The organism is Dinghuibacter silviterrae, assembly GCF_004366355.1.
Classification (GTDB): Bacteria; Bacteroidota; Bacteroidia; order Chitinophagales; family Chitinophagaceae; genus Dinghuibacter; species Dinghuibacter silviterrae.
In genome coordinates this window covers 3278071-3393413 of sequence record NZ_SODV01000001.1, presented here as the reverse complement: position 1 = coordinate 3393413, position 115343 = coordinate 3278071, and the positions used below count along the sequence as shown (strand labels likewise).

Annotated in this window: 97 protein-coding genes (2 of these 97 only partly in view); 50 read left to right on the top strand and 47 right to left on the bottom strand. The window is 52.5% G+C overall.

Going from position 1 to position 115343, the window contains the following annotated elements; genetic code table 11:
- The 6 genes in view from EDB95_RS14690 to EDB95_RS14665 are tightly spaced (at most 50 nt apart) and all read left to right on the top strand, a layout consistent with a single transcriptional unit that may run on beyond the window.
- Positions 1-141, top strand: partial view of a 2OG-Fe(II) oxygenase gene (locus tag EDB95_RS14690; protein ID WP_133994558.1) — the 3' end only. 687 nt of this gene lie to the left of the window's left edge; only the last 141 of its 828 coding nucleotides appear in the window; its start codon lies off the left edge, out of view; it ends in the stop codon at positions 139-141.
- Positions 142-804 (top strand): acyltransferase, encoded by a 663-nt coding sequence (locus tag EDB95_RS14685; protein ID WP_133994557.1) that lies wholly within the window; start codon positions 142-144, stop codon positions 802-804. It abuts the gene before it with no gap.
- Positions 776-1699, top strand: coding sequence for a decaprenyl-phosphate phosphoribosyltransferase (locus EDB95_RS14680; RefSeq protein WP_133994556.1), 924 nt, complete (start codon positions 776-778; stop codon positions 1697-1699). The genes EDB95_RS14685 and EDB95_RS14680 overlap by 29 nt, the downstream gene beginning before the upstream one ends.
- Positions 1700-1725: 26 nt before the next feature.
- Positions 1726-3054: an FAD-binding oxidoreductase gene (locus EDB95_RS14675; RefSeq protein ID WP_133994555.1), complete on the top strand. Its 1329-nt coding sequence runs from the start codon at positions 1726-1728 to the stop codon at positions 3052-3054.
- A 50-nt stretch (positions 3055-3104) separates the two neighbouring features.
- On the top strand, positions 3105-3830 hold the full coding sequence (locus EDB95_RS14670) for an SDR family oxidoreductase (protein ID WP_133994554.1): 726 nt from the start codon (positions 3105-3107) through the stop codon (positions 3828-3830).
- Positions 3827-4462, top strand: coding sequence for an HAD family hydrolase (locus tag EDB95_RS14665; protein WP_133994553.1), 636 nt, complete (start codon positions 3827-3829; stop codon positions 4460-4462). Before EDB95_RS14670 ends, EDB95_RS14665 begins: the two co-directional genes overlap by 4 nt.
- A gap of 68 nt (positions 4463-4530) precedes the next feature.
- On the opposite strand, the gene EDB95_RS14660 is transcribed toward EDB95_RS14665, so the two are convergent.
- Entirely contained in the window at positions 4531-9966 is a 5436-nt protein-coding gene (locus EDB95_RS14660) for a PKD domain-containing protein (protein WP_133994552.1), read from the bottom strand.
- 270 nt (positions 9967-10236) lie between these two features.
- Between EDB95_RS14660 and EDB95_RS14655 the strand changes: the two genes are divergently transcribed.
- On the top strand, positions 10237-11586 hold the full coding sequence (locus tag EDB95_RS14655) for a flippase (RefSeq protein WP_317129029.1): 1350 nt from the start codon (positions 10237-10239) through the stop codon (positions 11584-11586).
- Here EDB95_RS14655 and EDB95_RS14650 read toward each other — a convergent pair.
- Genes EDB95_RS14650 through EDB95_RS14610 form a run of 9 tightly spaced genes read right to left on the bottom strand, consistent with a single transcriptional unit; the run spans position 11573 to position 21531 of the window.
- Entirely contained in the window at positions 11573-12793 is a 1221-nt protein-coding gene (locus EDB95_RS14650; RefSeq protein WP_211352103.1) for a glycosyltransferase, read from the bottom strand. The genes EDB95_RS14655 and EDB95_RS14650 overlap by 14 nt on opposite strands.
- The gene (locus EDB95_RS14645; protein WP_162852610.1) at positions 12790-13911 is read right to left on the bottom strand and encodes a glycosyltransferase family 4 protein; all 1122 of its coding nucleotides are present in this window, start codon (positions 13909-13911) and stop codon (positions 12790-12792) included. Before EDB95_RS14645 ends, EDB95_RS14650 begins: the two co-directional genes overlap by 4 nt.
- A gap of 44 nt (positions 13912-13955) precedes the next feature.
- On the bottom strand, positions 13956-14717 hold the full coding sequence (locus tag EDB95_RS14640) for a class I SAM-dependent methyltransferase (protein ID WP_133994549.1): 762 nt from the start codon (positions 14715-14717) through the stop codon (positions 13956-13958).
- Positions 14714-15862: a glycosyltransferase family 4 protein gene (locus tag EDB95_RS14635; RefSeq protein WP_133994548.1), complete on the bottom strand. Its 1149-nt coding sequence runs from the start codon at positions 15860-15862 to the stop codon at positions 14714-14716. Before EDB95_RS14635 ends, EDB95_RS14640 begins: the two co-directional genes overlap by 4 nt.
- On the bottom strand, positions 15859-17814 hold the full coding sequence (asnB, locus tag EDB95_RS14630) for an asparagine synthase (glutamine-hydrolyzing) (RefSeq protein ID WP_133994547.1): 1956 nt from the start codon (positions 17812-17814) through the stop codon (positions 15859-15861). The genes EDB95_RS14635 and asnB overlap by 4 nt, the downstream gene beginning before the upstream one ends.
- A gap of 4 nt (positions 17815-17818) precedes the next feature.
- The gene (locus EDB95_RS14625; protein WP_133994546.1) at positions 17819-18727 is read right to left on the bottom strand and encodes a glycosyltransferase family 2 protein; all 909 of its coding nucleotides are present in this window, start codon (positions 18725-18727) and stop codon (positions 17819-17821) included.
- A 1-nt stretch (position 18728) separates the two neighbouring features.
- A complete protein-coding gene (locus EDB95_RS14620) occupies positions 18729-19931 on the bottom strand; it encodes a glycosyltransferase family 2 protein (protein ID WP_133994545.1) in 1203 nt (400 codons plus the stop codon).
- Between the two features lie 2 nt (positions 19932-19933).
- On the bottom strand, positions 19934-21091 hold the full coding sequence (locus EDB95_RS14615) for a sugar transferase (protein WP_211352102.1): 1158 nt from the start codon (positions 21089-21091) through the stop codon (positions 19934-19936).
- 5 nt (positions 21092-21096) lie between these two features.
- Positions 21097-21531: a response regulator gene (locus EDB95_RS14610; RefSeq protein ID WP_162852609.1), complete on the bottom strand. Its 435-nt coding sequence runs from the start codon at positions 21529-21531 to the stop codon at positions 21097-21099.
- A gap of 309 nt (positions 21532-21840) precedes the next feature.
- Between EDB95_RS14610 and EDB95_RS14605 the strand changes: the two genes are divergently transcribed.
- The 14 genes from EDB95_RS14605 to EDB95_RS14545 all read left to right on the top strand — a co-directional run bounded on the left by EDB95_RS14605 (position 21841) and on the right by EDB95_RS14545 (position 43884).
- Positions 21841-23223 (top strand): glycosyltransferase family 2 protein, encoded by a 1383-nt coding sequence (locus EDB95_RS14605; RefSeq protein ID WP_133994543.1) that lies wholly within the window; start codon positions 21841-21843, stop codon positions 23221-23223.
- A gap of 162 nt (positions 23224-23385) precedes the next feature.
- Positions 23386-30189, top strand: coding sequence for a fibronectin type III domain-containing protein (locus EDB95_RS14600; RefSeq protein WP_133994542.1), 6804 nt, complete (start codon positions 23386-23388; stop codon positions 30187-30189).
- A gap of 73 nt (positions 30190-30262) precedes the next feature.
- Positions 30263-32476, top strand: coding sequence for a GumC family protein (locus EDB95_RS14595; protein ID WP_133994541.1), 2214 nt, complete (start codon positions 30263-30265; stop codon positions 32474-32476).
- Positions 32477-32579: 103 nt separating this feature from the next.
- Complete coding sequence (locus EDB95_RS14590) at positions 32580-34007, top strand: O-antigen ligase family protein (protein ID WP_162852608.1); 1428 nt, start codon at positions 32580-32582, stop codon at positions 34005-34007.
- A 10-nt stretch (positions 34008-34017) separates the two neighbouring features.
- Entirely contained in the window at positions 34018-34737 is a 720-nt protein-coding gene (locus EDB95_RS14585; RefSeq protein WP_133994539.1) for a TolC family protein, read from the top strand.
- A gap of 6 nt (positions 34738-34743) precedes the next feature.
- Positions 34744-36369 (top strand): hypothetical protein, encoded by a 1626-nt coding sequence (locus EDB95_RS14580; protein WP_133994538.1) that lies wholly within the window; start codon positions 34744-34746, stop codon positions 36367-36369.
- Positions 36366-37538, top strand: a complete 1173-nt coding sequence (locus EDB95_RS14575; RefSeq protein WP_133994537.1) for an acyltransferase family protein — start codon at positions 36366-36368, stop codon at positions 37536-37538. The genes EDB95_RS14580 and EDB95_RS14575 overlap by 4 nt, the downstream gene beginning before the upstream one ends.
- Positions 37535-38659 carry an acyltransferase family protein gene (locus EDB95_RS14570; RefSeq protein WP_133994536.1) on the top strand — a complete coding sequence of 375 codons (1125 nt, stop codon included), beginning with the start codon at positions 37535-37537 and terminating at the stop codon, positions 38657-38659. The genes EDB95_RS14575 and EDB95_RS14570 overlap by 4 nt, the downstream gene beginning before the upstream one ends.
- Positions 38637-39638, top strand: coding sequence for an acyltransferase family protein (locus EDB95_RS14565; RefSeq protein ID WP_162852607.1), 1002 nt, complete (start codon positions 38637-38639; stop codon positions 39636-39638). The genes EDB95_RS14570 and EDB95_RS14565 overlap by 23 nt, the downstream gene beginning before the upstream one ends.
- Complete coding sequence (locus EDB95_RS14560) at positions 39631-40293, top strand: Pr6Pr family membrane protein (RefSeq protein ID WP_133994534.1); 663 nt, start codon at positions 39631-39633, stop codon at positions 40291-40293. Before EDB95_RS14565 ends, EDB95_RS14560 begins: the two co-directional genes overlap by 8 nt.
- Before the next feature lie 416 nt (positions 40294-40709).
- Complete coding sequence (locus EDB95_RS27310) at positions 40710-41291, top strand: hypothetical protein (protein WP_162852606.1); 582 nt, start codon at positions 40710-40712, stop codon at positions 41289-41291.
- A 4-nt stretch (positions 41292-41295) separates the two neighbouring features.
- Entirely contained in the window at positions 41296-42135 is an 840-nt protein-coding gene (locus tag EDB95_RS14555; protein WP_162852605.1) for a DUF3667 domain-containing protein, read from the top strand.
- The gene (locus tag EDB95_RS14550) at positions 42132-42764 is read left to right on the top strand and encodes a hypothetical protein (RefSeq protein ID WP_133994532.1); all 633 of its coding nucleotides are present in this window, start codon (positions 42132-42134) and stop codon (positions 42762-42764) included. Before EDB95_RS14555 ends, EDB95_RS14550 begins: the two co-directional genes overlap by 4 nt.
- 217 nt (positions 42765-42981) lie before the next feature.
- Positions 42982-43884 carry an ATP-dependent DNA ligase gene (locus EDB95_RS14545; protein ID WP_133994531.1) on the top strand — a complete coding sequence of 301 codons (903 nt, stop codon included), beginning with the start codon at positions 42982-42984 and terminating at the stop codon, positions 43882-43884.
- Here the strand turns inward: EDB95_RS14545 and EDB95_RS14540 are convergent.
- A complete protein-coding gene (locus tag EDB95_RS14540; RefSeq protein WP_133994530.1) occupies positions 43881-44651 on the bottom strand; it encodes a DUF6263 family protein in 771 nt (256 codons plus the stop codon). The genes EDB95_RS14545 and EDB95_RS14540 overlap by 4 nt on opposite strands.
- 52 nt (positions 44652-44703) lie before the next feature.
- On the opposite strand from EDB95_RS14540, the gene EDB95_RS14535 reads away from it, so the two are divergent.
- From EDB95_RS14535 to EDB95_RS14500, 8 genes are all read left to right on the top strand, one after another.
- Positions 44704-45318, top strand: coding sequence for a hypothetical protein (locus EDB95_RS14535; protein ID WP_133994529.1), 615 nt, complete (start codon positions 44704-44706; stop codon positions 45316-45318).
- Between the two features lie 39 nt (positions 45319-45357).
- On the top strand, positions 45358-45720 hold the full coding sequence (locus EDB95_RS14530) for a hypothetical protein (RefSeq protein ID WP_133994528.1): 363 nt from the start codon (positions 45358-45360) through the stop codon (positions 45718-45720).
- A 155-nt stretch (positions 45721-45875) separates the two neighbouring features.
- Positions 45876-46505 (top strand): hypothetical protein, encoded by a 630-nt coding sequence (locus tag EDB95_RS14525; RefSeq protein ID WP_133994527.1) that lies wholly within the window; start codon positions 45876-45878, stop codon positions 46503-46505.
- A gap of 168 nt (positions 46506-46673) precedes the next feature.
- Positions 46674-47117 (top strand): hypothetical protein, encoded by a 444-nt coding sequence (locus EDB95_RS14520; RefSeq protein WP_133994526.1) that lies wholly within the window; start codon positions 46674-46676, stop codon positions 47115-47117.
- Between the two features lie 256 nt (positions 47118-47373).
- Positions 47374-48171, top strand: coding sequence for an ImuA family protein (locus EDB95_RS14515; protein ID WP_133994525.1), 798 nt, complete (start codon positions 47374-47376; stop codon positions 48169-48171).
- Between the two features lies 1 nt (position 48172).
- Positions 48173-49672: a Y-family DNA polymerase gene (locus tag EDB95_RS14510; RefSeq protein WP_133994524.1), complete on the top strand. Its 1500-nt coding sequence runs from the start codon at positions 48173-48175 to the stop codon at positions 49670-49672.
- Positions 49656-52745: an error-prone DNA polymerase gene (locus EDB95_RS14505; protein ID WP_133994523.1), complete on the top strand. Its 3090-nt coding sequence runs from the start codon at positions 49656-49658 to the stop codon at positions 52743-52745. The genes EDB95_RS14510 and EDB95_RS14505 overlap by 17 nt, the downstream gene beginning before the upstream one ends.
- Before the next feature lie 71 nt (positions 52746-52816).
- Complete coding sequence (locus EDB95_RS14500; protein WP_133994522.1) at positions 52817-54703, top strand: TPR end-of-group domain-containing protein; 1887 nt, start codon at positions 52817-52819, stop codon at positions 54701-54703.
- Here the strand turns inward: EDB95_RS14500 and EDB95_RS14495 are convergent.
- The gene (locus EDB95_RS14495; protein ID WP_133994521.1) at positions 54695-56095 is read right to left on the bottom strand and encodes an OmpA family protein; all 1401 of its coding nucleotides are present in this window, start codon (positions 56093-56095) and stop codon (positions 54695-54697) included. The genes EDB95_RS14500 and EDB95_RS14495 overlap by 9 nt on opposite strands.
- A gap of 135 nt (positions 56096-56230) precedes the next feature.
- Here EDB95_RS14495 and EDB95_RS14490 point away from each other — a divergent pair, with 135 nt between their 5' ends.
- The 6 genes from EDB95_RS14490 to phoU are packed head-to-tail and all read left to right on the top strand — an operon-like array spanning position 56231 to position 61907.
- Positions 56231-57517: a hypothetical protein gene (locus EDB95_RS14490; RefSeq protein ID WP_133994520.1), complete on the top strand. Its 1287-nt coding sequence runs from the start codon at positions 56231-56233 to the stop codon at positions 57515-57517.
- 11 nt (positions 57518-57528) lie between these two features.
- Complete coding sequence (pstS, locus tag EDB95_RS14485) at positions 57529-58626, top strand: phosphate ABC transporter substrate-binding protein PstS (protein WP_133994519.1); 1098 nt, start codon at positions 57529-57531, stop codon at positions 58624-58626.
- Positions 58601-59635 carry a phosphate ABC transporter permease subunit PstC gene (gene pstC, locus EDB95_RS14480; RefSeq protein WP_246073641.1) on the top strand — a complete coding sequence of 345 codons (1035 nt, stop codon included), beginning with the start codon at positions 58601-58603 and terminating at the stop codon, positions 59633-59635. The genes pstS and pstC overlap by 26 nt, the downstream gene beginning before the upstream one ends.
- Positions 59636-59638: 3 nt before the next feature.
- The gene (pstA, locus tag EDB95_RS14475; protein ID WP_133994518.1) at positions 59639-60490 is read left to right on the top strand and encodes a phosphate ABC transporter permease PstA; all 852 of its coding nucleotides are present in this window, start codon (positions 59639-59641) and stop codon (positions 60488-60490) included.
- Positions 60472-61230, top strand: coding sequence for a phosphate ABC transporter ATP-binding protein PstB (gene pstB, locus EDB95_RS14470; protein WP_133994517.1), 759 nt, complete (start codon positions 60472-60474; stop codon positions 61228-61230). The genes pstA and pstB overlap by 19 nt, the downstream gene beginning before the upstream one ends.
- Positions 61231-61244: 14 nt before the next feature.
- The gene (gene phoU / locus EDB95_RS14465) at positions 61245-61907 is read left to right on the top strand and encodes a phosphate signaling complex protein PhoU (RefSeq protein WP_133994516.1); all 663 of its coding nucleotides are present in this window, start codon (positions 61245-61247) and stop codon (positions 61905-61907) included.
- Positions 61908-61953: 46 nt separating this feature from the next.
- Here the strand turns inward: phoU and EDB95_RS14460 are convergent, their stop codons facing one another.
- The 9 genes from EDB95_RS14460 to EDB95_RS14420 form a co-directional block, all read right to left on the bottom strand.
- Positions 61954-62385, bottom strand: coding sequence for a hypothetical protein (locus EDB95_RS14460; RefSeq protein ID WP_133994515.1), 432 nt, complete (start codon positions 62383-62385; stop codon positions 61954-61956).
- Positions 62386-62406: 21 nt separating this feature from the next.
- Entirely contained in the window at positions 62407-62847 is a 441-nt protein-coding gene (locus EDB95_RS14455; protein WP_133994514.1) for a hypothetical protein, read from the bottom strand.
- Between the two features lie 49 nt (positions 62848-62896).
- Positions 62897-63805 (bottom strand): TIGR01777 family oxidoreductase, encoded by a 909-nt coding sequence (locus EDB95_RS14450; RefSeq protein WP_133994513.1) that lies wholly within the window; start codon positions 63803-63805, stop codon positions 62897-62899.
- Positions 63792-64559 (bottom strand): thiol-disulfide oxidoreductase DCC family protein, encoded by a 768-nt coding sequence (locus tag EDB95_RS14445; RefSeq protein WP_133994512.1) that lies wholly within the window; start codon positions 64557-64559, stop codon positions 63792-63794. The genes EDB95_RS14450 and EDB95_RS14445 overlap by 14 nt, the downstream gene beginning before the upstream one ends.
- A gap of 49 nt (positions 64560-64608) precedes the next feature.
- Positions 64609-65103: a GbsR/MarR family transcriptional regulator gene (locus tag EDB95_RS14440; RefSeq protein ID WP_133994511.1), complete on the bottom strand. Its 495-nt coding sequence runs from the start codon at positions 65101-65103 to the stop codon at positions 64609-64611.
- 52 nt (positions 65104-65155) lie between these two features.
- Complete coding sequence (locus EDB95_RS14435) at positions 65156-65617, bottom strand: hypothetical protein (protein WP_133994510.1); 462 nt, start codon at positions 65615-65617, stop codon at positions 65156-65158.
- Between the two features lie 81 nt (positions 65618-65698).
- Entirely contained in the window at positions 65699-66178 is a 480-nt protein-coding gene (locus EDB95_RS14430; RefSeq protein ID WP_133994509.1) for a hypothetical protein, read from the bottom strand.
- A gap of 10 nt (positions 66179-66188) precedes the next feature.
- Positions 66189-67235, bottom strand: a complete 1047-nt coding sequence (locus EDB95_RS14425) for a hypothetical protein (RefSeq protein ID WP_133994508.1) — start codon at positions 67233-67235, stop codon at positions 66189-66191.
- A gap of 5 nt (positions 67236-67240) precedes the next feature.
- Positions 67241-67591, bottom strand: coding sequence for a hypothetical protein (locus tag EDB95_RS14420; protein ID WP_133994507.1), 351 nt, complete (start codon positions 67589-67591; stop codon positions 67241-67243).
- Between the two features lie 119 nt (positions 67592-67710).
- Here EDB95_RS14420 and EDB95_RS14415 point away from each other — a divergent pair, with 119 nt between their 5' ends.
- The gene (locus EDB95_RS14415) at positions 67711-68715 is read left to right on the top strand and encodes a Gfo/Idh/MocA family protein (protein ID WP_133994506.1); all 1005 of its coding nucleotides are present in this window, start codon (positions 67711-67713) and stop codon (positions 68713-68715) included.
- On the opposite strand, the gene EDB95_RS14410 is transcribed toward EDB95_RS14415, so the two are convergent.
- Genes EDB95_RS14410 through EDB95_RS14395 form a run of 4 tightly spaced genes read right to left on the bottom strand, consistent with a single transcriptional unit; the run spans position 68712 to position 71644 of the window.
- Entirely contained in the window at positions 68712-69350 is a 639-nt protein-coding gene (locus EDB95_RS14410) for a response regulator transcription factor (RefSeq protein WP_133994505.1), read from the bottom strand. The two genes, EDB95_RS14415 and EDB95_RS14410, sit on opposite strands and share 4 nt — an antisense overlap.
- 2 nt (positions 69351-69352) lie before the next feature.
- Complete coding sequence (locus tag EDB95_RS14405) at positions 69353-70123, bottom strand: sensor histidine kinase (protein ID WP_133994504.1); 771 nt, start codon at positions 70121-70123, stop codon at positions 69353-69355.
- Positions 70102-70740 (bottom strand): hypothetical protein, encoded by a 639-nt coding sequence (locus EDB95_RS14400; protein ID WP_133994503.1) that lies wholly within the window; start codon positions 70738-70740, stop codon positions 70102-70104. Before EDB95_RS14400 ends, EDB95_RS14405 begins: the two co-directional genes overlap by 22 nt.
- 25 nt (positions 70741-70765) lie before the next feature.
- On the bottom strand, positions 70766-71644 hold the full coding sequence (locus tag EDB95_RS14395) for a hypothetical protein (protein WP_133994502.1): 879 nt from the start codon (positions 71642-71644) through the stop codon (positions 70766-70768).
- Between the two features lie 146 nt (positions 71645-71790).
- Between EDB95_RS14395 and EDB95_RS14390 the strand changes: the two genes are divergently transcribed.
- The gene (locus EDB95_RS14390) at positions 71791-73377 is read left to right on the top strand and encodes a S53 family peptidase (protein ID WP_162852604.1); all 1587 of its coding nucleotides are present in this window, start codon (positions 71791-71793) and stop codon (positions 73375-73377) included.
- Here the strand turns inward: EDB95_RS14390 and EDB95_RS14385 are convergent.
- Both EDB95_RS14385 and EDB95_RS14380 read right to left on the bottom strand, forming a co-directional pair.
- Positions 73313-73954, bottom strand: coding sequence for a response regulator transcription factor (locus EDB95_RS14385; RefSeq protein ID WP_133994500.1), 642 nt, complete (start codon positions 73952-73954; stop codon positions 73313-73315). The two genes, EDB95_RS14390 and EDB95_RS14385, sit on opposite strands and share 65 nt — an antisense overlap.
- A gap of 181 nt (positions 73955-74135) precedes the next feature.
- Positions 74136-75149: a LacI family DNA-binding transcriptional regulator gene (locus EDB95_RS14380; RefSeq protein ID WP_133994499.1), complete on the bottom strand. Its 1014-nt coding sequence runs from the start codon at positions 75147-75149 to the stop codon at positions 74136-74138.
- Between the two features lie 489 nt (positions 75150-75638).
- On the opposite strand from EDB95_RS14380, the gene EDB95_RS14375 reads away from it, so the two are divergent.
- The 8 genes from EDB95_RS14375 to EDB95_RS14340 all read left to right on the top strand — a co-directional run bounded on the left by EDB95_RS14375 (position 75639) and on the right by EDB95_RS14340 (position 83856).
- The gene (locus EDB95_RS14375; RefSeq protein WP_133994498.1) at positions 75639-76805 is read left to right on the top strand and encodes a glycosyltransferase family protein; all 1167 of its coding nucleotides are present in this window, start codon (positions 75639-75641) and stop codon (positions 76803-76805) included.
- A gap of 92 nt (positions 76806-76897) precedes the next feature.
- The gene (locus EDB95_RS14370; protein ID WP_133994497.1) at positions 76898-77959 is read left to right on the top strand and encodes a helix-turn-helix transcriptional regulator; all 1062 of its coding nucleotides are present in this window, start codon (positions 76898-76900) and stop codon (positions 77957-77959) included.
- A 105-nt stretch (positions 77960-78064) separates the two neighbouring features.
- Entirely contained in the window at positions 78065-78856 is a 792-nt protein-coding gene (locus EDB95_RS14365; RefSeq protein WP_133994496.1) for a glycosyltransferase family 2 protein, read from the top strand.
- A gap of 2 nt (positions 78857-78858) precedes the next feature.
- Positions 78859-80412 carry a hypothetical protein gene (locus tag EDB95_RS14360; protein WP_133994495.1) on the top strand — a complete coding sequence of 518 codons (1554 nt, stop codon included), beginning with the start codon at positions 78859-78861 and terminating at the stop codon, positions 80410-80412.
- A gap of 11 nt (positions 80413-80423) precedes the next feature.
- Positions 80424-80888 (top strand): MauE/DoxX family redox-associated membrane protein, encoded by a 465-nt coding sequence (locus tag EDB95_RS14355; RefSeq protein WP_133994494.1) that lies wholly within the window; start codon positions 80424-80426, stop codon positions 80886-80888.
- 544 nt (positions 80889-81432) lie between these two features.
- A complete protein-coding gene (locus tag EDB95_RS14350) occupies positions 81433-82455 on the top strand; it encodes a hypothetical protein (protein WP_133994493.1) in 1023 nt (340 codons plus the stop codon).
- A gap of 18 nt (positions 82456-82473) precedes the next feature.
- Positions 82474-82965 (top strand): TlpA family protein disulfide reductase, encoded by a 492-nt coding sequence (locus EDB95_RS14345; protein WP_133994492.1) that lies wholly within the window; start codon positions 82474-82476, stop codon positions 82963-82965.
- A 630-nt stretch (positions 82966-83595) separates the two neighbouring features.
- The gene (locus tag EDB95_RS14340) at positions 83596-83856 is read left to right on the top strand and encodes a hypothetical protein (protein WP_133994491.1); all 261 of its coding nucleotides are present in this window, start codon (positions 83596-83598) and stop codon (positions 83854-83856) included.
- Between the two features lie 259 nt (positions 83857-84115).
- Here EDB95_RS14340 and EDB95_RS14335 read toward each other — a convergent pair whose 3' ends face one another.
- The 6 genes from EDB95_RS14335 to EDB95_RS14310 all read right to left on the bottom strand — a co-directional run bounded on the left by EDB95_RS14335 (position 84116) and on the right by EDB95_RS14310 (position 95689).
- Positions 84116-86860, bottom strand: coding sequence for an alpha/beta hydrolase family protein (locus EDB95_RS14335; protein WP_133994490.1), 2745 nt, complete (start codon positions 86858-86860; stop codon positions 84116-84118).
- An 82-nt stretch (positions 86861-86942) separates the two neighbouring features.
- Positions 86943-88616 carry a thioredoxin family protein gene (locus EDB95_RS14330; protein ID WP_162852603.1) on the bottom strand — a complete coding sequence of 558 codons (1674 nt, stop codon included), beginning with the start codon at positions 88614-88616 and terminating at the stop codon, positions 86943-86945.
- A 111-nt stretch (positions 88617-88727) separates the two neighbouring features.
- On the bottom strand, positions 88728-90170 hold the full coding sequence (locus EDB95_RS14325; protein WP_133994488.1) for a RagB/SusD family nutrient uptake outer membrane protein: 1443 nt from the start codon (positions 90168-90170) through the stop codon (positions 88728-88730).
- Positions 90171-90228: 58 nt separating this feature from the next.
- The gene (locus EDB95_RS14320; protein WP_133994487.1) at positions 90229-93621 is read right to left on the bottom strand and encodes a SusC/RagA family TonB-linked outer membrane protein; all 3393 of its coding nucleotides are present in this window, start codon (positions 93619-93621) and stop codon (positions 90229-90231) included.
- Positions 93622-93852: 231 nt separating this feature from the next.
- Positions 93853-95043 (bottom strand): FecR family protein, encoded by a 1191-nt coding sequence (locus EDB95_RS14315; RefSeq protein WP_133994486.1) that lies wholly within the window; start codon positions 95041-95043, stop codon positions 93853-93855.
- 103 nt (positions 95044-95146) lie between these two features.
- Positions 95147-95689, bottom strand: a complete 543-nt coding sequence (locus EDB95_RS14310; protein WP_162852602.1) for a sigma-70 family RNA polymerase sigma factor — start codon at positions 95687-95689, stop codon at positions 95147-95149.
- A gap of 237 nt (positions 95690-95926) precedes the next feature.
- Here EDB95_RS14310 and EDB95_RS14305 point away from each other — a divergent pair, with 237 nt between their 5' ends.
- Positions 95927-97399: a hypothetical protein gene (locus tag EDB95_RS14305; protein WP_133994484.1), complete on the top strand. Its 1473-nt coding sequence runs from the start codon at positions 95927-95929 to the stop codon at positions 97397-97399.
- On the opposite strand, the gene EDB95_RS14300 is transcribed toward EDB95_RS14305, so the two are convergent.
- The 13 genes from EDB95_RS14300 to EDB95_RS14240 form a co-directional block, all read right to left on the bottom strand.
- Positions 97400-97879 carry a DUF4138 domain-containing protein gene (locus EDB95_RS14300; RefSeq protein ID WP_133994483.1) on the bottom strand — a complete coding sequence of 160 codons (480 nt, stop codon included), beginning with the start codon at positions 97877-97879 and terminating at the stop codon, positions 97400-97402. It abuts the gene before it with no gap.
- Between the two features lie 6 nt (positions 97880-97885).
- Entirely contained in the window at positions 97886-98863 is a 978-nt protein-coding gene (traM, locus tag EDB95_RS14295) for a conjugative transposon protein TraM (RefSeq protein WP_133994482.1), read from the bottom strand.
- A gap of 11 nt (positions 98864-98874) precedes the next feature.
- The gene (gene traK / locus EDB95_RS14290) at positions 98875-99498 is read right to left on the bottom strand and encodes a conjugative transposon protein TraK (protein WP_133994481.1); all 624 of its coding nucleotides are present in this window, start codon (positions 99496-99498) and stop codon (positions 98875-98877) included.
- 4 nt (positions 99499-99502) lie between these two features.
- Positions 99503-100330 (bottom strand): conjugative transposon protein TraJ, encoded by an 828-nt coding sequence (locus EDB95_RS14285; protein WP_133994480.1) that lies wholly within the window; start codon positions 100328-100330, stop codon positions 99503-99505.
- Positions 100327-100947: a TerB family tellurite resistance protein gene (locus EDB95_RS14280; protein ID WP_133994479.1), complete on the bottom strand. Its 621-nt coding sequence runs from the start codon at positions 100945-100947 to the stop codon at positions 100327-100329. The genes EDB95_RS14285 and EDB95_RS14280 overlap by 4 nt, the downstream gene beginning before the upstream one ends.
- On the bottom strand, positions 100904-101209 hold the full coding sequence (locus EDB95_RS14275; RefSeq protein WP_133994478.1) for a hypothetical protein: 306 nt from the start codon (positions 101207-101209) through the stop codon (positions 100904-100906). Before EDB95_RS14275 ends, EDB95_RS14280 begins: the two co-directional genes overlap by 44 nt.
- 12 nt (positions 101210-101221) lie before the next feature.
- Positions 101222-104554, bottom strand: a complete 3333-nt coding sequence (locus EDB95_RS14270) for a TraG family conjugative transposon ATPase (RefSeq protein WP_133994477.1) — start codon at positions 104552-104554, stop codon at positions 101222-101224.
- A gap of 17 nt (positions 104555-104571) precedes the next feature.
- Positions 104572-104883, bottom strand: a complete 312-nt coding sequence (locus EDB95_RS14265; RefSeq protein ID WP_133994476.1) for a DUF4134 domain-containing protein — start codon at positions 104881-104883, stop codon at positions 104572-104574.
- A gap of 216 nt (positions 104884-105099) precedes the next feature.
- Positions 105100-105414 (bottom strand): hypothetical protein, encoded by a 315-nt coding sequence (locus EDB95_RS14260; protein WP_133994475.1) that lies wholly within the window; start codon positions 105412-105414, stop codon positions 105100-105102.
- 150 nt (positions 105415-105564) lie between these two features.
- Complete coding sequence (locus tag EDB95_RS14255) at positions 105565-105840, bottom strand: hypothetical protein (RefSeq protein ID WP_133994474.1); 276 nt, start codon at positions 105838-105840, stop codon at positions 105565-105567.
- 271 nt (positions 105841-106111) lie between these two features.
- On the bottom strand, positions 106112-106336 hold the full coding sequence (locus tag EDB95_RS14250; RefSeq protein ID WP_133994473.1) for a hypothetical protein: 225 nt from the start codon (positions 106334-106336) through the stop codon (positions 106112-106114).
- A 151-nt stretch (positions 106337-106487) separates the two neighbouring features.
- The gene (locus tag EDB95_RS14245) at positions 106488-106895 is read right to left on the bottom strand and encodes a DUF7793 family protein (RefSeq protein ID WP_133994472.1); all 408 of its coding nucleotides are present in this window, start codon (positions 106893-106895) and stop codon (positions 106488-106490) included.
- Positions 106896-107096: 201 nt separating this feature from the next.
- A complete protein-coding gene (locus tag EDB95_RS14240; RefSeq protein ID WP_133994471.1) occupies positions 107097-108419 on the bottom strand; it encodes an alkaline phosphatase family protein in 1323 nt (440 codons plus the stop codon).
- Positions 108420-108781: 362 nt separating this feature from the next.
- On the opposite strand from EDB95_RS14240, the gene EDB95_RS14235 reads away from it, so the two are divergent.
- The 4 genes from EDB95_RS14235 to EDB95_RS14220 all read left to right on the top strand — a co-directional run bounded on the left by EDB95_RS14235 (position 108782) and on the right by EDB95_RS14220 (position 114362).
- A complete protein-coding gene (locus EDB95_RS14235; RefSeq protein ID WP_133994470.1) occupies positions 108782-109636 on the top strand; it encodes a glycosyltransferase family 2 protein in 855 nt (284 codons plus the stop codon).
- A gap of 17 nt (positions 109637-109653) precedes the next feature.
- Positions 109654-111213: a hypothetical protein gene (locus tag EDB95_RS14230; protein ID WP_133994469.1), complete on the top strand. Its 1560-nt coding sequence runs from the start codon at positions 109654-109656 to the stop codon at positions 111211-111213.
- Positions 111214-111264: 51 nt separating this feature from the next.
- Complete coding sequence (locus EDB95_RS14225) at positions 111265-113961, top strand: class III lanthionine synthetase LanKC N-terminal domain-containing protein (protein WP_133994468.1); 2697 nt, start codon at positions 111265-111267, stop codon at positions 113959-113961.
- A 140-nt stretch (positions 113962-114101) separates the two neighbouring features.
- Positions 114102-114362 (top strand): hypothetical protein, encoded by a 261-nt coding sequence (locus EDB95_RS14220; protein WP_133994467.1) that lies wholly within the window; start codon positions 114102-114104, stop codon positions 114360-114362.
- A gap of 81 nt (positions 114363-114443) precedes the next feature.
- Here EDB95_RS14220 and EDB95_RS14215 read toward each other — a convergent pair whose 3' ends face one another.
- Positions 114444-115343: the 3' portion of a S8 family serine peptidase gene (locus EDB95_RS14215; protein ID WP_133994466.1), read on the bottom strand. Its footprint extends 660 nt past the window's final position; only the last 900 of its 1560 coding nucleotides appear in the window; its start codon lies beyond the right edge, outside the window; the stop codon is at positions 114444-114446.

Here is a 115343-nt window from a genome sequence, read left to right as displayed (position 1 = left end):
GACCACAATACGCTTTTCGTATACCGGAACGAGGATAAAAAAGCAAGGGCCATAACGAGCCTGAAAGAAACGGCGAAGCTTTGGATACCGCCAATTTTGCTGGGCGGACGGCACAAAGAGCACAAAGAGAAACTTTCCTAAATGGGCCTCGTCGATAAAATACAAAACGACCCGAAGACCAAACGCTTCGTGCTGCGTTTGTTGATGCCGGAGGGTTCCGCGAGGCCGCGTTGGTGGGTGCGGAATCTGCTCAATCCCTTTATGCGCGAAACGGGCAAGGGGTCGAAGATACGGCGGAGGACCCGCCTGGACCTGATGCCCTTCCGGACATTCCGCCTGGGGGCGGACAGCATCATCGAGGATTTTACGTGTATCAACAACGGCATGGGCGAGATCGTCATCGGGTCCCGCTGTATGATCGGGATCGGCAGCGTGCTGACGGGACCGGTCGTGATCGGGAACAATGTGATCATGGCCCAGCACGTGGGGGTTTCGGGGTTGAACCATGGGTATGTCGATGTCAACACCCCCATCAGGGACCAGAAGTGCGATACCGCGACCGTATACATCGGGGACGACACCTGGATCGGCACGAATGCGGTGATCACCGCGGGTGTAAAGATCGGGAAACACTGTATCGTGGCGGGTGGCAGCGTGGTGACGAAGGACGTCCCGGATTTCACCATGGTGGGCGGCAACCCGGCCCGCGTACTGAAACAATACAATCCAACTACGGCCGAGTGGGAGAAACCCGCCGCCGTTATAAAGAATGAGCATGCTTACCTCCAGTCAAACCATCGCTAGACCCGCCCTCCTACCCTATATCCGGCTGATGCGCCTGCACCACTGGGTAAAGAACGCCTTTCTTTTCCTGCCGATGTTTTTCGCGGGGGAAATGTTCCATCTGGACCTGCTTCTGCATACGTTTTTGGGGTTCCTGGCCTTTGGGCTGGTGGCCAGCAGCATCTATATCCTGAATGACTTTATGGACCGGGAGGCCGACCGGCAACACCCGGTGAAGTGCAAACGGCCGCTTGCCTCGGGGGAAGTGCCCGCGGGTCTGGGCCTGGCCCTGGGCGCTGTCTGCCTGGTGGGGGGTGTGCTGATCGCGCTGAACATCAAAGAAAAGTTCCTGTTTGTACTGATGATCTATTTCTTCATGAACCTGGGATATTCCCTGGGGTTGAAGAACATTTCCATTCTTGACGTGTTCATACTCGCGCTGGGGTTTGTTTTACGTATAAAGGCCGGGGGGGTGATCACGCACATCGCCATTTCGCAATGGCTGATGATCATGATCTTCCTCCTGGCCATCTTTATGGCGGTGGCCAAACGGCGGGACGACATCCTGATCAAGCTGTCTTCCGGCAAGGACATGCGCAAATCGATCAAAGGATACAACCTGGAGTTCATGAACGTCACCATGTCGCTGATCGCGGCGATCATCATCGTGGCGTACCTGATGTACACGATCTCCCCCGAGGTGATGGCGCAGTGGAAAACCTACCGGCTCTATTATACGACGATGTTTGTGATCGCGGGGCTGTTGCGGTATCTTCAGATCACCTTCGTGGAAAATAATACGGGGTCGCCGACAAAACTGCTGCTGAAGGACCGGTTTCTGCAAGTGACGCTGCTGTTGTGGTGCGCGAGTTTTTATACGATCATCTACCTGCCGGACCTGAGCCTCTTTAAATGAGGCTGGCCGGTAAACCGAAAACGGCAATGAAGAAAAGCATAGCAAACTGGGGCAACTACCCCATCATGGAAAGCGAGGAAGGTACATTCCGCACGATCGGGGAGCTCAAAAGCCTTCTCGATACGGATCGCGCCGTCATCGCCCGGGGCAACGGCCGTTGCTACGGGGACGCCTCGCTGTCGGACGTCACGGTGTGTACCCTGAAGTATGACAAGATCACGGATTTCGATACAACGACGGGGATCATCACCTGTCAGTCGGGGGTGACTCTGGACCAGCTCCTGGAGGTCATCGTACCGAAGGGGTGGTTCCTCCCGGTGACACCCGGGACGAAATTCGTCACGATCGGGGGCATGGTGGCCTCCGACGTACATGGCAAGAACCACCACGTAGACGGCGCTTTTTCCCGGCACATCCTGGAGCTGGACCTGCTGACGAGCACGGGAGAGATCGTGACCTGCAGCCGGACCCACCTCCCGGACCTGTTGGAAGCCACCTGCGGCGGGATGGGGCTGACGGGCGTAATCCTAAGCGTGCGCTTCCAGTTGAAGGCCATCGAAACCTCGTATATCAGCCAGCACCGCATAAAGGCGGACAACCTCGAAGAACTTCTTGAACTGTTTGAAAAATACAAGGACGTTACGTATTCGGTCGCGTGGATTGATTGTTTGAAAAAAGGAAAAGGCTTTGGGCGGAGCATCCTGCTGATGGGCGAGCACGCGAAACGCGCGGAACTGAAGAGCGGTGCGGACCCGCTACAACTCCCCCCGAAGAAAAGTATCCCCTTCCCCATCACGCTCCCGAGCTGGGTGCTGAACAATTTTACCGTAAAGGCCTTTAATTTCCTTTACTATCATAAGGCCTTCCGCAAGGAAGCCCGTTCGGTGATCCCGTACGAGCCCTTCTTTTATCCCCTGGACGCGATCCTGCACTGGAACCGGGGATATGGCAAAAAAGGGTTCGTACAATACCAGTTCGTCGTACCCATCGCCCAAAAGGCGGGTCTGATCGACATCCTGAAGCGCATCAGCGACAAGGGCTGGGGATCGTTCCTGGCGGTGTTGAAAGTATTCGGGGCACAGGACACCGGTATTTCTTTCCCCATGGAAGGCTACACGCTGGCCCTGGACTTCCCGGTCCGGGACGGGTTATTCCCGTTCCTGGAGGAGCTGGACCAGGTGGTGTTGCAATACGGCGGCCGCATCTACCTCTCCAAGGACGCGCGGATGTCCGCGCGGACCTACCGGAGTGGCTATGAAAGTGCTGCCGGCGAATTCGAACAACGAGTACATAAATATAACCCGGAACAAAAATTCAGATCGGTTCAATCGGCCCGGCTCGCGATCACGCGGTAACGCGCGGCGCGCCGTGCCGATGGCGCGGCCTGGCCCCAAAAAACGGAATTATGCCCACAGCACTCATCTTAGGCGCCGGCTCGGACATGGCAGTAGCCATTGCCCGCCGGCTGGCAGAACGGAAATACGACCTTGTCCTGGCGGGCAGGGATATGGAATTGCTCGGCACGCTGCAAAAGGACTTGCAGATCCGCAACGGCGTGCAAGTCACGACGGCCACGTTCGACGCGCGCAACTATGACAGCCACCCGGCGTTCTACGCGGCGAATAAAGCGGACCTATGCGTCTGCGCCTTCGGCTACTTAGGCGACCAGGACAAGGGCATGACCGACTGGACAGAAGCGGAGCGCATCCTGGCAACGAACTATACCGGGGCGGTATCCATCCTGAACGTCGTGGCGGAAGACTACATAAAGCGCCAAACGGGAACGATCATCGGCATCAGCTCCGTAGCCGGTGACCGGGGACGGGGCAGCAATTACCTGTATGGCAGCGCCAAGGCAGGTTTCACCGCCTACCTGTCTGGCCTGAGAAACCGTGCCTTTAAAACCGGTGTGACGGTGATCACGGTCAAACCGGGCTTTGCCGCCACGCGCATGACGGCCCACCTGACCCTGCCACCCGCCCTGACCGCCAGCCCGGAACAGGTAGCGGCGGCCGTGATCAAGGGGATCGACGGAAAAAAGAACACGGTGTATGTAAAGGGTCTCTGGAAATGGATCATGCTGGCGATCCGGATGATCCCCGAAAACGTTTTTAAGAAAATGAACCTATGACGAACCACGATATGGTCACCGCTTACTCCCATAGCGCCATTGCCTTTTTCGACTTCGACGGCACGATCACCACAAAGGATACGCTGGCGGAGCTGTTGAAGTTCAAGGTGGGGCGTGTCAAATACTATATAGGATTGGTCTTTCTTTCCCCGGTCCTGGTACTGTACAAGCTGGGGCTTTTATCCAACCATAACGCCAAGGAGATCATGCTGGGCTACTTTCTGAAGGGGGAGCCGGCGGCGGAATTCAACGCGCTGTGCAGGGAGTTTGCGGAGACGCGGTTGCCCGCGCTCTTCCGTAAGGGGGCGTTGTCGGAGATCCGGCGGCACCTTCAAAACAACACCCAGGTCGTCATCGTCACGGCGTCCCCGGAGAACTGGGTCCAGCCTTGGTGCCAGCAGTTCAACCTGGAATGCATCGCCACGAAATTGAAGGTGCGCAACGGGCGGATGACGGGCAAGATCGCCGGCCAGAACTGTGCCGGGGAAGAGAAAGTCAAGCTCATCCTGAAACGCTATAACCTTTCTTACTATACAAAAATATACGCGTACGGAGACACACCCGGCGACCTGCCGATGTTGTCGCTGGCGACCGATAGTTATTATAAGCCATTTAAGGAACGGGCGTACTGACTGAAACAAGAAAAGAGGGCCGACTTTTGTCGAGCCCTCTTCTATATCTGTGGTTGCCTTAACTGGAACTAGTGTTTGACAAACTTCAAGGTCGTCTTGCCACTGAGCGTTACCACCTGGAGGAAATACATGCCCGGGGTGAGGTTGCTCACGTTCAACTGTTCCGACGCCGTGGTCTGCCCATCGAGTAAGACGCCATCCGAAAGAACCAGGTTGCCGCTCGTGTTGTATACCTGTAGCGCCACCTGGCCGGCGATCTTCGCGTTGAGCCGGATGTTGAGGTTATTGTGTACCGGGTTGGGCCAGATACCGATCCCCGAAATCGTCTGGGCGGTACTCGCGGCGGATACGTGGACCGTTATAGTGGCCGTCCCCGTTTGTCCCTGATCGGTCGTGACGGTGAGTTGGAAGAGGTAGGTTCCTACGGCCAAACCCGTGACACTGATCGACGAACCGCTGGCAGTCCCCTGTATGACCGTAGTGGGACCGGCGATCTCCGTCCAGTCATAAGCGGTAATCGTACCGGAACCGGTCACATAAGATTGCGAGCCGTCGAGCGTCAGCAGGCTGTCGGGTAAGGTAACCAGGGTATCGGCAGTGATGACGGCCACGGGAGCGGACACACCCGGTTGAACCGTGATCAGCGCGCTGTCACGCGCGGTTTTGCCATTGTTGTCGGTGACCGTCAGGACGACCGTATAGGTGCCCGTGACCAGGCTGTCCAGGCTTGCCTGTGCCGAGGTTTGCCCGGTCAGGAGGTATTGACGTGGGCCTGAAGTTACCTGCCAGTTGTAGGAGACGATCTGCCCGGTGCCGCCGGTTTCGGTAGAACCCGATCCATTCAGGATTACCGAATTGACGGGGAGGGTAATGGTGATATTGCCGCCGGCGTTGGCCACCGGTGTACCTAAAACGGCCGCGTTGACCACCAGGTGGATGGTGGTGGATGCGGTCCTGCCTTGTCCGTCCATGACCGTCAGCTGAAATACATACGTACCCGCAACCAGGCCGCTGACCGCCGTCGTGGCGGTGGCCGGCGTGGCCAGCGTTGCCGTGGATGGACCGGATACCTGCGTCCAGGCATAGCCTGTAATACTGGTGCCGGCGGGTGCGTATGACGTCGAACCATCCAGGACAAAACTGGAAATGGGAAGGGTTTGTACAGTGTCTGTATTGGAAATAACCGCTACAGGGTTCAGTACCGCCGCGTGAACGGTCACTATCATCGTATCGCTGGCGGTTTTGCCGTTATTGTCGGTCACGGTAAGCACGACATCATAGGTCCCCGCGGACAAACCGCGCAAGGTCGTCGCCACGCTGGTCGCGCTGCTAAACGATGACCCGGTGGGCCCGCTGGCGACGCTCCATTGATAACCCGTGATGTTTCCGTTGCCATTCTCGCTGGAACCGGAGCCGTTTAAACTCACCGAATCTAGGGGCAGGGTGATCGCCTGGTCACTACCCGCATTGGCCACCGGTGTACCCAGGGGGGCCGGGTTGACCGTAATCGTGACCGTATCGGAAGACGTCTTGCCGTTGTTGTCCTTGACGGTCAGGGATACCTTATAGGTCCCCGCTACCAGACTGCCGAGCGTTGCCTGGACGGCCGTGCCGTTGGTCAGTACATAGCCGGTTGGTCCGCTGACCAAAGTCCATTGATAGGAGGAAATGCTTCCCGTACCGGATTCGCTGGAACCGGAACCGTTCAGGGTGACCGAGTTGGTGGGCAGGGTGATCGTTTGATTGCCGCCGGCGTTGGCGACCGGTCCGCCCGTGCCCGCGGCCACGTGGATGGTGATCGTTGCCGAAGCGGGTTGTCCCTGCAGGTCCGACACGGTGAGCTGGAAGACATAGGTACCCGCTACCAGGCCCGTAATGGTCGTCGCCGACGCGGTGGACGATGTAATCGTTGCCGTGCTGGGGCCGGACACCTGGGTCCATTGATAGGCGGATATAAGCGAATTGACGACGTAAGAGTGGCTGCCGTCCAGGGTCAGTGCCGTGGGCAGCGTGATGGAGGTATCGGCCGTGAGGATGACCGACACCGGTATCTGGTTGTAGGGAAGAACGGTGATCACGGCGGTATCCGAAGCGGATACGCCCTTGCTGTCCGTGACCGTCAGGGACACTTTGTACGTCCCGGCTGTTTTCATATTAGACAACGCCACAAGCGGACTCGTCGCACCCGCCAGCACATAACCGGTAGGACCGCTGATGACCTTCCATTGGTAAGACGACAGGGTCGCGCCGCCCCGGGCATAGCTGCCCGTGCCGTTGAGGGTCAGCGAATCGGTGGGCAGGTACAGGGTGTCGTTCCCCCCTGCATAGGCTACCGGGCCGGTACCCGCGGTGGAAGCGGGGTTGACGATGACCGTGGCGGTATCTACGGCGTCCACGCCGGAGGTATCCATGACGGTCAGCAGTATTTTGTAGGTGCCGACACCCAGGTTCGACAGGAGGGGCGTGGGCGTGGCGCCGTTAGACAGCTCCGGTTTCCCGGGTCCGCTCATGAGCGTCCACGAATACATGATAATGGGCGCGGTAGCGTCGGTCGATCCCGAACCGTTCAGGGTCACCGTATCGACGGGAAGTGTTATGGTATAATTACCGCCCGCCCTTGCGACGGGTGCTCCGTTTCCCGGGGGAAGGTTTGTACAGTTGGTCGTATAATGGACGGCCGCGGGTACGGCAAGGGTGGCCGGGGCGCCGCCGACGGTCGTATTGCTACAGATCACGTTCGCGTAGGAGTACGTGGCGTAGCTGTTGTAGACCCGGATGTTGACGTCCGAATTGGTCCCCAGGGTATTGTTGTTGATGATAAAGTTCGTGCTGTCCGCGGGCGTGGTCGGGCGTGTATCCACCATGATGCTGGCGGACTGGGGAGACCCACCCTCCAGGTGACCGCTAAGGCTGATGGTATTGTGATCGATCCGCTCAAGTCCCGCCCCCAGGGAGAAGATCCCCATGGTGAACGTATTGCTGATCAGGTTGTTGTGGACGTGGGCGGTGGTGTACCCCCCGAGGCTGATCCCGTTCCCCTGCTGGCTGTTGAGCTGTTGCCCGGAATTGCTGATGTGGTTGTCATAGATCTCGTTGTCCCCGGTCTGGGCGCAGGACAACTGGATACCCGAGCGGCCGGTGCTGTCTATGTAATTATTATATATAGAGAAGTTCGAGAGGCGAAGCGGTTTGGGCAGGGGATTGGGCACCGTGCCGTTACAGGTCACGATGCGGGTCCCGTTGGGATCGGTGGTGCCGAGGTACATCCCTTCATCATACATACCCACAATCCGGTTGTCGTGTATGGAGATATGATCGATGATCCAATTGGGATAGTTGAGTGAGTCGATACAGCCCTGGTCCTGTTTGACCCAGATGCCGTAATCCATGTTATGCATGCTGAAGTGGTCGATCTCCACATTGGCCGAGCGTCCGTAGACGTCGATACCGGCGCTGGTCCTGGACGCATTTTCCAGGAGGAAGCCGTAGGTCGTCCCGGCGCTGCCGGTACCCGTCATGTGGACAAAGCGGCAGTTGCCGCAATTGAAACGGACCGTAGCATGGACCTGGCCGCCGCTGTTGATGATGGTCACGGGACAGGTCGCCGTTCCATAAAGGTCGGTAAAGTCGATCCAGGTATAGGGCGTGCCGGTATTCGGTATGACCAGCGTGTCGCCGGGCTGGTAGGCCAGGTTCTCGCCCTGAAGCGTGATCCCGCCGTCCCCGGCCTGGGTGAGGAGGATGCGTTTGCCGCTGCAGGTGGAAGAGCCGGCGGCCACGGTATCGACCGTCACCGTGACGGTGTCCACGCCTGTGATGCCGGCGCCGTCGGTGACGGTCAGGGACACCTTATACACACCGGCCACCAGCCCCTTGAGGGTCGTCACCGAGCTGGTCGCGGCGCTCAGGGATGAGCCGGCGGGCCCGCTCAGCACCGCCCATTGGTAACCCGTGATGGTCCCCCCGGCGGGTGGTGTGGAGGGCGTCCCGTTCAGGACGGTGGTATCCGTTGGCAAATTGACGGTGACGGAGCCGTTGGTCACCGCCGCCACGGGTGGCGTATTGGACGGGGCCGGGTTGTTGACGATGACGGTATCGTACCCCGTCGCGGTGGCCCCGAGGTTATCTTTAAGGGTTAGCGAAAATATATACGTCCCGCTCACAAGCGCCGAGACGGTCGCGACGGAGGTCGTGTTGTTGACGAGTAAGGGTGTGGCGGGCCCGCTGACCATGGCCCAGGTATAAGAAGATATCGTGGCGCCCGCGTCCGTTGACGAAGCCCCGTTCAGGGTCGTACTGTTCGCGGGTAAGGTAAGCGTGGTGCTGGTGGGCGTGATCACCGGTACCGGCGGGTTGTGGGTACTCGGGTTTACCGTCACGGTCACCGTATCGTAGCCGACGCCGCCCAGGTTGCCTGTTACGGTGAGCAGCACCTTATAGGTGCCGGCCGCCAGGTTGGTCAGCTCCGTCTGCACCGTGTAAGGACTCCTAAGCGTATAGCCGGTTGGCCCGCTCAGGACGGACCATTGATAAGAAGATATAGTCCCTCCGCTGGGAGGGGTGGAAGCCGAAGCGTTCAATAAAGTAGAATCCAGGGGTAAGGTGATGGTCACATTGCCCGACACCGTCTTGGCCACGGGTGAAGGCGGCGTGGATGAGGTCACGTTGGGTCCCCAGGGGATGGTATTCCCCCGTTGCCAAAGCAGGAACCACTGGTACATATTGATCCCGGTGGTATGCCCGCCCCTACCCGTCCAGGTGGGGTCATAGCCCTGGAACCAGGAAGAGTGTCCAACATTATACAACCAGGTGGAGTCCGGCGTAGGATTGGGGTTGTGCAGCCAGACGGAGTCTACATACGCTACGTTGGGCGGATAAAAACCGTTGGGGTCCGCCGTTCCGCATATATCCCAGAAAGGCAGGTAGTTGGTCGCCACGTTCTTCATGGCCGCCGCCTCGGTGGAGGTAATGGAAGCCGCGGACATCACAGAAACGGCAGCAATCTTGCCGCAGAAATGGGGATCGTCCGTAATACAGGTCAGGGCGCCGTTGCCGCCCGCCGATAAACCGGTAATGTATATACGCGTCGTGTCCACCCTGTACTTGGCAAGGATGCCCGGCAGGATGAACTGGATCTGCTGGTATTGATAAGACCAACTGGGTGATTGTGGAGAAACGACGATAAACTTGTAGGTTTTACCATCCTTGGGGTTGACGGCCTGGGGAACCCAACCCGTCGATATTCTATAAGGTATGCCCCCCTGATCGGAGAGCATGGTGGTGATATCGGTGCCTGCCTGGCCGACGCCATGCAGAAAAAGGATCAACGGGTAAGTCGTGGTGCTGCTGCTGTCGTAATCACTCGGAAGAGAAAGCAATGCCTGGGTCGTCGCCCAGGGACTCGATGGCAGCGTGATCACCTGCTGCCCCCCCACAATGGTCTGTGATCGCGCCGCATGCCAAAGACAAAGCGCGGCGATCAATGAACAGTACAGTTGTTTCATAGAATGGATTTTGGATTTCGCCTAGAGGTCACAGTCATCAGATTCTTTAAATGGTTTTCCTGTCCCCGGGTTATGACAAATATTATGCCATCATCCGGAATAATCAATCGTATTTAAACTTAATTTAATGGGGTAATTCTACGAACAACTGTTGATGCATAGGGGTGGGAAACTACGGCGCATCGTGTATAAGGCGTATGTTTTTCAAAGGCTAATGAAATTAAATATATCTTTGCAAAGATAGGCTGCCTCTCCGGAAAAAATTTCGTCGTGAAAAAAAATGTGAATAAGTATTTATCCTCATATTGGATCCGATCCGCCTTTTTTTCGATCCTTCAACGTTTCTCCCTGACTTTTTTCGGCCTTGTAAACATCATGGTTTTGATCCGTGTGCTTTCGAAACCACAGATGGGGACGTATGCCTTGTTCCTGACCGTTACCACGGTCTTTGAGATGACAAAGACAGGGCTGCTCAAAAACGCCCACGTCCGCTATGTCACCAATCAACTGGAGGAGAAATCTGAAATTGCGAGCTCATCTATGCTCATCAACCTGACGATCAGCTTTTTATTTATCGGTTTTGTCCTCCTTTGCGGGCCCTGGCTGGGCCGTGCGTTGCACACGGGGCCCGACCTGGCGATGATGCTGCGGTGGTATATACCCGCTATCCTCTTGTTGGTGTTCTTTGCCCACCTGGAAGCCGTACAGCAGTCCCACCTGGACTTTAAAGGGGTCTTCGCGGGGTATATCGTGCGCCAGGTGACTTTCTTCGCCCTGATCGCGGGGTCACTGTTGTTGCATACCGGCCTTGGCCTGGAACAGGTAGCCATCTTCCTGGCGATCAGCGTCGCAGCGGGAACCCTGGTGCTTTATGGGTATTCCCGGCCCTATCTCTTTCACCGGTTCAACCCTACCCTTACCTGGGTCAAGCGGATCCTCGGCTACGGTAAATTCGTTTTTGCTTCCGGCGCCGTGTCCAACGTCTTCCAGAACCTGGACCAGTTTATGATGGGGACCTTCCTGAGCAGCTCTGCCGTGGCCACCTATTATGCGGCCACGCGGATCAATGTGGTCCTGGACACCCCGTCCTTTGCCGCCGCGGACATCCTTTTCCCCAAAAGCGCCCGGGCGTCGGTCGATGAAGGACCGGACAAGGTGCGTTACCTTTTTGAAAAAATGGTAGGCATCCTGATGGCTTTCACGGTACCCGTCTCCATCGTCATCATCCTTTTCCCAAAAGTCATCCTGTACATCGTCGCCGGAAGGGCCTACCTGGATGCCGCACCCGTCCTGCAACTGTATATGATCGCGGGGCTGGCCAGGCCGATGCAAAACCAGGCCGCCAACCTGCTGAACTCCATCGGTAAACCGCAGGTCACGCTGTGGATGAATATCCTGGCCCTGGCCATCAACCTGAGCATCAATTACCTGTTGTTGGTAAAAATCGGTTTTTACGGGGCCGCCCTGGGGACGTCGATCTCGTCTGTGCTGATCGTGATCGTATGGTATTTCCTGATGCGGAAACAGATCGGGTTTGACCTTCGGACGACTTATGGGTATGCGGTAGAAACGTACCGCACGATCTTCACCAGGGGCAAAGGCCTGCTCAAGAGCGCCTGATATAGGCCCCCGCCAGTTGCATCAACTCCTCCACCCTGTTCTCCCAGGTATTCCGGCCGGCTACGGCCAACCGGGCCGCGAGCGCATCCGGGCCGTTGTCGCGCAAAGCCTGGTTGATGGCGGCGGAGAACGTTTCCGGGTCCTTGCAGAAAAAGACCGTGCCCTCGGCGTGTTCGGCCAGGTCGGGGTTGAAATTGGTGGACACCGTGGGTCTGCCCGCGCCGAGGTATTCGAAAAGTTTTAGGGGGAAAATGGTCCGGCTGACGTGATCCTCCTTGAAGGGGATGATGGCGACGTCGAATCCCTTGACGATGGCGGGCATCTGGTCGTACGGCTGACGGCCTAAAAGCACCACGTTGGGCACTTGGAAAAACCAGTCCGGGGCCGGCCAGTCCTCCGAAAGGGCGCCCGCGAAAACAAACGTCTTGTCCGGATGGTCCCGGAAAACACGTTCCAGCAGGACATAGTCGATCCGCCGTTCGATGTTGCCAAAGTATCCGATCACGGGCCGGGTCAAAGACTGCAGCGCGGGGTGTACCTCCAGCGCCGGATCCAGTGCCTTGCTGCTGTGGTGAAGGTTGGCCGCATTGGGGATAAAAAACGTCTTCGGGTTGACCGCACGGTATTGTTCATACAACGCCTTGCTGGTGCAGATGCAAAGGTCGCTGTGCCGGACCAGCCAGGGTTCGGACACCTGGCCGTGCCGTTTGTCGTATTCGATGATGAGCGGGTCCACCGACTGGTAGATCGTCAGCGCGGGGGCCGGGCGCAGCGCATAAGCCACGTCAGGGTAATTGAAGGAAAAAGAATTCAGGTATATGTATTCCTTAATGCCGTACCGCCGGAGGATGTGTTGCAGGCGGCGGATGATCAACACCTGGTTCAACCGCAGTATTCTCCGGTACCACCAGCCTTCCGGCAGGAAGTTGATGGAGGCCACCGGCGGGACGATCACGACCTTCAGGTTCGGCACGTCGGTATCGATGATCCCGTCGGCCAGGGGGGAAAAATGTCCTTTCCTTCTCGCGAATTGCGCCCCGTCGCGGTTCTTCAGGTAATCCTTCCAGGTAAACGGGTAGTCGACGTAGAAGACCTGGTTATCCCTTGCCAGGTATTTGGCCAGCGTATAGCTCGTCGATTCGTACGGCTCGTCGAATTTGGCCGTGCCCAGGATAAATATGGTCGTGCCTTTCAGTTCCATGGTCATCGGGAGAGTTCGGGCATGGCCGCGCTTGCCGCTTCCTGGAAGCTCTCGGCCCAGCTGTCCCAGTTGAGCTTCTCTTCAAAGCGCATCCGGCTGGTCTGGACGAGCTGTTCGTAGCGTTCCTGGTCTTTGAAAAGCTCGGAGATCAACAGGGCATAGAGCCGGCCATCGGCATGGTAAGGTAAGCAATATCCGTTGACGCCGTCCTGGACAACGTCCGGGATGCCCCCGGTTTCGGTGGTGATGGCGGGGACGCCGTAAGCGTTGGCCTCGCAGGCGATGATCAGGGAGGCATCGGCCCGGGTGGGCTGGATCAGGAAGTGGACCGTGGAAAGGAGCTCGCTGTTTTTTGCCTGAAGCGGTATCACCTCCATGTCGGGGTGTTCGATCCCCGGCGGGGGCTCGCACCCGCAGACGATGAGGCGGGCGTCTTCCCCATGCACTTCGCGCAGCAAGGTGAGGGTCTGGAGGGCCAGGTCGCCGCCTTTGCCGGACCATTCGGAGGCAAGGAAAAGGACGGTGAGCCGCGGGTTGGCGAACTTGCGGTGGATGATGTCCGCTTCGGGACGATGGTCCATATTGGCACCGGGGGGTATGATGGCGACCTTGCGGGCGTCGACCTTATAATCCTTAATGGCGGAGTCGGCGGCCCATTCGCTGGAGAAGACGGACAAGCGGCTCCGTTTGAGGGAGCGTTTCTCCAGCAGGTTACCTTCCCAGCGCGACAGGCGGGACATCTTCTTAAAGTCCTTGGCGTAGTAGTGGGTGATCAGTTGAAAGGTCGTATCGGCGATGAGGACGACGGGCAGATGGGTCTTGACATAGGCGAGCTCGACGTTGGAAGCGGGGGCGCAGATCAGGTCATAGTGGTTGCCCCGCATCCTGCGGCGGAGGGCGCCGGCATAATACAGGCTGAGCGGTATGGAGAACTGGGCAAAGTATTCGGTCCCGAACGTCACACGCACGAGTTTGGCGATGGCGCGGAAAAGCCGGTCCATCCAAAACGGCACCTTCAGGGGGCCGAGCAGGTCCACCTCACCCACGTGTTGCTGCAGGGCGCGCGCAATATAGTAGGTGGAACCGGACCAGGTACGTTTATCCCTGGGGTCATTTCCCGTCAAATATGCAATCTTCAGTTTACGCAAAGCTCTCTATGGGTCTATGATCACTTCTTTTCCCAAACAGTAAAAAATCCACCGGAAAACGTCACGGGTAAACGGTCCGCCAGGGCGCAATCCATTTTTTGCAAAAAGGGAAGGCGCTTGGCAAAAAACGAGAACGGGAAGACGTCTTCCACAAAGTTGGCGCTCCCGAAACGCGTGATCCGGAAGCGGTGTGCCGCGGACAGTTTTTCCAAATCATTTTTGGAAAAGAACTGTACGTGGTCGAGGTTGTCGGCATCGGATTGGACGGTCGTCCCGCTGTAACCAAACAGTTTTTTGGCACCGACGACCGTTCTCCAAAGCCAGCCGTTGCGGCGGCGGGCGTTGAGGACGGGCCGGGTCACAAAGCTTTCCCGGGGGCCGCGGCCGTTGGGGACGGTGACGATCAGCACGCCGTTGTCGGTTAAGGACGCATACAGGACCTCCAGGAGGGCGCCGGGGTCGTGGAGGTGTTCGAGGACCTCGCTACAGATCACGGCTTCGTACCGGGTGCCTTCGGCGACGAGCTCCTCGGCACTTTTGGTGATGAACGCCACGTTGGGCAGGGGGTCGATGCTCCTCGCCTTTTCGATGGTGCGTTCACTGACGTCTATGCCGGTCACGCGAAAACCCAGCCGGCCGAGGTGGCGGCTGATGACCCCGTTGCCGCAACCCACGTCAAGGATACGCGCGTCGGCCGGCAGTTGTTGCGCCAGGGTCTCCGCGATAAAGTCGACGCGTTTCCGGTCGGCGATGCGGTCATATTCGTAAAGGGTCTTACTCATTTATGCTCCAGTGTTTCTAAATACAATGATTCGATTTTCCGCGTCATCCCCGTGACGTCAAAGCCGGCTTCTATGGTGTGCCGGGCCTGGCTGCCCAGGCGCATGCGCAAGGGCGTATCGGTGACCAGGCGGACCAGCGCTTCGGCCAGGCCCACGGGCTCGCCGGGCTCCACCAGGAGACCGTTTTCCCCGTTCCGGATGAGCTCTTTGGATCCGTCCACCCGTGTCGCCAGACAGGCCTTGCGCATCGCCATGGCCTCCATAAGACCGATGGGCAACCCTTCCCAAAGGGAGGGCAGGCAAAAAATATCCATGGCCGCCAGGACATCGGGGACGTCTGTGCGGAACTTTTCAAAAATGATCTTCCCCTCCAACCCCAGCTCCACCACGCGTTTGCGGGCAGGCTCCTTGAGCTCGCCTTCACCCACCAGCACGAGTACCGCGCGGGGGTTGGCGCGCAACACCTGCGGGAAGGCCTCGATCAGCGCCAGCGGATCCTTTTGCAACGTCATGCGGCCGACAAAGCCCAGGACGCAGGCGTCTGCCGTCACCCCCCATTGGCGGCGCACATCGTTCAGGGCGCGCCCCGGGTCGAACTGCGACAGGCTGATCCCGTTGGGGATGACGACCGACTGAAAGTGCGGGATATACCGGTTCCCCGTCTCCTGGTTGCTCCCGCTCACCGAGATGGTGCGGTTCACGAAACGCGTGATCCACTTTTCCACAAAAATCCGCGCCTTCTTCACCCACCAGCTTTGGTCGTCGTGAAAGGACCAGCCGTGGACGGTATAGATGATGGGCAGCCGCAACATGCGTGCGGCCCACAAGATGTTGGTGTTGGCCCGGGTGCCGTGGACGTGGACGAGGTCGATCCGTTCGCGCTGCATCAGCCGGCGCACGGTGTTCCAGGTCGAGAGGTCGAAGGCCCGGTTGGAGGGAATAACGTGGTGGTTGACCCCCATGCGGTCCAGGGTCTCCATCATTTTGCCATGGGTAAAGGCCAGGACCACGGGCTCGAAACGCGTGGTGTCGATGTGCTCCACGAGGTTGAGGATGTGGGTCTCCCCGCCCCCGACTTTGCCTTGACGGATGGCTTCGAGGACGCGGATCTTGCCGCCGGCCGCTATGGTCGTCGGCGCGCTCATGCGAGCACCTCCTCCGCGGGCATCGCCGTGGCCACCGGCGTTTTCATCCAGCGCTCATACCACAGTTGGAATACGAGCAGGTTCCACAATTTCTGATAGTTGACGGGCGACCCCGCGAGGTACGCCCTGGACAGTTCCATGATGGGCTTTGCGTTGAACAGCCCGCTTTCACGGAGCTTGCGCTCGCCTAAGTAGTCGTGCATCTTTTCGGCAAGCTCGTCCCGGAACCAGACCTTCAAAGGCGCGATAAACGGCATCTTCGGACGGTCCATCAGTTCCTTCGGGATATACTTGTGGACGATTTTTTTGAGGAGGTATTTATTGACGGGCCGGCCGCGAAGATCGACCGCCTTGCGGATCTTCAAATCCGCCGGAAGCTGCGCGAGGAACTCGATGACCCGATGGTCCAGCATGGGTTCCCGCCCTTCCAGCCCCACCGCCATGGTGGCGCGGTCGACCTTGACGAGGTTGTTGTCCACGAGGAAGGTCTTATAGTCTACCGACAGCATCCGGTTCAGGCCGTCCAAAGAAGCACCGGGGTAGCCGGTGTCAAAAGAGGTCTCGTAGGCCGTATACGCGGGGCGAATAAAAGCCGCCACTTCCTCGGGCGTCGTATAGCTGCTGATGACCTTCAATGCCTCCAGGGGACTGCGGGATTCCCAGATCGCCTGCATCTTACGGTACCGCGTATCGAAGTTGTATTGGCGCGAAAAATAGGGTATGCGCTCGGGATTGATCAGGCTCATGGCCCCCGACAGCATAGACTGTACCGGCGCGGGTATGCTTTCCGTATAGCGAAGCGACTGGTTAAACTTCTTATACCCCGCAAAAATCTCGTCTCCCCCGTCCGCGGACAGCGACACCTTTACGTGCCGCGCCGCGAGCTGGCTGACCAGGGCGGTGGGCACGACGGAATTGTCCGCAAAAGGCTCGTCATAGATCTCGGGCAGCCGGTGGAATACGTCCTTTGCGTCGCCGGCCGTGATGTACCACTCGTGGTGATCGGTGCCCAGGTAGTCCGCGACCTTTTTGGCGTAGTGCGCCTCATTAAAGTCCGCTTCGTGAAAACCGATGGTAAAGGTCTTGAGGCGTTCGGTCCGGCCCTTTTGAAGGATACCAGCGACACTGCAACTGTCGTACCCGCCGCTGAGAAAGATCCCGACGGGGACGTCGGCCACCATCCGGTAGTTGTAGGCGGACACGAGGAGACGTTCGGTTTCTTCCAGGGCCTCCTGTTCGTCGATGCGCAGGCGCGGCTTGTTGTAACAGTCCGCCACGTCCCAGTAGGGACGCTCCACGACGCGTTTGTCGCCGAGGGACAGGGTCAGGATGTGACCGGGGCGAAGCTTATAGGTATTTTTGAAAATGCAATAAGGCGCGGGGATATAGCTGAATTGCAGGAAAAGCGCGAGGCTGTTGACGTCGATGTCTTTCCGGAAAGCGCGGTGCTGGTGAAAGGCCTTGAGCTCGCTGCCCCAAAGAAAGTGCTGGCCGTCCCAGTAGTAGTAAAACGGCTTGACGCCGGCGCGGTCGCGCGTGACGGTCACGACATTTTTTTCCCTATCCAGAACGACGTAGGCAAACATGCCGATGAACTTGTCCACGACGGACGGACCCCAGCAGTGAAAGCCCTTCAGGATGACCTCGGTGTCGGAGGTGGAGTCGAAGGTATAGCCTACGGCTTCGAGCTCCTTGCGCACTTCCATGAAGTTGTAGACCTCGCCGTTAAAGATCATGCTCAGGTGGCGGAAGTGCATGGGCTGGTGACCGCCGCTGGACAGGTCCAGGATGGACAGCCGCCGCTGACCCAGGCCCACGGAAGCCCCGGGTTGTTCAATGACCTCATACCCGGCGTCGTTGGGACCACGGTGGGCCAGGCTGTCCGTCATGCGGACCAGCGTGTCCTTGCCCGTCTGGCGGGTAAAATCTACAAAGCCGGCGATGCCACACATACGTTTACGATTTTAGGTTGGACAAATCCCAGTTCGATACATTCCAGGCGAGACCCTGCCAAAAGGCCCGGAGGTGTTTGGACTCCCTCTTGACGAGGTACTTCAGCGTATTTTTGGGAACCGTGAACAAAGTATAGTATACTGTAAAAACGACGAGCGGCCAGCCTTTTACGTTGCGCCGCATAAACAGGATGCGGTTGCGGTTCTGGTAAAAGGTTTTCAGGGTGCTGGTTTTGCCGACGGTCATGGACTCCTTGTGGTAAATCAACGACTTTGGCTGGTAGTAGACCTGGTAGCCCCGCCGCTTGATCTGCTCGCACCAGTCGAACTCTTCATAGTACAGGAAGTAGACCTCAGGCATGAGGCCTACTTCCCGGATAACCCAAGCAGGTACCATCATACCGCCGCCGTGGGCGTAGTTGGTCACCCCTTCTTTATCATATTGCCCGTAATCTTTCCGTTTGCAGCCGACCATGGCGTTGCGCCCGCTAAACATGTTCACCTGCTCGTACCCGGCAAATTCGATCGTACCGGGAGCGTCGTAGTAGTGGAACTTCGGGCTGACAGCGCCGGCGTCGGCGTATTTTTCAAAGGTCTCCACCAACCCTTCGAGGATGTCGGGGGTGAGGACCGTATCGTTGTTGACAAAAAACAAGTATTCCCCCCTGGCGGCCTTGATCCCCAGGTTGTTTCCGCCCGCAAAACCCAGGTTCTTAGGACTCATGATGAGCTGTACCTCCGGGTAGGCCTTTTGCAAGGCTTCCACCGGGCTTTCCCTGGAGGCATTGTCCACCACGATGACCTCGACGTTGGGGTACGTCAGGTAGTGGATGGATTCCAGGAGGTCCACCGTCAGGGCCGTAGCATTGTAGTTGATGGTGATGATGCTCACCAGAGGTTTTTGTGCAGCCATATTACCGGTTCAGAACATTGTTAGAAATGGTCGTCCTCGTATGCAGGGTATGGATAAACGTTTTGTCGGCGCTGCGCAGTTGCAGCAAATTAAGGGCCATCCTGCCCATAGCGCCGGGTAATCTTATCAACGCCTTTATCAGATCCTTTCCGTAGTAGGCCTTCGGCAAGGCCATGGCCAGGGTAAAAAGGTATCCTACCCAAAGGACCACACCCGTCCAACCCAGCACCGGGTCCACAAAAAAGGCGCCCGCGGCCACAAGGGGCAGCGCGCCTAAGAGGAGGGCCCGCGGCAGGACGATGTTGTTCGCCACCGCCAGGTTGAAATAAGAGACGTTCCCCCGGAAAAGCTGGACCCAGCCGGGCAGGAAGTAGCGTCTCAGGTACACCCACTGGCTCGACAGCCAGCGCCGGCGTTGGTTGCCGAAAGCGTCCCCGCTTTCGATCTTCTCGTCGTAGATCAGGGCGTCCTCTACGTAGCGTATTTTTATGCCCCGGGCCACGACCTTCAATTGAAGCGGTTTGTCAAAACCACCCACGGCGTCGATAGAGGCCAGGATGTCGCGGAGCATATTGTATTCAAAGGCCATCCCCGAACCGATCACGGCGGAGGACAACCCCAGGGCGCTGGTGCCCTTACGGAAAATATGGTTGTTGATGGCCTCGCTGCACGCGTCCAGGAACGCGTAGGACGTGTCCGTGTTTTTGGCCACCCTTCTCCCCTGGAAGGCGCGGGCGCCCTGGTCGAAGGCGGCGTTGACCTTGCTCAGGAAGTCGCTGCCCACCATATTGTCGGCGTCGCAAATCAGGACGACGTCGTAGGGTTGCCGGTTGCGGATGAAAAAGGCGTTCAGCGACCGGGTCTTCGTGCTTTTCTTAAAGGCCACCTCCCAAACCGTCAGGGGTAGCCCCCTAAGCCGGGCGACCGTCTCCGGCCGGAGGGAGTCCGCCATCACGTGGACGTCGAAACAAATCGCCGGGTAGTCCTGGTCCAGGAGGTTTTGGGCGGTATGCACGATGATCCCGTCTTCTTTATAGGCCGGTACGACAATCGCGATCCGGCGGTATAATGTAGGCTGTGTACTACCCAGGGTCCACGGGTTCCGGTAGTTGTATTTGCCCGCCAGGGTAAGGATCAGAAGATAGGCCACGGAACAACCGAAGTAGATCAGGATGATCAGGACCGTTAGCCAAAGGGTCGTCATGGCTATACGTCTGCTTTTTGTATGAGGACCTTGGGGGTGCTCAGAAGGATCCGGAGGTCATAAAAGAAAGAATGCTGGTTCGCATAGTCGATGTCGAGGCTGATCCTTTCCTGTACGGACATATCGGGACGCCCGCGTTTTTTGATCTGCCAGAGGCCGGTGATGCCCGCGGGCGCCAGGAAGCGTTGTACGCTCTCGTCGGCGGTCAGGGTGCAGGCTTCGTACAAAGGCAGGGGCCGGTTCCCTACGAGAGACATGTCGCCGAGCAGGACATTCAGGAGCTGGGGCAGCTCGTCCAGGCTGGTGTTGCGCAGGAAACGGCCGAGGCGCGTCACCCGCGGGTCTTTATCGATCTTCAGGAACATGGGGCCGCTGGCACCGTCCTTGACGTCGTACTGGTTGAGGTGTTTGAGCTGGTCGATCTTCCGGTCCGCACCGACGACCATCGTACGGAATTTATAGAACTTGAAGATCCGGTACCCCCGGCCGGCCCGGGGTGACGCGTACAGGACAGGCCCGCGGGAGTCCAGCACGATGGCCAGCCCGACGGCGAGGAGCACCGGGGAAAGGACCGCCAGGGCGATGCCCGATACCAGGATGTCCAATGTTCTCTGGCCGAACCGGTGTGACCGGGGGCTAACCGCCACCTGCTCCTCGCGCGTATGATACGGCAGCGTCTGGCGGAGGTGTTTGTATTTTTTCAGGACCTCGATCTTGGCGCACAGGTCGTCGTCGGTGGCCCTGCCGTCAAAAACGTCGTCGACACCAATGGGGGCGTTGCCTGTCCCCCCCTCTTCATCCTCGTCCCTTGACAGAAGGATAAAGGGGATCCGTGCATATTCTTTCGTCACCGACAGGAAACCGGCAAAATGCCCGATGAGGGAGCTGTCCTGGGCGCTGTCACAAAGGATGGCTTCCGGAAGCGTCCGGCCCTGCTGGTAGTATTCCAACAGGAGGATGTTGCGCGCCTCATGGATACTGGCCGCCAGCACGCAGGTATAGCCGCGGTGCTGGAGCCGGTAGCTGTACAGCGCCGCTGCTTCCCCGATGAGGAGGAGGTTGCGGCCCCCGGGCTCCATATAATTGTTAGTGGAATGGGAGTGCCATTTCCACTCGGTCGTATTTCTCTTCGTTTGATAAGGGCGTAGCGTTTCAATCATGGCGCTCAGGATTTAGAAGTAGTGAAGAATGAACCCGCGGTAAACATCGAAGGCCGGCGGGTGACGACCGTCTGGGCAAGCACGCCGTTAACGGTCTCCAGCAGGTGAACAGGGTCAAAAGGTTTTTGGACGATCCGCGCGACGTTCCCGGCCCCCGGCGTTTCCAGGGTCTGGCCCGCCTCCGTCAGCAGGATCACGGGGATGTCCCGGTACAAACGGCTCGTGGACAGGAAGCTGACCAGTTCCATCCCGTCGATGTTCTGCATTTGCACGTCGCAAAGGATCAGTCGCGGGCGTATGCCCTTGGACAGGAGGTGGATGGCTTCCACGCCGTCACCGGCGGTAAAGACCGAATACTGTTTGTCGAAAATGGACTTCAGCAGGCGGAGGAGCGCGTCGTTGTCGTCGACCAGGAGCAAGGTGGGTTTCGTCATCATCATCATAGGGATTTAGAGGTAAGGTGATGATGGGCAGCCCGGTGGAAGGTCCTGTCCCCAGGGACGGCCGTTGAACGGCGGACGCCCCTGGGGAATAACGGTAAGCAGGACCTGTGAACTACACGTATGCGTGTACGCATAATCATCAATAACTAGTTTAAGAGGAAGCAAAAAGAAACCGTACTTGGACCTTTGGCAGTTCCAGGATACGGTTTCTGAAGCTAAAGTATAACGGGATTTTTTCCCGCAAAGGGCAATTCGGGTGAACGCAGTGAAAATCCTCGTGAACGCGGGAAAATGGTATCTTAGGACATGCTTCTCTGGAAAATCGTCCTCTTCGGCTGCTGGTTCGTGATCGCTTTCAACTATGCCGGATACGCTGTAATCGCTTTTATTATCAATAAGTTGTGGCCCCGCCGCGGGGGCGTTCCGGCCGCCGGTGGGCCTGGCGCCGCCAGCGGGCGCGCCGCCGGGCTGAACGCCGACGCCGCGGAGCTGCCGCACCTCACCTTTATCGTTGCCGCCTATAATGAAGCTTCCTGTATCGCCGCCAAAATTCAGAATTGCCTGGCGCAGGATTACCCTACCGGCAAGGTGGAATGGCTCTTCGTGACCGACGGCTCCACGGACGAGACGCCGGACATCGTGCGCTCGTATGCAAACGTTCGCTTGTTGCACGAGCCCGGCCGGGCCGGCAAGTCGGCGGCGCTCAACCGGGCGGTAGCCGCGGCCGTTCACCCGGTGATCGTCGCCAGCGATGCCAATACGATGTTGAACCCGGACGCTTTGAGGTTGATGGCCCGGCACTATGCCGATCCGCAGGTGGGCGGGGTAGCGGGGGAAAAAAAGGTGGTCGCAGCGGCCGCGCCCCGCGCGGGTGCGGCGGCGGCCGACGAGGGGGTGGCGGCCGCGCCCCGCGCAGGTGCGACGGCGGCCGACGAGGGGGTGGCGGCCGCGCCTCGCGCAGGTGCGACGGCGGCCGACAGGGGCGTGGCACCCGCGCCGGGCGATGGCGCCGACGCCTCGGTCGGCGAAGGCGAAGGCCTCTACTGGAAATACGAGTCCGCGCTGAAGCGCATCGACTCGGATTTCTATTCGGTCGTGGGCGCCGCCGGGGAACTCTTTTCCTTCCGAAAAAACCTGTATACGCCCGTCGACCCGTCGATCATCCTGGACGACTTTGTCATTTCCATGCGCATTGCCGCGGCTGGCTACAGGGTCATTTATGAACCCGGCGCGTGCGCGGTGGAGACGCCGTCCTTCTCCATGGAGGACGAGCGTAAACGCAAGGTCCGGATCGCCGCCGGGGGGTTCCAGTCGGTGGCCCTGCTCCGGGGGGCGGTATCTCCCTGGCGGTACCCGCGGCTATATTATCTATATATGTCGCACCGGGTGCTCCGGTGGGTGGCAAGCCCGTTTTGCCTGGTGCTGTCGGTGGTTGCGGGGGCGGTGCTTGCGGGCGCGGCCCTGGCGACGCACAGTGCGGCGCACGGCGCGGGCGGCGCGATGGCCGGCGACCTCTACGTGTGGCTCTTCGCGGCCCAAGCCGCCTTTTACGCGCTGGCCCTGCTCCCCGTGAAAGCGGGTAAGCTCCCGCGTTACTTCATTTTTATGAATCTCTCTGTGCTTCAGGGGTTTGTGCGGTGGTGTAGGGGCGGGCAATCCGGCGCCTGGGAAAAAGCAAGGCGGGCCTGAGCCCATTTTCCCTCAAAATCCCCGCGTTCACGAACAAAAAAGGGTCCTTCACCCAATTGCCGGAATTACCAAAGTCCGGCAAAGTAATTTTACCGTGCCGATATTGTAGATAGCCGTCGGTTGGTTTTTGCTTATCCCTATTTCACCACAAAACATTACTAGATGCCTAAGCTCTACGCTGCTCTTTTGGTTCTGATCTGCGTTTGCTTGAAAATGGAAGTGTCCGGACAGTCTGTTATCAACCCGTCTGACACCATCGTCAACTACACCAAGTCGAGCACTCCCACCCAGCCGCCCAACGGCACCATCGGCAAATGGGGCAGGACCCCTTCGCTGAGCTGGAACACGACGGAGTACAAGTGTTACATCCTAAACGGTTCCCCCTTCCGGGTGCACTTCCCGAAGACGTATAACCCCACGGCGAACGACGGCAAAAAATACCCGTTGTTTATCTTCTTTCACGGCCTCGGGGAAGCGGGTCCGGTCACGGATAACGAAACCCAGCTTTACCATGGCGGGCAGTTCTTCCAGACTTCGGTGGACAATGGCACCTTCGACGGCTATGTCCTTTGTATGCAGAGCACGGGCTTTTTCTCCAGCGGTCAATACACCGCTATTTCCTCGATCATCGACTATATGATCGCGAACAACAAGGTGGATATATCCCGGATTGTGATCAACGGCCTCTCGGCGGGTGGTCAGGCGTGCTGGGGATTCTTTCAGGCGTATGCACAGTACGTCGCAGGGGTGTTGCCGATGTCGGCGATGTCCCTGTCCTTCGAAGCGCCTTCGATCGTCAACCAGCTGAAATATACGCCCTACTGGTATTTCCAGGGTGGACAGGACGTGGCACCGGCACCGGCCACCACCGCCCAGGTCCTACCCTATTTTTATGCAGCGGGCGCTAACTTCAACTATACGCTTTTCACCACCCAGGGACACGACACCTGGGACAGCGCCTGGCTGGAACCCAACTTTTTTACTTTTGTCAATGCCTGTAATATAGCCAACCCCTGGCCCTTGTTTGGGCGTACGACTTTTTGCCCCGGGGACAGCATCAAAGAAACCCTGGGCATGGTACCGGGGGCGACGGCTTACCAATGGCGTTTAAACGGGACCGTGATCCCCGGTGCGACGGCGGACTCGCTCGTCGTTACCAAGGCGGGTACGTATGACTGCCGGCTCGAACGCGGCACGGTATGGACCCCCTGGTCGCCGGTGCCCGTAAACATCGTCGTCCAGGCGACGACGCAAACACCGAACATTGCGCTGGTCAAACCGCAGACCGTGGCTTTACCAGGAGCGGACGGTACCAATACCGTCGGCCTGACCCTGCCTGTGGGGGATTCGGCCTATGCCTGGTACAAGGTGGGTTCGTCCAGCGTAATCGGGACGAACCAGAGTATTACGGTCAGCAGCCCCGGTGATTATTACGTGATTGGCACCCCGAAATTCTCCTGTCACTCGCTGCCCTCAGCCGTTTTCGAGGTCATCAACGCCGGCGGGCCCAACGCCCCCACGGCAGCCTCCAGCCTGGTCGCCAATTCACTGGGCTTTACCCGTGTAGGGTTGAGCTGGGCGACACAGCCTAATCCTACCAATCCCCCGACGGCCTTCGAGGTGTATAGGGGCACCAAAAGCGGCGGGCCTTATACCTACCTGGGCCAAACCACACCCTCCGTGCTTAACTGGACGGATTCCGTCGGTTTGAAGGCGGGTACACCCTACTACTACGTGATCCGCGCCATAGACACGACCGGGGCCGCGCCCTTGTCCGGTGAGACCAGCGTGACGACCAATTCCGACAAGATACCGCCCAGCGCGCCGGGCAACGTCACCGTCACCGGGACCACGAACACGACGATTTACATCACCTGGGGCGCCGCCACGGACAACGTGAGCGTGGACCACTACAATATTTATGTCAACGGGCAATTAAGCAACGTTACCTCCAATACGTCTTTTATCCTCAACGGGCTTACCAAGGGAAATTGGTATTCGATCTATGTTGTGGCGGTGGACGGCAGCGGCAACGTCGGCCCGCGTACACCCCAGGTGGACGCACAGGCGATTTACTCCGGCCTGGCGTATAACTTTTATATATCCGGCCCCGCGCTTACGTCCTGCGCGCAACTGACCTCCCTCACGCCGACGGCGCAGGGTATCAGCCCCAACACCCTCATCAACCTGTATACCGGAACAGCAAGCGTCAACTTCGGCTATATCTGGAGCGGTTATATCACCATCCCGGTGTCGGGGAGCTATAAGTTCGCCACGTCTTCTTCCGACGGAAGCGAGCTTTGGTTCAACAGCCTTACCCCCACGGGGACGCCTACCGTCAACAACAACAAGGTACAAACCACCGTCACCCAGGTGACCAGTTCCTCCATGAACCTGACGGCGGGGACCTACCCGATCTGTATCGCCTACTTCAAACAGACCGGCACCGCTTCGATGACCGTCCAATGGAGCAGCTTCGCGGTCAACGGCAACTCCGGCTTTGTCGCGATCCCGAACAAATACTTTGCAGGTACGCCGACATCTCCGGGAACCGTCCCCAACAGGCCGACGAACGTCAAGGCCACGGCCAGTGCCTACAACCAGGTCAACCTGAGCTGGACCGACAATTCCAACAACGAGACCGGGTTCGAAGTGTATCGCAGCACGGCGGTCACCGGCCCGTTCAATATCGTCACGACCCTGCCCGCGGGTTCGACGAGCTTTACGGACAACAGCGTATCCAGCAGCACGGCGTACTACTACGAGGTGCAGGCCATCAACGGCGCCGGTGGTTCCGGGTTTGACTCCCTGTCCCAGGGCGGTCTGCTCTACCGCTTCTACCAGCGCACCTATGGCAGCCCGTTGCCCGACTTCGACACCGCGACCGCCACTGCTACCGGCCGCCTGACCAACTTCTCGCTGACCCCCGCCGGGGCGTCTCCCAAGAATATCTCCTTCAAGTACACCGGTATCCTCAATGTGACGAGCGCCGGGAGCTATACCTTCTCCACCACTTCCGCCGCCGCCAGCAAGCTGTATATCGGCACCTATAATGCGGCGGGTGTCGTCGTCAATAACGACTTCCAACAAAACGCGACGACCCGTTCCGGCACCACGACCCTGGCCGTCGGCAAGTATCCTTTGTTCGTGGCGTATGACGACGGTACGCAGACCGCCACGTTGAGTGTCACCTGGAAAGTACCGGGCGCCACTACCAGCGTGGCCATTCCGGACTCGGCGTTTGCCAACGCCAACTGGACCGCGACCACACCTCCGCTGCCCGGAGCGCCGGTCACCCCCACCCTGACGGCCACGGCCCTGTCGTCGAAGAAAATTTCGCTTTCCTGGACGGACACGTCCAGCGCCATCACCGGGTACACGCTGAACCGCTCCGTCGGTGACTCGGCCCACTTCCAGTTGCTGTCCATCATCAACAGCGGAAGCACAACGTCCTACGTGGATACCGGTCTCTTCGGCCACCAGACCTATTATTATCAGCTCCTGGCCACCGGACCCGGCGGTTCTTCCGCCCTGACCGCCGCCACCGGCGCGACGACCCTGGACAACCCGCCGGTGGTTGCCCCGATCCCGAACACGACGATTCGCTACGGCACCACCGGCACGATCAACGTCAGTGCCACGGACGCCGACGGGGATCCCCTGGCCTTTACAGGGTTGAACCTGCCCGCCTTTGTCAAACTGACGGACAACGGCAACGGCACGGCGGTGTTGACCCTGAGCCCGGCCCAAACCGATTCGAACACCTACGTTGGTATCGGCGTGACCGTCACCGACGGACACGGCGGCTCCACCAACGGCACCTTTACGCTGACGGTCAACAACAATTACCCGCCCGTGATCACCGCGGTGGCGGCCCAGACCGTCAACACCGGCAGCACCCTTAGCATACCGCTGACGGCTACCTCACCGAGCGGAGACAACATGGTCTTTAGCGTGAGCGGGGTACCCAACAACTACACACTGAATGCGGGCCCCAACGGGTCCGATACGCTGGTGCTCAACCCCACCTTCGGGGCGAAGGGCAGCTATACGGTCACCGTTACCTGTACCGACAATACCGGGGGTGTGACGACGTCCACTTTCCCGTTGACGGTGAATTTCGTCAACCCGACCCGCACCGCTTACCTGCGCATCATGGCGGGGGATTCGGTGGGCACGCCGTGGAACAACATCACCGGCCAGGTCACCACGGGCATCCTGGACAATTCCGGCAACCCCTTCCCCTGGACCTTCAACTTCAATACCTCCTGGTGGGGTGGCGCCGCCCTCGGGCCCAACACCGGCAACAACAGCGGGGTTTACCCGGATGCCGTCCTGCATGACTTCTGGTTCTTCGGAGACTATGGGGCGCCGGACACGGTGTATCCCACGCTGAGCGGCCTGGATACCACCAAGCTCTACAACATCACCCTGTACGCCGGCAGCGTCTTCAACTACGTGCCGGACAACGGGACCACGGTTTACCAATCCGAAGGACAAACCGTTCAGCTCTACGTACAAAACAATACACAGAACACCGTCTCGCTGACCAACCTCAAACCGGACAGCACGGGTACCATCACCATCAAGATGTCGAAGCTGAATGCAAGCACCCCGATCGGGTATGTCAACGCCCTGGTGGTTACACAGCTCTTCGACGACGGTACCGCACCGCTCAGCCCGTATAACCTGAACGCCGCGTTGAATACGTCGGGCTCGGGTGTTGTCCTGACCTGGTCGGATTCGGCGTACAACGAAACCGGGTACGAGATCTGGAGGGCCACCAGCACTTCCGGTCCCTGGACCCAGCTCCTGCCGAACGCTCCCGCCAAGGCGACCACCGCCACGGATACGACGACGGCCGGGTTTACGACCTATTATTACAAAGTAAGGGCCCTGAACGGTCATGGCTGGTCGAACTACACCAACGTAGCGTCCGTCACCACCCCCGACAAGGTACCCACGCTGAATGCCGTCGGCAACATCAGCCTGAACTGGGGCACTGCCGATACCATCCAGGTGACCACGACCGGCTCCACCGGCAACACGGTAACCCTGGCGGCCACGGGCCTGCCGAACTTCGCCACCTTTACGGACAACGGCAACGGCACGGGCCAGCTCATCATCACCGCCCCGGACAGCACGTCCGGCACGTATACCGGCAATGTCATCACCATGACCGACATCGCCGATTCGACCCGCACGTCCACGTTCAGCATCACGGTGAAGAACCCCGTGGTCACCTCGGTCTATGTTCACTTCTCCGATGGCGTGAACAACGGGGCAACCCCCTGGAACAACGTGTCGATCGCACCGGCCCCCGGTTATAACCAGGGCGGTCTGCTCAACGACGCCAACCAGAACTCCGGCATGACCCTCACCTATTCCAACGGCTTTGCCGGTCTGCTCAACGCGGGTGAGGAAACGGGGAACAACTCCGGGGTATTCCCGGACGGCGTTCTGCGGTCCTGTCTCTACGAGAGCGCCCAGAAGACGGACTCCATCCTCTTCAGCGGCCTGAACCCCGCGACGAAGTACAACTTCGTCATCTACAGCGGCACCGACTGGGGCGTGGCTGGTTCGACGAGCTTCTCGCTGCTCGGTCAGACCAAGACCATCAACCCGGCCTTCAATACCCAAAACCTGCTCCAGTTCAGCAACCTGACGCCCAGGGCCAACGGCACGGTATCGCTGGGTGTGACCAAAGCATCCGCGGCCCAGTACGGTTACCTGAATGACGTCATCATCCAGGGCTTCGATCCTACGAAGCTGACGATCCTCGGACCCAGCAACCTCCACACAACCGCCATCACGCGGACGTCGGTGGCCCTGGCCTGGACCGACAATTCATGGAACTCGACCGGTGTGGAAGTATGGCGCGCCACGGATGCATCGGGCGGGAAGTACAGCAAGCTCGCCACCCTGGCGGCAGGTACGACCACCTATACGGATGCCAACCTCAGCTCCAACACGACGTATTATTATACGGTCCGCGTCCTGCTGGCCGCGGTGCCTTCGACCTACAGCAACCCTGTATCGGCCACGACGAGCGGCTACGCGATCTATATGCAGTTCAACCAGCCGAACCTGAACATCGCCGGTTTGCCCTGGAACTCGATGAACCAGCAACCCGTCACCGGTACGACCTGGAACAGCCTGTACGACGACCAGGGTATGCCCACCAGCACCAACGTCGTCCTCACCGGTCTCTGGGCAGGTACCTCCAACTTAGGTATGCAAACGGGGAACAACTCCGGCGCCGTTCCGGACGCCGTCATGCAGGATTGCTACGTGCTCTTTGCGGGCCAGTCCGGCGGGTTCACGATCAGCGGTCTGAACATCTACAACCGGTACGACGTGACGTTCTTCAACAGCCTGAACTTCCAGTCCGACGCGGGTACCGCCTTCGTCGTGAACGGACAAAAGGTGATCCTGAACGCCTCGCTGAATACCTCGTCCACGGTGACCGCCTACGGCATCCAGCCCGACCAGACCGGCACCATCACGATCAACGTCGCGCCCATCACGCCCAGCACGGAATACGGTATCATCCAGGCCATCATCCTGAGGGCCTACAGCCCGGATGCCAACACCGTTCCGACGCCCCCGGTCACCACGGCTACCGTCCCGAACCAACTGGCGACGATCACGGGTGTGACCAGCGACGCTACGACGACCCCGACCATCACCGAAACCGATACCACCATCCACGCCTACCCGAATCCGTTCAAGACGACCTTCACCCTCCACGTGCCGGCCGTCAACAACGGAGACAGGGCCCTGGTGGAAATGTACAGCGTCGGCGGGGAAAGGGTATACAGCAACGCGTTCAAAGGCCTGGTGGCCGGTAGCAACTACCTCACCATCCAGCCCGAGGGCGCCCTCCAGACAGGCATTTATATCGTGAAAGTGAATATGAACGAAGGAACGGCAAAGACAGCCACGATCAAAGTCATGAAACAATAGGGCCCACGCCCACCTGGATCGAACGCCGGTCCGCCTTGTGCAGACCGGCGTTCACATTTTAAATGTGTATTCTATGGATTTTTCGTATTTACTGCGGGTCCTGCTCAAACGGAAATGGATCATCATAAGCGCCACCCTGATCGCCGCCATCGCCGCCTACCTGGTGGCCAAGGACGAAAAGAAGCTGTACCGGTCCTACTCCCAGTTCTCCACGGGCTTTACCAGCTCGGACGAGGTCAGGGTCAACCCGGACTCCTATAACTTCCTGGAAGCGGACACGAAGTTCAACAACGTGATCGTCACCGCCACTTCTCCCATGGTCGTCAGCCTGCTGGGCTACAAACTCCTGTTGCACGACCTGACGAGCCCGAGGCCTTTCCGCCGCTTAAGCGAAAGCGACCTCCAGAAACCCCTCGTCAAGAGCGTGGATATGGAGAAGGCGACCCAGGTCCTGGAAACCAAGTGGGAGACCATGGGCATGCTGACGTCCTACTTACCCGACGAGAAAAAACTCCTGGAACTGCTGGACCTGTATAAATACGATTACAAATCCCTGAACCGGTACCTGGCGATCTACCGGCTCCAGCATACCGACTATATCGAGATCGACTTCGAGGCAGAAAATCCCGAGCTATCGGCTTTCGTGACCAACCAGTTGTACCAGGAATTTATCCGTTACTACAAGACCATCAAAAGCGAGCGCTCGTCCGAGTCTATCGACACCCTGAGGAGCCTCGTGGAAAAGAAAAAGACGGACCTCGACACCAAGAACGACGCCCTCCGCAAGGCGGGGCTCGTGGACGTCGGTGTCGAAAGCCAAAGTAAATTCGACCTCATCCGCGACCTGCAAACCAGCCTGGAGGATGAAAAGAATAAAAGAACCCAAATCCAGTACCAACTGCAGGGCGTCAACAACCGCCTGGCCAACCTGAAAAACGGGGCCTCTCCCACCTCGGCGGGAGACGATCCGTCGCTGAACAACGAGATCGTGATGCTCCGCCAGCAAAGGGACCAGGCCTATAATGATTACCTGGCCTCGGGGCAAAAGGACCAAAACCTGCTGGATAAATACAATATGGCCAAGCAGGCGTATAACGACAAGGTCTCCAGTGCCCAGGGCCCGGCCAAGGTCATCGCCTCCACGGGTCCCAGCCAGTCCGACCTGGAGGATAAGAAAGGCGAGCTCCAAGTGGACCTGAACGCCGCCAACGCCAACATCAACTCCCAGACACAGACGATCGACTCTATCAAACGGAGCCTGATCGCCAGCTCTTCCAAAAGCGCCGAAGTGGAAAGCCTGCTGAAGGAAGCCGAACTGGCCAACAAGGAATACCTGGATGCCAAGTCCCGGTACAACGATGCCATGGACCAGGGCTCCTCCGCGGTCAACAATTTCAAACAGGTCCTCCTGGGTCAGCCGGCCATCCTGCCCGAGCCTTCCAAAACCCTGCTGATCGTCGCGGGAGCCGGGTTTGGTGCTTGTATGCTGACCATACTGGTGTTCGTGATCCTGGTCTATATGGATTCCTCCGTTAAAACCCCCGTCATCTTTGAGAAGACCGTGGGGTTGCGGCTGATCTCCATGATCAATTACATGAACCTTAAAAACAAAACCCTTTCCGACCTGGTCGCGGGCACTGCCGCCGCCGCCGACCACCACGAAAAAAGCCGGGACAATGTCTTCCGGGAGTTGCTCCGGAAGCTCCGGTTCGAGATCGAGCACAGCGGCAAAAAGGTCTTCCTCTTTACCAGCACCCGCAAGGGCCAGGGTAAGACCACGTTGATCCAGGCCTTGTCCTATAGCATGTCGCTCAGCAAAAAGCGCATCCTGATCCTCGATACAAACTTCTGTAACAATGACCTGACCACGCAGTTGGGCGCCAAACCCTCCCTGGAGCGGTTGGACGGGTATAAAAACGAGGATACGCTGATCGACACGGTCAAGGGCGCGGCCTCCGACGTGGTCCCGGGAAGCGTCTACGCGATCGGGTGCGAGGGCGGAGACTATACCCCCTCGGAGGTACTGCCCCGTGAAAACCTCCTGCAACACCTGGGCGCGCTGACCAAGATGTTCGACTATGTCTTCCTCGAAGGTCCTCCCCTGAACGACTTTTCCGACAGCCGGGAGTTGGCCGAGCACGTGGACGGCATCATCGCCATCTTCTCCGCCCAGCACATCATCAAACAGATCGACCGAGAATCCATCGGCTTTTTCAAAAGCCTGAACGGTAAATTCTGCGGGGCGGTCCTGAACATGGTGGAATTGGAAAATGTCAATGATGTCTAAACCTTCTCTTCATCAAAAAATAGTGGTGGTCGCCGTCGGCGCGATCATGATCTTCTTTTTCATCAAAGTGGTTTTCCTCTAAATGCAGCCGGGTAGAATATCGATGTCGCGTGAGAAAAAGGGATGGTCCCTGGTGCTGTTGGGCCTGCTGCTTGCCGTCGCGGCGGCCGGGCTGGGCTACGCGACCCTTTACCTGGACCTCGCGGGGATCTACTTGGGCGCCGGCGTCATCGGGCTGGTCATGGTGGGGATCTGTATGATCGACCCGGCAGCGAGCCTGATGATCAACCTCGCCTTTTCGTTTTCGGCGGCGCACCTGTCCCGCTGGCTTACTCACGACGCTTTCCCCGTGGGGGTCGTGTCGGATGTCTTGATCTACGCCACCTTATTAGGTTACCTGATCCGCCGGGTACCGCTTGGACCGACCTTCCGGAGCTTTGTTCATTCGCCGGTGGTGGTGTTTTTCCTGGTCTACCTGGGTTTTGGCCTCCTGGAGGCGTTCAACATCAACGCCCGTTCCACATCCGGGTGGTTCGTCGGTATCCGTAAGATGACGAGCACGTATATGCTCCTGTTTATCGCGTACGAAGTCTTCAAGGACAAACAGCAGATCTGGCGTTTTATCCGCTTTACCTTTTGGGGCTGCGTGGTCCTCGGGTTGTACGCCTGTGTCCAGCAAGCGGTCGGTCTTTTCGGCTTCGAACGCGACTGGGTGATGTCGGACGACATCCGGTTCGGCCTGATTTTTATCGACGGCGATTTCCGGAAATTCTCGATGCTCTCCAGCCCGATGATTTTCGGTTTATTGATGGCCGCGATGGTGGTGTTTTATTTCATCGTATCGATTCCGGAAAAGGGGCGCGCGGCCTGGGTCACCCGTTTGGGCCTTCTGCCGATGCTCCTGGGGATGTTGTATTCAGGGACAAGGACCGCCAACTTTATCATGGTGGTGGGTCTCGGTCTTTATATCCTGCTGACCATCGACAAAAAGGGGTCCAGGATCCTGGCCGGTATTGCGGTCTTTTTTATGTTGTTCGTACTGTACGTGCCCATTTATACAAACGCCACCCTGAACCGCTTCCGGAGCACCTTTCAGGGGACCCAGGACCAAAGCTACCTGGTCCGGGAAACCAACCGGCACTATATACAACCCTATATCTGGAGCCACCCGATCGGCGGCGGTTTGTGCACGACCGGTGAAGCCGGCCGGCAATATAATCCAGGTCACTACCTGGCGGGGTTCCCCACCGACAACGACTACCTCACCAAAGCCCTGGAGACCGGCTGGATCGGTCTGATCCTCATTTTCTGGTTATACTTCCTGGTGATGAGAACGGGAATCCGGGCGTACTTCCAGGTGACGGATCCCCGGGAAAAGTACCTGGCTGCCGCCATCACGTGTTGCCTTTTCTGTTATTACGTGGCCAGCTATACCCAGATCGCCCTTGGTTCCTTATCCGATATTGTCATATATTACCCCTTTATAGCGATCCTTGTAAGGCTGACGGAGCCCGCAAGACCATCCTCTTAAACTGTTCAAAATGCGCAAGACTTTTTTTGTTCAAACACTATTGCTTGCCCTCTGCCTTTCGGCCCTAGCGATCACCACCCGCGCCCAAAACAGCGGCGGCAAAAAGATCGCCGGCATAGACACCACGGGTGTCGAGCAAAAGCTGATCCGGATCGCGCTCCAGCGTCCCTCTTACGACGCCACCTACCGCGCCGTCCGCACCGCCAACCACCAATTGAGCGAAGCGCGCAATTCCTGGTTGAACCTGCTCAGCCTGTCCCTGAACTACAACGACCTTGACTTCAAACATTATTCGAGTACCGCCACCGCGCCTACCTACGTATACCCGAAGTACTTTTTCGGTCTCGTCATTCCCATCGGCTATATTTTCAGCAGGGGGAGTGAAATCCGGATCGCCCGCGAGAACCAGGCCATCGCCAAAGACGCCCGGCTCGAAGCCGAAAGGACGATCGTTGCCGATGTCAAAAGCAAATACCGCACCTACCTCAACTACCAGAACATGCTGGACGTCCAGAACATCATCGTCAACGACGAACAAGCCACCTTCCTCCAGGCGGAGAAAAACTTCCGGGATGGCAAGGCCAGCATCGATGGATACAACACTGCTTCCAAGGCGTTTAACGGCGCGATCCTTCAACAGCTCCAGTATAAGCTCATGGCGGACCAGGTCAAGGTCGACCTTGAGCACGTGCTCGGCATGACGCTGGAGGAGGCGTTGGTGCAACCGTAGTTTCGTATGGATCTGAAAAGTACCTCTTCCGCCCCCGCCTGGGTTTGGGTCTTGTGCACGGGGGTGCTGGGCCTGTTGACGGGTTTTATCACGCTCACCGTCTGGCACCATACCGGTGGCCACTGGAGCTACCCGCTGGACGATACGTATATCCACATGGCCCTGGCCCGCAACCTGGCGTTTTTCCACAACTGGGGGATCAACCACCAGGACTTTGGCGCGGCTTCGTCCAGCCCCCTGTACACGTTGCTCCTCGCGGGCCTTTTCAAGGCCTTTACCATCCATATCTGTATCCCCCTGTTGGTGAACCTGGTGTTTGCCGTGGTGTTGTTGCGCGTGCTCCAGGTGGCCTTACACCGCGAAGGGCTGAGCGCGCTGGCTTCCTTATGGGTTTTGCTGGCGGTGATCGTGCTGACGCCTTTGCCCATTCTTGTGGTGAGTGGGATGGAGCATGTGTTGCAGTGTCTGTTCTCCTTCTTGTTTGTATACAGCTTTGCCCGCTGGATGGGCAGTCTGACCGCTCCTTTTTCGGGTCCTGCTGCGCCTGCGGCGCCCATGCCTCGTTTTCTCCCTGTCTGGGCCTTCCTGATGGTGGCGACTCGGTATGAATGTCTTTTCCTGTTGGGCGTCGCCGGCCTGGTGCTGTTGTTCCGCCGCCGTCTTGGTCCCGCACTGGCGCTGGGTTTCTCCGGGCTGCTCCCGGTCGTGCTTTTCGGGCTCTATTCCATGAGCAAAGGCAGCTATTTCCTGCCCAACTCCATCCTCCTCAAGTCGGGGACGGAACAGGGCGCGGGGTCGTTTGTCAACGGGATCCTGGTCGACAAGCTGACCCTCTCCAAACAAGGCATCACCGGTATCGCCACCCAGCGGCTGCTCTTTATCCTCCCGCTTGTCTACCTCCTTTTCCGGCAGGCGTGTAAGACTACGCCCCGGTATGGTTATTTCCTCCTGTTGTGCCTGGGCGGTACGTTCCTGCATCTTTGCCTGGCGGCCACCGGCTGGTTTTACCGATATGAGGCGTACCTGGTGCTCAACGCGACGATGATCACCGGGATACTCGTTCTTAAATACGGCCGTTCCGCCTGGAACCAGGCGCCCGCGCTCAACCGGCTGGCGGTGGTCTTTCTCTCGCTCTATCTCGTTTTCCCGCTGTTCCTGCGCAGCAGTGCCGCTTTCTCAAAGGCGCCCCGGGCCTGTCTCAATATCTTCGAACAACAATACCAGATGGGGCTTTTTCTCCAACGCCAGGACGACCACGCGGCCGTCGGCGCCAACGACATCGGCGCCATCAGCTTCCTGAGCGACATCCATACGCTGGACCTCTGGGGTCTGGGAAACATCGACGTCGCCCGGAGCAAGAGGGGACACTACTGGACCCCGGCCTTCCTGGACAGCCTTAGCCGTGTCCGGCGCGTACGCGTCGCCGTAGTCTACGACAGCTGGTTCGACCCCGCCCTGCTCGCCCGCTGGAAACGCGTGGGGTCCTGGACCATCCCGCAGAACGTTATATGCGGGGACAGTACCGTGTCTTTTTACGCCGTCGATTCCACGTTCTCCGACAGCCTTCGCGCACAACTGCATTCCTTTGGGCCGGACCTGCCTTCTGAAGTCAAAACCACGTACTACCCATGAGCCAGCCCGGTCACATCAAAAGCCTGGACGGCGTCCGCGCGATCGCGATCCTCCTGGTGGTGGTCTTTCACGCGGGCCTGGGCAACTATGGCTGGGTGGGGGTGCAGCTTTTCTTTGTGCTGAGCGGGTTTCTCATCACCGGGATCCTTTGGAAGGAACGCGCCACGGCCACGACCCTGGGGTATAAGTTCAAGAAGTTCTGGACGCGGCGCGCGTTGCGCATCTTCCCGCTGTATTTCGGGTATTTGCTGGCGCTGGGAGCCGTGTATGTGGTGTTTCATTTCCCGCCCTACTATAGGCGTTTTATCCCGTATTTACTAACCTATACGTTCAATTATACACGCTCCCTCCACCTCTGGATGGACAATCCCCTGTTTACGCAGTTGTGGTCGCTTTGCGTGGAGGAACAGTTTTATATCTTTTTCCCTTTTGTCATCTTTCTTTGCCCGCCACGGTTTACGGCCCGTCTCATGGTGGTGATCGTCTTCCTGGCGCCGGTGATCCGGTGGGCGCTTTGCCGGTATTACCTGGCCGGGGGTGCGTCGGACCTGACGGCGGGGGACGCGACCTACCGGAATACGCTCAGTCACCTGGATGCGTTTTTTATGGGGGGGCTGATACCGGTGTTGGGGCTTGATAAACGAGTGACCCGGCCTTTGTTGCTGTTTTTGTGCGCTTTGTTGCTTGCTTTTGGCTTCGGCGCCTGGAACTACCTGCATAGTCCCCGTGTGTTTGCCTTTGTGTTCGAGCTGGGGTACCCGCAGATGTCGGACCGAAACGGGTTTCATATTTGGGGGTATACCTGCCTGGACCTGCTTTTTGCGGCTTCCTTGTTGCTCGTCGTGAGTGCCCACCGGCCTGCGTTTATGGAGCGGGTGAACCGCGTGTTGTCGTCCTGGTGGTTTGTGCGCATCGGGCGGGTATCTTATGGGATGTATATCTTTAACCTCGCGGTGTGGATGTATTTCTTCGAACCCTATTTCCGGGGGGCGGGTATACCGGTGCTGATGGCCTTGTTCGTGCCGTATTTGCTGATCGTATGGGGGCTTGCGGAGCTGAGCTATTGGGCGTTCGAGTCGCGGTTTATACGGCTTAAAGACAAGGTTTTCCCCGGTGGGGGAGCTGCGGAGATCCGGGCATCGCTCACCTTAAAACCCGCCGACGCATGAAAGCCCCCGCCTGGTTATCCAAAGGTCTGAACCTGCCGGCGCTTCAGCGAAGCCGGTTGCACTGGGTGGACTACCTGAAAGGGATCGCTATTATCCTCGTGGTCTACCGGCACATCCTGATCGGGATGACACGGAGCAACGCGTTTACCATCCCCCGGTATCTCTATAACGCCAACGAAATCTTTTTTAGCTTCCGGATGCCGCTTTTCTTTATCCTTTCGGGGATATTCCTGGGCGGGAGCCTTGCCAAAAGGACGCCGGGGCAACTGTTGCTGCAAAAGTTCGAAAACCTTTTTTACCCCTACCTGGTCTGGGCCACGATCCAGATCACCCTTCAGATCCTGATGGGGCATTTTCACCTCATCAATGCCGACCGGACCTGGAGGGACTATTTGTATATTTTTTACCAGCCAGAAAGCCTAGACCAGTTCTGGTACCTGCCCGCGTTGTTTAACACAACCATGATCTACCTCTTCACCAAGGCCAAACTCAAATTGCCCGGGTGGAGCCAGCTCTTGCTGGGGCTTGGGTTGTACTGGGTCTACTATTATACCCCCGGGATCGACCGGTACAGCATGCTCTCCGACTGGTTGCGCTTCTACATCTTCTTCGCCCTGGGCGATGTGCTGGCAAAGGAATTTTTTAAGCCTTCTTTTCAAAAAGTGCTGAGCAGCCCCTGGAGCCTGCTCGCGGTCACGCCGGTGTTTGTCTTGTCCCAGGTCTACTACCTCAGCCACCACGTTAGTCCCCCGCTTTTCCTGGGCATCGCGCTCACGGGCTGTGTGACGATGACGATCCTGGCCTTTCTTCTCCAACGCTATAACGTCGCGAACTGGCTGCGCATCTTCGGCTATCACTCGCTCTACATCTATGTAATCCACGTCATGGTGGCGGCGGTGGTGCGCAATATAACGTTGCACGTCTTTCATATCCACCAGGTCCACGTGGTCTTGCTGACGGGGATCTTCTTTGGGATTACGATCCCGGTTTTTTTCTACAATTATCTCGTCAAAGACGGGCCGCTTTGGTTCCTGTTTTATTTCCGGAAGTCGTCTATGCATGACCGTGAAAAGCGTCCCGCCCCCAAAACCATGCCCAGTGAAACGCCTCAGCACGCATAGGGAGGCCCTGATGGGGCTGGCGATCCTTTGGATTATGCTCTTCCACGCGGAGGTGGTGCTTCCAAAGCCCCTGTCCTGGATACAAGAAACGGGCTACGGAGGCGTGGACATCTTTCTTTTTCTTTCGGGGTTGGGGTTGTATTACAGCCTTGCCAAAGATGCACGCGTTGGGCGATTTTACTGGAACCGGTTTATTCGCATCCTGCCGACGTATTGGGCGGTGATTATTCTGGCGACGCTTATGGAGTATGTGGTGCTGCACAGGCATACGCCTTGGGTCGAGCTTTTTTACGAATTGTCCACTACCGGTTTTTGGCTCAATGCCACCAAGTTCGACTGGTACGTGCCGTCGCTGTTGGTGTTGTACCTCGTGTTTCCATTGTTCTTTCGGGCCTTTCGCGCTCGCGGCGCCATGGCGACAGGTGTCGTGGTGGTGCTTGGCGTGGCGCTGAGTCTTGCGATTACAGCCACGCGTTTCAACTACCTGCTCATCTTTACGACGCGGATTCCCATTTTCTTTCTAGGCGCCCAGGCGGGGTATATGATCCGCGAAAACCGTTCTAAAGCCGACTCGCCTGCGGCCCTGCTGGCGGGCGGCGCGCCGCTCTGGGGACAACTGGCGTTATTCGGTCTTGGGCTGGCCGGACTGGTCGCGGCCTTCCACTTCTTTACGCCCCAGCAACGCTGGTGGAACGGCACCTGGTGGTATCCGTTTATTTTTATCACGCCGGCGCTGTGCAACGGGCTGGCATTTCTGTTTGATCGCTTCCCGGCGCGTGCCCTTCGCTGGTGCGGCCGGTACAGCCTGGAGATCTACCTCGTCCACACCCTTGTTTTCGGCCTCCACAAAGAAACCGCCCGCTTTTTCCCCAACGACTTCGTCGCCTACGCCGTATATGTAGTGATTTCCCTGCCCCTGGCGTGGGTTTTGAATAAGGTCATGGGCTTTATTACCCGAATATTTACAAAGCATGTATAGCTTCTCACACGGGTACCTTCGTGTATACCGGTTCCTCCTTGCACTCATTACCTGGGCCGCCCTGGCGCTGCAATGGCACATCGTCCTGAACGCCGCGGCTGTACAGGGCATCCCCGTGGTCATGGCCGTCGGCAATTTTCTCAGCTACTTTACCATCCTCACCAACGCCCTGATCGCCATTGCCTTAACCCTTTCCGCCCTGGCGCCCGGCAGGGTTCCTTTTTTCGAAAAGGCTTCCGTACAAACCGCCCTGGCGGGTTGTATCATCAGCGTTTCGCTGATCTACCACATCGCCCTCGCCAAAGCCTGGAACCCGCAAGGGTTGCAATGGTGGACCAATTTCCTCCTCCACGACTTTGTGCCCCTCGCCTGGGTCCTCCACTGGCTATTCTTTGTCCCCAAAGGCCGGTTACACTGGGGCCTCCCGCTCCTTTGGATGGCTTACCCCCTCGCCTACCTCGCGTGGATGATGGGCCGGGGCGCGCTGACCGGTTTTTACCCCTACCCTTTTGTCAGCGTTCCCTACCACGGGTATGCCGCGGTCCTTCGGAACCTCGCCGTTCTTATCCTGGGCTGGGCTGGGGGGTTCTACGCCCTCGTGGCCCTGGACCATTGGATGGGGAAAGATTTTGACAAGATTTTGCTAAAAAAATAGCCCCGGGCTTCCTATATTTGTGGTGCGGTGGAAACCTCGCCTATACAGGGGAGCTCCCCCCCAGGTCTGGCCGTTGCTGACCTGCTGTTTCAAATCCAATTTTATCCGAACTAGGTAGGCTCTTCAGTGTCTTCAGATAGGACCAGGTCTGGTATCCGATACGTCGGGCCATGTCAGGCCAAGCGCCCATTCCATTCGGTGTAAAGCGGACCCCTGAAATAGGAATTCTACGATCCGTCCCATCACGATGTCAACAACCCGGAAGTGACCAGACGTCCCTGCTTCCAAGGGCAGGGTTGACTGTCATAGCATTTCCACCTTATTGCCATCCCGGCGGATCGCACGACGTCCCTGTTTACAGGGTTGATTGTCGGGCCCCTTGCCGGGAATTGGCTTTTTAGCTATCTTCTCCCCTGATGTATCGGTTATTCTTTTTTGCCACACTGGCGAGTATGGTGCTTTGCACCAGCAACCCGTACTGGATCGAGCATTTTTTTGACCCATCCCCGGTCGCGGATGTCCTGCTGGTGCTTTTTTTGACCGTGCTCAACCTCGCCTTTTTTGCACCCGTCGCGATGGCTGTCCAATGGAAAAACCGGTTGTGGCGCCTGGCATTTTTTATACCCCTCCTCGTGGGTGTCGCGTTGATGAGCCTGTCTGTACTGTTGTCCGCTTATCACGCTCTTCCAACCCCACTCGATCTTGTCTCGGATGCATTGGACAACGTGGTTCCATTGCTGGCCCTGGCGGGCACCTTCGTCTTTGGTATCGGCTGTTTCGTTGTCAAAGTACCGCTCCAGGTTCGGAAAGCCTTCAGAACGCTCGGCCTGGCGCTGTTCTTATGGCTACCCACCAGCGTTTTACTATTCTATTATATCAGCCAGATCAACGGGACCACCTGGATCGTGCTTTGGAGCCTTAAGGACATCCTTGCCCTTGCTCCCCTGCTGTGGCTCAACTATCAGCATTGGAAAAACCGGCGGTTTTACTTATCTTGAATGGATGCCTACCTGTCTCAACTGCCAACACCGCTTTGAAGGCAACTATTGTAACCACTGCGGTGAAAAGGTCTATACCGAACACGACAAATCCGTCTGGCATTTTTTCGAAGAAGGGCTGCATTTCATCACCCACTTCGAAGGAAAGTTTTTTACCACGCTCAAGGCGGTGCTGACCCGGCCCGGCAAGCTGTCAGAGGAATATTGCTTGGGTATCCGGAAAAAATACTTTAAACCCCTGTCGTTTTTCCTCCTTCTCGTGGTGGTGTATTTGCTGTTCCCCCTGGCCGAGGGACTGAATATGCGTATGACTTATTATCCCGGTAGCGTGCCCTATACGGGGAAGCTGCTCCAGGCGCAGATCGATCACAAAATGGCCGCCCGCGGGCTGACGGAAGACCAGTTGTCCGAACGGTTTGCGGACAAGTCGGAAAAACTCTCGAAGATCATGCTCCTCACCACCATCCCGCTTTGCGGCCTGGTGTTATGGGTTTTGTTCATCGGGCTGAAACGGCCGCTGTTCGACCACCTGGTCATAGCGACGGAGGTCAACGCAGTATTCGTCCTGGTCATCTTTCTCTTGCTGCCGCTCCTAGGACATATCATCGGCTGGCTGTTGCACCGGCCGGTCCCCGGCGCCATCGACCCCAGGGAACAACAACGCCAGCTGTGGCTCTATTATGCAGTGATCTTTGCCTATTCCACCTTTGCCTTCCGGCGCTTTTACCGGGCGCCCTGGTGGCGGATCCTGCCGTCGGCCGTGGCGTTTACGTACCTTCATGGGGTGATCATTTTTGTCATTTACAGGTTTCTTTTGTTTGAAACAACCTCGTCCCTTCTATGAAACCATTTTTTTACGCTACCCTGGGCTACATGATTACCCAGATCGTTTTCAGCCTGCACCAGCTACCCGCGTTAAGACCCTATACGTGGCTGGAGCACCTCACGCTTCTTCCCACCTGTCTGCTGACGTATGCGCTGGTGTCGCCGTATCTCCTCCTGAAGCGGTATGGTGAAAGACCCTGGGTCGGAGGGCTCATGCTGCCCTACCCGGTTTCCATGGGTGTTTTGGCGTTGGTGAACGGGCTACAGATCGTTTGGCTGCAATTTCAGCCTTATAGTGCTGCTTTCACGACCGTCATCAATATCGTGAGTATTTGTAGCGCCCTGGGCGTTTTGCTGTTTATCGTCGCGTGTTATTGCGTGCGGGTGCAGCCCGTGCGCAGAGGGTTTCGTCTTCAGGGAACCGTTCTGATCGCCACGCTGCTGATCGCGATCGTCTGGAATGTCATACTGGTCTATGGACACGGCAGGATCTTTCCGCACCTCGTGCGCAACCTGCTCCTGAACGCGCTCTATGCGGCGGGGTATATCCCCCTGCTGCTGCTCAATTATAACGCGTGGAAGTCGGTGGAAGAAGACGAATGGACAGCCGCCCTGGCCGCGCTGGGTACCGATCAACCCGCGCCATAGCCCAGCGGTGTATATAAACTGAAAAGGGCCCCTCGTGGGACCCTTTCAGGGTGCTTGACATAGGTTAGCGAAACCGGTGCAATGTTCTTATGCTACCAACAAATTCATACCAAAGTTGGGGGTTTCCCCGGCAAGTCGCGTCAAATCCATGTTAAAAGATTGACAGCAAAGTGTTTATTTTTGACAACCTTTGTAGGCGGATTTCCGTAGCTAAAACATGACGGCGTTGAAAGAGGAAAGAATTCCACATAGAAAAACATCTTATATCCATCCCATGCTCGCCAGGGAGGTCAGGGAACCGTTTTCGGACGAACACTGGTTATTTGAGGAAAAATGGGACGGCTACCGGGCCATCGCCGAGCTCAAAAAGGACCAGGTCCGTCTCTACTCCCGCAACGGGCGTTCCTTTAACGAGACTTTTCCACACATCGTCAACGCCCTTCGGGCCCTCCGGATGGACGCGGTCCTGGACGGTGAAATCGTCGTCCTGGACGACATGGGCAAATCCAGCCTCCCCCTGCTGGAACGATACGACGGCCGGCTGCCCCTCCGCTTCCAGGTCTTCGACCTCTTGTACAAAGACGGGCACTGCCTCGAAGAACAGCCCCTCCTCTGGCGCAAACAGCTCCTCAAAACGATCCTGCCCCCGGGTGACCTTGTCCGTTATAACGACCACGTCCGGGGCAACGGCATCGAGCTTTTCCAACTGGCGTCCGCGGACGCCCGGGAGGGCATCATCGGAAAACTCGCCGACAGCGTCTATAGCGAAGGCCGGCGGTCCCCCGACTGGCTAAAGATCAAAACCCACCGGGAAACCGAGGCCATCATCGTGGGGGTGGCCGACGGCTCCCTCCTGCTCGCCCGGTACGAGGACGACCGGCTTTGTTATGCCGGGCGGGTCGACAAAGGACCGGATTTCCCAGAGAGCGCCCTCCGCCCCCTGGTGCGGAAAACCTCCCCCGTCAAAGGGTTTGTCCCGGAAAATCCCGTAACCTGGCTGCGCCCCACCTTAGTGTGCACGATCCGGTATACGGACCTCTCTGCGGAGGGGTGGTTCCGGGAGCCGTGTTTTAGGGGGCTTCGATTGGATAAGAATGCCAGGGAGGTGCGGGGCAACTAGGCCGCGCTGACGGAGCACGTGCTCTCGATGTGTAGCGGGATATTCCCCCCGCCCGTTTTGAGCGCGCCCTGCGCCTGGAGGACCGTCTGGCCGTCCAGGAGAAGACCGGTGGCCGCATCCACGTGCAGCATGCCGTGCTGGCGACCCACTAGGGTCAGCAACCCGGGGTGGCTTGCGCCTTTAAGCCCTTCACCGGCCAGGTGTACATCCGCCTCGGCCTTTATGTAAAGGACCCCGTCCCGGACCTTGATCAGCGTATACGTCGTGGGGACGGAGATATGCGGGTCGGCGTTCAGGGAATCCAGGGCGGTCCAGGAGTCTCCCACTTTTATATGGTTCGTTGGGAAATGACCCCAGCCTTTTTCCAGGAGTCCGGCCACGTATCCCTGGTCTTGCGCCACACCCAAGCCTGTCAGTGCGTTTACCCGGCCATCCGAGCCCAGCACACAACGCGCGTCGGGAAAGTCCGGCGTCAGCTCCACGTTTTTCTCCCTTTTTTCCCCCTTTTCATGAAACGAAAAAGCATCAAACCCTACCGTCAGCGTCCCCGGGGAAGCCAGCCGGTAGTGAAAGGCCAGGCGCACATGCTCGTCCCGGTTCACCCGTTGCCCCCTTTCCGTGGTTAAGGCATGCGTCAGCTCGCTAACCGTATAATGATAGACGGCGCCCGGTTGCGGCCGGAAAGCCGGGGCAAACCACGAGGAAGGCGTACAGCTCCAACATACAAGAGCCAGGCAAAAGGCAGGGAAAAGACGTCCAAAATCCATATATGAGCGGTTTGGGGGATCTCAGCGAATGTACGTAATCTTGACGACGAGTATGCGCATCCTGGACGTTTCGTTTCTGATCATCCTTCTGGCCACCCTCCTCCGGGTGATCCTGAACATATCGATCGACCTCCCCGGTTTGACCGACTGGCTCATCGGCGGCGAAATCCGCTACCGGATGATCCGGATGGGTTTTGTTTTCCTCACCTGGATCACCCCCGTCTATTCCCTCGTCATCGGTTATATCCTCTGGCTTTTTGGCGAGAAAAAGTGGATCATCGGGTTTTCTTATGTCTACATCATCACCGCCATCCTTTTCCGGACCGTCTGGCGCGATGCGCTCGTCAACACCGTCATTTCGCAACGGTTTATCCTCGTGACCGTCGTCTACCTCGTCCCTATCCTCCTTTGCTCTGTCGCCTGGCTGTCCACCAGGGTGCGCCCCATCGCCCCCTACTTTTGGGCCCTCGGCGCCCTTTACCTCGTCTTCAACGTCGTCACCGTGTGTTGCCAGGTGCTCTTCATGACGACCCACCACATTGCCTGGGAGTTCGTGATCTCGTATGTGGGGGTGTTTGTTCCGATACCGACGTTGTTTATTATTGCAAGGACGAAAAGGTGGATACGCGAGGAGAGGGATTTGGAAGACGCGGTGGAGGCGATGTAAATGCTTGTAGATATGCCAACAAATATTTAGCTTTGTTTCATGAGTTCATCAATCCGTTTATACGAAATGCTTAAGACAAAGTGGGGCGATAAGGACGTCCAGGAGTTTGTGGAAATCCTTGATAAGAGAGAGGAGGACCGCGTTCAGGGGAAGGTTGCTCATCTTGCAACCAAAGAAGACCTGACTAAAGAAATTGCCAATTTGCGCGCGGACCTCATGAAAGACAATAGCACTTTGCGCGCAGACCTCTCAAAAGACATAAATACTTTACGCACGGACCTTACGTATGCCAATAGTGCTTTGCGCGCGGATATGTTAAATAAGATTAGTCAAGCCTCGCTTGCACAACTCATTGCTATTGTCGGTACGATTGTCACAATAGTGTTGATGCTGAGAAAATAATTTTATGACAGAAGCCATCAGGCTATATGAAATACTCAGGCCCAGGTTCGGGAAGAAGGAAGCCGGCGATTCGAAATATGCCTTGCAAAGGGCATTGCGTCGGGCTAAATATGTAAACATTTTGTACATTATCGTCAACACTTTACTTATTGCAATTGAAACTCCTCACCTTCACCTTCTGGACCATCGTCGTCAGCATTGCCTTTACCATATTCCTGAATGTGCATCCATCACAAGTGGAACATGGATTTGACTGGTCGGTGATCAGATCGACCATGGAGGTCTTGTCGGGATTCATGCATCTTTTTTGTCCCATGGTGATCGGGTATATATTGTGGCTTTTCAAAGAGAAGCGTTGGATAATATGGTGTTCCTATGCGTATCCCCTTTTCTTAATCCTGGGAATATTGATTAACATCGAATGGACACGGATCACTGGGTCATGGAATCTGTTTGGCGTTGCGGAAGGGCAGATGATCAGGGATATTCCGATGCTGCTGTGCAGTCTGGCCTGGTTACAGGTGAAGAACAAGGTGATCGCGCCTGTTTTCCGGTGGTTGACTGGCGCCTTATGGATGGCGTACATCCTAAATAGCCTTTTCAATATTTATTATGCCATGCACCATATCCCACAATATGCAACACGACAAATCCCGTTGTTGTTTTATACGTCGGTGGGTTTGCGTGTCGTCGTCCAATTACCCTTATTGTTCCTGATCACCCGGACCCAACAGTGGATAACCGACAACCACTTGTTGGAAAAGGAGATATCACAAATCGGGTAAAAAAGCGCGGGGGCGGCGCAGCATTTAATCTCCAATTCTTGTCCTAGCGCGTCCAGCGCGGGTTTCAGGGTCGATAACGATCCGGTAACAAGGGTTAACTTGCGTACCCTCGTAGCGGTGATTACTTTTGTTCTGTCAACAACCTCTGATAACTACAAATAAATCCGTATGACAGAAAATTTCTACGCTGAACCGGAAGAATCCAAACTTTACCACAGCGAATCCATTCTTATCGCTACATTTTTTGGTGGACCTCTTGTCGGCGGTTATATGACCGCGGAAAATTTCAAACTGATGGGTGAACCGGAAAAAGCAAAGCAGACCTGGTTGTTTGCGTTGCTGGGCATCTTCGTTCTGGCGGCTTTTATACAGTTTGCACAAGGGGCAAAGGTTCCCTGGTACGTACTACCCCTTATCTATACCATGCTCACCTACATCCCGATGAAGTGGATGCAGGGGGGCAAGATCCGGACGCACCTGACGCAGGGCGGCCATCTGCACAAGGGCGACCGTGTTTTTGTGGTCAGCTTTGTCGGCGCGGTGGCGACCTTTCTGGTGCTCCTGATAACCAATCTTTTCGTACAGGCGGCTACAACCGGCGTCGTATCGTAAGCACCCCTTGGCTTTATATGTTTGGACATTTGGACACGGCTCAACAACAAATGGTTAACACCCGGTAACAATTTTTTGCCTGATCTTAGGGTCAGAAATCAGAAACACATTATACGCGAAGCCTTGCTGGGAGGCATGACGCGCATACCACTGAACTCACTTGGACTAACTTCCCGCTCTCCTCAGAGCGGGATTTTTTTTGCACGGATGGCGAAATGCTAAATTTTTTAGTATTTTTGATGGGTCAAGCTGCTCCATGTCGTCCACTCCAGATATTGTCCGTCAATTGCAACGGGAGATCCATTTATTACAGGGGTTTAAACCTCCTGCGGCGGGGTCCGTGGAGGTGGGGTTGGGGCCCGTTACCGCGGGCTTTCCCAATGGGACGTTTCCGACGGGGGCGATTCATGAGTTTCTGAGCGAGCATACCGGGGCGGCTACCTGTGGGTTTATCGCGGGGCTGGTGGCCCCGTTGATGGCGGCAGGGGGCGCCTGCATCTGGGTCGGCCGCGACCGTAAGGTCTATCCCCCGGGTCTGAAATTTTTTGGGCTGGAACCGGACCGGGTCATCTTCGTGGATGTCCGCAAGGACAAGGAGGTGTTGTGGGTGTTGGAAGAGGCCTTGAAGTGCGAAGGCCTGGCGGCCGTCGTGGGGGAAGCGCCGGATATCGGGCTGACGGCATCGCGGCGGCTTCAACTGGCGGTGGAGCAGAGCCGGGTAACGGGGTTTATCCTGCGGGAGCAGGGACAGCGGGGCGGGGCGCAGTATCCGGTGGGGGCAGCGCAGCCCCCCGGCACCGCGGCGCGCGGTCTAGGGACAATTGCTTCTGTGGCGCGCTGGCGCATCCTCCCGCTGGCCAGCAGCGTCGAAGACGACCTCCCCGGTCTCGGCCACCCGCGCTGGCGCGTCACCCTGGAGCGGGTCCGCAACGGGAAGGGCGGAACCTGGGACATCGAATGGCGGGAGGGCCAGTTTCATTGTATGGACAAGGAAAGCCCGGCGGCGAAACCCTGGTCGATCGACCGGGGTACGCTGGCGCGTAAAACCGGGTGATATGGGCGCCCGTTTTGTTTCCCTTTGGTTTCGTCATTTGACGACGGACTGGTTTGCCCTCCGGCAGCCACATCTTAAAGACATTCCTTTTGTGTTGGCGGTTCCGGATCATGGACGGAAAGTCATCACCGCCGCCAATGCCATGGCGGAAGCGGAAGGCATCGATCGGGGCATGGTGGCAGCAGACGCACGCATCCTCGTTCCGGACATCCACATACTGGATGATAAACCAGGGCTCCCGGCGTCCTTGCTCCGGGCACTGGCCTTGTGGTGTATACGGTATACGCCGGTAACGGCGGTGGATCTGCCGGACGGGCTTTTCTTTGACGTGAGCGGTTGTGCCCATTTGTGGGGGGGCGAGCGACCCTACCTGAAACAACTGGTGACCACGCTCCGGTCGAAGGGGTATGACGTCCGGGGTGCCATGGCGGACACGTTGGGCGCCGCCTGGGCCATTGCCCGGTACGGTCGTCAGACACCGATCATCGGGCCGGGGGAACACGCAGGGGCGCTCCTGAACCTTCCCCCGGCGGCCCTTCGGTTGGCACCGGATGTGCTGGCGCGGCTGGACAAGCTGGGGTTCCGGCAGGTCGGGCAGATTTTAGGAACACCCCGGCAGGCGTTGAGAAGGCGTTTTGGAAAGGACCTCCTGCTACGCATCGACCAGGCCCTGGGGCAGGAGGAAGAATTCCTGATACCGGTACAACCCGTCGAAGCCTTTACGGAGCGGCTCCCCTGTCTGGAACCCATCAGTACCGCGGGGGGCATCGCCATAGCCCTGAACCGTTTGCTGGAAGCGCTTTGCAAGCGGTTGCAACAGGAGGGGCGAGGATTGCGCACCGCGGTTTTTAAGGGGTACCGCGTGGATGGTAAGCTGCAACAGATTTCCATCGGCACCAACCGTGCCTCGCACAACCCCGCCCACCTCTTCCGGCTTTTCGAGGAAAAAATTCCCACCATCGAACCCGACCTGGGTATAGAGCTGTTTCAACTGGACGCACCAAAAGTGGAGGAGCTGAAAGAGGGGCAGGTGTCCTTGTGGAAGGGGCCTTGCGGGTTGGAGGACACGGGTCTTTCAGAGTTGCTCGACAGGATTACGAACAAAACTGGGGAGGGTGTCCTGCACCGTTACCTGCCCGCGGAGCACTATCCGCCCGAACGGGCCATACAAACGGCCCCGCTGGATGCCAAACCCGCGGGGCCCTGGCCGGAGGACCGCCCCCGGCCCATCCACCTCCTGCCCCGGCCCGAACCGGTGGAGGTAACGGCGCCGATACCGGATTATCCGCCGATGCTTTTCCGTCACCAGGGCAAGCTGCACAAGATCCTACGAGCGGACGGGCCTGAACGCATCGAAAACGAATGGTGGATCGAGGGCGCGCGCCACCGGGATTATTACGTGGTGGAGGATGAGGAGGGCGGGCGGTTTTGGCTTTTCCGGTCCGGGCATTATACCGGGCCGTCCACTTCACAATGGTACCTACATGGCTTTTTCGCTTGACTATACCGAACTACAGGTCACGACCAACTTTTGTTTTCTCCGGGGGGCCTCGCATCCACAGGAGTTCGTCGCACAGGCCGCCGCCTTTGGCCAGGCTGCCATCGGGATCACCGACCGGAACACCCTGGCGGGGATCGTGCGGGCGCACGCCGAGGCTAAAAAACGGGGTGTCCGCCTCATCCCCGGCGCGCGGCTGGACCTCCTCGACGGGCCCAGCCTCCTCGCCTACCCTACCGACCGGGAGGCGTATGGCCGGTTGTCCGAACTCCTGACGACGGGCAACCTCCGGGCGGAAAAAGGAGACTGTCACCTGTACAAAGCGGACGTCTATGCACACGCCAAGGGCATGCGTTTTATCGTCGTTCCCCCCGACCGGCTGAACCGGCTTTTTGACTTCGAGGAGGCTTTCCGCAAGGACGTTGAAGAATACCGGGAGGCGCTGGGTGACGCCTGTTACCTCGCCGCCTGCCGCCACTACCGTGGTGATGACGCCAAACAGTTGCACCGCCTGAGCCATTTGGGCCTCCCGCTGGTGGCCACCAACGACGTCCACTACCATGTCCCCGAAAGACGCCCATTGCAGGACGTGCTGACCTGTATCAGGGAAAAATGCACGATCCAAAGCGCAGGCTACCGGCTGCATCCCAATGCCGAACGCTTTATGAAACCCACCGCGGAGATGCAGCGGTTGTTCCGTTCTTACCCCGACGCCATCCGGCGGACCCGGGAGCTTGCCGAGGCGTGTACTTTCTCTCTCGACTCGCTGCGCTACCTCTATCCCGAGGAGCTGACCACCGAAGGCCGCACGCCCATGGAGGAACTCACCTACCTGTCCTGGAAGGGCGCCCGGGAGCGCTTTGGGGACGATATACCCGATAAGATCCAGGCCACCATCCGGCACGAACTGGCTTTTATAGAGGAGATGAACTACCCCTCCTATTTCCTGACGGTGCACGACCTCGTCCGTTTTGCGCGGAGTCAGCACATCCTTTGCCAGGGAAGGGGATCCGCCGCCAATTCCACCGTTTGCTACTGTCTCGGCATCACGTCGGTGGATCCCACCAAGTTCGACCTCCTGTTCGAACGCTTTCTCTCCGCGGCCCGGAACGAGCCCCCGGACATCGACGTGGACTTCGAACACGAACGCCGCGAAGAGGTCATCCAGTACGTGTACAACAAATACGGCCGGGACAGGGCCGCCATCGTCGCCACCGTGACCCAGCTCCACTACAAGGGCGCGGTACGCGACGTGGGCAAAGCCATGGGGTTGTCGGTGGACGCCGTCGACCGGCTCGCCAAGGCCCTGGACGAACACCCCGACGAACCTTCGTTACAAAAGGTCATGGAGCTCACGGAACAATACATGGGTTTCCCCCGGCAACTCGGGCAGCACACGGGTGGTTTTGTCATCACCCGCGGCAAGCTCACCGACCTTTGCCCCATCCTCAACGCCCGGATGGAAGACCGCACCAATATCGAATGGGACAAGGACGACATCGACCAGTTGGGTTTTCTAAAGATCGACGTCCTCGCCCTGGGGATGCTCACCTGTATCCGTAAGGCCTTTGACCTCGCGCGGCAACACCATGGCCTCGACCTCACCCTGGCGAACATTCCCCAGGACGATCCCGCCGTGTACGAGATGGTCTCCACCGCGGACACGATCGGCGTTTTCCAGATCGAAAGTCGCGCCCAGCAGTCCATGCTCCCCCGTCTTCGCCCGAAGTCGTTTTACGACCTCGTGATCGAGGTCGCCATCGTCCGACCGGGCCCCATCCAGGGGGACATGGTTCACCCCTACCTGCGTCGCCGCAACGGGGAGGAACCCGTAGACTTTCCATCCGACGAGCTTCGCGACATCCTTGGCCGTACATTGGGCGTCCCCCTTTTCCAGGAACAAGCCATGAAGATCGCCATCGTCGCCGCCGGTTTTACCCCCACCGAGGCCGACGAGCTCCGCCGCAGCATGGCCACGTTCAAAGCCCAGGGTCAGGTCACCCGTTTCCGGGAAAAACTCGTCAACGGCATGGTCGCCAAAGGATACCAGGCCAGCTATGCCGAACGCGTGTTCAAACAACTCGAAGGCTTTGGCAGCTACGGCTTCCCCGAAAGCCACGCCGTGAGTTTCGCGCTGCTGGTCTATGTCTCCGCCTGGCTCAAGTGCTACCATCCGGACGTCTTTGCCGGGGCCATCCTCAACAGCCTGCCCATGGGGTTTTATCAACCGGCGCAGTTGGTCATCGATGCGCAGAAACACGGGGTGACGTTTTTGCCTGTCGACGTCAATCACTCGGTTTGGGATTATACTTTGGTGGATCCGTCCGGCCGGTTTTGCTCCGTTCGTATGGGGTTCCGGCAGGTCGGGGGGATTTCCGAGGAGGATGTGCTATTGCTCATCGCCCGGCGGATTAGGCCGTATGTTTCTGTGGAAAGCCTCCAGGATGCCGGGGTGCCGCTGTCTGTCCTGGAGCGGTTAGCCGATGCCGATGCCTTCCGGTCTCTCGGGCTTGACCGGCGGCAGGCCCTTTGGGAGGTGTCCGCGCTGAAAGACCGGCCCATGGGGCTTTTTCAGGGGCAGCCTTCTGATAGCCTCTTTGAGACGGGGATCAAGCTTCCTTCCATGCGGTTGTCGGAGCACGTGTTGCAGGATTATGCGACGACGTCGCTGTCGCTGAAGGCGCATCCGGTTAGTTTTGTAAGGGGGAACCTGCATTTGTTAGGCGTCATGGTTGCCGGCTCGCTGGCTCGCTGCTCCAATGGCGAGCGTGTGCGGGTGTCAGGGCTGGTGCTGGTTCGCCAACGCCCAGGGACAGCCAGTGGGGTTTGTTTTATTACTTTGGAGGATGAGACGGGGACCGTTAACCTTGTGGTGTGGGCGAAGTTGTTTGAGCAGTATCGGAAGGAGATCCTTTCTTCCAGGTTGCTGATGGCGGAGGGGCATTTACAGATTGAGCGTGAGGTGATCCATGTGATTGTGCAGCGGGTGTATAATCTCAATGGGTTGCTTGGCGAGTTGACGCCGGCGGAGGGGGAGCAGGTGGGGGTGTTTGATGAAGGGAGGAATTTTAAATAAAAAGCAACCATATACAATATTGTAAATAAAAAAATACCCTTATCATTGCACCCTATTTTAAACCCTAACTAATGTCACAACCTGTAGCCGTATTCGGGCGCCTCCCCATGGGTGAGCCCTCGTACAAGGATTTTCTTAAAACGCCAGAGGCCGACCGCCTGGCGGCTTTTATTTACGCGGAAGTAGATCAGCCTGTCCGGAATTTTTATGTGTTCCGGTATCTGAAAAAGGAGGGGGCTGTGTTTGCCTTTTTCTATTTCAACTATGGCAACCGGGAGAGCCTGGTTCAATCGGAGCCGTTGGATGTGCTAAAAGGCCTGACCCGGTTTGCGGACCCGCAAAAAGAAGCGTATATCGTGGCCACCCTGGACGCGCTGAACCTGGGGAAGGAGGACAATGTGGTGGCTTACCAGATCCATCAAGGGGTCACGAAAGACATTCCGGAGGAGGATTGGACTGCCTTACTCAAGGACGTGAAAAAACAGTTTTTCGCTAAAACAGTGGGAGATTTTGCAGGCGAGCTGGACCGTGTAGTGGACCCGGTGATTGTCCGGAAGTGCAAGGCGCTGGCGGAGGAAAAACGAAAAGCAACAGTCGCTCAAAACCTCCACCTGGCGAGCTTTACGGAGCCGGTGCATCTTTTTGAAAACTACTATTACAACGGCCGGTTTGTGTATTATACATACGGGCGGGTCTCCGCGCTAGACATGCTGGACGTGAAAAATTTCAAACAGACGCCTTATGGCGGCACGGACGGGGTGTATGCGGTCGTCGACGGCAGAGCGGTACGCACGGATACGGCTACCTTCAAAAAGATGCAAAAAGGGGAGGCCATCTTTTACAAATCAACCACCGGCGTATACGACCCTCAGCTAAATCGATTAGACAACGCGGACCCGGCGAGTTTCCGGTTGGTGGATGAGAACCACGCCACCGATAACGGTCATGTCTACTTTAACGACCTGGCGATTGAAAAGGAGACGTTGGGCAATTTCTCGCTGTTTATAAAAGGGTATTATTGGGACAATATCGTCTTACAGGGTGAGAAGGCGATATATGTGGGCAAGGAAAAAATCCCTGTGGACGCGGCCACCTGGAGGATCGTGGACTACCATAATGATCCATTTGTCCTGACGGCGGAAGACAAGGACGGTCCGATGACCCTTTACAAAGAACGGCCTTATAAAGAACCGGTGCAGTTGCTGAGAAATCAACAACCGGTCAAGCGGATGACACCACAGCCGGATGAACGGTATGACTATTTCCATTATGTCAGGTTGAACAACTTCCTGGCAGATTGTTTTGAGAAAAAACAATACCGGGAGGGACTGGACGCTTATGAGGCGGTGCAGGACCTGGCCTGGATAAACCCGCACCTTTTCCACCACGCAGCTTGTTTGTATGCGGCGATGGGCGAAACGGACAAGGCGGTCAAAGAAGTCCGGAAGGCCATCCTGTATGGCTACGAGGAAACCGCCAGGATCTGGGAGGACGAGGACCTGAAAACGCTAAAAGGCCATGAGAAATTTGAAAAGCTCCACCGCTATCACCAGGAGAACCCACTACCGGTAGCGCATACCGAATTGATGGAGGCCATGCTGGAACTGCAGGAGGCGGACATAAAGGACAATTTATTACATACGATTATCGTCAACATATTAAATAGGGTGTATTTCCCGGAGGTTGGCGAGACGGAAAAGTACCGGGCACTGCTCGAAAAGGTATTTGCCGCCTATTTCACGCCCAGGTATATCAAGGAAAAAATATACCTGTTGTACCGGGATCATTCCCTATTGTCTCCGGAAGTGCATAATGAGGTATTCCTGTCGGTGTTCAAAGATGCCCATTTCAACGGGAGGACGCAGAAGGCGAAGCTGGAGGAGTGCCTGGACATAGCAAAAAGGGCCGCCCTTCCAGGCGACCCCTACCAGCGGTTAACGGGGACCCCGCTAGTATAGCGTAAACTCCACCCTCCGGTTCTTCTGGCGGCCGTCGGCCGTCCGGTTCGACGCGATGGGTTGGGTCTGGCCGTAGCCCGTAGCCTCGATCCGGGAGGGGTTCGCTCCGCGGGAGACGAGGTAGGCTTTGACGGATTCTGCCCTGTCTTTGGACAGGCGCATGTTCCGGGAAGGGGACCCGACATTGTCGGTATGCCCGGCTAGCTTTAGGCTAAAATGTTTATTCACCAGGATCTCGGCGACGCGGTCGAGGCTGGGATAGGACGTAGGGCGGATGGAGGCCTTGGCAAAGTCGAATTCGAGGTTTTGGATGGCTTCGCGGACGATCCGGCGGTCTTCCTCGGTGATCTGGAAGGTCTGGACGCGCGGGGTGGTGTCGAGGGGACAACCGGAGCCGTCGACCTTGACCCCGGGCGGGGTGTTGGGGCATTTATCAAAATAATCGGAGACGCCGTCCCCGTCGGCGTCGGACTTCATTTTATCAATTTGTTCCTGGAGGGCGGTGACCTGGGCGAGCTTGGCCTTGTTCGCGTCAAGCGCGGCCTGAGTCTCGTCCATCAAACGGGAACGGAGCTCCTCGTTCTCCTGACGCATCTGCCGGTGAAGGTCGTACACGGGGTTGTCTGCGGCCAACTGGGGTTTGGAACGGGGGCCAAGGGCAAATTCAAGACCGGCGTATCCGTAGGAAAAACGGTCTTTATGCCCGGGGATGCGTTCGGTCCCATCGAGGTTATCGGCGTCGAGAAAATACATTTTATAGCCCAGGTCTATGTTAATGCCGGGGGCGACGTTGAATTTACAACCGGCGCCGACCGGGACGACGAACTCGTGGATTTCGCTACCCGGTTTGTACGCCACCGTTTCGCCGGAAGAAGCGGTCATGGTGGGGGCGTACCCGGCCATACCTGCCCCCAGCGAGACATAGGGGATCAGGATGTTTCGTCTCCATAACCAGTTGATGTTGGTAAAGGAATATACGGCGCTAAGGGTACCGGTCCAGTGGAGGTCTGTTTTAAATGAGCTGTAAGGCCCGACCCTGTAGGTGCCGTCGCTTTGGACTTTGGAATTATTCCCCTGGAGCGTACCGCCGAGGTAATCCAATTGAAAACCAAGGCCGTGGGTGACCTGGTATTTAATATAAGCGCCATACCCGAGGGTGGCCATCCACTGGGTATAGTCGTTGGTGCCGCCGATGCCGGCAACGGGGGCGAGGGCGCCGCCGGTGAGGCCGATGGACCAGGTGCGGAAGCCGGAGGCGCCGGTCAGGGGCTTCACGAAATGGGTGGTAGTGTCTTGGGCAAGAAGGGGTTGCCCCCGAAGCGCCAGCGCGACAAAAAGCGCGGGCATGACGGTAAGCGCAACCGTGAGCTTGCAATAGCCATGGGTTTTCATAATGTGATGGTTAGCTGTTGCTTACATGTAGTGCTAAAACTGTACCAATTTGGGCTTAACAATTCCTTAATATTCCGGTAACATTGCCATCAAAGTGTGCTGGTTGTTTTGCCGAATAATCAATTTCATCTTGTTATGAGAAAAATCCAGACGCTCACCTTCGTCTTAGCATTCCTCAGTTTAGCATTTGTTTCCCAGGCACAAAACACCCCTTTCGGTAAAGTGGACTCCCTGATCAAACCTGGGTATAACCTGTGGGGCTACGCTTTCATGGACTATTATTACAAAGGACATGGCGACACGGCCGGCACCTTTAACGGTAGCTATAAAGGCCGTGGGGGTTCCAACCAGTACACCGGCGTTCCCAGCAGTCACTCTGCCTTCCAGTCCCGTCGTATTTATCTTGGCTTTGATTATACCCTGAACAAAAGCTTCCAGGCGGAATTCCTGCTGGCCGATGAAGACAACTACAACGACCCCAGCACCGCTACTTCTCCCCAGGTACCAAACGGCGACCTGCTGGCCAACGGCAAGTCTTCCTTCTACCTGAAGCTCGCCAACATCCGCTGGCACAACATCTGGAAGGGGACGGACTTCGTCTTCGGCCAGCAAGCAACGCCTTCCTTCCCCCTGCTGACGGAAGTTGTCTGGGGCTACCGCTCCATTGAAAGGACTGTGTCCGATATTCGCCGTACGCCTTCGTACGACTTCGGTGCCGGTCTGAACGGTATTTTCGACCCCGCGACCCGCAACTTTGGTTATGACCTGTTGGTAGCCAACGGTACTTCGGCCAAACCCGAACCCTTTACGAACAACTTCAAGTGGTTCTATGGCGACGTTTGGGCAAAGTTCTTTAACAAGCACCTGTTGCTCGACTTCTATGCAGACTACTACCGCTACAACTGGACGCCGGCCTGGCACAACAGCCGCCAGATGCTGAAGGGTTATGTTGCCTACACGACCCCCAAGCTGACGATCGGTGTCGAAGCGTTCATGAACACCCTGAAGAAAGACGCGTTCCTGACGAAAACCGCCGCTGCAGGTGGTGGTGTTGATACCGCCGACGCTGTCGCCCAGGCCATCTCCGCCTATGTTCGTGGATCCATCATCAAGAACACGCTGGGCTTCTTTGTCCGTGTTGACAAGTACAACCCGAACAGCAAGCTGACCTCCAGCAACATCACGAACTATTCCAAGGAAGTCGGTCACGTGTCTAACTACATCGACCCCGCCCTTGGTAATGCGAACACGGTACAGGAAACTTTCCTGAGCGCCGGTCTCGATCTGACGCCCATCAAGAATGTCCACATCATGCCGAACGTTTGGTATGACCACTACCACACCCTTGGCAACCCCGCCAGCGGCCCGGACAATCATGATGTTGTTTATCGCATGACCTTCTACTACATTTACGGCAAATAATCCCTGACAACATGCAGACCTCTTTTAAAACCTTGTTTGCTTCGGGCGCGCTCCTGCTCGCCCTCAGCCTGCCGACAGTAACCATGACGAGCTGTAACGGCGGCGGCGGCAAAGACACGGCAGCCTCCTCCGACGACAATACGCTCCTGGGCGCCGGTAGTACGTTTGTTTACCCTCTTTTTTCCAAACAGTTCGCTGAGTACAATACAACCACCGGGCTGAAGGTGAACTACCAGTCCATCGGTTCCGGCGGCGGCATCCTGCAGCTGACCAACAAGACCGTTGACTTCGGTGATTCCGACGCTCCCCTGAACGACGACCAGGCCAAGAAGATCGCCGCAGACGTCCTGCACATCCCGATGTGCTCCGGCGCCGTAGCGATCTCTTACAACCTGCCCGACCTGAAGGATACGCTGAAGCTGACGCCCTCCGTACTGGCGGACCTCTTTATCGGCAAGATCACTTCCTGGGATGACAAGGCCATCGCCTCCATCAACCCCGGTGTGAAACTCCCCAAGCTTCCCGTCGTGATCGCTCACCGTAGCGATGGTAGCGGTACCACCAACATCTTCACGTCTTACCTGTCCAAAGTCGACACCGGCTGGGCTGGTAAAGTCGGTAAAGGTTCCTCCGTCAACTGGCCCGTAGGGCTGGGTGGCAAGGGTACCGAAGGCGTTGCCGGCACCATCAAGCAAACGCCCGGCGCCATCGGTTATATCGAGCTGGCGTATGCCGTGCAGAACAAGATGGCCTTTGCAAAGCTGCAGAACAAGAGCGGGAACTTCATTACGCCCACCGTCGCCAGCACCACTGCCGCCGGGAACGTACAGATCCCCGCCGATTCCAAGATTTCCCTTTCCAACACGGAAGCTGCCGATGGGTATCCCATCGCCGGGTTCACCTGGGCGATTATCTATAAGGAGCAAAACTACAACGGCCGCTCCCAGGATCGCGCCACCAAGCTCGTGAAGCTGCTGTGGTGGAACATCCACGACGGTCAGAAGTTTGCCGAGCCCCTGACCTACGCCCCGCTGGCCCCCGCTGCCGTCACCGTAGCTGAAAACATTTTGAAATCCGCTACGTATGATGGAAAGCCCATTCTTCAATAAGGAAGTCATACCTTCCGCTGAAATTACCCGCAAGAGCTGGCTCTTGCGGGTAATTCCTTATCTATACGACAAGGAAAAAGCCGTGACGATCGTAAAACCAAAAGCTAAAACCGCCAACCGCTCCTCCAAGCAGATCCGGATGGAGAATTTTTTCCGGAGCGCCCTGATCTGGATCGCCGCCGCCATGGTGGTGCTGGTCCTGGGGATCATGGTGACGTTGGTATGGCAATCGATCCCCTCGATAAAGGCCCTGGGGATCAAATACCTGTGGGGTAAGACCTGGGATCCTGTGAGTGATGTTTACGGCGCCTGGCCTTTTCTGATCGGTACTTTGCTCACCTCTTTTACCGCACTGATCATCAGCGTCCCGTTTTCTTTTGCCGTGGCCGTTTTCCTCGGTGAATACTATCCGAACGGCTGGCTGTCCAACTTTTTGAAGAACGCCGTGGAGCTCATCGCCGCGGTGCCTTCGGTGATCTACGGGTTCTGGGGTTTGTTTGTACTCGTCCCCATCGTCCGGGGCCTTGAGAGCAAGATCGGCGCCCCCCCCTTTGGCGTCGGCATTTTCTCCGCCTCCCTGGTTCTGTCCATCATGATCATCCCTTACGCGGCCTCCCTCTCCCGGGAGCTCATCCGCCTGGTCCCCTCCCACCTGAAAGAGGGCGCTTATGCCTTAGGCGCCACCCGGTACGAGGTCATCAAAAACGTCATCCTCCCCTATACGAAATCGGGTCTTCTTGCCGGCGTCCTGCTTTCCCTGGGCCGCGCCCTGGGGGAAACCATGGCCGTCACCATGGTCATCGGGAACAGCAGCATGCTCCCCAAGGGGCTGTACTTCCTGTTCAATCCTGGGAACACCATGGCCTCCGTCATTGCCAACGAATTTACCGAGGCGGCCAGCACGGTCTACCTCAGCGCGCTCATCGAGCTGGGGCTGGTGCTTTTCCTGGTCACCGTCGTCATTAATATGATCGGCAAACGCATCATTTCCAGATTCACGAACGAATAGGCCATGAATACGAATACACCCATCAATTACCGGTTGGCCAAGAGCAGGGCTTTTAAGATCGTGATCATTATTTTTGCCTTCATCATCACCGTCCCCCTGTTCTTTATCATCGGCTATATTTTTACCAAGGGGGTTACCAAAATCAACTGGACCTTCCTCACCCATATCCCCAAACCCGTCGGTGAAACCGGGGGCGGGATCATCAACGCCCTGGTGGGCAGCCTGCTCATCGTGGCCGTGGCCTCGGTCATGGCCATCCCCATCGGTATCCTTTGCGGGATCTACCTCAGCGAAAACAAGCGCGCCAAGCTGGCCTATTGGGCCCGGTTGTCCGTGGACATCCTCCAGGGGGTGCCCTCGATCGTCGTCGGTATCGTCATCTATTTCTGGATCGTCAAACCCGCCGGGGGCTTTTCCGCCTTCTCCGGGAGCGTGGCGCTGGCGATCATGATGCTCCCCATCATCGTGCGGTCTACCGAGGAGACCCTAAAGCTCCTTCCCGATTCGTTGAAGGAAGCGGCGCTGGCGCTGGGTATCCCCTATCACCGGGTGATCCTCAGCGTGATCGTGCCCTGCGGCATCTCCGGTATCCTGTCCGGGGTCATCCTATCGGTCGCTCGTATCGCCGGGGAAACCGCGCCCCTGCTCTTTACCGCCTTTGGGAACCCCTACCTTACCGGGGACATCCGTAAACCCATGCAAAGCTTACCCCTGCTGATCTTCAACTACGCCACCAGCCCGTACGACGACTGGAGGGACCTCGCCTGGGGCGCTTCCCTTATCCTGCTTCTGTGGGTACTATTACTTAACATCTTTACAAAAGTGATCACAAGAAAATGGAAGATACAATTGTAAGAACCCAGAACTTCAACGCTTACTTTGGGACCAACCACGTCGTCAAGAACGTCAACATAGAAATACCCCGGAACAACACGATCGCCGTCATGGGTCCTTCCGGCTGCGGCAAAACCACGTTCCTGCGTTGTATCAACCGGATGCACGAGCTCATCGCCGGCGCCCACGTCGACGGCAATATGTGGCTCCACCAGGAAGATGTGTACGACATGCACCCCATTTTCGTCCGTCTCAAGATCGGGATGGTGTTCCAACGCCCCAACCCCTTCCCCAACCTCAGCATCTACGACAACGTCATCGCCGGGTACAAGCTCGTCGGCATGAAGCTCCCCAAGCCCCAACGCGACCAAAAGGTCGAGGAATCCCTCACCAAGGCCGCCCTCTGGAACGAGGTTAAAGACTCCCTCCACAAAAAGGGCACCTTCCTCTCCGGCGGCCAGCAACAACGCCTTTGTATCGCCCGCGCCATCGCCATGGAACCCGAAGTGATGCTGTTCGACGAACCCACCAGCGCCCTCGACCCTATCTCCACGGCCTCCATCGAGGAGCTCTTCCACGACCTCAAAAAGAGCTTTACCCTCATCATCGTCACCCACAACATGCAACAGGCCGCCCGCGTCAGCGACCGGACCGCCTTTTTCTATATGGGCGAACTCGTCGAATTCGACGACACCAAACAAATGTTCACCAACCCGAAGGACATACGGACCCAAAACTATATCACGGGCCGCTTCAGTTAAACTATCTTTGCACCATGACACAACTGGAACTTGAGCTTAACGAAGTAAAGAATGAAGTAGGCAACATGTGGGCTCTGGTAACCTCACAACTCAACAAAGCGAGGGAGTCCATCCTCCATTTTGACAAAGACCTCGCCCGCGAAGTGATGCAACGGGAAAAACGGGTCAACGCCTACGAGCTGAAGATCGACCGCGACTGCGAAAACATCTTCGCCCTCTACTGCCCCGTGGCCATCGACCTCCGTTTTCTCTTAGCCGCGCTAAAGATCAACAACAACCTCGAACGCATCGGCGACATCGCCGACGGCATCGCCCGTTACGTGATCGACGCCCCCGCCCCCTTCCCCAAACCGCTGATGGAAGCCACCGAACTCCTCAAGATGTTCCAGGACTCCATCGACGTCATGCGGGACGCTAAGTCCTCCTTCGAAAGCGAGGATACGGTCCTTGCCCGGACCATCTTTGAAAAGGACGAGGTACTGGACAGGTTTAACCTGAGCGCTAATCATAAGATTGCGGAGGTGATCAAGAAGGATATCAACCTGACCACCGAAGCGATGTATGTGCTATCCATCATACGCAAGCTGGAGCGTGTGGGGGATCAGTGTACTAATATTGCGGAAGAGATTATTTTCTATATTGAGGCTAAGGTTTTGAAGCATACGCCGCAGAAGTAATAACATCTGATCTGAGTGAGGAGCGCGGCCTGAGGCCGCGCTTTTTTTATATACAACCTTCTCCCTGGTTATAATCAAACTCATACGTTCCAAATCCGCCACTGTTCACACTGTAAGAATAACTATTCTTTCCATTGATCGATGTCTGACAGCTATTGCCCACCCCGTCGGGCATGCTGACATAATAGGACATTTCCTGGGCGGGGGTGGTCGTGTAATTCACGATGATCCAGGGGTCCGAGTCGGTCATATCTACGGTCCAGGTGTAGTTGGTGTTGGTTGCCAGGGTAACCGTCTTTTCCGTGTAGACCGTACCGGAGGTGTTGTCGTACCATTTAATATCGAAATAGATCGAGGCCGATGTAGAATAGTTGTAGATCAACACAGTGACGTTGCCGCCAAAATGTTTTGTCTTGGCCAGGTGGGTGGGGGTGGCGGCCATCAGGCCGGCGGCGAGGGAGAGCAAAAGGAGTTTCATGATATAGTTTTTTTAGGTTTATTAGTTACAACCGGGTCCCTGATTATAATCAAGCTCGTAGGTTCCAAAACCGCCCGTGTTTACACTGTAGGTGGCGGTGCCGGTCCCAAAATTCGACATGTGGCAGCCTCCGCCGCCGTCGGGATAGGTGACCAGGAAGGCCATCTGCTGGCTGGGCGTGGTGGTGTACTTGATGCTGATGTACGGGTTGGCGTCCGTCATGTCCACGGTCGGTGGCTGGTAGTAATTGGTGGGCGCCAAGGTAAAGGTCTCTTCCTGGTAGATCGTGCCGGACGTGTTGTCATACCACTTCACGTCATAGTAAACCGAAGCCGACGTCGAATTGTTGTAGATCAATACGGTGACATTGCCTCCAGGTTTTCGCCGTTTCGTTTTGGACAGGTGTGGGGGCGAGGCGGACAACAGACCTATCGCCAGGGTCAGCAAAAGGAGTTTGATCATAAATATTATTTTTAAGAATATACATCATTTTATCTGGTTAGATATCCGTTTAAATACGGATTTCTGCCACTGCGTCTTCCAAATGGGCGTATTTGAAGACAAAACCGGCATTTTCCAAGCGGGTGGGTAAAACCCAGCGGCTTTTTAGGATCAGTTCGGTTTCCGTTCCAATCAGGCGGGCGCCGATCGACAAGAGCCAGGCGGGGGCCGGGAGCCCCCAGTGGCCGCCCCGGATAATGCGCATCTGTTCCTCATTGGTTACCGGGTAGGGCGCCGTACAATTGATCGCGCCTTCCATCTCCGGGTGGTGGAGCAACCATTCGGTGACCCGGGCGGCATCGGTTTCGTGTATCCAGCTTACGTATTGCCGGCCGTTGCCCTGGGGTCCACCTAAACCCCAGCTGACCAGCTTTTGTAACCTCGGGAAGACGCCGTCCTCCGCGCCAAAGACGATCCCCATCCGTAAGGCCACCTTCCGGACACCCGGTGTCTCCGCGGCAAAAAAGACGCGCTCCCAACTCCGGCAGATGTCCACCGAAAAACCCTTACCCAGCTCGCCGTGGGCCTCGTCCTGGGGACGGTCTTCGGCGTGCCGGTAGATGGTGGCGGAAGTCACGTTGATCCAAAGTGCGGGCGGGTGTGTCAGCCGGCGAATCACCCGGCCTAAGAGGGCGGTCGGCCTCACGCGGGAGCGGAGGATGGCCTGGCGGTTTTTGCGGGTATAGCGGCAGTTGACGTTTTTCCCGCAGAGGTTGACGAGCAGGTCGGCGTTTCTTAGTTCGGCGGCCCAGGCGCCCTCCCTGGTGGCGTCCCAGACAACGGTCCGGATGTTGCCGCGGGTGGGTGCTTTTGAACGGCTCAACAGGACGACTTCTTCCGCTAGTGGGCTATAATACGCCGCCAGCACGCCGCCAAGGTACCCATTGCCCCCGGCGAGGACGATTTTATGAAATGGCATATAGTATGATTAAACGGTACAGGATCCAGGTGATCGTCGGTACCCAGCCCAGGCCTAGCAGCCGGGTACGACGGATGTGTTCGAGGACCATCAGGGCAACGACGATCATGAAATACGGCCGCGCCGGCAAGGGCAGTAACAACGCAGGTACCAGCAGGAGCGCCCCCGCCAGCGAGATGGTCATCATATTTCCGAGGTAGTCCCAAAGTTTGTGGCGCGCATACAATGCCATCACCGCGCCCTGGAAAAAGATCTGCCCGCCGCAGATCAGGTATTCCCGGTAGGGGCCGCCGGGGGCTACCACCAGGGGGGCAAAGGCGGTCAGGATGGCACCAACGATCAACCAGCTAAACAACAGATAAGCGATCCGGTAGCGGAGGCGGAAGGAGGGCTGAAAATCCGATCGCTGAGGCGCGGGGATGATCACCTTCCGGTTATAGGAGATGAAGGCATACGCCTTCCGCATCAGCCAGGCAAAAGGTTTCCAGGCGAAGAGCGGTTTCCAGAAGGGCCAGGCATTCCCCAGGACGGCAAACAGGCTGTCGATTCCATATTTGACCTCCCCTGTTTTCTTGTCGACCAATGCAATCTCGTTGACCGCACGACGCATGTCAACCATTGGGCAAATCGCTTCCTGGTAAGGCACCCTTCCGTCTTTGTCCAACATCCCTGTGGCGGTGAAGGCCCGGGTATAAACCTTGCACATCGGGCATTCCTCATCGTACAGGATGATATGGTCTCGAAGCGTAGTCATAATATTGAATTTTCAGAAATTATTGAAAGTATATAGGCAAAAAAAAAGGCTACTTGAACCACCGAAGCAACCAGCTCTCTCCCGCCTTCAACATGGTATCCAGGATCTTCTCGGCATCCCCCGCCAGTTTGTGGATGTCTGTTATGGTTTTCTTGAAGGTCTTATACTCCGGGTCCTTTTCACTACCCTTGATCTGCGACAGTTCTTCGAGGATTTTCAGCATCGGGTCCAGCTCGCGTTTTTTCCGCTCACGGGCGACCTGGCGGGCGATGTACCAGGTGTCCTTGTTGGCAAAGAAGTACTCCTTCCGCTCCCCTACCCGGTGTTGCTTTTCCACCAGGCCCCAGTCGATCAGGTCGCGCAGCGTCATGCTGGCGTTGCCGCGGGAAATCTGGAGGGTTTCCATGACCTGTTCGGTCGTCAGGGCCTCCGGGCTGATCAGCAGCAGGGCGTGCACCTGGGCCATGGTGCGGTTGACGCCCCATTCAGAGCCCAGTTTGCCCCAGGATTCGATAAAACGCTGTTTTGCCTCAAGGAGTTCCATGAGGCAAAACTACGTTTTGTTATTGAACTTTCAAAATTTATTGAAAGTTTACTTAGGGACAAGTGGCCCCACTATAGAAGTTAACCGTCCAGTAGCCAGACCCATTGGCATCCGGGCTTGCATTAAAGACCATGGACCCCGCCTCCACCTTGTTGATCGAATGGCAGGTGATCCCATTGGGTATGTACTGACCGTTGGGATTGATCGCGCTATAGTGCATCTGGGCAGGCGTCGGCGCCGTAGACCACGAAATATAGATCGTCGGCTGGGCCCCGCTAATCTCGTACGGTGCGGTTGTATAGGAGTCCCCGGCCGCGACCCGAAAGGACTCTTCCCCATAGGTTGTCCCGGTTGCGGCGTCGTAGAATCTTACCTCATAGTTTATCCAATAATCGCCGGTGTTGTTGTTGATCGTCACCGACCAAAAGGGCGCCGCGGGGACGGCTTTTTTTAAGGCAGGGCGCGCGGAAAGCAGCGGCACTAAGGCCAGCGCCAGGAGAACATGCAATTTCATGGCTAATTTTTTTAATAGTTCATAATGTACGGCGTTTCCGTTTCCTGCGCCATCCGTTGAAATACGGAATTTGGACCCTGCTTATGACCCCGCATGCACCGGCACCACAGCCGGCGCCGCTTTTCTCGGAATGATGGCGCCGCTGATGAGCGAAAAAAGAAGAATAAGTGCGGTCGAGATCTCGGCATGATAGATGGGGAGCTTGGGGTCTCCAAAAAGTCCACTGTCCCCGGAAATACTATACGCCCATATCGGGAAGGCAATCGCCGATACGATTTGTTGGGTACGGAGCGCGTCTTTATCCGCGGGTGACGACATGAGTTGCAAATAGATGGGGGTAAAGATCCAGCAGATCAGGAAACTCACCAGCAAACACCAGTATTTTAGGGGCTCGTCTGTATTGGCAAAGCCGCTCGTCACCGCCACATAAGTGGCAATGATTTCTGCAGGAACGTATTTGGCGATCCTTTCCAGGTAATCCTGCACGGTAGTGGATCCGTTGGCGGCCGCAGCAGCGGCCCGCGTTTGCCCTGCGGGGAGGGCGTGTACAAATCTGGACATAGTGATGGTTTTATTGGTTGGATACTTGTACTGTATTTTTTGACAACCCGAAGTTGATCCCAAAGGAGGTAAATAGATTTTGCACGTTGTCAAAATCTTTACCAAAGGAAGCAACCGCCACGATATTGTCGCTGATCTTATAGTTGAGCGCAACTGCGAGGCGATAGTAGTCGGTTTTTAATGAATAATCATGTCGCCTTAGGTATTCTCCTGACAAACTCACGGCGCCTTTTGCGTAAAAAAGACCTGCGCCATAATCCAGGAAAGCAGAATCCGCTTTGGTATTTTGCGCGCTGCCATTTAACCAGGTATATCGTCCTACACCCACAATATCTAAGGGAAGCCAGGATGGGCTGTATTTTAGGTTCAGCCAGATGCCATATTTGTCCAGCGACGCTCCAGAGGTTTTGCCGGTGGAAGTATGGGGCATATTCGCAAGAGCGGCGCCTGCAAGTTCAAGCACAAGGTCAGGCCGGGAAATCTGGGGGGCAAATGTTGTCCGGTAGGTGTTTCCAATGGCTGCGGTGTCTTTCGAGATGCGGTCGTTATCCTTGGCCAAAGTACTGGCATCAGCCTTAGCCGCCAAGTCCATCTGGTATTGCGCTATATCCCCCGCCAGGCCTGTTAAGAGCGTTTTTATCTGAACGATCGCGCCCTTTATCGACGCCTTCGCCTTCACCCCATAAACCCTGATCACCTGCGTTCTGAACCCCAGGCTTCCGGTATACAATGACGACCCGGTATCGGAACGCACCGTCGCCGCCGAAATGTTCAACGTCTGGTATAATGGCGCTTTTGTCCTGACGTAATCCGTGTCGATCAAAGTTGGATGATTTTTTAACCAAAACGGTGTAAACTGAATAGCCCCTCCTTGAAACAGGTTGAGCAGATCCGCTTGAAAAGCCTTTGTCGTGGTAGGCTTATCAACCGCCGAAGGCGCCTTATCCATGAGAACAAAGCCCGGGCTTGCCGGCGTTTGGAGATCGCTGATGTCGCCCTGCTGCGCCCGGCACCACGAGGACATCAGCAGCAGGAAAGCAAAGCCAATTTTCTTCATACGTATTAGTTGAAAGTATATGAGGTGGTTAGCGCATAGATATCACCGGCATTGAGCGCGGCGGTAACAACGATCGGGGCGGACGTTGTCCCATTAAACCCTATGGTCACGATGATGTTTCCGTCCGCAGGATTGGAATCCAGCACAGTGGTGACGATCCAAAGCTTTTTCCCCAGCAGGTCTACTTTTTTACCGAGCAGGAATTGGGAAATATCCCCTTTGGTCAGGAGGGGACCTCCATCGAACCATATAGCGCTGGCGCCGATCTGAAAGTTGCCGATGGTCACGGTGAGAAAGACCTTGTCCATGTTCATAGTCAGGGGGACTAAAGGCTGGGTGGCTTGTATGAGTGCCATAAGAAATATTTTTGTGAATAAGCGCTAAGTAAGCGCTAATTGAAAAAGAAGCATACCGGAAAAACACCCCGGTTACAACCGTGTTTTGACGGGTGGCATCCTTACCCTATTTTGCGCCCATGAGCACCCTCACTCCCCCCATCCGCTGGGGCATCCTCGGCGTCGCCAAGATTGCCCTCAAACAGGTCATCCCTGCCATGCAACAGGGCAAGCTGACAACGGTCACCGCCATCGCGAGCCGCGACCTGCACCGGGCCGAAGCCGCCGCGGAAGACCTGGGTATCCCCAAGGCGTATGGGAGTTATGAAGAGCTGCTCGCCGACCCAGAGGTGGACGCTGTGTACAACCCCCTCCCCAACCACCTTCACGTCCCCTGGACCCTCAAGGCGTTGCAGGCGGGCAAACACGTGCTTTGCGAAAAACCTATCGCACTCGATGTGAGCGAAGCCAAGGCCCTCATGACCGCCGCGGCCACCTATCCCGGTATGCGCGTTATGGAAGCCTTTATGTACCGCTTTCACCCACAATGGATCCGGGCCCGGACCCTTGTCCGCGAAGGCGCGATCGGTGAGGTACACGCAATCCACGCCCACTTCTCTTATTACAACGACGACCCCGGCAACATCCGCAACCAGGCGGAAATCGGTGGGGGCGGGTTGATGGATATCGGGTGTTATTGTATTTCGTGGCCACGGTTTATCCTCGACGCAGAACCGGTAAAAGTCACCGGTTTGGTCGAGCTTGATCCCGTGCTCGGTGTCGACCGGGTGACGTCCGGGTTGCTTGACTTTAGCGGCGTGCAGGCCACGTTTACGTGTTCGACCCAAATGGCGCCTTACCAGCGGGTGCTGGTACACGGGACGACGGGGCGGCTGGAAGTGCTGATCCCTGCCAACGCGCCTGCCGGGGAAGCCACCCGTATCCTCATTCAAACTGCCGGTGCGCCTGCGCGGGAGCTCCTGGTAGAAGCGGCCAACCAGTATACATTGCAGGGGGATGCTTTTTCAAGGGCGATCCTTGAAGGGAAGGAGGTGCCGACACCTTTGGGCGATGCGGTAAGCAATATGGAAGTGATCGACGCGGTGGTGCGCGGAGCGAAAGAAGGAAGGTGGGTGAACCTCTAGACCCGCACGATCCCATGCTTGATCGCGTAGACCACCAAACCTACCCTGCTCTTGGTGTGCAGCTTTTCAAACAACGCATCCCGATACCCGTCGATGGTCCGCGGGCTCAGGTTCATCTCGTCTGCGATTGCTTTATAGGTGAGCTCGGTACACGCCCAGGTCAGGAATTCCTGTTCACGCTCCGAGAGGACCGCCTGGTCTTCCTGGTTCATGGAATTGATCAGCCGCCCCGTCACCATGTCGGTATGATAATACCCTTTGGTGTGCAGGTCACGGAGCGCCTGTTTCAGTTCGGCGGGCTCGATGTCCTTTAGGACATACCCCCGGGCCCCCTGACGGAGCATCCGAATGATGGCGGCATCGTTGTCGTACATGGACAAGGCCAGGACCTTTGTTTCCGGCAGGTTTTCCTTGATCCATGCGGCAGTGGCATAGCCGTCCATCTCGTGCATTTGAATATCGAGGAGGACGATGTCCGGTGTCTTTCCTTCGCTGGTCTGACGGATAAAGTCCTTCCCGTTGTCCGCTTCAAAGAGGACGGAAAATCCCTCAAATCCCCCGATAAGAGCGGCAAGACCGCTGCGCATCAGCACATGGTCGTCCACGAGGGCTACAGAGGGTAATGTGTGTTCCATATTTAATCATTTGGTAGTAGAATAGTCGCCAGCGATCCACCCTCCGGGAGGCGATCGATCCTGATCTGTCCCCGGATGAGCTCCATACGGCTGATCATATTGCGTAATCCAAGGCCCCGTCCGGGCGTCGCCTCCTCCAGGACAAAGCCCGATCCGTTGTCGCGGATCTCCACGGCCACCTGATCCTCTCCATAGCCGATGCGGATGCCGATCTCCGAGGCCCCGGCGTGTTTGACGATATTGTTCAGCAGTTCCTGCACCACCCGGAAACCCACCAGTTCTACGCGAACATCGAGGCGGTAAGACTTCCCCTCCTCCACGTAGGTGGTGGCAAACGATTTCCCCAGGATCGTCAGTTGTTGTTCGATCGCTTCAGCCAGCCCCATATCTTTGATAAAGTCCGTGTCCAGCGTCCGGGCGATGTCCCTCAGGTCCTGGATGGCGCGGGTCAGGAGTCCCCTGGATTGCCGGAGTTTGTCTTCGTCCCGGTCATCCCCATGGAGGTTCAGGGTGTTCAGGTTCAGCTTGATAAAACTCAATACCTGGCCGATGTTGTCATGGATCTCCTGGCTGATGTTGCGGAAGGTCTCCTCCCGGATCTCCAACTGGGACAACAGCATGGCCTCCGAATAGGTCTTTTCCATTTCCAGGAGCTTGCGCGCATGCTGGAAACGCCTCTTCTGATAGAAAAGCAGGACGAAGACCAGGATGCCGACCAGCACCAGGAAGATGAGGCTGCCCGCCACCAGCACTACCCAGACTTCCTCTTGCATAAGAACGCGTAGGTAAAGATGGTATACAACAAGATATTCAACAATTGATATTTGTCAGCAAACGCCTTGGCCAGTCTTAACAGGTGCCCGTTCATAAAGTTCAACATTCCCCCAAAGGGCAACTGGACGGTGAAATACAACAGGAGCCCCACCACGATCCAAAAGTCAGGGTTGTCATGGAGGGTCGTCAATTCATCGGCCGTAAACACCACCACAAAATAACGAACCCCCATCACCAGGCAAAGCAACGTCTCCCCAATATTCACATAGCTGTTCCAGTTATGAAGCCCGAACAAAAAAAACGTTGTGTATCCCCACCATAGCGGGAAGGCAATAAAAAAGACGACGATCGCCACCCGCGCCCATCCTTTGCCCAGCAACAGGTAAAAATAAACCGCAAAGGTGAGGGTCTCCAGAAGGCTAAAGACGTTGTAGAAAGGCATGTTGTTGCGGATATGGAGCGGACCCGTCAACACGCTACAAAGGGTTTCATTGCAAAAAGTGATGCCCATCAACACCGACAGGACCTTCAGGCGCAAAGGGAAGTCCAGCCTGAACGCATTCAGGCTGGACAAGAAACAGATCAGCAGAACGGCCAAATAGATTTTCAGAATCAAAACGGATCGGTTTTTATGGGTGTTCTCAGGGCAGGGAAACGCCACCGCAGGTGTTCGGTGGACATGGATTGGCGGTATTGTCTCCAAAAAAGTGCGAGATCACCTGGGGCGCCCTCCCGTGGGCACTCGCTGGAGGGGCAGGCTGCCCGCCAACAATGTCCTCCGGGTCGAAGTGAAAATAATACGTGTTGCCTTCATAGGCAAAAGAAGATGCATACTCCGCTACCAGGGTCGTTTGTTGCAGGGCGGTCGGCGGCTGGCCGTCGTCCCCGTCATCGTTTGAATAGGCGCCGATGAAAAAGGAAATCCCCTGGACATTGTAGGTGGTGATATCGCTGTTGACGGCGTCCGCCCAGCCTTTAATATACCAAAGGGAAGTCGTTTCGGAAAAGGCGGGAACGGGGGTGTTTTTGTAAGCGGTTTGCACGGCCGTGTTGAGGGCGGCGGAAAAGGGCACGATCGTGTTTTGGAAATTGGCCACCAGGTTGCTGGCGTCCGCGTGGGGCACCGTCACGACCGGTCCCCCGGTAAAGGGGCCACCGCCCGTGACCGTGGGCGGTGTCACGACATAATAGGACAGCCCCGGGGTGGTCAGGGCCAGGTCCTTGTAATTGAAATCCGTGGCCGAAAACACCAGTACCAGGCTACCGGCATAAGCCTTTAGGGAAGCCGGGCAATTGGCGGGATCGCAATACCCGAAATAGACCCGGAATCCCCCGCCGGTCGACACCGACGTCATCAGGTTCTGGAAATTGGTTTTCGAGATAAACCAAAAGGCCGGCTGGGCAAAGCCGGTCAGTTGAGAAAAGGCGAGGTACTTTTTCTTACAATAATTACCCATGATGGCATGGTCGTAGGCCTTTAGCATCTGGATGCCCCCAGTGGTTGTTTTAACAGCAGGCATAATTGTTTTTTTGTGGTTTGGTAATTTTCCATAAAACTGCCGCAAGCCTTTCAACCCGACAAGGGTGTTTACCCCTGAAAAATACCGTTTATTCACCCTTGTCTCTCGCCCTCCCCCGGGACATCTTTGCACCACAACCAAACGACATGCCACCGCTCACCCACCCTACAGGATTCCAAGCCATTTATGGGTCGGCCAGGGAACCCCTACCTGGCGCCGTTCTCAAGGACGACCTCGACCCTCAAGGCACCGTACATATCAGCCTCGATATCCGAAAAGCTCCCGGGCAACAAATTGCCGATGCCGGGGACATCGACCTGGTGACCCAATATCTCCAGGGTAAAGGACTCACGGTCACAGACACCGATACACGAAAACGGAGTATTCAGGCCACCGGGACCATCACCCAAATGGAAGCGGCCTTCCAGGTCTCCCTTCACCGCTACCAAAGCCCGCAACAGGAATACCGGGGCCGGGATGGATCGATCCTGCTCCCCGACAACCTCATCCCCATTGTACAGGGTGTTTTTGGATTGGACAACCGGACGGTCAGCAGCCGGAAACGGACTGTTCCGCCGGTCAACGTGTATCCCTCTCCTCTGAGTCCTGCGGATATCGCCAAAGCCTACCGTTTCCCCCCGGCAGCCGATGTATCCGGTCAACGGATCGCCTTGCTGGAGTTTGGCGGCCAGATATACCCTGGCGACATCCAGGGCAACTGTGATCTTGGGTACTTCCAAACACCTCCTGTGCTACAACCCTATATCGTCACCGGCCCCGGGGAAACGCAACCCCGGCCCAACATCCTGACCGAGGCCACGGAAGACGACCTGGAGGTCGGCCTGGATATAGCCATCGCTTCCGCGCTGGCGCCGGGGGTAAACATCGACGTCTATTTTGGGAGCAACACCGAAAAAGGCTGGATCGACACCCTGAAAGCGGTGGTGTACGGCGATACCCCGCCCCACATCATTTCCATCAGTTGGGGAGGAGCGGAACACAGCTGGACCGTACAGGCCACGCAAAGCCTGAGCGAAGTGTTTGAAGACGCCGCCCGGCAAAACATCAGTGTCCTGGCGGCCTCCGGGGACAAGGGTGTCTGCGGTGGCCGCAAAGACAACAAAGTCCATGTGGAATACCCCGCCTCCGATCCCCACGTAACCGCCTGCGGGGGCACCTTGATCGAAACGGCCACCGACGGCACCTGGTCCGAGATCGTTTGGAATACGGGAGGCGCTCCCGGCGGCGGTTTGAGCAGCCGTTTTACAACACCCCCGGAATGGCAGAAAGAGCTCAGGTTCCCCACACCGTTGAACCATAACCCCCATCCTCATACCCCCCTCAAGGGCCGGTGGCTGCCCGATATCGCCGGACAAGCGATGCTGACCAGCTTTATCCTGAACGGCAACCACACCGGGCCTGTCCACGGAACCAGTGTGGCGGCGCCTTTGTACGCGGGTTTGATTGCCTTACTCAACACCCACCTCGGCAAGCCCCTGGGTTTTCTAAACCCTATACTGTATGCCCAAAAAGACAAGGGTGTCTTCCATCCCGTACGGGAGGGTAATAATGCCTGGCCACCCTTGCCCGGTTATTCCGCAGCACCAGGTTGGAACGCCTGTACCGGCCTGGGCAGCATCGACGCCACCGCCTTGCTCGATATTTTGCTCACGCAGCTGCAATCCCCGACCTTATCGCATACATCACCAGCCCTACCCGTGTCCGGACATTGAGCTTATCAAACAAGGCATCCCGATACCCGTCGATGGTCCGGGCGCTCAGGTACATCTTGTCGGCGATCTCTTTATAGGTCAGTTCCGAACAAGCCAGGCGAAGGAACTGCAGCTCGCGTTCACTCAGCGCGTGGTTGTTTATGATTCTTTCCTCCCGGATAGAGGAACCCGGAAGCATCCGCCCGGAGAGCATGTCCGAATAATAAAAGCCCTTGTCCAACAGGTCCCCCAACGCCGGCCGGAGCGCCAACGGGTCCCTGTCCCGGAAAGCATAACGCCGGATACTGATCCGGTGCGTCCGGACGATGGACCGTGCTTTTGCGGAAATGGAAAAGGCGAAGATCTTTACCTGGGGGTAATGATTGCTGATCCAGCGGGCTGTATCCTGGCCAAGTGTGCGGGGGGTGCTGGTGTCCATGATTACCATGTCGGGATGGTAGTCCGGCCTAACCTGGCGGATGAAATCCTGTCCATCAGAGGCCTCTAACATCACGTCATATTCATCGAACGAGCGGATATACTCCGCCAGCGCTGCCCTATGCCGCACGCGACTGTCTACCAGCGCGATATTAATCATACGGGGGGCTTTGTGGTTAAATGTTTGTGTGAAGAAAGTAAGCAGCCATAAGGTATGTAAAAAAATATGACCTGCACATCCGTATAAATACGGGTTTTGCAGGGCTACTATAAGGAACAAACGACCCGTCCCTTGTAACCCATCCGCTCCAAAATAGTTTGGATAATGAACAAAAGGAATATCAAACCGACTCGCGTACGATCAACCGGCTCCGTAAGGCAAACCGGTATGCCGCCCCCGGGACATGCCCTGGGTCCGACAACTGGCGAATCAACAACTGGATGGCGTGGAGGGCCATCTCCTCCAGGGGAGGCCGGATCACGGTGATCGCCGGTTCGTTGAGTTTGAGCAGGAGGTGATCGGCGTAGCAAAGGACCGCCATGTCGTCCGGTACGTTGATGCGCAGGAATTTGAGGGTCTGGAGCCCCGTCAGGGCGATCCGCTCCCCGACCAAGAGGAGCGCTTCCATGTCCCGGTGATCCAGGAGGAACTGGCGGATATGGGTCTCCAGTTCCCCGGCCTTGATCCCCGCCCGCACCTTGGAGACGTATTTCCGGGCGTAGGTCAGGTTGACCGCGTGGAGGGCATCTTTATAGCCGTTGAACTGGAGCTGGGCGTCCTCCCCTTCCGTCAGCAACCCAATCCGCCGGTATCCCCGGGAGACCAGGAAGCGCACGCCTTCGTAGATATCTGCGTATTCATCGGTGATCACGTAGGCAATGGGGGAAGGTGTTTTGACATACTGGTTGACCAAAACAACCGGTTTATGGCTTTTCTGGAGCGCTTGGATCTCCGGCCGGAGCTCCTTACAGGGAACGATGATGTAGCCGTCGATATGCCGCTGTTCAAGCATGCGCAGAACCCGGCGGCCCGACTCCGGGGAGTTCCCCGTGCTGCAGCAGATGACCGCATAGTTGAACTTGCGAGCCTCGGCCTCGATGATGCCGGCCAGGCCGCCAAACAAGGGGCTGGAAATGTCGTCTACGATAAAAGCGATGGTGCGGCTTTTACCGCTCTTCAGGCTGGTGGCAATCGGGTTGGGCGTATAGCCCAATTCTTTGGCGACCCGCTGGATGTGGAGGGCCGTTTCTTCATCGATGGCAAGCTTTCGGTGACGTTCTCCTAGTACGGCGGAAGCAATGGTGTAGGACACTTCCGCTTGACGGGCGACGTCTTTGATCGAGACCTTCTTCACAGTTTAATCAGTTTTGTGGACAGGAGGTAAGCGCTGTCTTCCAATATACTCAACGTTTCATTTTCACAGGCGCGTATTACTGCCCGTTTTGCCCGCTGTTTATTCAGGGGCGCCGGTTTTAGCGGCAAATCGTATGCCGCTTGTGGCTCGGCCATTCCCTGTTCAAACATCGGATCTTATTATAAGTTCTTGACAACAAGCAATTTAAAGTACGTTTTATTCACCGAGGGATCCTTACAATCACAAACCGTTAACAAAACCACACGCAACACGGCGGCAAATCTACGGGGTTGATACGCGCAAAGCGTATGCCCCGGGGGGTGCAAACGATCACATTTATAAAGTAGCGAAGAAGTTCAATAGGTTAATTGAACATTCTGAGCTTTGAATTCTGAAGAAATGTTGTGAATTCGGGAAGGCAAAGTTTTTATCCGGAATGCGAAATCCGTTTTGGGGTCTTTTGAGTAAACTAGGGATTATTTGTTTGTTATGAATAAGCTAGCGCTGCATTTTATATGTAAGAATGAAAGTTCTTCTGTTCGGGATATGCTTCTGTCTGTTCTTCCTATTTCGGATCTTATTGTGGCGAATGATACCGGGTCGACGGACGGGACGCAGGGCATTATACAGGCCTTCGGGGAGGAATTTGGCGTGCCGACTTATGTGGTCGAGCGGCCGTTTGATGATTTTGGGCAGTCGAGGAATTTTGCGTTGGATAGGCTGAGGGAGGTGGTACGCGAGTTGGGGTGGGATGAGCGGGAGGTGTGGGGGTTTTGGATGAATTGCAAGGATAGGTTGGTTATAGAAAAAATGCTTGACAAAGAAATCTTGGCTTCAGACCTATATTATGCACCCGTTAAAAGCGAGGATAAATCATCCCCAAGAAGAATGTTCTTTGCTCTCCGAGCGGGCTTTTATTGGTATGGTCCGGTCTATGAGATCCTCAAACATCGGCAACCGGAAATAAGCAAAAGTACCATCGACGGGTTGTATGTTCAGAAAGCTCCTAAGGAAATCCTTCCCCCTGAGAAAATCATCAAAAAATACGAAAGGAACGCGCAGTTCCTTGATTTATTCATTAGAAGCGAACCAAACGCCGGATCCTATTGGTTTTACCAAATCGGCCTTATGTTTGAGCGGATAGGCGCAGAGTATAAAGATGCAGCCCAAAAGGAAAAGTATTATGACCTGGCGAGTTATTATTTCAAAAAGATCCTCCGAAATTCCTCCAATGTAGAATACAAATTCAATGCTCAATTGCAATTGGGGGTTATCCTGGAAGACCAAGGCGGTACGCCAGAAGATATCCAAGCGGCCTACCTCGCTGCTTACAATATCAATCCGGAAAGAGCCGAGTCTATCCGGCAGCTTATCGCTTATTATATGGCAAAGGAATGGTGGGACTATGCGTATGAATACAGCAAACAGGCCCTGGAACTCTTTTACCTGAACGCGCCATCCAGCACCACCTCCATTGTATCAGACGACTCCTTTTATAATTGGCGGGTGTTGGAATGGCACTTTAAAATATGCAGCCAAATAGGCAAGGTCGAGGAAGCAACTGCTGCTTTGATTGAGCTAAAGAAGACCACCAGTGAACACCCGGAGTTTTTCACCAAAGGGAAACTCGATAGACTCGCGCACTATAGAGTGTAAATCTTTTTCGAACTGGACAGCTATAAACTCCCGATTCGGGAGCTCTCTGATACCCAGAATAGAGAAATTGCGGAACCTTATCCTAACCTTCAATGTTCGAAATCACCTGCAACGGGGTCCCACAGACCTGGCAAAAGGGTGTTGTCCTATTGCCCACTATAGACGAAGACGTCGGTTACTGGCCCGCTCATGACCTTTATAACGAATACGGTTGCTTCTCCTACGTCTGTTTTTATGCAAAGGATTTCACGATTGTGTATCATTTCTATTGTACCCGGCAACCGGTCACTCTTCACATCAAACGGTTAAAACCTCTGCCAGAAATATTCACGTCGATGGTGCATCCGGGTATTCTTTTCCGGGATCAACTTATCAAACAATATTTTAAGGATAGGGCGTTACTTAACGGCCATGATCCTGCAAATCAAACACCGCCAAACTTCTATATAGGCTTCCGATGTCAGTCGGAAATATCCATTACGCTTGACGCCGGCAGGCAATATGCCTGGTGCTCGATGCACGTTACCCTGGATGCGCTGCCATGGCATTCATTCCCGTCTTCCCTTACCCAATCCCTGTACCCCCAGCTAAGCGCGTGGGCTAAGCATGGGTTCCAGGCGGACAGCCCTCAACCGGACAGTGTTTCGCTTCAGTCTATACGGGATATGCTCCTCATTCAGGAAGACCAGCAGGTATGGATGAGTCATCAAAATGCACTGCTCCATTCCCTGGCCCGGCAAGCCATATTGAGCATTGGTCATATAAAATCCGGCAGGCCGGACTCCCGGCATAAACGAGAACAAGACATCCTGGAGGTTGCGGCCATACTGGATGCCAACCTAGCTGATCCGCCGGAGGTTAGTAAGCTCGTTAAGAAAGTGGGGACGAATCAAACCACGCTCAGGCAAGGGTTTAAAGAAATATTTAATACTGGCATCAAGGGGTATATCACTAACGGGCGCATAGCTATGTCCATTCATCTGTTGCTCTCTACTTCTCTTTCGGAAAAAGAAATAGCGGAAGAAACAGGCTACGCAAGCCCTGAGGCGTTGATCAAGGTGTTCACAAAAAGATTCAATAAACCGCCTGGACATTTTAGGAATGTTTTTAGAAATGTCGGTTTGGATAGGAATGCTTCTAAAAGATCTTTATAGGTTTGCTTCATCGAAAACAGAAAATCACACTTCACATTTTCTCGCCTCATTCAAGGACCGTTTGTTACGATTGTTCAATTGACCTATTGAAAATTCTGTCGTTCTATGTCATTTAATAAGCTATCTATTATTATTCCAGCCTACAACGAAGAAAAGAGCATTGGATTAGTGCTCGACCGGATTAGGGAAGTCCATCTTATCAGGCGTATTGAAAAGGAAATCGTTATTGTCGACGATTGTTCTTCAGACGCTACAGCCACGACGATTAATGGATTTATGGAGGCTTGGCCGGATATGAACATTCGGTATTTCCGACACGATATTAATAAGGGGAAAGGGGCGGCTATTCATACCGGGATCGCTGCAGCTACCGGGGAATACCTTCTTGTACAGGATGCGGATTTGGAATATGACCCTAGTGAATACAATACGCTTCTGAAACCAATTATCAATGGGCACGCGGATGTCGTTTATGGGTCGCGGTTTATGGGGGGGAATGCCCATAGAATATTGTTCTTTTGGCATTCGATTGGGAATGCGGTGCTTACGTTTATTACCAATATGTTCTCCAATCTTAATCTGACGGATATGGAGACGGGATATAAGGTGTTTAGAACCTCCATTATACAGCGGATTTATCTGCATGAAAAGAGGTTTGGATTTGAACCGGAGGTAACAATTAAGATGGCGATGTTGCCAGGGATTAGGATTTATGAGGTGGGAATATCTTATTATGGAAGAACGTATGCAGAAGGGAAGAAGATTGGGTGGAGGGATGCGGTTAGAACCATTTATTGCATTTTAAAATATACGCTGTTTAATAACAAGATTATTGTTGACGGACCAGTGTCTGTAACCCAGCATAAACGTGAAAATAAAACACTGGAAACTGTTTGACTATGGCAACGGACCAAATAAACTGTAGTAGCTCTTTTAGGGACTATCTATTTAAGGATAAGTCCAATAAAAGGATTTTAATTGGGGCCGGTATTGTTTCGGTTGTGTTGTTTTCGATATTTAAGCATTTTTACCCGTTTGCAAGCTATATACATGGGGATTCTTTTGTATATCTTGAAACAGCTGAAAAAAATTTAAGCATCAATACCTACATGATCGGATACTCAATGTTTCTTCGCTTATTTAGTGTATTTACTACCTCTGATACAGCATTGGTTGCTTTTCAATATTTATTCTTGCAATCGAGCACCCTATTTTTACTATTCACCATATTTTTTTTCTACAAACCAAGCAAAGTAGCACAATATATTCTGTTGTGTTTCATGATTTTCAACCCGTTGTTCCTCTACCTCGGCAATCTCGTTTCCAGCGACGCGCTCTTTGCTTCACTAAGTGTAACATGGTTCACACTCCTGTTATGGATCATCCATTGCCCTAGCGTAAGACTCATTATCTGGCACACTTTCATCATCTTCATTGCATTTACCTTTCGTTATAACGCGCTCATTTATTTATTCATTGCTATTGTAGCCTTTTTTCTTTCTCAGCAATCACGTGTTCTAAAGATAGTTGGAATTAGCACTGGGGCCATAGCCATAGGGCTCTTTGTATGGCATACAGGTAATCAGTATCAAAAGCTTACCGGAATCTGGCAATATTCACCATTCTCTGGTTGGCAAATGGCCAACAATGCCATGTATGCCTATCGATATGTTGATAGCGCAGAAAGAAAGCCAGTGTTACCTAGATTCGCCACATTGGACAATATGATTCGAACCTATTTCGACAGCACACGGAATACCGCAAGGTTTCCGTCGGAGAATGTAAAAGCCAGCACAGTCTACATGTGGACAAAACACCTCTCACTATTTAAATATCGAGACAGCGTAGTATTTAAAAGCGACACCTCATCTGCCGATGAATTAAAAAAATGGGCGACTATGGGCCCCTTGTATAAAGACTACGGCCTATATATTATCGCTCACTACCCAAGGCATTTCGCTCAATATTTTCTGTGGCCCAATGCTCAAAAATATTACGCCCCTCCGGTAGAGTTCTTGTCCACTTATAATTCGGGAAGAGCCAACACAGCTGCGATTGCTGCGCGATGGTTTCGATATAAAAATCTTAGGGTTAGTACAAAGACGGGAGGGCTGGAAATACACATGTTGGATTTCTACCCTATTTTGTCTGGCGTAACAAATGTAGTGATGCTTTTTGGTCTAATGTGCTATTTTATCTTGGCCGGGTTCAAGCAAAACACCCAGTTCCGAAAAGGGATATTATTAGGAGCCACAGTATGGTTACTGAATGCAGGTTTCACAATATTCGCGTCCTCAGCAGCGCTTCGGTTCCAGGTTTTCCCAATACTACTGAGTAGTACATTTATGACTTTACTGATTGATTGGTTGGCCCAAATGGCAAGTATTAAACAAAACATAAAAATACCCACCTACAAAAGCGAATCGAATTCAGTAGCATTACTAAATAGCTAAATGATATTGCCATGACCATTCTAAAACGAAGCACGTTCACAGAAACTATAACCTTTCTATTTGTGGTACTATTCCTTTATACAGGCATTAGCAAAGCAATGGGATATTCTATTATAAAAGAACAAATTGGAATGTCTCCTCTACTGTCGCCATTTGCACCTTTGGTGGCTACAACCATTCCATATGCAGAGTTTGCGGCAGTATTACTTCTCATTGTTCCCCGTTGGCGGCTAAAAGGCTTTTATGCTTCTCTAGCATTAATGACAATATTTACCATTTATATTATTATGATATTACTTTTCAACAAAGACATCCCTTGTAGTTGTGGGGGGATAATTGAATTGCTATCGTGGACCGGGCATATCTTTCTTAACGGCGTATTTATTGTATTGGCATTGGCAGGCATCGTATTGGAACGAAAAATTAAGAATAATAACAGGCGTGCACTAGGAACCATAACAAATTTCGGCAATTAAGATCCACCATATGCTATTTATAAATAGAACATCGACTAGAACATTCAACCGATGGCTCCAAACAGATAGAAATAATAAACGGTTGCTGCTGGTTAGCATCGCAGCCATTTTCCTGCAATTTCTAATATTCAAATTTTTCTATCCTTTCCCCAACTTCATGCCCCCAGACAGCTACTCATATCTGCAGGCCGCGCATGATCACGAGATGATCAACATGTGGGCCATCGGTTATAGCTGGTTCCTACGTTTTATACCTTTTATTACACATCATTCCGCCGGCCTAGTTTGGTTTCAATATTTTTTGCTTGAATTGAGCATTTTGTATTTCTTGTTTTCGGTAAGTTATCTTCTATCACCAGGAAAGATCTTGTTCCGAATCCTTCTAGCATTAAGCACTCTCAACCCATTAATACCACATATTAGCAACTTCATATCAAGCGATGCACTGTTTACTACATTGAGCCTCGTCTGGTTTACCCAGATATTATGGATTATTCATAAACCCCATCTACGATTACTTCTACTACACGCCGCAATCCTGTTTATGGCCTTTACAGTTCGTTACAATGCATTATACTATCCAATAATAAGCATCCTTGTCATCTCCTTGCATAATCAGCTGCGCCGAAGCGAAAAACAAATGAGCATAGGGCTCATCCTTCTAATGCTTTTCATCTTTATTGGATATACACAATATTGCTATATAAAAAAAACTGGTGTAGTGCAATTTTCCGCCTTTGGAGGTTGGCAGCTGGCAGCTAATGCATTATATGGATATGCGCATTCACAGCTCGACTCTCCCTCCAACGTGCCACCGAAGTTTCGGGAACTTCACACTATTGTAAATAAACACATGGAGTCATTAAGCCGCATTCCTTCATTCCTACGTCCGGACCACAATATAGGCGTCTATTACTTATGGGACTTTCACTCACCGCTTAGAATCTTTATGAATGAACACTGGAAGACAGACAGTACGAAGCCATTCTTTAGACGCTGGGCATCAATGTCGCCATTGTATAGTGAGTATGGCCGCTACCTTATTGAACACCACCCAGGGCCCTTCGTTAAGGAGTTTGTCTGGCCCAACTTTGTTAGGTACTATGCCCCACCAGTTGGTTTTTTAGGCTATTATAATGAGGGAGAAGATAGTGTGAATAAAATTGCAGTTATCTGGTTCGGATGGAAAAACAATAAAATATCCAACTATTTTAAAGACAAAAAGATTAGGGTTACCAATTTTTTCCAAGTTGGCTCAGCTCTTATCAATCTAATTTTTCTGCTCACCTTTATAGCTTTTATTGCCGTGGGTCGCTATAAGAAAAGCAACCCTTTTTGCAAAAAAACACTGACATTAACTGGAATCTTGTGGCTGACCAATCTTGTTTTTAGTGTGTTAGCAGCTCCGATTGAATTGCGTTATCAATTATTTCCGATACTTATCGCTTTTTGTTTCCTCAGCTTGCTAATTTCAGCCCTTATTCAGGAAACCAAGAACATATCGACAATTTCAGCATCGGCTTATACCTCAGGGGACAATCTAAAAGTTAATGCTCCATTAGCCTAGAAGTTAAAATATTTTACGATGAAAAAGATATCTTTTTTACTTCTTGTATCGCTTTTATCCAGTTGCTCCACTAACCAGTCACCTATTATTACGGGACTGGAAGGAAAACCAATGCCTTCTTATAATCTATTACTAATGGATAGTACCACTCGTTTAAATACTGTAAATATTCCCACCGACAAACCGATTGTATTGTTCTTGTTTAGCCCGAATTGTCCATTTTGCCGGGCTCAAACCGCGGACATCATTACTAATATCAAGAATTTAAATGAAATCAGGCTTTATATGATCTCCTCTTTTCCTTTTTCTTCGCTAAAGACTTTCTACAATCATTATCAACTCAACAAATACCCCAATATTATTATCGGACGCGATGACAGCACGCTGTTCGGAAAATATTTTCAGGTAACAGCAATCCCCTACATCGCAGTATACGACAAGGGCAAACGACTTAAGCAAGTTCTCATCGGAAATGTGGGAACCAAAACAATAAAAAAAGCTGCCCTTTAAAAAACATCATATACGGTTCACTCCTAAAAATATCCGGATACTTCCAGGGCGGAAAAGGCTGCACCTCCTGATGGAAGTTAGTTTAACGCAGCCAATTTACTTAACCAAAGTTTAGCTTTTTGATTCTAAAAAGCACCTTTTTTTATGAAAAAAGCAAAAATTATGCTTAGCGCCATTGCTGTATTAGCCGTTGTTGGTGGCGCATTGGCTTTCAGTGCAAGGACCAACGAGCTCACAACCTATTGCACCACTACTTTACAGGGAGGCAATTTTTGCCTAGATCAAGTGGACATTAGCACTACAACTAATGGCTCGAACATTTACAAGTACACGACCGTTGACGACGGTGTAAATTGCGATGCGAACACCGGTTGCCAAGGACAAACTTCCTTCACGCACGAGTAACTAGAATGTGAAAAAAAGCCAATTGCCTTTATAAGTAGCATACTGGCGAGACCAAGTATACAAATAAAACATAACAGGTATACTTGAAAGACAACACACAGAGGGTGCCCATTCTGTTTATTTAAACAGGGCACCCTACTTAGTTAAATACATCCAATCGAATGTTTTATTAGTGAAGAAGTTAAAAATACACTGGCTTTTCGACTTTAAAAAACATCTTTTATCATGATAAAAGCAAAAATTATGCTTTACGCCATCGCAGTATTAACCGTTGTTGCCGGCGATTTGGCTTTCAATGCAAGGACCAACGATCTCATAACTTTTTGCACAACCACTTTAGAAGGAGGGAACTCCTGCTCAATACAAAGTGACCTAACCCCTACTACTCAAGGTCCAAATATTTATAAATACACCACCGTTGAAGTAGGCGAAAATTGCGATGATAATACCCTTTGTCAAGGAAATACAACTTTCACACACTTTTAGTAATATTCAGTAAAAAAAACATATCACATCTATAAACGTTCAATAAACTAAATTCAAAAAGATATTTATTACGCTATGTGTATATTGGAAAAGATAAACCAAAGTGCCTGCAACTCCTCTCTCCAAATGAAAAACACATTATGCAACCAGGTTATTTAACTAAAGTTTAGTTTCTTGATTCTATTATTGCAACTACATCCCAATTTATTCTTTCCTATCGCATTCCATAATATTCGGTTTTTCAGCTATCTTACAACCACTATGGCTTGGCACCGGAACTATCTACTTCCAAACCCGTATCTATACCTTTTAATCTGGCAGGCACACCTACAGTCATCCATTTAGGAGGAAATTTTCCTTTCATATAATAATCAAAAAATTGATCAACACGGATAGTAAAGTCCGTTGCTGCCTCACCATTAACAGTATGATCTTGCCCATCATACTGTAGCATCCAGACTTTTTTCCCCAAACGACGAAGAGCGATATACATCTCCAAGCCTTGTTCCCAATTACAAGATTCGTCCCCTCTATTATGCATAATGAGTAAAGGTGTAGTGACTTCATTAGCTTTGAAAACAGGTGAGGCATTAATGTATAATTGAGGCTTCTCCCAAAGAGTAACACCAATACGATCGTGACCACCTTCAGCATGAGCTTGCCTAAACTCTCCCACCGGCCGTCCATGAGAACTGAGTAAGCTCAAATATGCACTTACTTCGTCACTTGTCGTTGAAGAAGCAGCACAGGCAGCTGCGAACAATTTAGAATGCGTTATAATGTATAGCGTTTCACCGCCCGCAAAGCTATGGCCTTGTATACCCATTTTTGTACTATCAATATAAGGCCGCCGCATCAAATATTTAGCTGCTCCCACAACGGAATTCACCGCGGCATCACCAACCAATTGTCCGGTCACACTTGCAACCGAATAGTGTATATCCGGCGTAAAAACAAGGTACCCCCGACTCACATACGAAGGGATATCTATCCGCCCATGATTTAGCCCAGGTACAGGATATTCATACATTCTATGTGAAAACGTCTCATAATAACTAAATATCAACGGATACTTTTTTTTAGGATCAAAATCCTCCGGTTTATATAATATTCCCTGAGAAAAGCTGCCATCCATTTGTTTATAAGTAACCAATTCTGTGGTGAGCCAGTTATATTTCAGCTGAGGCTGGATGTCTGAGATCGGCCGGAAATTCCTAAAATCAAATGTTACAAAGTAATTAGGAGCCTCTGTTGAAGTCTGTTTTTTTATAATCCAAACATTAGCGTCTGAGGCTTTCACAGGGATCATCCCCTTGTCAAAATCATCACCGTTAGGAGACTGGGAATCAACCCTGTACAACAAATAAGGCCCCATGCATAATTTTTCTGGATCATTATTTTTGATAGGCAGCACCTGATAAAATCCATTATATTTGTTCTTCACGTTAAAGGCCGTCAATAACAAAGGAGCTCCTTCAGTTAAGCTTTCTCCGTCATTTGAAAAGTTAACTAATCGAAATTTGATGTGTTGCCTGAAACCATACCCATTAGTTAGGTCAATGGGTGTATGCTTCCCCGATGGATCTACCTGCCAGATATCATAGTTGTCATATATCAGAACCGACGTATCATTTTTTAACCATGCCCCAATTCCTACCCCATCAGGATATTTTCCAGAGAAAGTCAATTCATATTCATTATCTAACCGACGAGGGATTGTATTCGTAAGATTCCTAGAAAGGTTGACCTTTGTATCATATATATAATAGTTTCTTTCTTTGCCATCAAAATAAAGAACATAAGCTCCAGTAGAAGATACAGTTAGTTCCTCAATGCGTCCACTTCTCAACAACTTCCGACTGCCATCTGCAAAAGAAACTACATAATACGATTCTTTCTGTCTTGCGTCCCACCAAAAGAAATCCCCCATATTACTTACAACGGTAAAATCACCATTATAAAAAGTGGGAGAAATTACCATCTTCCATCCGTCCTTTTCAATCCTAACAACAGGTCCCCCTTGTGTCCGGATAGCACAAGTAACATCCTCAAATGTTGGGTCGTTCTGCTGCTCGGAATTCAAACGTACATCCTTATAATGCCAAACATCCACCATCGCAGCACCCGGATCAGGCCTCTGGCTTTTCGAGGTTCTTTTTTCCGAAAAAAGGACGTACTTACCGTTTTTTGTAAAATAGGGAGCACTAAGCCCAATAACAAAACCTGAGTCAACACCCGGAGAATGATCGTCAGCCAATTTTATAGCACTATCCATACCCGCTCGATAATACCATATGCTGTTTTCACCTTCAGGTATCGGATTAGTTACCATCATCACAATCTGACTACCACTGCGGTCAAACACATAATTATTGATCCTCACTCCATCATCAGGCCAGATCCTTTTAATATCTCCTTTGGGCAAATCAACCCAATCCAGGGCATTTGAAACGCTGCTTGTCAGCAATAATGTACTCCCACTACTAGAAAAAACAAATGAACTCACATTAGAAAAGTTCTTCTCGATCCCTGTAAGTATGTTTCGAACGATTAATTCGTGAGGACTATTTTTTAAACAATATCCAAGCCAGCATACCGCCGAATCATTTGAAAATTTCATGCTTTGAATATTGGGAATCTGATTGACTATATTTGTTCCTAGCTCCAGAAAACAAAGGGTATCAACGTGTCTAAAAACAAATAGTCTATTATCTTTAGAAAAGAACCCATCGGAGCCTCCTACAACCTTCTTCTCCCAGGAAACATTTACCCCACAAACGACTAGCGTCCGACTATTTTCCGGTTGTTCATTAATAGTATAAGAGACATAAGCACCATTGGGGCTAATAACCGGGGCATTTACATGAGGCCAACGCCGTAGTATTGTCATGTCAATGGGAGATTTGCCCAGTATTTGTTTATTTGAATACTCTATTTTCTGCCCCAAACTATCAGATGCTAAAATTATATTAAGCAAGAAGAAGATCAAAAATCTAAAACTCATTATTTATCATTCTTGATTTAATTTTCAAATTTAGGCATAACAGATAAGGAGTGCAACTTATTTGTCAAAAATATATCAGTATCTACTTAGCAATCCAAGTTGGTTTATCTCCATTCATTTTCAAAATATTGTCTTTGAAAATCTTAACCCCATGCTCATTTTTCTTCCCTTCCGCGATAATCAATGCCTTTTGTTCCATTTCTAAGGCTGCCACTTTCTTTCCAATCTTGTATAAAATATTTGCATAAGTATCAACATCATTTTCATCATTCGGGTTCCTTCTAACTACACCTTCCATCCATTCAGATACTATATTCAACTGTCGCTTCCTCTGACTATGTAAAAAGACATAATAAGAAAAATTATTTAATAGTATTGAATCAAAAAATCCACTTGTAGTATCTGTACCATAGACTTCTATTTTTCTTATATTGTACTTAATATACTCAGACCATTGCTGATTATATTTTTTTGCATAAAATTCATATAAAGAAACTTTAGCATTTAATATTACGCGATCTGCTATTTTACGATTGTATTTGTTTCTTATCACCCTGCTTATCTTTCTCCAATTTACCCGTTCACCTTTTACAGCCCCCTCCCAGTATGGCCCAACTTCCTCTTTTGCAATAATATTATCCGTAATGCCTGTAGCATAATTCGAAACATACGCCACATTTTTAACGTGACCCTCGCGATGCATGATAGAATCAACTTTGTCAGCATGACTAAAAAACAATGTAAACCCTTTGTCCTGTGATGTTTTTGTAAATTCCGCTATAAATTTTAGATTATCTATTGTATATAACCTGTCTTCTGATAAGCTAATGACATACTTGTTTGCCACTTCTCGCACCATGGGCATATTTTTAAAAATGACCAAAAGGTCCAGATTTAAGATATTTTTCTGTACAGATTCAATACTAAGATTTTTCAAATAAGAAAGAATAATTTTTTGCATCCCGGTATCACTTTTAAATGCCTCAATCAATTGAAGATTAATTTCAGTGCAAATTTCCCTTGAGGATAGCGAGGAAAAGTAACTAAGTCCAATTTCTCGAACCTTTTGGTTATAACTAAACTCCATCATCAATTGTATGTTATCTTTTAGGCCTAATTCGACAGATGGAATTCGAGTTAAATAATCAGCCGCAATTTCGCCAGCCAAAAATTTATCCGACAAACGAAAGGCACGCGCCAAACCCTTTAATTCAGAAGTGTCTATTTTACCCGGTCCAAAATTGGCTAGCACACGGTAATATTGCCTATCTGGCGCAAAGACCTCGTTAACCAATTCAACAAATTGCTCCGAATTTCTATATCCTACACCCTTGTGTAAGGGAATGCCCTCAGGCGAAAAAAAAATAAAAGAAGGAAAAGCTGTAATTGTATAATCTGACTGGATAGTCTCCGCATCAGTGTACCATTGTTTAATAAATTCGTCGTCATAATTTGTCTTATCCATTTGTACCCTCACCGAGATAAACTTTCGATTAAGGATTCTTCCAACTTCCGGGTCAGGATATACATCTCTATCCATAGCTTTACAGGGGCCACACCAAGTAGCAAAACAATCCAGAAAAATATATTTATGCTCAGCTCTAGCTTTCTCTTTTACCTGCTCCCATGTCAATCCTTGCTCAAATTGCACGCCCCTTTCACCCAAGGAATCATTGCTCAATGAGTTCACTTGAAAAGAAAAATAGCTTCCATCACCCTTAGCCATTCCACTTGCAGCTGATAATTGCACCTGCATACACAAGATTAGAATCAGTAAATACCAAAATCTCATTATAGTCTTCCATTTTAATTGCCAGTAAACAATTTTCATTATTCACTCTAAAAGTAGTCGCACCAACTTTTCAAATTAATACCCTATATTTTGAGTCAAATTCTGATCTCTTTCAATGTCACTAAATGATATAGGATACAATTGCTGATAACTGTTCCATGTGCCTCCCTTTTGCGGACAAGCAACACTCATAACTGCGTCCACATTTCCCATTCTTTTTAAATCAAGCCAACGATTTCCCCATTCAGAAAACAACTCAATTCTCCGTTGATTCATTATCACATTCAACAACGAATTTTTATCTGTTGGTCCTGAATAATTACTTAAACCAGCCCGGTTGAGAAGCACATTTAAATCGTCCACAGCACTTGATTCCCCCTGCTGCACTCGTGCTTCTCCTCTAATTAAATATTGCTCCCCTAAACGAAGAACCATCAAATATTCGGTTACCGGCGCGTTATAAACAGCAACCTTGTATTTATAGGGAAAGTAATAAGTACTGTCACCAACTATCACACTATCAACCCAATGCAATCTACGTTCATCTCCTACACTAAAACTATTCAACAAGCTATTGCTTAAATAAACAGGATAGTTAGAACTAGGGCCAGTAGAGGGGATAACAAAAACCGGAGCATCTGCCGTATTTATGCCAGAAAAAACTGGCTGCAATTGCCAGATAGCTTCCTGACTGTTTTTCAAAAAGACATCGTCTAACAGTGTCATTTGATATAATGAAGTATTGCCAATAACCTCAGTCGAAAATTTCTCTGCGTCCGCATAATCACCAGTATACAAATACACCCTTGCCAACAAAGCCGCCGCGGCCCATTTGGTTGGACGAACACGCTCAGAGGTTGCAGTTATCGCGTCTGCCGATACATAGTTACTCGAAAGTAATGCTTCGGCATCTGTCAAGTCAGCTATAATTTGCTTGTACACATCACTGATTGAAGATCTGGGTAATTCTGAATTAACCTCATAATCTGAAGTTGTCGCCAACGGAACAGGGCCGTATAAATTAACTAGGTAGAAGTACAGGAATGCCCGCATAAACTTGGCTTCCCCTAATAATTGTTGTTGAACGGCAGGAGTTAGCGAGTTTGACACCGATATTCCCTCAATTGCTACGTTGCAAGTATAGATATCGTTATAAAATCCACTCCAATTCTCTGTTCCTGCCGAGCTAAGAGCACTAACAAACAAGGTATTTGTATAATAATAATACATAGTACTCGTATTTGAGACACCATTAAATAGTGTAAACTCATCGGCCGACAAGCCAGATAGCAAAGAAATCCCTGAACTTCCCTCAACAAAACCTCCCTGACTAAGCGTAGCATACAGACCTGTCAATACAGACGCAGCGTTGGCATCCGTACTGAAAACGCTAGTATTAGTAGTCGCAGTAATCGGAGGATTAACGCCAATTAGTTTTTTGCAACTACAAAAGCAAAAAGTAAAAATGAAAATTATTATTATAGTACAATTCGAAAATCCTTTAAATTTTGACTCCATAACACATTTTTTAAAAGTGGTGCCCTCAGCAGGGATACAAAGGCTTTAATATATATTTTTATAACCCTAGCTGGATCCCTAATGTCCAAATCTGTAAAGGAGGCAAGGCAGAGTTGCCTTGATTTTCCGGATCCATGCCCTGATAATGGGTAATTGTCCATAGATTTTGCCCTTGCATATACATCCTAAAATATCTAAAGCGGCCCTTTTGTACCCATTTATCAGGAAATTGATATGATAAAGAAAGATTCCTTAACCTTATATAAGAAGCATCAGCATAAACAGCATCGCTCGAAGCAGCGACAAGGCCAGTCAGTTTAGTGGAGTACCTCTGGATCGAAGCATTATCTCCGGGTTTTTGCCAGGGGTTGAGTACACTAACTGGCTGGTTGCTCTGCGAACGAAAAAACTGACCGGGATATTTGTATCCGTTACCAAATTTGTAGGCGTAGGCCCTCTGCTTTGTAAACTGAAAAATAAAGTCTAACTGAAATCCTTTAAATTGTAGACTATTTTGCAATCCACCATAAAATTTCGGGAAAGTGCTAACCGTTACCGTTCTGTCCGTCGAATAATTTGGAGTTGAAGTGGGATTGCCGTGACTATCGGCAGCTATATACAGCCCAGTAGCAGGGTTTACCCCTAAAAAATGAAGTTCATGCTGAATATTGACAGGCTGACCTATGACCAATGATTTGGCATACGTCGAAGTCGACAGGTTCGGAAACGATATCAATTTATTTCGTGGAATTGTAAGATTCAAACCGGTTGTCCATGTAAACCCCTTAACATTTACATTTGTGCTATTTAAATTTAATTCCCAACTTGTATTTTGTACAGTGGCAGGGAAATTTTTGGTAATGGTACCAAATCCGGTGATATTAGGCAAAGCATAATTCAACAACTCATTTGAACTACGATTTCGTTCAAAAGTTACATTAAGTAACAGTCTATCTCTTAAAATTCCAAAATCCCCTCCCAATGATGCCTTCTGAGTTTCTTCCCACTCAAGATAAGGATTTGCTAGTCCCGTAGGTGCCAATCCCACTGCTCCCTGATAAGGGACACTCGCATAAACTGCACTATAAAGGTTCATAAAAGCGTAGTCCCCAATCTGATCATTTCCCGTAGTTCCATAGCTAGCTCTCAATTTTCCAAAACTTAAAAAGGGCAAATCGTTTTGAATAAATTTTTCTCTACTAAATATCCAACCCGCTCCAACACTACCAAATTCATGAAATTGATTATTTTCTCCAAAACGGCTACTACCATCCCTACGACCATTCAAGTTGATAATATATTTATCCTGCCAGTCGTAATTGATTCTACCAAATACGGCACCATATTTATACTCACTCTGAAATACAGAGGTGGCAGATAGAGCGGTTGCATCCTGAATATTTTCCAATACATTGTCGCTATTATATCCAACTCCCTCTATGGAATACCCATTGCTTCCATTTTGTTGGATGGTTGCACCAAGAAGCGACTCCAACTTTCCCTTCAAAATTTTCTTTACATAGTGTATTTGCGGCTCTACAATCCACGTATAGATATCTGATGCACCATAATTAGCAGATCTAGGTATATTAGTGCGATATTCGGGTTGAATGGCGACAAGTGGAGATGCTGTAAATTCCTTTGAATGCATATTCGTATACCCAATATTGCTCTGTACATCAAGTCCAGGAAGAAGCCGATATACAAGGAGAAGATTGCTCATTAAATTGCCAGCGTCATTTCTATAGGTATTATAAAGCTTCGCCATTGGATTATGATCAAAAGAAGAATTACCGGTGGCTGTTTGGGCCCAATTTATACTACCATCAGAATTATAAAGAGGGGGGGCATCGGGCTCAAGAAGCATTGCAATATTTGTAAGATCCGTCTGTGGCAACTGATTATCATCATATAGATAACTTCCGGTTAGCTGGAAATGAAACTTTTGTTTTGAGGACGCACCTGAAATATTTAAGTGTAATGAAGCCTTTTGATCGGAAAAATCACCTGGGAAAACGGTCGTCTCCCTATGATAGGTTCCATCCAAAAAATATTGAATAGTGTTGGTCCCTCCTGAAACCGATCCATTCACATTTGTATATTGGGCTGTATTTCCGATCAGAGTTTTAGCCCAGTTAGTATAGCGAGTTGTATCCCAGAATAGAAGATCGTAGTAATTTGCGTTAGTTTTTGATTGCGCGCTTAAATTAATACCATCATTTTTCAAAGCTTCATAACGCATATCTAGATACTGACGCGTATTCATCATCTTCATAGAACGAGTTACCTTTCCAAATCCTTGCTGGAGATTAAAATCTACTTTCATGGATCCTGCCACACCTTTTTTTGTAGTGATGAGAATAGCACCGTTGGCAGCTCGGGAGCCATATATAGCGGTGGCATCAGCATCTTTGAGCACTTCAATACTAGCGATATCTAAAGGATTGATGTAACTCAATGGATTACCAACTCCATTAATTTGAATATTTCCTGTCGAATAATTACCCGAATTACCTAAAATATTATTCCCCAAACCAGTTGAAGGTATTTGCGAATTATAAGGGATGCCATCTATCACGTATAATGGATCATTACCTCTTTGTATACTATTTTGTCCTTGAATCCGAACAGTCACGCCACCACCAGGCACCCCTGTATTTTGCGTAATAAACAATCCAGGCACTCTCCCCTCCAAGGCTAACAAGGGATTGCCCACCGGCTGCCGCGCAATATCCTCCCCCTTCACCTCACTTATATTACCCGTGGTAAACCTTTGTGTTGTCGTTCCGTAAGCAATTACTTCCACCTCATCTAAAGGGCTATTTGAAACAATAAGTCTTATAACCATATCTTGCCCCCCCCCGCGAAGAACGATTTCTCTACTCAAATAACCTGTATAGGAAAGAACAAGTACAGCACCATTCGAAACATTACTTAACTCAAAATTTCCCTTGCTGTCCGTAACGGTCCCTATCTTAGTGCCCTTGACGACAACTGATGCACCTACCAAAGGCTCCCCTTTCTCATCCATAACCCTACCCCTCACCTCCGACAAAGGCTCAGCATTCGGGACTATAGAAGCAGAACTGGCCACCACCTCTTTCACCACCACAATCCTATCCTCGATCTCATAAGTCAACGGCTGATCCCTAAAACACTCATCCAAAGCCGCCCTAACTTCCGCATCCCTCAACGCAACATTAACCGGTTTCGCCCGTTTTAATAAAGCGGGATCTCCCCAATAGTAGTACCCGCTCTGCTTCATAATGGCCTTCAACGCAGTCTCCAAAGGCGCATTCTTCAGGGTAAGGTTTACCCTCCCCTGGGTGTATCCCCTGGCGCTCACCTGGAGGCAGGTGGCCAACATGAGGATGGCAACTAGTCTCATAACCAGCATAATTTGAGGCAACGCTCCCCGGTGGGGAACTTTGCCGGGCGCAGTAATTTGCATACCTTTACATGAGTTTTGGTTTAATGAATAAGTATCCTCCACGACGGATTAATTATTCTCGATAACCCGAACTGTCGGCCGGTGGTGTAGTAGCACTACCGGCTTTTTATTGGATCATGTCGAAATCGCATTTCCGACGACATAGCGTTACCATAGGCAGCAAGGAGCAAAGCTCCTCGCGGCGCTATTGGATTTAGGTGTGTTACATTAAATGAGGGGTGATTAGCTGTACTAGGGTTCTATAGTCAGCGTACGACCTTCTATCCGTCCATGCACGTCTACTTTGGAGAGCAGTTGCAAGATCACGGATAGTTTCGTATTCCGGGGTATATATCCTAACAAGGGCTTGTCTGGCACATTTCCTTTATACACTACGTCCACATCATACCAGCGCGCGATCTGTCTCATCGCCAGATACAAGCTCATATCATCAAAATTGAAGACACCGTCTTTCCACGCGACCACCTCGTCGACATTGGCGGAGCTGACGCTCATAACATCTGCTGCTACCCGCAATTGCTCGCCAGGGGCCAGGATGACGGCCTTGCCCCTGCTCGTTACCTGGACAGCGCCTTCCAATAAGGTCGTTGCCTCCACGGGTTCGTCGGGGTAGGCATTGATATTGAAATGGGTTCCCAATACTTTCACTTCAGAATTTCCCGAGTGGACGATAAAGGGATGCTTGCTATTAGAAGCCACTTCGAAATACGCTTGCCCGGTCATGGTTACTTCCCTCGTCTTCCCGCTGAATTCCGTTGGGAAATTCAACGAACTCGCCGCATCCAGCCATACTTTAGTCCCATCGGAGAGGACCAGACGGTACTGGCCCCCTCTGCCCGTTGTAACCATGTTAAACAGCGGAGGGTTATGATTGTCGTTGTTACTTTCGTAAGATAACAGGCCTCCGGCCTGGTTGACGACACGCGCCCCTCCTTGTTGCTGGATGAGCCCGCTGTGGGCGCTGTCCAGGACAACGGTGTTTCCACCCGCCAGGGTGAGTACGGCCTTATCCGTACCCGGTAGCTTGTCTTGTTGAACACTGGCTACTTCGGGTGCGGCCTGGCGGTGGGTGCGGTGCACGAGTCCGATTATGGAGATGGTTAGCAAGACCGCGGCGGCTACCCCTGACAGATAGTAGTAGAGCGACCGGTGAGAGGGACGTCGCGAGGTTAGGGTGAGGAAGTTTTTATAGTCACGGGGCGTCGACGCTTCGTATTGACGGTAGCGGCCGAGGATCGCTTTCAATTGAATCGGATCCTCCAGCTTTTCCAGTCTTTGCGCGACCTCCGGGTGGTCTTGTAGCCACTGGTCGAGGAGGGCCTTTTGAGCCTCGTCCAATTGACCACCGTCAAGCCGCTGGAGCAAAATCTTGCCCAACAAGTCCCCTGCGTCAAATATATCGTCGATTCGGTCTGTAGTCATAAAAACATCCGTATAAATACTTAGTCCGTACACTAATAAAACGCAGCAGAATGATTCTGCTGCGTCTAATGTTAACTTTTTTTTACTTTTTGTTGGATAGGGTTCAGCCGTGGATGGCGGTGGTGCCCAGCGTCATTATAAATAAGGTAACACCCAGGTCACCGGTGAATTTCTTTAAAAGGAGGATCCTGGCCCTTGCCATATTGCTGCGTACGGAACTTTCCTTAATCCCCAGGGTGCTGGCGATCTCCGCATTGGATTTTCCGGCTATAGCCATCTCGACAGTGGCCTTGTATTGGGCAGGAAGGGTTTCTATAGCAGTGGCCAGCTTGGCGATGGCTTCGGTCTTTAGGATTAAGGCCTCTTTCTCAAAGGGGTCCTCTATTTCGACGGTTATGTTCTTGTAGCCTTTTAGCACCTTTTGTTCGGCCTTGACGCGCCGGAGTTGGTCAATGGACCTGAGCTTGGTGCCTGTATATAGATAGCTTTTGAGGGACTTTTCGCTGTTGAATGTCAGTTTTTCCCGATCCTGCCACAGCTCCATGAACTTACCCAGGACGATGTCGTGGGCTTGCTCTTCGTTGCCGGTGATTTCGTAGGCAAAAAAGACCAAACGTGCATGGAATTCATGAAATATAGCCTCCATGGATTGCTCGGTTACTCGTATTACGCCTTCGGGATCACTGTTTAGCATCGTGCTAAATTTAAATAATTCCTGAGGAATTTACGTAGTATTACCTAGGTATTTGTACTTAGATAACGAATGACCGCAAATGTGATAATTCGAAGTACAGACATAATTTGATGTGGACAAATAAAGCCACATCAATTAATCCCAATAACGAAACGGATAGCTAAGTCGGCGTTCTATCTTAATAGGATCATGGATAAGACATTCCTACGTTTCATCAGGGAACAACGGCAGATTCTTTGGTTGACCATTCCTGTTATGTTGATTGAATTCGTGGTCTTTAAAGCCATGTATCCTTTCGCTAATTTTTTATACGACTCAACATTTTATATATACACGGCCTACAAAAATGATGATCTAGGCATATGGCCGGTGGCCTACTCAAAATTCCTACAGATTTTTCGTGTATTTACAGCTTCAGATCTTGCTTTGGTGACTTTTCAGTTCCTTCTCTTAGAAGGGGCAATACTGTATTTCTATTTTACACTTTTGTATTTCATGAAACCAGCCAAGTGGGTTCAGTGGCTTATCCTTTCCCTCATGGTAGTTAATCCTGCCGTATTAAGCATCAGTAATTATATTTTGAGTGACAGCATTTTTACTGCCCTGACGCTTATTTGGTTTTCGCTTATGATATGGTATATTTGCAAGCCGAGATCATATTATACATACATTCTTGGCATCCTTCTTTTTTTCCTATTCATTCTACGTTACTACGCTGTCTTTTATCCACTCCTGACATATGCTATTATTCTCATATCAAGAATACCTCAAAAAGCAAAAGCCATCAGCATCGGACTATCCATTATCCTTTTAACGGGATATATTGAGAATACCGAAAATCAGTATTACAGACTGATTAGACAAAGAGAATTTTCCTCCTTCCTGGGCTGGCAGATGGCTGGCAATGCCCTGATTATGTATAGGCATTTTCACGAATTTTCAGGTGATCAGCCACCGTCCGAACTAGCCTCGCTGCACCAGTTGGTCATTCATCAACTCGATTCCTTTAGTCGCCTGAATAAGCGACCTGACAGCACCCTTCAGGTTTTCTACATGTGGGATGAAGAAAGTCCATTGAAGATCTATATGAAGCGGCGTTATCAAAATGACCCTCCTACTCCTTATGTCAAAAAATGGTCTTCCATGGGGCCATATTTCAAGGATTACGGTCTTTATTTGATCAAACGTCACCCACTAGCCTACATCAAGTATTATATTGGCTTGAATATAAAATGGTTTGCATTTCCAGCGGACGAGGCACTAAAGATTTACAATAGTAACCAGGATTCGGTATCAACCCAAATAAAAGAATGGTTTCATTACCCATCTAGAAGGGTCAGCAGGATTTCAAAAATTATATATCCTGCTAAGGCCTATCCTTTTATCACTGCCGTTATGAATGCCTTGGTGGTCATTTGCCTAATTATCTATTTCTTGATAGGTCCAAGAAAAAAGTTTAGCCGGGAATTCAAAATGATTATTCAGCTGTTTACCAGTTTCTGGATCATCAATTTCTTTTTCAGTATTATTTCGGCTCCCATATTGCTCCGATACGAATTGTCAATCATCCTCCTTGATATGGGTATTGGATTGATCCTCTTACAAGCCATAGTTACATGCTTACTAAAAAAAGCATCGACCGACCCGGAAAACGTCACTTAGTTACAATAGCTTGGCCTTCATAAGAATTCGACTACCAACCCTTACCTCCAAATTCCTACTCCCCCACTGCTCCAACAATTGTATGGACAAATATTGATCCGGCGGCAACACCTCCTTCCTCAAGGCGATGATCCACACAGCTCTTTTACCAGCCCCCAGCCGCAACGAATCCCCTTTAATCCACAACGGCGCCATCGTAATCTCCTGAAAAGCATGCCGCTTCATCATTTTCCTATCCCGGATCGAACAACGGATGCCATCTACATCATAGACCAGGGGAGAATGGTTCCAAGCCTCAATGCTGTAGTATATGACCTCGTCCCGTGTGTAGACACCGGTGAGGCGAAAAGTGATCCCCTCCCTCCGGTCACGATCAATATGACCGAAGACTGTACGATGATCATTCAGCAGGCTGTCCACATTCTGTGCAAGACCGCCGCGACACCAGGCCAAAAAGATAAAAAGCATAATCTTTTTCATATCCAACTATTTAATTAGTAATCGATACCCTTTCCTTACCGTTACCCGAACCTGCCGGACCTTCTTGGACAACAACGCCTTGGCCGCCTGTATCCCTACCCCCGCAGCCTGGGCACCCAGGGAGGGATCCACATTTGCGATCCCGAGGGTATTCAGCGCCTCGTCTGCGGAGACCTTAGAGGCATCCCGTTCCAGACTTCCGGGCACATAGATCCCCGGCTGACCGTCAAGGTCATACGCTTCCATATTCACAGACAGGATCTGTGTTCCAGAGAGGATGGACCGGATGTGGATCCGAAGACGTTCATTCTCCAGGCTCACTGTCCCATATAGCCGTGTACCGGCGGGTACCGTCCAGCCCTTCCCCTTGAGGTCAGTCTCCAGCCTCAAAGCAATAGTCTCCCCGGAGACCAGGACGCCCTTGCCCTCTGTCACCGCTTGCGCCACCTCTAGGGTTTCGGTGTGACGGGTCTCCACCGTATCCAGGCGCAGCGCCTGTTCCGGATGTTGGAGAAGAAGGATCTTGTCCAACATTTTGTCCAGGCGCTGCAGATCGGTGTCCGGTTCGGTATGGGGTATGTTGAGTATAGGAGGCATGTTCACTGGCCTAGGCTGGGAGTACTCTGTATGCACGGGTGGTGGGGCTTTGAGCGCCGCCTGTAGGCGCGCCAGGCTCTTGTACACCCGTGTCTCGGATGTGTCCGGCGCCGGCACAAGAGGTTTTTTATCCGCCTTCGCCACCTCGGCGAACCGAGTGGAATCCCGCTCTGCTTCGTCATATAGGCTCATTTTGTTCCAGGGGTGTGCGGGCGGAGGTTCAGGAGCAGGTACCTTATTCTCTGCCCGGGCTGTTTGCACCAGCGTCTCCTTCCCCACCCCGGCCAACCAGGCCACGAGGGTGAGTAGGGGAATCACGACGAGCGGAGCCACCAGGAGCATCTTCAACTGGTGGGCCTTTTCTGGGGTTAGATTTCGTAGTTTCATAGCATTTGTTTTTAAGGATTTTGTATACGTGGAATGGTCTTGATATCCCGGCTGTCCCCAATGGTCCAGTCCTCAATCAGGAATCCATGAGGGTTGTGATCGGAGCGCGGCACCTGCCGCAGACCGCCCTGGGTAAACAAGCAGCGTAAAGTGATGTTGGAGGTGCGGGTGATGATCAACGTCGCCCAACAACGGAAGACCGAGCTGTCCATGTTGACATAGACACTGTCTACCCTCACCTCCTGGCTGACATTGCCCGTGATAATGTTGCGATAGTACCCCTGCTCCAAGGCATTCTCATACTCCCTGCGGGCCGAGCCATCCGCCAGATAGAGCGCTTTCCCGATATTGGCGTTGATCACCTTCTCATCCGGGCCAAGGGTGAAGAAGTACTGGTGGAACGTCCGGATATGATCCCGGGCTTCGACGGGCAGGTTGTCGCCCCGTTCGGAGGCCAGGGCTTCCAGTGCCTTTCCGTCGGCCAGGATATATACCCTCCCCCGGTCATTCTCGACAACGCGATAACAACTCCAGCATACCAGGCCAGTAACTCCCATACAGGCCAGGACAAAACAGGCGGCAAACAGCCGGATATGGCGGAAGGCCCGGTCGATATAACGTAACTCGTTGAACATGGCATTACAGTTTTTTCATGATCATGGCAGCCGTATTGACCTTCGTCACCAGGGAATGTCCCCCCAGGCTATGGACGATATAGCTGGCCGTGGAGGGCACGCAGATATACCCCGCTACCCCCATCAGGAGGAAGATGATATACGCGGCCCCATGCCCATGGGCAAAGTCAGAGGACGGGTCCTGCTTGTACATCAGTATCTGCACCTGGGCGATGATAGCCCCGTAGATGTTGGCCACGGGGAGCCAGAGGGACACGCTGATGTAACGCGCCAGCCAATGGTGAAAAGAACTTCGGAAGCCATCGAGGACAGACAGACCAAGCACCAGGGGACCCAGGATGCTGAGGACAGTAAGGATGAAGGTCCTTAGTACGCTGATGATCATGGCCGCTCCTTCGAAGAGCCACTCCAGGAAGGTGGCCATCCCCTGCTCCACGATCGTTTTGTAGTCCAGCTTGGCATCCAGCTCGTCAAGGAGGCTATCTGAACTGGTGTCTTGTACCTGCTGTTGCAGGATCACCTGTACCGCCTGTTGCCCATTCTGGGCCATGGCTCCCGTCGCCTGGACTACGGGCTTCATAATCCCGAAGATCAACCCAATGAGAGACGGATAGAGCAGGATGGCAAGCCCTTTGGCAAAGGGGTGCAGGAGCGGGAATATGTCCACCGGTTCGGCCCGGGCCAGGTGTCCCCACACCTTATAACCGATAACGCAAAGGGCGAAGAAACCCGCCAGGATCCGCGCTACCCCGGTGAGCTGGCTACTCAGGGGCAGCATGTTTTTATAGAGCTGGTCCAGCATTGCCTGGAGGCTCGTAACATCTGTGTTCATTGGCCATAAAGTTTTTGGAGAATCTGCGCATTAGCGGCCCTGCTCTCCCGTTCTGAAGAGAGGTTCGCCACAGTCACATCGAGGTTACGTAAATAAGTCAGCCGTTCATGCAAGTCACGCTGAATATGGTTGACGGCCGTCAGCCGTTCATCATCACTCATACGAAGCGTATTGTCTGTCAACACCATCGTCAGCTCGTCCAGGTCCTCCGTACAAGCGTCGAGGACGTCGCCGGCGAGTGTGGTCAAGCGGTTCACCTCCGAAGGGGTGAGGTGCGGATCCGTCTGCCATTTGCCTAGGAGACTCCCGTACAGATGCAAGAGCGTGGCTTCATCGGAAAGGATGGCCTGGACCTTTGGATCACCTGAGACCGCGTCGGACACGGCCAGGAGGCCGGACAGAAAGGCCTTGTGGAGATCGAAATTTCCCTTGGCAATCCCCTTGACATCTTCATATCCATTGTAAAGGATAAAATAATAGGTGTACATATCCTTCAGAATGGTCTTCAATTGCGACAGCTTCGCTATATCCAGGGTGAGCTGTTGCATTTCGAAAGACTGGGCGGGGGCAGTTTCAGCGTAGAAACCGAGGGCCAATAGTAAAATGCATTTGTACATACAAAAAGAGTTGTGGATTGATACCAGCCAGGCCGGCAAAGAAAATGGTGTGTAGCGTGAGCTCCCCGTTCGTGATGGCCTCGATGGCGGCAAGTCCTTGCTGCACGGCCTGGTACCCCTGACGGGCCTCCCGGGCATACTGCGCCAGGGCCACCACCTGCTCGAGGAGGAGCTTCTGTTGGGTGGCCTGTTGGCCGAAGAATTGGGCAGATGAAGCCCGGGCCTGTATGCAGATACAGGCGATCAGGATAAATCGTGTCATATAGAATAGGTTTTAAGGTAGACCGTATAGCTGCTCGATAGCCTCCAAGTCTTGTTGATCCCTGGCGCGCCGAAGGCTAAGCGCTACCTGGGTTTGTGTGAAAGATTGTACCTGGTTATAATCTGTCTCTGACTGCCAGGCGGCCTCGTCAATGAGGGTCAAGCGTCGGCCGTCGCTCATCTGAGTGGTGTTACCCGTAACAAGGAGGGTGAGTTCATCCAAGTTGCGGGTACTCTCCTCCAGGAGAGCATTGTATGTTTCGGTCATGCGCTGGATCTCCCCCTGGCTGAAATGGTCGTCCCGCCGGAAGAGCACCATCGCCTGACGGCAAGCCTGGGCCGCCTGTTGCTCACGACGAAGGATATCCCGGACGCGATCATAAGTAGACAGGACTTCCTTGACCTGCCAGAGCTCGTTGTAATACTCGCTGTAGAGGTCGCGTTCCTGTTGCACCCAGTTCATAATGTCCGAAAGCTCACTGTGGGAGAGGTCGTTCTCCGTCGCTTTCTGGGCATCCTGGAGGTCCAGGGTCTCCAATTGAAGCTGTTGTACCTTGATGTCCATCGCGTTGATGATCTTTTTCAGGATGGAGCCGACGATGCCGATCCCTGGGATCTGGGCATCAGCCCGGCCAAGGACCAGGCAGAGCAGCAGGGTGCCAGCCAGCGCCCGGATGGCATGACGCATGGAGCCATGAAGACGCACAGCCTCTTTGACCTTGGCCTTCTCTGCCGCCTGGGTGGTGTAGGTCCAGTACTCCTCGGGCGACAGCTCCACGCGGTAGACCTGCGAGATCCGGCCGGCCAGGCTAAGGAAGACCTCCTTGTATCGCCGTCCAGGCTCGTTCGCCTTATTCAGGGACAGGACCATCGCCTCCTCTTTATCTGTCAGCCCCAGCAGGCGTTTGATCGGCTCGAACTTCTGGAGGTACTTCCCCTGGTCCAGGAGAATTCGGATGTCGGCGTTATTGAGGATAGCGTCCTTTACCACGTTCGAGGAGATGATGTCCTCCACCTCTTGGGTCACCACCACTGCCTCCCCATTGGACTTGCGGATCGTTTTGAACAGGCCCTTTATATATTCTGACATACCCTCCTTGGCCAGGGCCTTCCAGGCCTCCTCGATCACGATAAGCTTCTTGACCTTCCCAGGGAGACGGCGGATCTTGGCCAGGATGACTTCCATGATGATGAGGGTCACCACCGGAAAGAGAATGCTATCCTTGATGGCGTCCAACTCGAAGACGATACACCGCTCGCCCAGCAGGTCCAAGTTTCCGCGGCCGTTGAGGAGGGTATCAAATTCACCTCCAGCGTAGTAGGGTCTTAGGACATAGAGGAAACCATCCAGGTCGACATCCTGCTCACGCACCTTTTGCTCCCGGAGCCGGAGGGCAAAGTCCTCCCGCAGAAAGGTATAGAAGGCGTCGAAACAGGGAAAGACGTCCGGGTGTAAAGCGAGATAGGCGTAGAAAGTTGTTATTGCTTCCATTAAGGCCACTTCTTCCGTCCGCCGAACTGTTGCCTGATCCTTGCCCGACAGGACCAGGAGAAGAGCTCGAATGGCCTCCCGCTTGTCGTCATCGGGTGCCCCTCCCCCCTCGATGAAAAAGGGATTGAACTCCAGGGAGTGGCTGCCGTCGTAAGTGAAATAGTAGCCCCCTAGCAACCGGCAAAGTCCCTCATAGGAATGACCTATGTCCAGCACCAGGACGTGAGCGCCTTGGTCGTAGTAAGACCGGACCATGTGTGCGGTAAAGTTCGACTTCCCGCTCCCGGAGGGGCCGAAGACGATCTTGTTGAGGTTGCCGCAGATGCCCCGCGCCAGAAGCTCGTCCGAGAGATTGACGTGGACGGGCGTCCCCGTCAGGCGGTCACCCAAGCGAATACCCATTGGGGCCCGTGAAGACCGGTAGCGGGTCTCCTGGTTCAGGAAACACACTGCCTGTTCCGCAAAGGTGTCAAAGGTCTCATTGACGGGTAGGTCTCCCGCATTACCGGGGATACAGGCCCAAAAGAGCTGAGGCGCGCCCAAAGTCTCCTCTTTGAGGACGACATTCATCCGGGACAAAGCAGCCCCTGCCAGGCTCCGGACTTGCCTCACATCCTCGTGGCTATCCGCATACACCAAGAGGTTATAATGGGCCTTTACCGGCAGACGCTGTTCTTTTGCCGCTTCCTGGAGAAACGTATCCACTGCGTCCCGGGCGACGGCATTACCCCTGGAATAGGTCGATAGGGATTGCAGACGCTTCAGGCGGCGCTCCAGGTCACGGATGGTCTTCCGGCCGTCCCCCACGAGGATGCACTGATTGTAAATGTGGTTGCAGTCCAGGTGTTGAGCAAGGGGGGATGCAAACCCAAGGGGGCAGACCGTCCGCTCGGTGGCATAGGGAGTATAAGGTACCCAGGGGGAACACGACTGGGGAAGGCCTGCGGGGTCTGACAGGGTATACAGTTGGGCATGTTGGCCGCCTATCCGCAACGACTCCTTGAAGGTGATGTCCCGTTGAAGCCTGCCTTCCTGTAGGAAGCAATAGCGCTCCACCAGGCGAAGGAGGCCGGGCTCTCCAAGCCGCTCCGTCCCGATCAGCCCTGTCTCCACAAGAATACGTTCTACTTGTAGCACCGCGTCCAAAAAGGCCTGAAGCCGACGGGGGTCCATTAGCGAAGACGGGACGATGGAAGGACGCAACAGGTTGGAGGTGGCGGAGGTCGACAGCCTCCGCCCTTCTGCCAACTGAGTGATACAGAGGTAAGCATCGTGTTCGAGACTGGGGCGACCCAGAAAGTGCCGGTCGGCAGCGGTGTCCATCTCGCTCTTGTTGCGCCCCTCCTCCCGGGGTGCAAAGTCTCTTTTGACAAACCAATCCTGCTTATGGAGCACTGTGTTTGGGGGCAAGGCATGCAAGACTTTTACCCAGGCCTCGTGAAGCCGCTCATATTCTGCCTGAGAAAGACTAAAGATCTCTGGGAGATTGAGTGTTAACACAACCGTTAGGTCGCCTGTACGGGAGAGCAAACAGCCGTTCTCCACGCCCCAGATAGGCAGGCGCTCGTCCAGCTCACGAGGGGTAAGCGCGGCCGGTACCTTCCGGGATGCCACCGCTTTCATCAAGCCATACACACCATACCTGTGACTGAGGCGGAGCAGGTACCCGGTGATCACCGCGGTGCTACCCAGTACCGCTATGACGGCGATCGGAAGAGGAACCCCCAGGAGATACAGGCCGGCAAAGGTCAGCAGCATTCCCAGGCTGACAAGACCCAGGTAGTTGATATACTGGGCCTGGAGCCCCAGGAATTCGATGGGGCGGTTTACGCCCCGGTGAAGGGTGTAGGACATAGGTTCACATTGAAGGGTTATAAACCAAAGAAGGATTTGATCACGGTGGCCACCACTACCAGGAAGATGCAGCTACCGAACCAGGCGGCGGCTACTTTGCTGGTGTCGTGGTCTCCATGGTTCCACTTAATGTACACCCGGACGGCGCCAATCAGGCCCAGGACCGCCCCTACTGCATACATCAGGGTGCAGGCGGCAGAAAAATAGCCCGTGATCATGGAGGTGGCCTGGGTGATACCGGCGTTGCCATCGGGAGTTTGGGCATGAGAAGCCTCTGCCAGGGCCACGAGCAATGCCGTGGCGGCTGGGCGAACAATTCGCTTGGACATATAATGAGGAATTTAGATCTTCGTGAAGCTGCCCTCCCTATCCCTGGGGGCCATCTTTTTTTGGATCAAACCTCTTGCTCGATACCCTCCAGTCATGACTAAAACCGTATGAGTGAGCGGCACAAAACTATGCCTAGGTTCAGAAAAGATGGCCTCCAGGAGATAGAAAGGAGCGACAGCGGGGGACATCTTGCCCCTACCGCTGTCGCAGGAGACTTAGGGTACCATGTGGTTCATAGTGATCATAAGCATTTTACCACCCCTCCAAATCCCCTCTGGCACATCCAGAGCAATCCTTATTGGTTCTTCATGGCTCAGAGAATTAGGGGAGCCCCAGGTAAACGCGAGGTAAATCCGCTCCGTAGCTTCACTTCCTTCAGGTCGCTCTCTCAAAGAAGACTCTTTGGGTTTATAACCGAATGTTGTGCAAGCGGTAATCATACCTAAGACTTCCTTGACGATTTTGAACTCGTCGGGGATCACGAAATCGCAGCGCTTGCCGCGTTCGTTTGGATTTAAATTTTGTTCCATAGTAAATTTGTTTTCTAATAAAGAGTCGCACCTCTCAAATTTTCCATAAAAAAAGGGGTGGTATTTTTTTGAATACTCCGGAAATCAAAATTTACCAGATCAAATTCATAATTTTAGGTTGGCATCCTTACTTTAACGCTCTTCAAACAGCTACCCCGCTTTCAATTCTTCCATCTTTTGACGGAGGGCCAGCAAGACCTCGTCCGGATGGTACCGCTTTTTCTGGGCATGGAGGACCGTCTCTTCCAGGGCTTGGAGGGTCTGGTCCATCCAAACCTCACGGGCGGGAGGCGGAGGCGCCTGTCCCTGGTCGACCGCCGGCGCGCTATTCGTGCGGATGAGCATCCGTAAGACGACTAAGTAATAAACACCCATTAGTGCTGCCATTGCCACCAGATAGTCGGACCATGAAAGGTGAATTGTCATAAAGGTTATTTTATGACAACAAAGTAACGGCGAAGGAAAATCAGATGAATGAAGCGATGACAAAAAAGTAGCGTAAACTCCCGTGGACTACGGTAAAGAATTTTTTAGCCTACGGAGGGCCTCCGTATTTTCAGGGAGGGGGCCAGGTGTTAATAGGCGCAGTCTATCAACTCAGGGTCCTAGTTTTTGAACGCAATAAAATGGAAAACCAGCCCGCGTACGGCATCCAATATGAATACCCGGGGCTGGTTGGCTACTTAATGAACAAGGGTTAAAACCACTTTAACTTCGGAGCTGTCCTTTTTAAAGAGTCAATCCTTTGGTGAAGGACCCTGGTCAATTCAGTAGGCGTGTATTCCCACTTTTGCGCCGAATCGATGACAGCGTCCAGCTCGTTTAGCACCGCATCCATCCATAATTTTTGCCGGGAGCGGTCTTCTTCGAGCAATTCATCCCAAGCATTTACCAGGTCTTTGTGATTTACTGTGTTTTCCATACCGAATTATTTTATGACACTAAAATACTAGTGCATAAAATAAAGCTGTATCTAATCGAACGTCTTTCTGTGGAAACGATCAATAATTACGTCTTAAATTCAACGTAGGAATAGGGAGGCCTCCGTATTTCAGGGGATAGTCCTTTTCCATTTAGGCTTGGGTTTGGCGCTTTTTAGACTTGAGCTTTTGTAGCCATAACAGCGCGTCTCGCTCTTGTCGGAAGATCCGTGTGGGAATACGGGGTTTCTGGATGGCAAGAATAAAACTGGCGGTCGCATAGGTCACCCAATTGTGTACAAGGATAGCAACCCCAGTCAGCCCTTCAACGCCATGATCTCCAGCAAAGAAGATTCTTGCGTCCTTGGTGTACTCGGCTGCACCGGATTCCTCGATCAATAACGGGTATCGTTTGGATCCCTGAAAGGCCAGGCGATCGGCGACGATCTTCTTAGCCATAGGTTCGTCCACAAAGCGGACTTCCGGGCGGTACTTGGCCCTTAGGATGCCTTCAGAGGTTATGGTGTACCAGACGTGTTCGGTTTCGTAGGTCCTATTCATACTGGCAGGCTTTGGATGACCAAAGGTAACATCTGTTAGCCAATGAATTGTCGACGGAATGTCAAAGTTGGGGAAGAACTTTAGAGCTAAAACGTTTAAAATTTTCTGAAAACGATTGCATTGAAAGAGGCATGTCGAAAAAAAAAGGAGCGCCAAGACTGGCACCCCGTCATCGTATGGATATAATTAAAATTGGCACATTTACCGCAAAATGTCCTTGGGTACTACTCCATCTGGTGCATCGAATGACACGCCCAGAAGCTTCATAACAAGAGGGGCTATGTCCACTACACGGATTTCAGGTATCACCTTTCCTTTGACAATACCTGCGCCGGCTGAGATGAACCCGGTATACATTTCTGGTATATTGGGATCATAGCCGTGGTGCCCACCCTTTACCGGAAAGATGACCGCCCCCTTTATCGCACCGCTGAATATAACGCCAGGTCTTGCAGCCAACGCCATAACAGCCCTCTTATCCGCCTTCATTTGGGTGAGCTCAGGTCTCTCAACTACCCGGAAAAGATTCCGGATTGAGTCCGGCTGGCTATTTATAAAGGCCCTTACGTCCTTTAGCTGCGTGGTATCCTCAGGATGTTCCATGTATAAAAATGCAGATCCACCCGCAGGTTGGAACATCATTCCCCAATCATTGCCGGTGTGCAATAGGCCGGCAGTAGCCAACCAAATATTCGGCCGGAGGGCCCTATGAATATCCGAGAACCCGTGATCACCGACAACGATAACCGCGGTACTGTCCTGAATACCGGCCCGCTCAATCGACTCAAGCACCTCCCCTATCGCCCGGTCTACGGATTCCACCGCAAATCGGACGCTATCACCATCTATGCCTTCTTCATGCTCCGCCCCATCTACACAGGCAAAGTGCAGTGCCAGCAGATTGGGCTTATAATGCTGAATGATATAGTCAGCCATTCGACCGGCGGTTTCATCAAAACTGAGATAGGACTCGTTCATATTGTCCCTTGTTAGCAGACCCGTAGCATTCTTCTCGATATCTTCTATAAGCCCTGGCGTTGCATACTTTCGTGATTCCGTAACTCTGTCATCACCATCCTTTACCGGCCAGATCTCTGGAACGTTCCAGTTCACTGGGGCCCCCACGGAAACAGGCCACTCCACTGTTGCGGAGGTAAGGTTTGCTTCATGGGCGGCGTCCCAAATAGTGCGGGACTTGATCAGGTTTGTATACCAGTTCCAATGACCGTCATTCCCCAAAGGGGCAAAAGGAGCGTTATGGCAAACCTCATGCTCTGCAGGGTACGCACCTGTTACCATGCTGGAATGCGAGGGATAGGTAAAACTCGGGAATACAGAAAGCATGTGCTGCGCGTAACTCCCCTCTCTCATCAGATAATGCAGATTTGGAGAAGCCCATCCTGAATCCAGGTACATGGCCGGTCGAAGACCGTCAATGCTGATAAGGACAACGTGCCGGGCCGGCTGGGAGAAAGAATAAACTCCGATTAATAAGGAAACGACTAACGGGATGAGGTACTTCATAATATCTAGCGGTTTGTTAAAGGCCTCCGTACAAAGACTGAATTTTCAATTCTCACCTTTTAAAAAAAGAAAGGCTCCCTGATTCATAATCCAACTTTGATATCCCGCTATATCTTTATCGTCCGATCATAACCAAAGAATAACACAGCGAGGACAGTAGGACTAGAACGGTCAGCTAGGAATCAGGTTTCAAATACTTCTTTATCAAGTAATTACCATTTAAAAACCTCTGCCTATTGCACTTAAGGTCCATAGACGACCTCAGGGTCGTTGTGTCCTTAAGCTGCTAGAAGAGCAAGAATCGCTACAACGGTATTACCCATTAATATAAACAATCGTAGACTACATTTTAACCTATAGTTATGCAAGAGGTGCTTGATCAACTAAGGGGTGTTAGTTCTTTGCCCCCTGTTACAAAAGACATAGCAAAAAATGGCTCAGAAATCAAAAAGCTGTCGATTATAATTCCAGCCTACAACGAGGAGAAAACTATTGGCCAGGTGCTCGAAAAAATCCGGCAAGCCAGACTTATACAACACGTGGAGAAAGAAATAATTGTTGTCGATGATTGCTCAACGGACCAGACAGCTGTTATTGTCAACGACTTTATGCTCGCATATCCTAAGATTGACATAAAATACAACAGGCAATCTAAAAATCAAGGTAAAGGGGCGGCTATTCATAGGGGAATAGCCCTTAGCAGTGGCGATTGCTTGCTTATCCAAGATGCAGACCTGGAATATGACCCAAGCGATTATAATCAACTTCTAAAGCCTTTTCTTTTAGGTCATGCAGACGTAGTATATGGATCAAGATTTATGGGTGGCAATGCTCATAGGATACTCTTTTTCTGGCATTCGATCGGCAACCGGTTCCTTACTTTTCTATCAAACGCCTTTTCCAACTTGAATCTGACAGATATGGAAACGGGGTATAAGGTATTCAGGACAAATATGATCCAAGGACTGCCACTTCATGAGAAGCGGTTCGGGTTTGAGCCGGAGGTAACTGCGCGCATTGCCCGAATTCCGTCCATTCGGATTTATGAGGTTGGTATCGCCTATTATGGAAGAACATACAAAGAAGGCAAAAAAATCAAATGGGTTGATGGCGTTAGAACAATCTATTGCATCATAAAGTACGGGATATTTCTTCGGAAACAAATACCAGTCAGAGCGTACAAAGAAATTCCGGAAAATATATCGACTCAGTTGTAAATAACAAATGTATTATAATGAATAATCACTCTGCAATACCAGCGTTAGGACAGCCGAAACATTTTAAACTGGAACTAGAAACCGTAGGAAAATTCTCCATAAGTAATTCATTACTTTCTTTTATCTGGCAATCAAAGGAAAATCGACTTTTGCTATTTCTACTCCCCTCGCTTTCTGCCGTTCAATTCATAATCTTTAAGCTCTTTTATCCATTTCCTGACTTTTCCACTGACGGTTACAACTACTTGTATGCAGCATACGCTAACCTTGACGTTAATATTTGGCCCATCGGCTACTCAAAATTCCTACTTCTAATTCATAAAATCACTTCAAATGATACGGCCTTAGTTGCCATTCAATATTTCATCCTAGAATTATCAGCGCTCTATCTTTTCTTTTCCTGGCGCTATTTCTTTGGCATTTCGAATTTGTCAAGAAATCTATTGATAATTTTCCTCATTTTCAATCCGCTCTTCCTGTACATTAGCAATTTTGTCTCAAGCGACGCGTTATTTGCTACACTCAGTCTGTTTTGGTTTACAGAGCTTTTTTGGGTAATATTCAAACCAACTGCCATTAATTTACTCGCACAAGGCATTCTTCTATTTCTCTGCTTCACAGTAAGAAACAGTGCATATTATTATCCAATTATTACAGTTATTGCATTCCTTATTTCACAATCAAAAGTCTGGGTAAAAGTCACTGGTCTACTTATTGGCCCATTATTAATCCTGCCGTTTTTCTTGCATACGAGGTCTGTGGCAAAACAAATGACCGGGACGGCTCAATATTCCCTCTTTACCGGCTGGCAATTAGCCAATAACGCCTTATACATTTGGGAATACGCAGACACAAACAAAACGCTAGATCCCGAATGCAAAAAATTGGATCAAATGTCCAGGGCCTTTTATAGTACCGGCGTTCCGGATAATTTTGAGGAAAATCATTTGTCACGATACGTAGGAAATTACTTTATACGGGAGCCCATATCACCACTTAAGAAATATTTATATAGCCACTATCACTGGGATAATGACTACTCCGGCATAGTCGCCTGGGGAAAAGTCTCCGCCATCTTTTATCGCTATGGCAGATATCTAATATTGCAAAATCCGAGAGCCTACCTGTGGGAATTTGCTATCCCCAATACCAAATTCTACTTCTTTCCACCACTGGAAAAACTCTCAGAATATAATCTCCGCTTGGACAAAATCGAACCAATTGCACAATACTGGTTCAAATATAAAAGCACCAAAATATCAGCAGCATCAAAAGATATTCAAAATTCAATTCTAAAAATCTTCCCAATTTTATTTTGTGTTCTAAATATATTCTTTCTAGGAGGTGTTGTATTAGCTCAATTCAAACAAGAATATCGAATATACGCCCAGAAGATCAATAAAGCAATAATAATAATTAGCATGTTTCTATTTGCCAATTTCTTCTTCAGCATTTTTGTAACAATTGATGTTTTCCGTTACCAGTTCTTTCCAATGCTAGTATTACTATTTGGAGCGACTTTGATAATCGATTTTTCTGGCAAATCAACCCATATGGAACCTAGAACATTAAGTTAGCCATGAGGAATACTAAATTGCATTTTTGTCCACTGATAAATAATCAAAATTATGTTGGATAGCTTTATAAATAATAGCTTATACAATTCAACCTTTCAAAAAACCAGTGAAGACTTGGAAATAGAAGACTATTCACTATTTCTCAAAAGTCTAAAATCAGAATACACTATCGACAACTATTACTTACAGGTCAATAAGATTAATGCAACTCAGGGCTGGATCATCCATTTATCAGTCATAATCTCACAAGTAACGGCATTAGTTAAACAGATAACGCCCCTTCTAATCGCCGAAGACGCCTCATTTAAAATAGTAATGGATAAGAACACCGCAAATGACATGTTGACTGGCTATCTAGGCGCAAATAAAATAGGGAAAATCATATGCATATATCCAGAAAATGATCAGCAAGCAGTTAACCTAGCAAAAATATTAATTAAGCATACAGAAAATTTCCGCGGTCCCTCTGTACCAACGGACAAATTACTAAAAAACATAGTCTATACTAGATATGAAAATTTTTACAATACAACAGGAAACAGACAAGCAAATAATAAGTATATCTTAAATGAAAAAAAAGAGTTGATTCCCGATCTTGAACTAATACCATTTGAAATGCCGCCATTTGTTCAATGGCCATTCTCTGAAATAACAGATCCTACTATTGCTCCCGACAAAAAGGTTTTAAATAAAATTTATCGAACTATAGGAGTTCTGAAATCCGATGTTAGAGGTAACGTTTATAAGGGCATCTATATAAAGAAATTTCTTGTTGTCAGCCATTGCGTGATCAAACAAGGAAAGAAAAATATGTCCTCAGATAAAGCTGGACGTGATATTCATGATAGACTCGCATGGCAGAAAGAACTTTATTACAGCCTTAAAGATGAAATCCCGCTACCGGAAATATTGGATTTATTTATAGAAAACGGGGATTCATACCTAGCAATGAAATATATAAAAGGAGACTCGTTTTACGATAGAATAAAAGAACTCAATCCAAACTCAAAGGCATGGCCCCTTCTTCAACCATCGGACCAACTTCTGATAGTCAGCTATCTCATAAAAATTGTTTCAATTGTTAAAAAATTACATGACAAAGGTTATGTTCATAGAGATATTGCTCCTGGCAACTTCATGATAAACACAAAAGACGAAATATTTCTGATTGACATTGAACTCACATACGCCGTTGAAAGCAAAAAACCGGCCCCTCCTTTTGAATACGGCACCGCCGGCTTTATGTCACCTGAACAGCAACGTGTAGCTGTACCAACCCCAAAAGAAGACATATATGGGATTGGGGGACTATTAGTTGAAGTTCTAACAGGGCTATCACCAGTCAAATTTGATACAAGTGATCCATTAACACTACCCAGAAAGTTATACTTTTTTCTCCATGACATGGATATTGCTAATCTGATTAGCTTATGCCTCAATGAAAATCCTGAACTGAGGCCTAGTATTCATGAAATACAAAATAAATTAGAGATTTATAGGGATAAAATTGTGAACCAACCGAATTCTGAAAAAATAAATGAACCGTCTAATGCTCAAGGCTACCTCCATGAAATAAATGAAACTATAACTCTAGCCTTGAAGGGACTTTCCAATTTTCCAACGGTAATTTTTGACAATATATGGTGCTCTAAATTAGAGACTGTGGATAACGTGGGAATGGCCCAATTGAAACAATATTCAGCCTATCCAGGTCTAAGATATGGAATCGGAGGAGTAATCTATTTGCTCTCCAGGGCAAAAAAAATGGGATTTGAAGTTGATTCCAGTATAAAAATATTAAATCACAGTTGGCTCTATGTAAAAAACAAGTTTCTAAATAATCTATCTGAAATTCGTCAAGGCCTATACTTGGGGAGTGTAGGATTAGGGCTGTCTCTAGCCGAAGGGGTAAATCAGGGGTTGTTAGATGACAACGAAGAGATTTATGACTCCATATCAAAATGCATATTACGATCAAATGATACATTTGACCTTGCTAACGGTATTACTGGACAAGGTATTGCAATACTACGTTGCTCAAATCTGTTGAATCGCCCTGTTCTTTATGACACATTAGAAAAGATAATTAAAAGGCTTACAGATGAACAGCAATCTGATGGATCATGGATATTTGAAGGCTTCAAGAAAAATTTCAATAAACCAATCAGCTTTAACTATGGAATAGTTGGCATCATCTGGTTTCTATTAGAATATGTTTCCTTATTTCCAAATGCCGACATTAAATCCAAGGTCCGAAAGTCAGTAGAATGGCTTATAAAAAGAGCTAACAACCTTAAATCTTTTCTCGATCATAAAAAATTTACCAAATACGTTTTACTGGGAGCTGAAGTAGGAGATGAAAGAAAGGGAATTATACTTGTGTTGATAAAGGCGCACGAAACATTTAAAGACGAACGTTACCGGATAATAGCTGAAAAAGCCTTAAACATTTATCCAAAGCAAATTACAAATATCAATTTTAGTCAGGAAAATGGCTTAACCGCCATGGGAGAATTGTACCTTGAAGCCTGGCGTGTATTTAATAATCCCGAATGGATGAACAGAGCAATTTGGATCGCTGAAGCATTTACGCATACTTTAAATAGAACCAAGACTGGCTCCGGGTATTGGAAAATGGAAGAATATGAAGATCCAACAGCGGATCTGATGATTGGAAATAGCGGAATTATTCACTTCCTATTACGTTGCTTAGATCCAACAAAAATTGGATATAGGCTATTAAAATAAAATAATTACGACTTCCAAGTCGCCGATGTTAACTAAAGCAACTTGAGTCGGAGCAATCCTCCTAATTCAAGCGAGGTAAGGAGTCGCCGAAAACCTTGAAAAAGAGTAGGCAATATTTTGAAATTCTAAAAAATTAAATTATGAAAAACTCAAAAATCTATTTGGGCTTGAGCGCTGTAGTACTGGCAGTCACTGCATTCGCATTTTCAAAACCCACAAAGAAAGTATCAGACAGGACTTCTGCCTGGACCTCGAATGGCATTAAAGTACTTGCCAATTTTACAAACAACACTGGTAGCGGAGTAACAACTGCCTATTTCGCAACCCTTAATGGCAGCTCCAAATTGACTTTGTTCACTGCGCAGAATAGCAGTCAGCATGCCTATTTTGTTAATCCCTAATTTTTCGTAGTTCACATAGAAGAAGCTGTGTGGCTAACAAAACCGCAAGAATGTGTCTGTATCACAAATACAGGCGCATTCTTATTTTCTGAACTGTACATAATTGCTACTTTCTTCGGCAAGCTTCAATGCGGAATAGGCATTTACGATACCCCCGGATTTACATATCTGGCTGAACGGAATAGATTGGGCAATACCATCCTTATCATTAACTAACACATTATGCGTTATCTTTGTTACAGACTTCAAAATAATATCCTTTACTTGCTTTGCTGTCAAGCGAGGATAATACTCCCTAATTAAAGTTGCAATCCCAGCAACAACAGGGGCAGCCATACTAGTACCACTGTAAGTTGCATATTTGGAATCGGGTATAGTAGAATAAATATCTATTCCAGGCGCAAAGACATCAACACTATTTTTACCATAATTTGAAAATGCCGGGACAAGGGATGAATCATCCTTCCAAGCGGACGCACCAACTTCGATCCAGGCATACGCCGTGCCACTCCCATCCCCGTATTTGGGATTAGGATAGTGTTCAACCACATCAAGATTTTGTCCATTATTGCCCGCTGCATGCACCAGCAAAACATCTCTATCCATCGCATATTTAATGGCGCTATCCACTTCAGCCTTGTTCGAGGAATATGGCTTCCCAAAACTCATGTTGATTACTCTAGCTCCATGATCTACGGCAAAATGAATGGCCCTCGCCAAATCATGATCGCGAAGCTCTCTGATATTTCCATTCACCTTTAGCATCATAATCTTCACATTATCCGCAATGCCATTCATGCCTAGGCCATTATTTCTTACAGCACCAATAATACCAGCAACATGCGTCCCATGATAAGGCACAAGATTAGGGTTTACAACAATTCCAATTGCATCTGGACTAACATTCCCATCTCCCATTGTGGTATCCCCCTCCAAATTACCCAAATTCAATCCATGTTCAATATGATATTGCACAAGATT

What these genes read in the sequence shown, in the direction of transcription:
- EDB95_RS14280 (WP_133994479.1), bottom strand. Translation starts at nt 100,947, where the DNA reads ATGTACAAATGCATTTTACTATTGGCCCTCGGTTTCTACGCTGAAACT.
- EDB95_RS14440 (WP_133994511.1), bottom strand. Translation starts at nt 65,103, where the DNA reads ATGGAACTCCTTGAGGCAAAACAGCGTTTTATCGAATCCTGGGGCAAA.
- EDB95_RS14540 (WP_133994530.1), bottom strand. Translation starts at nt 44,651, where the DNA reads ATGGATTTTGGACGTCTTTTCCCTGCCTTTTGCCTGGCTCTTGTATGT.
- EDB95_RS14330 (WP_162852603.1), bottom strand. Translation starts at nt 88,616, where the DNA reads ATGCAGGTGCAATTATCAGCTGCAAGTGGAATGGCTAAGGGTGATGGA.
- EDB95_RS27310 (WP_162852606.1), top strand. Translation starts at nt 40,710, where the DNA reads ATGTATCGGTTATTCTTTTTTGCCACACTGGCGAGTATGGTGCTTTGC.
- EDB95_RS14500 (WP_133994522.1), top strand. Translation starts at nt 52,817, where the DNA reads ATGTCACAACCTGTAGCCGTATTCGGGCGCCTCCCCATGGGTGAGCCC.
- EDB95_RS14675 (WP_133994555.1), top strand. Translation starts at nt 1,726, where the DNA reads ATGAAGAAAAGCATAGCAAACTGGGGCAACTACCCCATCATGGAAAGC.
- EDB95_RS14245 (WP_133994472.1), bottom strand. Translation starts at nt 106,895, where the DNA reads ATGAATAGGACCTACGAAACCGAACACGTCTGGTACACCATAACCTCT.
- EDB95_RS14555 (WP_162852605.1), top strand. Translation starts at nt 41,296, where the DNA reads ATGCCTACCTGTCTCAACTGCCAACACCGCTTTGAAGGCAACTATTGT.
- EDB95_RS14285 (WP_133994480.1), bottom strand. Translation starts at nt 100,330, where the DNA reads ATGAACACAGATGTTACGAGCCTCCAGGCAATGCTGGACCAGCTCTAT.
- EDB95_RS14495 (WP_133994521.1), bottom strand. Translation starts at nt 56,095, where the DNA reads ATGAAAACCCATGGCTATTGCAAGCTCACGGTTGCGCTTACCGTCATG.
- EDB95_RS14660 (WP_133994552.1), bottom strand. Translation starts at nt 9,966, where the DNA reads ATGAAACAACTGTACTGTTCATTGATCGCCGCGCTTTGTCTTTGGCAT.
- EDB95_RS14455 (WP_133994514.1), bottom strand. Translation starts at nt 62,847, where the DNA reads ATGATCAAACTCCTTTTGCTGACCCTGGCGATAGGTCTGTTGTCCGCC.
- EDB95_RS14365 (WP_133994496.1), top strand. Translation starts at nt 78,065, where the DNA reads ATGTCATTTAATAAGCTATCTATTATTATTCCAGCCTACAACGAAGAA.
- EDB95_RS14665 (WP_133994553.1), top strand. Translation starts at nt 3,827, where the DNA reads ATGACGAACCACGATATGGTCACCGCTTACTCCCATAGCGCCATTGCC.
- EDB95_RS14315 (WP_133994486.1), bottom strand. Translation starts at nt 95,043, where the DNA reads ATGACTACAGACCGAATCGACGATATATTTGACGCAGGGGACTTGTTG.
- EDB95_RS14640 (WP_133994549.1), bottom strand. Translation starts at nt 14,717, where the DNA reads ATGAGTAAGACCCTTTACGAATATGACCGCATCGCCGACCGGAAACGC.
- EDB95_RS14415 (WP_133994506.1), top strand. Translation starts at nt 67,711, where the DNA reads ATGAGCACCCTCACTCCCCCCATCCGCTGGGGCATCCTCGGCGTCGCC.
- EDB95_RS14510 (WP_133994524.1), top strand. Translation starts at nt 48,173, where the DNA reads ATGGGCGCCCGTTTTGTTTCCCTTTGGTTTCGTCATTTGACGACGGAC.
- EDB95_RS14345 (WP_133994492.1), top strand. Translation starts at nt 82,474, where the DNA reads ATGAAAAAGATATCTTTTTTACTTCTTGTATCGCTTTTATCCAGTTGC.
- EDB95_RS14490 (WP_133994520.1), top strand. Translation starts at nt 56,231, where the DNA reads ATGAGAAAAATCCAGACGCTCACCTTCGTCTTAGCATTCCTCAGTTTA.
- EDB95_RS14595 (WP_133994541.1), top strand. Translation starts at nt 30,263, where the DNA reads ATGGATTTTTCGTATTTACTGCGGGTCCTGCTCAAACGGAAATGGATC.
- EDB95_RS14580 (WP_133994538.1), top strand. Translation starts at nt 34,744, where the DNA reads ATGGATCTGAAAAGTACCTCTTCCGCCCCCGCCTGGGTTTGGGTCTTG.
- EDB95_RS14370 (WP_133994497.1), top strand. Translation starts at nt 76,898, where the DNA reads ATGTTCGAAATCACCTGCAACGGGGTCCCACAGACCTGGCAAAAGGGT.
- EDB95_RS14435 (WP_133994510.1), bottom strand. Translation starts at nt 65,617, where the DNA reads ATGAAATTGCATGTTCTCCTGGCGCTGGCCTTAGTGCCGCTGCTTTCC.
- EDB95_RS14550 (WP_133994532.1), top strand. Translation starts at nt 42,132, where the DNA reads ATGAAACCATTTTTTTACGCTACCCTGGGCTACATGATTACCCAGATC.
- EDB95_RS14585 (WP_133994539.1), top strand. Translation starts at nt 34,018, where the DNA reads ATGCGCAAGACTTTTTTTGTTCAAACACTATTGCTTGCCCTCTGCCTT.
- pstA (WP_133994518.1), top strand. Translation starts at nt 59,639, where the DNA reads ATGAATACGAATACACCCATCAATTACCGGTTGGCCAAGAGCAGGGCT.
- EDB95_RS14515 (WP_133994525.1), top strand. Translation starts at nt 47,374, where the DNA reads ATGTCGTCCACTCCAGATATTGTCCGTCAATTGCAACGGGAGATCCAT.
- EDB95_RS14430 (WP_133994509.1), bottom strand. Translation starts at nt 66,178, where the DNA reads ATGTCCAGATTTGTACACGCCCTCCCCGCAGGGCAAACGCGGGCCGCT.
- EDB95_RS14570 (WP_133994536.1), top strand. Translation starts at nt 37,535, where the DNA reads ATGAAAGCCCCCGCCTGGTTATCCAAAGGTCTGAACCTGCCGGCGCTT.
- EDB95_RS14620 (WP_133994545.1), bottom strand. Translation starts at nt 19,931, where the DNA reads ATGACGACCCTTTGGCTAACGGTCCTGATCATCCTGATCTACTTCGGT.
- EDB95_RS14535 (WP_133994529.1), top strand. Translation starts at nt 44,704, where the DNA reads ATGCGCATCCTGGACGTTTCGTTTCTGATCATCCTTCTGGCCACCCTC.
- EDB95_RS14395 (WP_133994502.1), bottom strand. Translation starts at nt 71,644, where the DNA reads ATGCCTGCTGTTAAAACAACCACTGGGGGCATCCAGATGCTAAAGGCC.
- traM (WP_133994482.1), bottom strand. Translation starts at nt 98,863, where the DNA reads ATGAAACTACGAAATCTAACCCCAGAAAAGGCCCACCAGTTGAAGATG.
- EDB95_RS14605 (WP_133994543.1), top strand. Translation starts at nt 21,841, where the DNA reads ATGCTTCTCTGGAAAATCGTCCTCTTCGGCTGCTGGTTCGTGATCGCT.
- EDB95_RS14425 (WP_133994508.1), bottom strand. Translation starts at nt 67,235, where the DNA reads ATGAAGAAAATTGGCTTTGCTTTCCTGCTGCTGATGTCCTCGTGGTGC.
- EDB95_RS14320 (WP_133994487.1), bottom strand. Translation starts at nt 93,621, where the DNA reads ATGCAAATTACTGCGCCCGGCAAAGTTCCCCACCGGGGAGCGTTGCCT.
- EDB95_RS14375 (WP_133994498.1), top strand. Translation starts at nt 75,639, where the DNA reads ATGAATAAGCTAGCGCTGCATTTTATATGTAAGAATGAAAGTTCTTCT.
- EDB95_RS14250 (WP_133994473.1), bottom strand. Translation starts at nt 106,336, where the DNA reads ATGGAAAACACAGTAAATCACAAAGACCTGGTAAATGCTTGGGATGAA.
- EDB95_RS14530 (WP_133994528.1), top strand. Translation starts at nt 45,358, where the DNA reads ATGAGTTCATCAATCCGTTTATACGAAATGCTTAAGACAAAGTGGGGC.
- EDB95_RS14265 (WP_133994476.1), bottom strand. Translation starts at nt 104,883, where the DNA reads ATGTCCAAGCGAATTGTTCGCCCAGCCGCCACGGCATTGCTCGTGGCC.
- EDB95_RS14590 (WP_162852608.1), top strand. Translation starts at nt 32,580, where the DNA reads ATGTCGCGTGAGAAAAAGGGATGGTCCCTGGTGCTGTTGGGCCTGCTG.
- EDB95_RS14560 (WP_133994534.1), top strand. Translation starts at nt 39,631, where the DNA reads ATGTATAGCTTCTCACACGGGTACCTTCGTGTATACCGGTTCCTCCTT.
- EDB95_RS14275 (WP_133994478.1), bottom strand. Translation starts at nt 101,209, where the DNA reads ATGACACGATTTATCCTGATCGCCTGTATCTGCATACAGGCCCGGGCT.
- EDB95_RS14310 (WP_162852602.1), bottom strand. Translation starts at nt 95,689, where the DNA reads ATGGAGGCTATATTTCATGAATTCCATGCACGTTTGGTCTTTTTTGCC.
- EDB95_RS14355 (WP_133994494.1), top strand. Translation starts at nt 80,424, where the DNA reads ATGACCATTCTAAAACGAAGCACGTTCACAGAAACTATAACCTTTCTA.
- EDB95_RS14445 (WP_133994512.1), bottom strand. Translation starts at nt 64,559, where the DNA reads ATGACTACGCTTCGAGACCATATCATCCTGTACGATGAGGAATGCCCG.
- EDB95_RS14545 (WP_133994531.1), top strand. Translation starts at nt 42,982, where the DNA reads ATGACGGCGTTGAAAGAGGAAAGAATTCCACATAGAAAAACATCTTAT.
- EDB95_RS14360 (WP_133994495.1), top strand. Translation starts at nt 78,859, where the DNA reads ATGGCAACGGACCAAATAAACTGTAGTAGCTCTTTTAGGGACTATCTA.
- EDB95_RS14325 (WP_133994488.1), bottom strand. Translation starts at nt 90,170, where the DNA reads ATGGAGTCAAAATTTAAAGGATTTTCGAATTGTACTATAATAATAATT.
- traK (WP_133994481.1), bottom strand. Translation starts at nt 99,498, where the DNA reads ATGTTCAACGAGTTACGTTATATCGACCGGGCCTTCCGCCATATCCGG.
- EDB95_RS14410 (WP_133994505.1), bottom strand. Translation starts at nt 69,350, where the DNA reads ATGGAACACACATTACCCTCTGTAGCCCTCGTGGACGACCATGTGCTG.
- EDB95_RS14220 (WP_133994467.1), top strand. Translation starts at nt 114,102, where the DNA reads ATGAAAAACTCAAAAATCTATTTGGGCTTGAGCGCTGTAGTACTGGCA.
- EDB95_RS14680 (WP_133994556.1), top strand. Translation starts at nt 776, where the DNA reads ATGCTTACCTCCAGTCAAACCATCGCTAGACCCGCCCTCCTACCCTAT.
- pstB (WP_133994517.1), top strand. Translation starts at nt 60,472, where the DNA reads ATGGAAGATACAATTGTAAGAACCCAGAACTTCAACGCTTACTTTGGG.
- EDB95_RS14260 (WP_133994475.1), bottom strand. Translation starts at nt 105,414, where the DNA reads ATGGAACAAAATTTAAATCCAAACGAACGCGGCAAGCGCTGCGATTTC.
- EDB95_RS14600 (WP_133994542.1), top strand. Translation starts at nt 23,386, where the DNA reads ATGCCTAAGCTCTACGCTGCTCTTTTGGTTCTGATCTGCGTTTGCTTG.
- EDB95_RS14450 (WP_133994513.1), bottom strand. Translation starts at nt 63,805, where the DNA reads ATGCCATTTCATAAAATCGTCCTCGCCGGGGGCAATGGGTACCTTGGC.
- EDB95_RS14350 (WP_133994493.1), top strand. Translation starts at nt 81,433, where the DNA reads ATGGCCTTTACAGTTCGTTACAATGCATTATACTATCCAATAATAAGC.
- EDB95_RS14505 (WP_133994523.1), top strand. Translation starts at nt 49,656, where the DNA reads ATGGCTTTTTCGCTTGACTATACCGAACTACAGGTCACGACCAACTTT.
- EDB95_RS14635 (WP_133994548.1), bottom strand. Translation starts at nt 15,862, where the DNA reads ATGAGCGCGCCGACGACCATAGCGGCCGGCGGCAAGATCCGCGTCCTC.
- EDB95_RS14670 (WP_133994554.1), top strand. Translation starts at nt 3,105, where the DNA reads ATGCCCACAGCACTCATCTTAGGCGCCGGCTCGGACATGGCAGTAGCC.
- EDB95_RS14460 (WP_133994515.1), bottom strand. Translation starts at nt 62,385, where the DNA reads ATGAAACTCCTTTTGCTCTCCCTCGCCGCCGGCCTGATGGCCGCCACC.
- EDB95_RS14335 (WP_133994490.1), bottom strand. Translation starts at nt 86,860, where the DNA reads ATGAGTTTTAGATTTTTGATCTTCTTCTTGCTTAATATAATTTTAGCA.
- EDB95_RS14610 (WP_162852609.1), bottom strand. Translation starts at nt 21,531, where the DNA reads ATGATGATGACGAAACCCACCTTGCTCCTGGTCGACGACAACGACGCG.
- pstS (WP_133994519.1), top strand. Translation starts at nt 57,529, where the DNA reads ATGCAGACCTCTTTTAAAACCTTGTTTGCTTCGGGCGCGCTCCTGCTC.
- EDB95_RS14625 (WP_133994546.1), bottom strand. Translation starts at nt 18,727, where the DNA reads ATGGCTGCACAAAAACCTCTGGTGAGCATCATCACCATCAACTACAAT.
- EDB95_RS14615 (WP_211352102.1), bottom strand. Translation starts at nt 21,091, where the DNA reads ATGATTGAAACGCTACGCCCTTATCAAACGAAGAGAAATACGACCGAG.
- EDB95_RS14420 (WP_133994507.1), bottom strand. Translation starts at nt 67,591, where the DNA reads ATGGCACTCATACAAGCCACCCAGCCTTTAGTCCCCCTGACTATGAAC.
- EDB95_RS14235 (WP_133994470.1), top strand. Translation starts at nt 108,782, where the DNA reads ATGCAAGAGGTGCTTGATCAACTAAGGGGTGTTAGTTCTTTGCCCCCT.
- EDB95_RS14240 (WP_133994471.1), bottom strand. Translation starts at nt 108,419, where the DNA reads ATGAAGTACCTCATCCCGTTAGTCGTTTCCTTATTAATCGGAGTTTAT.
- EDB95_RS14405 (WP_133994504.1), bottom strand. Translation starts at nt 70,123, where the DNA reads ATGCAAGAGGAAGTCTGGGTAGTGCTGGTGGCGGGCAGCCTCATCTTC.
- EDB95_RS14575 (WP_133994537.1), top strand. Translation starts at nt 36,366, where the DNA reads ATGAGCCAGCCCGGTCACATCAAAAGCCTGGACGGCGTCCGCGCGATC.
- EDB95_RS14305 (WP_133994484.1), top strand. Translation starts at nt 95,927, where the DNA reads ATGGATAAGACATTCCTACGTTTCATCAGGGAACAACGGCAGATTCTT.
- pstC (WP_246073641.1), top strand. Translation starts at nt 58,601, where the DNA reads ATGATGGAAAGCCCATTCTTCAATAAGGAAGTCATACCTTCCGCTGAA.
- EDB95_RS14520 (WP_133994526.1), top strand. Translation starts at nt 46,674, where the DNA reads ATGACAGAAAATTTCTACGCTGAACCGGAAGAATCCAAACTTTACCAC.
- asnB (WP_133994547.1), bottom strand. Translation starts at nt 17,814, where the DNA reads ATGTGTGGCATCGCCGGCTTTGTAGATTTTACCCGCCAGACGGGCAAG.
- EDB95_RS14230 (WP_133994469.1), top strand. Translation starts at nt 109,654, where the DNA reads ATGAATAATCACTCTGCAATACCAGCGTTAGGACAGCCGAAACATTTT.
- EDB95_RS14685 (WP_133994557.1), top strand. Translation starts at nt 142, where the DNA reads ATGGGCCTCGTCGATAAAATACAAAACGACCCGAAGACCAAACGCTTC.
- EDB95_RS14225 (WP_133994468.1), top strand. Translation starts at nt 111,265, where the DNA reads ATGTTGGATAGCTTTATAAATAATAGCTTATACAATTCAACCTTTCAA.
- EDB95_RS14255 (WP_133994474.1), bottom strand. Translation starts at nt 105,840, where the DNA reads ATGACAATTCACCTTTCATGGTCCGACTATCTGGTGGCAATGGCAGCA.
- EDB95_RS14340 (WP_133994491.1), top strand. Translation starts at nt 83,596, where the DNA reads ATGATAAAAGCAAAAATTATGCTTTACGCCATCGCAGTATTAACCGTT.
- EDB95_RS14300 (WP_133994483.1), bottom strand. Translation starts at nt 97,879, where the DNA reads ATGAAAAAGATTATGCTTTTTATCTTTTTGGCCTGGTGTCGCGGCGGT.
- phoU (WP_133994516.1), top strand. Translation starts at nt 61,245, where the DNA reads ATGACACAACTGGAACTTGAGCTTAACGAAGTAAAGAATGAAGTAGGC.
- EDB95_RS14390 (WP_162852604.1), top strand. Translation starts at nt 71,791, where the DNA reads ATGCCACCGCTCACCCACCCTACAGGATTCCAAGCCATTTATGGGTCG.
- EDB95_RS14650 (WP_211352103.1), bottom strand. Translation starts at nt 12,793, where the DNA reads ATGACCATGGAACTGAAAGGCACGACCATATTTATCCTGGGCACGGCC.
- EDB95_RS14385 (WP_133994500.1), bottom strand. Translation starts at nt 73,954, where the DNA reads ATGATTAATATCGCGCTGGTAGACAGTCGCGTGCGGCATAGGGCAGCG.
- EDB95_RS14270 (WP_133994477.1), bottom strand. Translation starts at nt 104,554, where the DNA reads ATGTCCTACACCCTTCACCGGGGCGTAAACCGCCCCATCGAATTCCTG.